We start from the raw sequence: 115,343 nt of genomic DNA, 5'->3' as shown, positions 1-115,343 counted from the left end.
CGCGGAGATGTTCCGTTTTCGTACGGCATCGACCATGCGCGACGGTTGACACTCTTCGGTGATGCTTGGCGCGGTTTTCCGGCACTTGTTCGAAACGACCGCCTCGCGAGGGAGGTCACCCGGCGGGCGGCGGTCCCTCGATCGGGCGGCCGAGGACGCCGGGGCGCTTCTGCCACGGCCGGGGGCCGGCGGGCGGCCGGTAGGCGACGCCGAGGGCGTCGAGCCGCGCGTAATGGGCCGTCATACGGCGCTCGAAGCCGGCGAAGTCCCGCTGCGCGGGCGCGGGCAGGCGACTCCAGGCCACCTCGGCGAAGGCGGCGAGCCGGGGGAAGGCCTGGTAGTCCACGCGCGCGGCGTCCTCCAGCACCTCGGTCCAGACGTTGGCCTGAGTCCCCAGCACATGCCGGGCCTCGGCCTCGGTGAGCCCGTCCGGCACCGGCTCGAACCGGTAGACGTCCTCCAGGGTGCGCACGTACCCGATCGGCACAGGTTCGTCCGCGCCCGGGGCCTGACGGTGGTCCAGGTACACGTACTGCTCCGGGCACATGACGACGTCGTGCCCGGCCCGCGCGGCCGCGATCCCGCCGCGGTAACCGCGCCAGGAGGACACCGCGGCCCCCTTCGCGAGCCCGCCCTGCAGGATCTCGTCCCAGCCGATGAGCCGGCGCCCGCGCGCGGCGAGCCAGGCGTCGAAGTGGCCGATGAACCACGCCTGCAGCTCGTCCTCGTCGGCCAGGCCGAGGCCGGCGATCCGGTTCCTGGCGGTCGCCGATGCGGCCCACTGGTCCTTGCGGCACTCGTCGCCGCCGACATGGACGAACCGTGACGGGAACAGCTCCAGAACCTCCTCGAACACCCCCTCGTAGAAGCGCAGGACGGTGTCGGTGGGGGCGAGCACGTTGGCCGAGATGCCCCAGTCGTCCCAGACGGTGAGCGCGGTGGTGTCGACGACGTCGGTGTTGCCGAGCTCCGGGTACGCGGCGATGGCGGCCTGCGAATGCCCGGGTACCTCGATCTCGGGGACGACGGTGATGTGCCGCTCCGCGGCGTAGGCGACGATCTCCCGGATGTCGTCCTGGGTGTAGTAACCCCCGTGCGGTTTCTCCTCCCACAGCGGGGAGGCCCGGTGACCGAATCTCGACCGCGGCCGCCAGGAGGCGGTTTCGGTCAGTTTCGGATACCGCTTGATCTCGAGCCGCCAGCCCTGGTCGTCGGTCAGATGGAAGTGGAAGACGTTCAGTTTGTGCGCGGCCATCAGGTCGAGATAGCGCAGCACGCCGTCCTTGGGCATGAAGTGCCGGGCCACGTCCAGGAGCAGACCCCGCCAGCGGAACCGGGGCGCGTCGCGCACGGTGACGGCCGGGACCTCCCACGCGGTGCGGCCGGTGACCGGAGCGCGCCGGAACGCCTCGGGACCGAGCAGCTGGCGGAAGGTCTGGGCGCCCCAGAACAGGCCGGCCTCGCTCGCGCCGTCGATGCCGACCAGACAGCCGTCGGCGGACAGCTGATAGGCCTCGGGGCTGCCGAACTCGTCCTCGAGCGAGGGATTGATCCGCAGCAGGATGCGGGAACCGCTGTCGCGGTGCGGGGCCAGCGGCAGCCCGGTCGCGGCCCCGACGGAGGTCCGCAGCCAGCGTGCGACCCGCTCGGTGCTCTCGGTGGCCTCGATCCCGGTGTCCCCGTCGACGACGAACCCGGTGCCGCCGCCGGGCAACGAGGCCGCCAGGCTGCTCGGCGCCGGGATCAACGCCACCTGAGGCTCCGGAAAGAGGCACCGGTCGGGCGCCGCACGGAACCGGTCGCTCGCCCCGCGGGGTGTGCCGCTCATGCCGCCGTCGTACCTCCGCCCCAGGCGTTGCACTGTGCGCAACGACCGTTTCGCTCTGTGCACAACCGCGACGAGGCTACCGGTCTGGACCACTGCCCGACCAGAGGACGGCGAAACCCCCGGCGCGCGCACCGGGGGCCTCACGGACTCGGACGGGCCCCTACTTGTCGCCGCCCTTGTCGTCGCCGCCGCTGCCCATGGATTCGTAGATCTCCTTGCACATGGGACACACGGGGTACTTCTTCGGGTCGCGGCCCGGCACCCAGACCTTGCCGCACAGCGCCACGACGGGGGTGCCGTCGAGGGCGCTCGCCATGATCTTGTCCTTCTGGACATAGTGGGCGAAGCGCTCGTGGTCGCCGTCGCCGTGGGACACCTGTGGCGTCGGCTCTACGAGGGTCCCCGTACCAGTCCCGCGCTCGGGCTCGAGAGTGCTCATAAGCCCAAGGGTACTGAAGCTCACAGCCTTCAGTTGAGCGACGGGTCGTCCGGATACGTGGCCACCATCGCCAGCTCGTTGCGCTGGCGGCGCAGCACTTCGCGCCAGAGTCTCTCCGGGGCCGGTGAGGAGACGTCCCCCGGCTCGGACTCGACCACGTACCAGGCGCCCTCGACCAGCTCGTCCTCCAGCTGGCCCGGCCCCCAGCCGGCGTATCCGGCGAAGATGCGCAGGGAGCCCAGGGCGGAGGCCAGCAGCTCCGGCGGCGCCTCCAGGTCGACCAGGCCGATCGCGCCGTGCACCCGGCGCCAGCCCAGCGGGGCGAGGTCGCCGTTCGCCCCGCCGGGGATCACCGCGACGCCGAGCGCCGAGTCCAGCGAGACGGGGCCGCCCTGGAAGACCACACCGGGCTCGCCGGTGAGGTCGGCCCAGCCCTCCAGGATGTCGCCCACGTCCACCGGGGTGGGGCGGTTGAGGACGACACCGAGGGAGCCCTCCTCGTCGTGGTCGAGAAGGAGCACCACCGCGCGGTCGAAGTTCGGGTCCGCCAGGGCGGGAGTGGCCACGAGCAGCCGCCCTGTGAGCGAGGACACCTCGGTCATGCCAGACATGATCCCGCATCTTCCCCTCCGGTGGGGAGCCAATCGGGGCCGGGGAGTGAACGCAGCTCAGAGAGCGCGGAAGCACTACCGGCGCACGCCGCGAGCGGTGACCCCATGTGTCCGAAAGCGCACGGTTCGTGTTGTGACACAGCTATGACGTGTCTGGGCGGTACTTGGACTTACGGACGGGGGGTAATCGGCGATTACGCTGTCTCCCCGGCCCCTGCGCGAGTGATCGGCCGCAGCCACCCCCTGCCCAACTCATCGGAACGCGAGATACATGACCGTCAACGACGATGTCCTGCTTGTCCACGGCGGAACCCCGCTGGAGGGCGAGATCCGTGTCCGAGGTGCGAAGAACCTCGTACCGAAGGCCATGGTCGCCGCCCTGCTGGGCAGCGCGCCGAGCCGACTGCGCAATGTTCCCGACATCCGTGACGTGCGGGTCGTGCGCGGCCTGCTCCAGCTGCACGGGGTGACGGTCCGTCCCGGCGAGGAGCCCGGCGAGCTGGTGCTCGACCCGACGTACGTCGAGAGCGCCAACGTCGCCGACATCGATGCCCACGCCGGCTCCAGCCGCATCCCGATCCTCTTCTGCGGCCCGCTGCTGCACCGTCTCGGCCACGCGTTCATCCCGGGTCTCGGCGGCTGCGACATCGGCGGCCGGCCCATCGACTTCCACTTCGACGTGCTGCGGCAGTTCGGCGCGGTCATCGAGAAGCGCGCGGACGGGCAGTACCTGGAGGCGCCGAAGGGACTGCGCGGCACGAAGATCCGGCTGCCGTACCCGTCCGTCGGCGCGACCGAGCAGGTGCTGCTGACGGCCGTACTCGCCGAGGGCGTCACGGAGTTGTCCAACGCGGCCGTCGAGCCGGAGATCGAGGACCTCATCTGCGTGCTGCAGAAGATGGGCGCGATCATCGCGATGGACACCGACCGCACGATCCGCATCACCGGTGTGGACAAGCTGTCCGGCTACACCCACCGCGCCCTGCCGGACCGCCTGGAGGCCGCGTCCTGGGCTTCCGCCGCGCTCGCGACCAACGGCAACATCTACGTCCGCGGCGCCCAGCAGCGGTCGATGATGACGTTCCTGAACACCTACCGGAAGGTGGGCGGCGCCTTCGAGATCGACGACGAGGGCATCCGTTTCTGGCATCCCGGCGGGCAGTTGAAGTCCATCGCGCTGGAGACGGACGTGCACCCCGGCTTCCAGACCGACTGGCAGCAGCCGCTGGTGGTGGCCCTGACCCAGGCCACGGGCCTGTCCATCATCCACGAGACGGTGTACGAGTCCCGGCTCGGCTTCACCTCCGCGCTGAACCAGATGGGCGCGCACATCCAGCTCTACCGCGAGTGCCTGGGCGGCTCCGACTGCCGCTTCGGACAGCGCAACTTCCTGCACTCCGCGGTCGTCTCCGGCCCCACGAAGCTCCAGGGCGCCGACCTGGTCATCCCCGACCTGCGCGGCGGCTTCTCGTACCTCATCGCGGCCCTGGCGGCCGAGGGCACGTCCCGTGTCCACGGCATCGACCTGATCAACCGCGGCTACGAGAACTTCATGGAGAAGCTCGTGGAGCTGGGCGCGAAGGTCGAGCTGCCGGGCAAGGCGCTCGGCTAGGCCTCACGAACGGGAAATGGGCGGTCCCCCTGGCGAAAGGGGGGCCGCCCATGTGGCGTCTTCAGCTGAAAGCGCCCCGAAAGGGGCGCGGGGCTCAGTCGGACCTGCGGCTCCGCCGCGCGGGCGCGGCCGGCGACAGCCCGGCCCGCAGCCAGCCACGGCGCTCCGGTCGAACGGCGCTCCAGTGGACCGGCGCTCAGAGCGGAGCGCTTCCGCTTACTTGCCCTTGGCGGCTTCCTTGAGCTTGCTGCCCGCGGTGACCTTCACGCTGTACCCGGCGGGGATGTTGATCGGCTCGCCGGTCTGCGGGTTGCGGGCGGTGCGAGCGGCACGGTGGGTGCGCTCGAAGGTCAGGAAACCGGGGATGGTGACCTTCTCGTCGCCCTTGGCGACGATCTCGCCGACGGTCTCGGCGAACGCGGCCAGCACGGCGTCGGCGTCCTTCCGGGTCACCTCGGCGCGGTCGGCCAGCGCGGCCACCAGCTCACTGCGGTTCATGTTGTTACTCCCGTGTATTTCTTGCCGTTGGGGTGTGCCACGCGGCGGATCCGCCCGAGGCACTGCGATGCCGATGCGCTCGCGCCCAGTGGGGGTACCCCCGGGGACGGAGTCCCTGGGGGAGCATCCTGCCCCTACCTGCGGCGGTAAAGCCAATCCGGCACCCGTAGGAGTCGTGAGAACACCCTGGGGAGTCGCACGAAGAGCGCCCGCTCGGCGTCACCCTAGAGGGCACACGGCATCGGCTGGTTCCACGACGCGCCGGTGCAGGGGCCGCCGTGGTGATCCTCACAGCCCCAGCACAGTACGGCACGCCGTCATCGGGACGTCACCCGGCCGCCGCCCCACCGTCATCCGGCGCGGCGGCGAGCGGCGCCGGGGGCGGCCGGGCGGCGAGCGGCGGCGAGGCCGGCTAGGCGGTCGCGCCCGCCGCCTTCGCGGCCTCGCGGACCGCCCCGGCGACCGCGCCCGCGACCTTGTCGTTGAAGACGCTGGGGATGATGTAGTTCGGGTTCAGCTCGTCCTGGCTGACCACGTCGGCGAGGGCCTGCGCGGCGGCGAGCATCATCTCGGTGTTGACGGTGCGGGACTGGGCGTCCAGCAGGCCGCGGAAGACGCCCGGGAAGACCAGCACGTTGTTGATCTGGTTCGGGAAGTCGGAGCGGCCGGTGGCCACAACGGCCGCCGTCTGACGGGCGATTGCCGGGTCGACCTCGGGGTCGGGGTTCGCGAGCGCGAACACGATGGCGCCGTCGGCCATGGCGGCCACGTCGTCGCCGTCGAGCACGTTCGGGGCGGAGACGCCGATGAAGACGTCCGCGCCGCGCACGGCCTCCCTGAGCGTGCCGGTGAGGCCCTCGGGGTTGGTGTTGTCCGCGATCCAGCGCAGCGGGGAGTCCGCGGGCGCGGCGACCAGGTCCTCGCGGCCGGAGTGGACGACGCCGTGGATGTCGGCGACGACGGCGTTCTTCACGCCTGCGGCGAGCAGCAGCTTGAGGATGGCCGTGCCGGCCGCGCCGGCGCCGGACATGACGACCCGGATGTTCTCGATGGCCTTGTCCGTGACGCGAAGTGCGTTGGTCAGGGCGGCGAGGACGACGATCGCGGTGCCGTGCTGGTCGTCGTGGAAGACGGGGATGTCGAGGGCCTCGCGGAGCCGGGCCTCGATCTCGAAGCAGCGGGGGGCGGAGATGTCCTCGAGGTTGATGCCGGCGAACCCGGGGGCGATGGCCTTGACGATCTCGACGATGGCGTCGGTGTCCTGGGTGTCGAGGCAGATCGGCCAGGCGTCGATGCCGGCGAAGCGCTTGAAGAGGGCCGCCTTGCCCTCCATGACCGGCAGCGCGGCCTTGGGGCCGATGTTGCCGAGGCCGAGCACGGCGGAGCCGTCCGTCACGACCGCAACGGAGTTGCGCTTGATGGTGAGGCGACGGGCGTCCTCGGGGTTCTCGGCGATGGCCATGCAGACGCGGGCCACGCCGGGCGTGTAGACCATGGACAGGTCGTCACGGTTGCGGATGGGGTGTTTCGACGCCATCTCGATCTTGCCGCCGAGGTGCATCAGGAACGTGCGGTCGGAGACCTTGCCGAGGGTGACGCCCTCGATCCCGCGCAGCTTCTCGACGATCTCCTCGGCGTGGGCCGTGGAGGTGGCCGCGATGGTGACGTCGATACGGAGCTTCTCGTGCCCGGACGCGGTGACGTCGAGGCCGGTCACCGAGCCTCCGGAGGACTCCACCGCGGTGGTGAGCTGCGAGACGGCGGTTCCGCTCGCGGGCACCTCCAGCCGGATGGTCATCGAGTAGGAGACGCTGGGCGCCGTTGCCATGGCCGACTTCCTCTGCTTTCACCGTGTCGCGAGTTGTAGCCGTCCGATCGTCGCACCTACCGCGGAGTACGTGGTAGTCGCCCTGGATTGCGGACGTTGTGTTCATGAGCGGTGTGCCAGTTTCGGAAAACCATTTCCACCATACGAGAAACGATCGGTCAAAAGAAAGAGGCCCACGTCACACGGACGTGGGCCTCTCTCACGCTGACGACACCGACCCGCCATGCTCGCCTCGCGGCAAGTGGTCCCTCGAAGGGACGAAGGTTGGGCCCGGGGGCTTGGATCGAGCCGGTGCCGCATCCAGGCTAACAAACGGATGCCGGTGACCATTCCTGTCCCGGGGATTCACCGGAGAGTTCAGTCCCGCAGCAGATCCGGCACCCCGGCCGCGTCCGGTTCGTCGCGGTCGCCCGAGACCACCGTGAGCTGCTGGGTCGCCCGGGTCAGCGCCACGTACAGCACGCGCAGGCCGGCCGGGGACTCGTCGGCGATCTCCGCGGGCGAGACGACCACCGTCGCGTCGTACTCCAGGCCCTTGGCCTCCAGGCTGCCGAGCGCCACCACCCGGTCGCCGAGACCGGCCAGCCAGCGCCGGGCCTCCTCGCGCCGGTTCATCGCGACGACCACGCCGACCGTGCCGTCCACCAGGTCCAGCAGCCGCTCGGCCTCGGCCCGCACCGTGGCCCCCAGGGACTCCCCCACCACCGAAAAACGCGGCTCGACGCCCGTGGAGCGGACCGCGCTCGGCGCCTCGGCGCCCGGCATGGCGAGCGCGAGCACCCTGGCGGCCAGTTCGGCGATCTCCGCCGGGTTGCGGTAGTTCACGGTGAGCTGGAAGCGGCGCCGGGGCCGGGTTCCCAGGGCCTCGTCGCGGGCCTCGGCCGCCTCGTCCGGGTCGGACCAGGAGGACTGGGCGGGGTCGCCGACGACCGTCCAGGTGGCGTGCCGGCCGCGGCGGCCGACCATGCGCCACTGCATCGGGGTGAGGTCCTGCGCCTCGTCCACGATGACGTGGGCGTACTCGGTGCGCTCCTGCGCGAGCCGCTCGGCCCGCTCCCGCTGCGACTCCTCGCGCACCGGCATCAGCTCCTCCAGGCCGGTGAGCTGGTCCAGCGGATCGATCTCGCGCTTCTTGCGCGGCCGGGCCGGGACGCCGAGGATCGCCTGCAGTTCGTCGAGCAGGGCGATGTCGTGGACCGAGTAGCCGTCCCGGGCCAGGGAGCGGGCGACCTTGCGGATCTCGCCGGGGTTGAGGATCCGGCGGGCCCAGCGGCCGAGCCGCTTCTCGTCGGCCATGGCGGCGAGCACGGCCTTCGGGGTCAGCTCGGGCCACCAGGCGTCGAGGAAGGCGGCGAAGGAGTCCTCGGAGCTGACGTCCTCGTCGAAGGAGGAGCGCAGTTCGGCGGCCAGCTCCGGGTCGGTGTGCCGGTCGGCCGCCCCCGACCTGGCCCACAGGGCGTCCAGCAGCAGCCTGCGGGCGCGCGGGCGGAGCAGGTTGACGGGCGCGGTGCCGCCGAGGGCGGTGCGGCGGATACGTTCCAGCTCCTCGGCCCCGAGCTCCAGACGGCGCCCGAAGGCGACGACGCGCAGGCGGGAGGGCGGCCCGGCGGGGGCCTGCGGCTCGGTGTCCGGCGCGTCGTCCACGGCGTCCAGGGCGAGCCGCCCCGCCCCGGCGGCGCCGCCCGGCCCCAGCTCCAGCGCGCCCCGGGCCGCCTTCCGCAGCACCTTCAGCATCCGGTACGAGCCCTTGGCGCGGGCCACGGCCGGGGAGTCGTACAGGGTCGCCTCCGCGCCGTCGACGAGCGAGCCTATGGCGCGGATCGCTACCTGGCCCTCCTCGCCGAGCGAGGGCAGCACGCCCTCGGTGTAGGCGACGAGCAGCGGGGTCGGGGAGACGATGAGGATGCCGCCCGCGTAGCGGCGTCTGTCCTGGTAGAGCAGGTAGGCGGCGCGGTGCAGGGCGACGGCGGTCTTGCCGGTGCCGGGCCCGCCCTCGACGTGGGTGACGGAGGCCGCGGGGGCGCGGATCACCAGGTCCTGCTCGGCCTGGATGGAGGAGACGATGTCCCGCATGGTGTGGGTGCGGGCCTGGCCGAGGGCCGCCATGAGGGCGCCGTCGCCGATGACGGGCAGCTCGCGGCCGTCCAGGTAGGCGGTCAGCTCGGGCCGCATCAGGTCGTCCTCGACGCCGAGCACGCGGCGCCCCTTGGACCGGATGACCCGGCGCCGTACGACCCGCCCGGGCTCCACCGGGGTGGCCCGGTAGAAGGGCGCGGCGGCGGGCGCCCGCCAGTCGATGACCAGCGGGGCGTAGTCCTCGTCGAGGACGCCGATGCGCCCGATGTGCAGGGTCTCGGCGATGTCGGCGGTGTGGTCGGGGCGTACGGCGCCCTCCGCGGGCTCCACCGCCGTATAGGCCCCGTCGGGCCCCTTCTTGCCGTCCTTGCCGGGGAGCAGGTCGATCCGGCCGAAGAGGAAGTCCTCGAACTCGTTGTTGAGCCGGTTCAGGTGGATGCCGGCGCGGAAGACCTGCGCGTCCCGTTCGGCCAGCGCGCCCGGGGTGCCCACCTGGCCGCGCTTGGCCGCGTCGTGCATCAGGAACTCGGCCTCGTGGATCTTCTCCTCCAGCCGCCGGTACACCCGGTCCAGGTGTTCCTGTTCGACGCCGATCTCCCGGTCACGGACGGAATCCTGTGCGCCGTGTACCGAGCCGACCGCGGACTGCTGAACCTGAGCGGCCACCTGGCCCCCTTCTGACGTGCTGGGCAGCCGTCAACCGTACGCGAAGGGGGCCGGTGGAAGCTACGCGTCGACTTGTACCAGCTTCTTCCCCTGGAAGGTCACGACCTCGAAGTGATCGATCTCGTTGGGCTTGAAGGCCGCCGCGCCACCGATGTAGAGCGGTTTCCTGGACTCGGGCGTCTTGCCGTCCGGGATGCCGTAGCCCCAGTTCGGCACGGACCAGGAGGACATCGTCACGCGCTGTCCGTTCTTCGCCACGAGCACCAGGGAGCACTTGATCGGCCCCTTGGCGTTCTTCAGCTCCAGGACCGCCTGGGTGCCCCAGTCCTTCTGCGCCATGGCGACGGTAGCGCTGATCTGGGACGACGGGTCCGTGGCGGACTTCTTGTCGGGCATCGAGGCGAACGCCGTCTGCGCCGAGGACGCGGTGACCTGGCCCCCGCTCCCGCCGGAGCCGCCGTTCACCGCCACCGCGGCCAGCGGGCCGGCGATGATCAGTGCGGCCGCCGCCGCGATCATGTAGAAGCTGCGCCGGCGCTTCTGGGCGCGCTTCTCCGCGACCTCGTCGACCAGCTTCTCCACCAGGCGGGGCGTGGGCTTGGCGGACAGCGACTCGCCGATCGCGGGCGTGCTGCCGGAACCGGGCAGGTCCGCGAGGGCGGCCAGCATCGGCTCCATCCCGGCCAGCTCGTCCAGCTGCTGGGCGCACCACTCGCAGCCGGCGAGGTGGGCCTCGAAAGCGGTTGCCTCGGCGTCGTCGAGGATGCCGAGGGCGTAGGCGCCCACGGTCTCGTGCTCGCTCGGCACCGGAGATCCCGGACTGGGGTTCATGGGGCCAGGCATACCCGGACCTTGCGCCCCGAATCCCTGCATTCCCCCGTAACCACTGCTCATCACGCCGTCACCCCCCGCTCCTCCAGTGCCAGCTTCATCGAACGCAGGGCGTAGAACACCCGAGACCGCACCGTGCCGCTGGGTATGCCCAGCGTCTCGGCCGCCTCATTGACCGTACGCCCCTTGAAGTACGTCTCGACGAGCACCTCTCGGTGGGCCGGGGTCAGGTCGTCGAGCGCGTCCGACAGCGTCATCAGCCACAGCGCCTTGTCGATCTCGTCCTCCGCGGGGATGACCTCCAGCGGCGACGGATCGACCTCCTGCGGCCGGGCCTGCCGGCTGCGGTGGCCGTCGATGACGATGCGGCGCGCGACCGTCACCAGCCAGGGGCGTACCGAACCGGTCGCCCGATTGAGCTGACCGGCGTTCTTCCAGGCACGGATGAGCGTTTCCTGTACGACGTCCTCGGCGCGCTGCCGATCTCCGGCGACCAGGCGCAGGACATACGCGAGCAGGGGTCCGGCGTGCTCTCGATACAGCGCACGCATCAGCTCCTCGTCAGGTTCCGAGGGCTGTGAGGACATGCGATGTCGGGCCCTCGTTCCACGTTCATTGGCCACGGCCGCATCCTTGCGCACGCCCACCTCCGGTGTCCGGGGGTTCCCCCAGTCGGTCGCTCGCCCACCCGTACGGAAGGAAGCGGCGCGGTGTTCAAACGGAGGTGACAGTTTTCTCTGAGCTGACGTGACGACAGGGACATGCGCGCACATTCCCACCCCGCGATCTTCACAATCCAGACACGGAAGGGGAGTTGGCCGCAGCTTCCCGTGTACGGCCCACTCAAACTCGGTGTTACGGAAATCACGCCCGCGCGAGCGCGGCCCGCCGCCGGTGCCGGGCCACCCGCTCCCGGTTGCCGCACACCTCGCTGGAGCACCACCGCCGGCGCCGCCCGCGTGACGTGTCGAGGTACACGAGCGGGCAGTTGTCCCCTTCGCACTCCCGTACGGCGGCCCGCGCGACGGGGTCGGTGAGCAGGTCGACGGCGTCCCGCGCGAGGAGCGCGAGCAGCCCGGCACAGGCCGGCGGCCCGGCCAGCTCCCTGCTGAGACCGCGGTCCGGATCGCGTACGGCGCGCGGGGCGGGGGTCTCGCCCCGCGCGACCTCGTTGACCCGCCGCAGCGCGCGCTCGTACGACGGCGTGTCCGGCGCGTGCGGGTTGCGGACCAACTGCCCGATGTGGGCGCGCAGTTCCCGGAACCCCACGAGCCAGGACGCATCGGCGTGCCCGAGCCCCGTACCCTCCGGCACGAGCCCCGCCCCGGCGATCCACGCGCGCAACGCCTCCACGCCGTCCAGCCGTTCGGCCGGATGCGCGGTCGCGAGGAGATCCAGACAGATCCGCCCGGCGTCGAACCGCGGCTCGTACGGGGGCGTGGCCGTACCCAGTGCCATGTGCCTGTCACCGCCTAGGCAGGGAGCGGGGGCTGTTCTCCGAGGGGTTCTTTCGGGGGCTCCGGCGTTCTTCGGGGCTCCGAGCCATTCATCGGGGCTCCACGGGGCCCTCCTCTTCACAGTGCCTGCCCGGAGCCCAGGCCGGAACCCTCGAGTACGTAATCACTCTCTTCCGCGTATCCGGGTTCCTCCTGAAACCACCGTCAGCGCGATTCGGTTGCGCCGCCCCCGACCTCGGTCGCGTGCGCCAGGAAGTCCGTCCAGGTGGAAGGAGCGAGGGTGAGATGAGGAGCGGTGGGGGTCTTGGAGTCGCGGATGTGGATGGCGGTGGGGGTGGTGGCTGTCTCGACGCAGTTCGAACTGTCGCCGCTGTAGCTGGATTTCTGCCAGTGGAGTGTCTGCACGGTCGCTCTCTCAGATGTCCCGGATGAGGTCCTGGATGAAGTCGCGCGACTCCGCGGGGCCGAGCGCGCAGGACTCCATGCGGTCCAGCACGGCACGGTACTTCTTCAACTGGGCCCCGGCATCCAGGAATCCGCACCCACCGTGGCGGGTGTCCAGCTGCACGGTGTCGAGCTGCGGAACCGGTCCCTCGACGTAGTCGAAGGACTGCCCCGTTGAGGTGGGCGGCGGCCGGTGACCCAACTCCGTGCGGGGGAGGTCGAGTTATCGTTGATCCGGTGACCGACACTCCTCGCGAAGTCTTCCTGAAACTGGTGCACGGCGTCTGCGAAGAACGCTGGGCGGACGTGGTGGACCTGTACGCCGAGCAGACCGATGTCTCGCACCCCTTCCACCCGCTGGGGGCGCCGCCCATGCGCTCCCGGGACGAGTTGCGGGCGCACTTCGGCGGCGGGTCGCAGCCGTACCAGGGCCCGACCCTGCGACGCCGGCCGACGCGGATCAACGTCCACGAGACCACCGATCCGGAGGTCGTCGTGGCCGAGTTCCAGTACGAGGGCGTGGTGGTGGAGACCGGCGAGCCCTTCACCATCCCGGGGATCTTCGTGCTCCGCGTCAGGGACGGGAAGATCGTCGAGTCCCGCGACTACCTGGACCACCTGCGCTCCGCCGCGGCCCGCGGCCACCTCCCCGAGGTCCTGGACGCCGTCCGCGACCACCACGCCAAGGCCCCCGTCACCGCCCCACCGGCTCACAGCGGCGCCGAGCCGGGCTGATGGCCGGGCCGCCGCCCCCTACGCGTCCGCGTACTTCGCGTCCGTCGCCGGGTCCAGGGCCAGGCGGTAGCCGCGTTTGACCACCGTCTGGATCAGTTTCGGGGCGCCCAGGGCCGTGCGGAGGCGGGCCATCGCCGTTTCCACGGCGTGTTCGTCGCGGCCGGCGCCGGGGAGGGCGCGCAGGAGGTCCGCGCGGGGGACCACCCAGCCGGGGCGGCGGGACAGGGCCCGGAGCAGCGACATGCCCGCCGGGGGGACCGGCTTGAGGGCGCCGTCGATCAGGACCGCGTGGCCCCGGATCTCCACCCGGTGGCCGGCGACGGGCAACGGGCGGGCGCGGGACGGGAGTTCCTGGCAGAGGAGCTGGACCAGGGGGCCCAGGCGGAAGCGTTCGGGCTGGACCGTGTCCACGCCGTGTGCCTGCAGCGGGACCGCCGTGACCGGGCCGACGCAGGCCGGGAGGACGTCGTGGGACAGGGCGGACAGGAGTTCCGGGAGCAGGCCCCTGGTCCCGGCCCGGGAGAGGAGGGATGCCGCGGCCGGGGCGCTGGTGAAGGTGAGGGCATCCAGGGAGCGGGAGACCGTCGCGTCCAGCAGGCGGTCCAGGGGGGTGATGTCCTCGGGGGGCATCCAGCGGTACACCGGGACGGGGACCACTTCCGCTCCCCCGGCCCGGAGCGATTCGACGAAGCCCGGCAGCGGCTCGCCGTGCAGCTGTACGGCGATACGGCGGCCGTCCACGCCCTGCGCCAGCAGGTGGTCCAGCACCTCCGCCAGGGACTCCGACGACGGCGACCACTCCTCCGTCAGGCCGGCCGCGCGGATCGCGCCCTTCACCTTCGGGCCCCGGGCCAGCAGCTCGACCCCGCGCAGCCGGCCGAGCAGCGGCTCGCCCAGGCCCCAGCCCTCGGCGGCCTCGACCCAGCCCCGGAAGCCGATCGCCGTGGTGGCCACCACCACGTCCGGCGCCTGGTCGATGATCTCCTTGGTGGCGGCGAGGAGTTCGCCGTCGTCGGCGAGCGGCACGATGCGCAGAGCGGGTGCGTGCAGGACGGCGGCACCGCGCCGCTGGAGCAGGGCGCCCAGCTCGTCGGCACGGCGGGCGGCGGTGACGCCCACCGTGAACCCCGCGAGCGGACCGTGCTCGGCTCCGGGTTGCTGCTCTTCGTCGTACATGGGATCTCCTAGCTGACCGGCACGCGAATCGAGCCTGTCAACGGCGCGTGACAGGCTCGGTTCGGCTTCATTGCACCGGTGTTACGTCACACTTCGGCGTAGCTGAGCTGCGACTTCGTCTCCGAAGCCGCCACGGGCTCCGCCTGGCCGACGGGCCGGCGAAGGTATACGGACCACGTCACCGTGAAGCAGAGGGCGTAGTAGGCGAGGAAGGCGACGAACGCGCCGGTGCCGGTGCCGTAGGACAGGAAGGACTGGCGGAAGGCGAGGTTGATGGCGACGCCGCCGAGCGCGCCGACCGCGCCGATCAGGCCCATCGAGGCGCCGGACAGCCGGCGGCCGTGGAGCACCGCGGCCTCCCCCCGCAGGCCCTTGGCCAGGGCCTTCGTGTGGAAGATGCCCGGGATCATCTTGAACGTGGAGCCGTTGCCGATGCCGGTGAGCGCGAACAGCACGACGAAGGCGACGACGAACAGCGGCAGCGACTTCTGCAGGCTGGCCGCGACCAGGACGGCGGTGGCGGCGCCCATCGCGACGTAGTTCCACAGGGTGATGCGGGCGCCGCCGAAGCGGTCCGCGAGCCGGCCGCCGATGGGCCGGACCAGCGAGCCGAGCAGCGGTCCCATGAAGGTGAGGTAGGTCGCCTGCAGCGGGGTCCGGCCGAACTGGTTCGTCAGCACCTGGCCGAAGGCGAAGCTGTAGCCGATGAAGGAGCCGAAGGTGCCGATGTACAGGAACGACATGATCCAGGTGTGGGCGTCCCTGGCGGCGTCCCTGGCCGCGCCGGTGTCGTTCTTCACCGTCGCCAGGTTGTCCATGAAGACGGCGGCGAGCAGGGCGGCCACGACGATCAGCGGGATGTAGATGCCCAGCAGGACCCGCGGTCCGGCGTTCGCGCCGATGACCGCGAGGGCCACCAGCTGGATGGCCGCCACGCCGATGTTGCCGCCGCCCGCGTTCAGGCCGAGCGCCCAGCCCTTCTTCCTCAGCGGGAAGAAGGCGTTGATGTTGGTCATGGAGGAGGCGAAGTTGCCGCCGCCGATGCCCGCCAGCAGGCCCACGAGGAGGAACGTGGTGAAGGACGTGCCGGGCTCCATGACCGCGAAGGCCGCGATCGTCGGGATCAGCAGCAGGCTCGCCGAGATGATCGTCCAGTTACGGCCGCCGAAGACGGCCACGGCGAAGGTGTACGGGACCCGTACGACCGCGCCGACGAGGGTGACCATCGAGGTCAGCAGGAACTTGTCGGCGGGGGTGAGGCCGTACTCCGGGCCCATGAACAGGACGAGGACCGACCACAGGGTCCACACCGAGAAGCCGATGTGCTCGGACAGGACGGAGAACCACAGGTTCCGGTTGGCGATCCGCTCCCCGGTCGCCTTCCAGAACCCCTCGTCCTCCGGGTCCCAGCGCTCGATCCAGCGGCCACTGCGACGGGTTGGGGCTGGGGCTGTCATCACGCCTCCACGGGGCTCCGGCTGCTCGGTCTGCCACACCAGTGACTGAGCCCGAAGGTAGGGAGGGCGCGTTTCCGGCCTGTGGCTGTGGGTGACCGGAAGGGAACGTTGCTCTCACCCCGTCCGCAGGGGGGATGAGAGGTTCCGCTCCGCCGGGGGCGCGGCCACGCCGCCCATGCGGCGCAGCTTCTGCCAGCGCAGCCGGCCGCCGGTGAGCGCGGTGATCCAGGACTGCAGCAGCACGACGTACATCAGCTGCCGGTACAGGATCTGCTGCAGGGGCAGCGACAGCAGCGGGGTGAGCCGCTCGCGGTCCAGGGCGAAGGCGTACGCCGCGCAAACCGCCTGCACCGCGAGGACGCCGCACCAGGCGCCGATCGTCTTCACGGTCGGCCCGAAGACCAGGCCGTAGACGAGGAAGAGGTCGATCAGCGGGGCCAGCAGCGGGGCCAGCACCATGAACAGCGACACCAGCGGCAGGCCCACGCGGCCGAAGCGGCCGGAGGGTCCCCGCTCGAACAGGGCACGGCGGTGCTTCCAGATCGCCTGCATGGTGCCGTACGACCAGCGGTAGCGCTGGGACCACAGCTGCTGGACCGACTCGGGCGCCTCGGTCCAGGCGCGGGCGCGCTCGGCGTAGACGACCCGCCAGCCGTCGCGGTGCAGCGCCATCGTGATGTCGGTGTCCTCGGCGAGCGTGTCGTCGCTCATCCCGCCGACGCGGTGCAGGGCCGCGCGGCGGAACGCGCCGACCGCGCCCGGGATCGTCGGCATGCAGCGCAGGATGTCGTACATCCGGCGGTCGAGGTTGAAGCCCATCACGTACTCGATGTGCTGCCAGGCGCCGATGAGCCGGTGCTTGTTGCCGACCTTGGCGTTGCCGGCGACCGCGCCGACGCGCGGGTCGGCGAAGGGCTGCACGAGTTCGCGGACGGTGGAGGGCTCGAAGACCGTGTCGCCGTCCATCATCACGATCAGGTCGTACCGGGCTTCGGCGACACCGCGGTTGAGAGCGGCCGGCTTGCCCGCGTTGGCCTGCCGGATCACCCGGACGTTCGGCAGGTCCAGGGCCGCCACGATGCCGGCGGTGCCGTCCGTGGAGCCGTCGTCGACGACGAGCACCTCGATCGGATGCTCGCTGCGCATCAGCGAACGGACCGTGTTCTCGATGCACTTGGCCTCGTTGTACGCCGGGACCAGCACGGACACCGGCTCGGTGACCGACTCCTCGCCCCAGCGGAAGTCCGGGCGCCGGGTGCGGCGCGCGTGGACGCCGGCCAGCAGCAGCATCAGGGCGAAGCGGGCGAGGACGAGGACGCCGGTGACCGCGAGACCGGCGACGAGGGCGCCGGTGACGTCGTCCGCCGCCCGCACCAGGAAGATCCAGACCTTGCCCTTCCACCGGTCGAGGCCGGAGACCGGGGTGTCGGCGCTCGGCGCCTTCAGGGCCTCGGTGACGGTCTGGAACGCGTACCCCTGCTGCTGGAGCCGGGACAGGTACCGGTCGAGCGCCTGGACCGTCTGGTGGCGGTCGCCGCCGGAGTCGTGCATGAGGACGACCGCGCCCTTGCCGCCGTGGGGCGTGGCGTTGCGGATGATCCGGGCCACGCCGGGCCTGCGCCAGTCCTCGCTGTCGATGTCGTCCACGACGGTGAGGTAGCCGCGGCTGCCGACGTACTCGGTCACCGGCCAGGACCGGTCGTCCATGGCGTCCGCGAAGGAGGAGTACGGCGGCCGGAACAGGGAGCTGCGGATGCCGGCGGCGCCGGCGAGCGCCAGCTGGCTCTGCGACAGCTCCCAGTCGATGCGCCGCGTGGAGTGGTACGACAGGTCGGGGTGGCCGAAGGTGTGCACGCCGACCTCGTGTCCCTCGGCCACCATGCGCCGGACCAGGTCCGGATGGCGCGAGGTCATGGTGCCGGTGACGAAGAAGACCGCGTGCGCGTGGTGCCTCTTCAGGACGTCGAGGACCTTCGGGGTCCAGGTGGGGTCGGGGCCGTCGTCGAAGGTGAGGACGATCCGGTGGTCCGGGATCCGCAGGCTGGTGACGGCGCCGCCCCGGGTGTCGATGACCGGGCCGCCGTCGAGGATCTTCGCCGGCACCTGGTCGTGCGCCGACTCCGGGCGGATGCGGTGGTCCGCGAGGATCTCGCTGTGCACGTAGCCGCGCAGCATGAGCATCGCCAGGGTCGCGCACAGCACCAGCACGGGGAGCAGATAGCGCAGGGGCAGCCGGGGGCGGCGTGCCGGTGACGGGGTACGGCGGCGGCCGCGGAGACGCGAAGCCATCAGAGGGTGTTTCCCTGGTCGGATTCAGAGCGGGGGATTCAGGAGCGGGAGATTCAGGAGCGGGAGGGGCGGAGGGGGAGGTTCAGAGCGGGAGCGGAACGTGCGAGTGCCTGGCCCGGCCGGGGGGTGTGCGCCTGGCGCGCGTCGGCGACGAGGCGGGGGCCGGGGAGGTGGCGCCGCCCGAGGCGGACGGGGCCGGGGACGCGCCCGGCGAAGGGGCCGTCGCGGACGGGGAGTCCCCGGGGCCGCCCGACGCGGGGGCGCTGGGGGCGCCGGCGGTGGACGCGGCGGCCTTGGAGCCACCGGGCGTCGGACTGGGCGAACCGGACCCCGGTACGCCGGTCCCACTCGCCGGCGCGGGCAGCCCCGTCCCGGTCACCGCACCGGGCCCCGACAGGCTCGGCGCGGAGGAGGCGCTGGGCCGCGGCGAGACGTGCACCTGCCCGGCCGGCTTGTCGTCCCCCTGCCCGGGCACCGGCAGCCATGGGGCGGTGGAGTTGCCGGACAGCAGGGTCGCGACGATGACGGCGGCGTACCCGGCACAGGCAACGGCGACAGCCATCCCGAGCCGCCGGAAACGCCGCCCACGGCGACCGGAGGCATCGACGAAGACGGGACCGTCGGCACCGGCGCCAGCGGAATCCGGGGCGTCCCCGGACCGCATCGCAGCCGCCTGTGCCGTCACGTCGGGGAGTTCGTGGGCGCTGGTGGTGACGGGGGCGGACGGGGCGTGGCCCGGTGCATCCGCGGGACCGGCGGATTGGGCGGCGGCACCGTGGGCCGGGGCGGCGGGGCGGTCGTCGGTCGGGGGCTGGGGCCGGGGCCGGGGTGCGGCGGTCTCCGCGGAGAGGGCCGGATTCTCCGCGTCTCCGGGCTCCGCAGCGACTTCGGCGACCTCGACGTCTCCGGACCCCGCGGCGACCTCGGAGGCCTCGACCTCTCCGGAACCCGCAGCGACCTCGGCGGGCTCGACGTCCCGGGACTCCGCAGCGATCTCGGGGCTCTCGCCGGCCACGGCGGCGTCGGCGATCTCAGCCTCGTTCACCGCGACCACGCCGGCATGCGCCGCGTCACCGCTGCCCGCGACCATGCCCGCGCCCGACGCGTCATCCCTGCCCGCGCCCTCGCCGGAGGCCGGCGCGCCCGTGGTGCCCTCGGACGGTGCGGCGGCGTGCGCGGCGTCGGCGGGCACAGTCTCTCCGGCACCGGGGACCGGCTCGGCGGCCGGAACGGGGCCGGCGCCCGGAACCAACTCGGCGGCCGGGACCGACGACTCGGCGTCCGGAACCGGCTCGGCGGCCAGGACCGACGGCTCGGCGTCCGGAACCGGCTCGGCGCCCGGGACCGACTCGGCGCCCGGAACCGGCTCCGCGGCCGGGATCGACTCGGCCCCCGGAACCGACGGCTCGGCGGCCGGGAGTGGCTCGGTGGCCGGAGTGGTCGCCTCGTGTTCGGCGGGGGCGGGCTCCGGCGCGGCTGGGGCCGGTGGCTGGGCGACCATCGCGTCCGTTGCCGGCTGGGCGGTTCTCGGACCGTCTGGTTGGGCGTCTTCTGGCCAGTTTTTCATGCGCGCGCTTCCCCCCACGGGACACTTTCCGGGTGCGCTGACGGCCCGAGCGCCGTCGACCGGAACACGCCCCCACCTGGTTCGAGCGCCCCCACCTACCAACTCTGCGCTCGCGGCATGAATGTAGCGCACGCCGTGCGCCCGTGATGTCCGGGCATCTCTTTCGGCCGCAGGTCACCCTCCCATCACGGTCTCGTCCATGGCCGGAATCCATCCTCCGGCGGGCCGCCGCAGCCACCCCTCCTCCGCCGCGAGCCCGGCCGCCGCCCGGCGCAGCGCGTCCAGCGCGGGATGGACCAGCCCCTTCCGCCACACCAGGGAGACCGGAGACAGCGGGACGGGATCGACGAGCGGGCGGCGGACCGTGCGGGGCAGGGCCGGGAAGTCGACCACGGCCAGCACCGGGTGCCGGGTCTTGGCCATGATCCGCTCGAACTCCTCGTCCCCGACGGCCAGCGGCAGCGGCGGGGCGAGCCGGACGCCGTACTCCTCGAAGAGCCGGCGCGCCAGGTCGGTCCACTCCAGCGTGCGCGGGTTCCCGGCGCCGGCGTACACCGTCTCGCCGGCCAGCGCGGCCAGCGGCACCTCGGCGAGGGCGGCCAGGGGGTGGTCGTCCGGGAGGACGACGGCCATCGGCTCGTAGCGCACCGGCTGCTGGGCGAGGCCGGACCGCAGCGCCGGGTCCAGGCCGGCGAAACGGCCGAAGGAGGCGTCCAGCCGGCCGGCCAGCAGCTCGGCGGCGGCTCCGGTCAGGCCGCTCTCGTAGCGGGCCATCAGCTCGCAGTCGGGGGCGAGTTCCCGGGCCCGGTGCAGCACGCGGCGGCCGGTGGCCAGGCCCGGCGAGTTGACGTCCACCAGCAGCGGGCGGGACTGGCCGGGGACGAAGGCGGCGAGCAGGTCGTCCTGGGCGGCCAGGACCCGGCGGGCCAGCGGGAGCAGCCGTACACCGTCGGGGGTCAGCGTCACCTGCCGGGTCGTTCGCACGAACAGCTCCGCCCCCAACTCCCGCTCCAGCCGCCGTACATCGCGGCTGAGCGCCTGCTGGGCGACGTACAGGCGGGCCGCGGCGCGGGTGAAGTGCAACTCCTCGGCGACGGCCACGAAGGCACGGAGCAGGCGGGGGTCCATGTCGGTGGGCGCGGGCATGCCCGTGAACTTACAACGAGAGTGCGTGAATCGGCGCCGGGAAGGTGTTGGACCGGGAGATCGACCGCGGGCGAGGGTGGGGCCATGTCCATGACCCCGGTCCTATCCACCACCAGCGGCTATCGCCGTCTCTTCGCTCTCCCCGGCGCCCGTGCCTTCACCGCCGGCAACCTCCTCGCCCGGCTGCCCATGGGCATGTTCAGTGTGAGCGCGGTGGTGATGATCGCCGGCTCGCGGGGCTCGTACGCCCTGGCCGGCGCGGTCACCGCGACCGGGCTCGCGGCGACCGCGCTGGCCGGGCCGTGGGTCGCGCGGCTCGTCGACCGGCACGGGCAGGCCCGGGTCGCGGTCCCGGCCACCCTCGCCTCGGTGCTCGGCAGCCTCGCGCTGCTGCTGTGCGTCCGCTACGGCGCCCCCGACTGGACCCTGTTCGCCGCCTACGCCGGCACCGCGGCGACCCCGAACATCGGCGGCCTGTCCCGGGCGCGCTGGGCCCATCTGCTGCACGACGACCCCGGCGCGCTGCACACCGCGAACTCCTTCGAACAGGCCGCCGACGAGCTGTGCTTCATGCTCGGGCCGGTGCTGGCCTCCTTCCTCACCGGCACGTTCTTCCCGGAGGCGGGCACCCTGACCGGGGCGGTCCTGCTGCTGACCGGCATGCTGCTGTTCACCGCCCAGCGGGCCACCGAGCCGCCGCCGCGGGGGCGTTCACAGGCGCGGCCGCCGCTGCGCACGCCGGGGATCCCGCCGCTGCTGGCGTGTTTCACCGCGACCGGTGCGGTGTTCGGCTCGATGGAGGTCGTCACGATCGCCTACGCCGATGCGCAGGGTCACCGTACGGCGGCAGGCGCGGTCCTCGCGTTGCAGGCGGCGGGGTCGTGCGCGGCGGGGCTGGTGTACGGGGCGCTGAAGCCGGCGGGGATACGGCTGGGGCACTGCCTGACGGGGATGGCGGCGCTGATGGCCCTGCCGTGGGCCGCCGCCGGCCTCGCCGGTTCGCTGTGGGCGCTGGCGGGGGCGCTGCTGGTGGCGGGGATGGCCACGGCGCCGACGATGGTGACCGCGATGACCCTGGTCCAGCGGCGCACCCCGGCCGACCGTCTGAACGAGGGCATGAGCCTGATGGTGACGGGACTGCTCACGGGGGTGGCGTGCGGCTCGGCGACGGGGGGCTGGGCGGCGGAGCACCTGTCCCCGACGGCCGCGTACGCGGTCCCGGCCGGCGCCGCCGCGCTGGCGCTGGGGGTGGCCGCGCTCACCCGTGTCGGCGGGGTGCCGCCGGACGTCGCGGCCGACGACGCTGCCGCATGACGAACGCCCCGCCGCTCGAAAGCGACGGGGCGTTGTGAACATGGGGCGAACCCCCGAAGGGGCTTGGTGGAGATGGCGGGAATCGAACCCGCGTCCAACGGTGCAGAACCAGGGCTTCTCCGTGTGCAGTCCGCTTCGCTTTTCTCGGCCCCGGAGATCACGCGGACAAGTCTCCGACGGGCTCAGTCACTGTTTGATTTCCCTTTTCACCCCGTGACCGGGATCAAGGTTTAGTTCCCTAGCTGATGCCAGGATCCGGGTCGGGAACAGCCCCGGGCTGACACTTCGCGAGTCGCTACTTAGGCAGCGAGGGCGAAGGAATCGCGCTTGGTGTTGGCGATTATTTTTTTCGGCCTGTGGTTTACGAGATCATGGCCGCTTCCTCGACACGCTTCCCCTGCTTCGACAGCCGCTGTCGAAACCGATCATCCCCATGTTGATTTTTCAAACCCTCCGACGAGGGTCGCATGCACCCGCTGTGGAGTGCGGTGCCATCGTAGAGCAACAACGCCCGCCGATGCCACCGTATTCCCGCCGGTCACCCGGCCGTCGTACGGCGTTCGGAGTGTGCAACGCGGCCCGGCTCCGGAACATTCCCGGGAGCGGGGCCGAACCGGCGCCGGCTCAGCCGCGCTGCCTGCGCCGGGCCGCCGCCATCGCCCGGTCCGCCTCGCGCCGGTCCTGCTTCTCCCGCAGGGTCTGCCGCTTGTCGTACTCCTTCTTGCCCTTCGCCAGCGCGATCTCGATCTTGGCCCGGCCGTCCTTGAAGTACAGGGCGAGCGGCACGATGGTGTGGCCCGTCTCCTGGGACTTGGACTCCAGCTTGTCGATCTCCGCGCGGTGCAGCAGCAGCTTGCGCTTGCGGCGGGCGCTGTGGTTGGTCCAGGTGCCCTGGCTGTACTCGGGGACGTGCACGTTGTGCAGCCACGCTTCGTGGTCGCTCAGCTGCACGAAGCCGTCGACCAGCGAGGCCCGCCCCTGGCGCAGTGACTTCACCTCGGTGCCCATGAGGACCAGACCGGCCTCGTAGGTGTCGAGGATGTGGTAGTCGTGCCGCGCCTTCTTGTTCTGCGCGATCAGCTTGCGCCCTTTTTCCTTAGCCATAGTGCCGCCCATTTTCGCACCACACCGGGGGTGTGCGTACAGCCGATTACGCGTGGCTAGGAGGGGTCGCCCAGGCCGGCGAGGACCGTCTCGGCCCGCCGCTCGGCCTCGTCCGGCGCCGCCTCGAGGTCGGGGGTGATGCCCCGGCCGTCGACCGCGTGCCCCAGCGGGGTGCGGTAGTGGCCCACGGTCAGCTCGGCCACCGAGCCGTCGGGCAGGCCGGTCGGCATCTGGATGGAGCCCTTGCCGAAGGTGCGGGAGCCGACGACCACCGCGCGGCCCCGGTCCTGCAGGGCCCCGGTGAGCATCTCGGCCGCGCTCATCGTGCCGCCGTCCACCAGGGTGACCAGGGGCCGGGTGGTGTCGCCGCCGGAGTCGGCGTGCAGGGCGCGCTGGACGCCGTCGACGTCGTAGGTGGCGACCAGGCCGCCGTCGAGGAACGCGGAGGCGGTCTTGACGGCCTCGGTGACCAGCCCGCCGGAGTTTCCGCGCAGGTCGAGCACGATCCCGGCGTCGGCCGGGGCCTGCCGTACGGCGCTGCGGACGGTGTCCCCCGAGCCCTTGGTGAACGCGGCGATCCTGATGATGGTGACCCCGTCCGGCAGCCGGCGCACGGTCACCGAGTCGGTGGACAGCCGGGCCCGGCGCAGCGTCTCGGTCCACGCGCGCGTGCCGCGCTCAAGGCCCAGGGTGACCGTCGTGCCGGCGGCCGCGTCGTCGGCGTCGCCGCGCAGCAGCGAGACCACCTCGGTGACGGGCCGGCCGTCGACCTTGCGGCCGTCGACGCTGCGCAGCCGGTCGCCGGCGCGGATCCCCGCCTCGGCGGCCGGCGAGCCGGGCTGCACCCGGGTCACCTCGATCCGGCCGTCCCGCTCGCGCCGCGCCCACAGGCCGACGCCGGTGTAGCGGCCGTCGAGCGCGTCCTGGAACTCCTGGTACTCGTCCTCCGAATAGACGGCGCCCCAGCGGTCCCCGCTGCGGCTGACGGCCCGCTCGGCCGCCTCCATCGGGGACGTGCCGTCGGCCATCGCCTGGGCGGCGGCCCGCTGCACGTCCTCGTGCCCGGTGGCCGCACCCTTCGGGGCGGGTGCGGCCCTGCGCGCGGACGCCGCCGGTGCGGCGGCGTCGGGTTCCGGGAAGGAGCCGGTGGCGGCGCCGGTGACCAGGACGCCGGCGAAGACCAATGTCAGGGCGGCCCCGCGGCGGAAGCGGCGGGGCGGGCAGAACAGGTCACGACCTGACATGGCGGTGAGTCTAGGACAACGCGAAGGGCCGTACGGCCGGTTGACCGCACGGCCCGTCTTGGCGTGCGTCACACCTTCAGGTACTTGCGCAGAGCGAAGAACGCCGCCAAGGACGGCATCACCACGCTCGTCGCGAGGATCAGCGGCAGCTTGGTCAACACCGCGTCCCACCCGACGAAGTTGATGAGCGTCAGCTTGTGGGACAGGTCCATGCCGTGGTCGATGGTGAAGTACCGGCCGACCACCAGCGCCACACAGGCGAGCCCGCCGCCGATGAGCCCGGCGACCGCGGCCTCGGCGATGAACGGCGCCTGGATGTAGAAGCCCGAGGCGCCGACCAGGCGCATGATCCCGGTCTCGCGCCGGCGGCTGAACGCCGAGACGCGCACGGTGTTGACGATCAGCAGCAGCGCGACGACCAGCATCATCGCCATCACGCCGAGCGCACCCCGGTTCATCAGGTTCAGCAGCTGGAAGAGGTTGTCCAGGATGCCCTTCTGGTCCTGCACGGACTGCACACCGGGCCGTCCGTTGAACGCGGACGCGATCACCTGGTACTTCTGCGGGTCCTTCAGCTTGATCCGGTACGACTCCTGCATCTGGTCCGGCGTGAGCGAGCCGGCCAGCGGGGAGTTGCCGAACTGCTCCTTGTAGTGCTTGTACGCCTGGTCCTGCGACTCGTAGATGACCTTCTCGACGATCTGCATCTTGTGCAGGTCCGAGAGGATCTGGTTCTTCTGGTCCTCGGTGACCGCGCCCTTGGCGCAGTTGACGTCCGAGTCGGCGTCGTGCTTGTTGCACAGGAAGATCGAGACGTTGACCTTGTCGTACCAGTAGCCCTTCATGGTGCTCACCTGGTCGCTCATCAGCAGCGAACCGCCGAACAGCGCCAGGGACAGGGCGACGGAGACGATGACGGCGAAGGTCATCGTCAGATTGCGGCGGAGACCGACACCGATCTCCGACAGGACGAACTGGGCGCGCATGGCGTCTGGTCGAGCCTTTCCGTCGTGAACTTGCTTAGTGCTGGTAGCCGTAGACGCCGCGGGCCTGGTCGCGGACGAGGCGGCCCTTCTCCAGCTCGATGACGCGCTTGCGCATCTGGTCCACGATGTTCTGATCGTGCGTCGCCATGATGACGGTGGTGCCCGTCCGGTTGATGCGGTCGAGCAGCTTCATGATGCCGACGGAGGTCTGCGGGTCGAGGTTGCCGGTGGGCTCGTCGGCGATCAGCAGCTTCGGCCGGTTGACGAACGCCCGCGCGATGGCGACGCGCTGCTGCTCACCACCGGACAGCTCGCCGGGCATGCGGTCCTCCTTGCCGCCGAGGCCGACGAGGTCGAGCACCTGCGGCACGGACTTGCGGATCTCGCCCTTGGACTTGCCGATCACCTCCTGCGCGAAGGCCACGTTCTCCGCGACCGTCTTGTTCGGCAGCAGGCGGAAGTCCTGGAAGACGGTCCCCAGCTGGCGGCGCATCTGCGGCACCTTCCAGTTGGAGAGGCGTGCGAGGTCCTTGCCGAGCACGTGCACCTGGCCGTGGCTGCAGCGCTCCTCGCGGAGGATGAGCCGCAGGAAGGTGGACTTTCCGGAGCCGGAGGACCCCACGAGGAACACGAACTCGCCCTTCTCCACTTCCAGGGAGACATCCCTGAGTGCGGGGCGGGTCTGCTTGGGGTAGACCTTGGAGACGTTGTCGAATCGGATCACGGATGCACCACGGGTCGCCGGGGGTAGATGAGCGTGACCATACGCGAACCGGGTGTGCAAGTGCAGTCGCAGGTCGAGGTTGGGTAAGGCTTGTACGTTTTTGTACCGGCTGCTGTTCTTCCTCGGCTCCCCGGGGGCCCGCGCACGCGCTCCGCGAACCTGGCACAGTGGAGGGGGAACGTTCTCGTTCCCATGAGCGTTGTACGTGTGATGGCCGGTGCAAGGAGGGCGAGCGCATGACGTACGACCGGTTGGTGTGCGCGAACTGCGCGGCGCCCGTGAGCGAGGGCCGGTGCCCGGTGTGCCGTGCCAACCGCGAGCGACTGCAGCAAGAGGGCTTCCTCGGCGGGGTGAACCCGATGGCGCTGATCGCGCTGCTGGCGGTGCTGATCGCCGCGGTGGCGCTGCTGGCGCACCAGACCGCGTAAGAGAAGTCACACAAACCCGTCAGGGCCCGGAGCGTCAGGCTCCGGGCCCTTGCGCGTGCACGTCGTGCGCGCTGCGTCAGCGTACGGCTACGCTCAGGCGGCCGCGCCGCCCCGGCCGCCCGCCAGTCGCGGCAGGACGCGGAAGCCGATGCCGCCGGCGATCATCGTCGCGGCGCCGATGACCAGGAACGCGGTCTGCCCGGCACCGGTCTCGGCGAGCTGCTTGTCCCCGCCCTGGGCCTTGCTGTCGGACCCGGTGTCGGTGAGGGCCGAGGAGCCCTCCTCCTGGGGCGCCGTGCCGCTGCCGCCCTGCGGGTTGTCGTGGTTGCCGCCGGTGCTGGAACCGCCGGTGCCGGAGCCGCCGTTGCCGTTGCCGTTGCCGTTGCCGCCGGTGTTGCCGCCGTTGCCGTTGCCACCGTTGCCGTTGCCGCCGGTGTGGCCGCCGTTGCCGCCGTCACCGGAACCGCCCTCGGTGCTGCCCTGGGTGGAACCCTGGGTCGAGCCCTCGGTGCTGCCCTGGGTCGAACCCTGGGTGCTGCCCTGGGTGGAACCCTCGGTCGAGCCCTGGGTCGAACCCTGGATCGCGCCCTCGGTGGAGCCCTGGATCGCGCCCTCGGTGGCCCCGAGGGACGTGCCCTGGGTCTCACCCTGGGTGTCGCCCTCGGTGGTGCCCTGGGTGTCACCCTGGGTCGAGCCCTGGGTGTCGCCTTCGGTCGACCCCTGGGTGGAGCCCTGGGTCGTCCCCTCGGTCACGCCCAGAGTGGCGCCCTGGATGTCACCCTCGGTCGTCCCCTGCGTCGTGCCGTCGGTGTCGTTGCCGTCCGTGGTGACACCGAGGCTGATCGGACCGGCCTTGACATCGAGGTCCAGGGCGGAGGCCGCGCCGGCTGCGGTCAGTGACGCACCGGCCGCGATCACGGCGCCGGCGGCTATCCGCGCGACCCGGATCCGCGTCTTCTTCGTCATATGGTTGCTACCCCCAGTAGCTGATCGTCCATGAGGCGGCGCATGGGGCGTGCCGTGATCGACGGGAGGCAGCCGGTGACGAAGCGCGTCAACTCATTCCCCCGGTTCACATGCGCCCCTGAAGTTACGCATGCCGCGCTTAACCCTTCCGATTTTTCAAAGCAACGTCAAGGCCGTTGCGGGCGCTATGTCCACTCGGGAGCCGTATGCGGCGAGTTGAAGCGTGTGAGTGTGATGTAAAACCCAGACATAAGACAACTGCCGCCTCTCGGGCGGCAGTTGTCATGTCGACAAAGTCACTTCTGCGGTTACTTCTCCTGCTGCTTGCGCCAGCGAATACCGGCCTCCAGGAACCCGTCGATCTCGCCGTTGAACACGGCCTCCGGGTTGCCCACTTCGTACTCGGTGCGCAGGTCCTTGACCATCTGGTACGGGTGCAGCACGTAGGAGCGCATCTGGTTGCCCCAGGAGTTGCCGCCGTCGCCCTTGAGGGCGTCCATCTTGGCCTGCTCCTCCTGCCGGCGGCGCTCCAGCAGCTTGGCCTGGAGGACGTTCATCGCGGTGGCCTTGTTCTGGATCTGCGACCGCTCGTTCTGGCAGGAGACCACGATGCCGGTGGGGATGTGGGTGATGCGCACCGCGGAGTCGGTGGTGTTCACGCCCTGGCCGCCGGGACCGGAGGAGCGGTAGACGTCGATGCGCAGGTCGGACTCGTCGATCTCGACGTGGTCGGACTGCTCGACGACGGGGAGCACCTCCACACCCGCGAAGGAGGTCTGGCGGCGGCCCTGGTTGTCGAAGGGCGAGATGCGCACGAGGCGGTGCGTGCCCTGCTCGACGGAGAGGGTGCCGTAGGCGTACGGCGCCTGGACGGCGAAGGTGGTCGACTTGATGCCGGCCTCTTCGGCGTACGACGTCTCGATCAGCTCCGTCTTGTAGCCGCGCTGCTCGGCCCAGCGCAGGTACATGCGCTGGAGCTTCTCGGCGAAGTCGGCGGCGTCGACGCCGCCGGCCTCGGCGCGGATGTTGACGAGCGCCTCACGCGAGTCGTACTCACCGCTGAGGAGCGTGCGGACCTCCATCTCGTCCAGCGCCTTCTTCACCGCGGCCAGCTCGGACTCGGCCTCGGCACGGGTGTCCGGGTCGTTCTCCTCCTCGGCCATCTCGAAGAGGACCGCGAGATCGTCGATCCGGCCGCGCAGCGCCTCCGCCTTCCTGACCTCGGCCTGGAGGTGGGAGAGCTTGCTGGTGATCTTCTGCGCCTCGTCCGGGTTGTCCCACAGGGACGGCGCGGCCGCCTGCTCCTCGAGCACGGCGATGTCTGCCCTCATCTTGTCGAGGTCCAGGACGGCCTCGATCGACTCCATGGTCGAGGAGAGGGACTTCAGCTCTTCGGATACATCGACGACTGCCACGCCTCCCAGCGTAACGGCTGTGGCAACCGACCTCGGCCGAGCGTCCCCGCCGCCTCGCCCGCCCCGGGCGGGTCAGGGGGTCGACGTGCTGTGGGTGCCGGACGGCGTCCCGGAGTCGTCGTCCGCCGACACCCACCACGCCCCGACGCCCACGACGGCCGCCACGACCAGTCCGGCCGCGCCCAGGGTCAGCCTGCGCCGCCGCAGCGCCGCCCGGTGCCTCGCCGAGCCCGGCCGGGGCGCACCGGCGGCCCGGGGGGCGCGAGCCGTCCCGTGGGCGCCGCCCGCCAGCTCGTCCGGTCCCGGTACGCGCATCGACGTGTGCGTGTCGCGGTTGGAGTCCGGCTTGGCGCCGGGGACGAGCGGGACCGCGCCCCGCCGCCGCAGCGGCTCGCCGCCCGGGGCGGGGGGCGCCGGCTCCTGTGCCGCCTCCTCGGACGGCTCCGGCTCGTCGACGTCCAGCGGCGGCATCCCGGCCAGCGTCGGCAGCTGCTCGCGCAGCCGCGCCGCCAGCTCCGAGGCGCGCAGCCGGGACGCGGGCGCCTTGGCCAGGCACTGCACGATCAGCTGCCACAGCTCCTCGGGGATGCCGGGCAGGGGTACGACGGTCTCGGTGACGTGGCGGCGCAGCACCGCGCCGGGGTGACCCCCGCCGAACGGGGTGAAGCCGGCCAGCAGCTCGTACAGGACCGTCGCCAGGGCGTAGATGTCCACGGCCGCGCGGGGCGGCAGGCCCTCGACGATCTCCGGGGCCAGGTAGTCCGGCGTGCCGATGATCTTCGTGGCGCGCGTCCGCTTCGGCGAGTCGATGAGCTTGGCCACGCCGAAGTCGGTGAGCAGGGCGGGGTGCGAGCCGCCGGGGCCGAGCGGGCCCTGCATGTCCAGGAGGACGTTCTCGGGCTTGACGTCCCGGTGGACGACCCCGGCCGCGTGGGCCGCCGCCAGCGCGTCGGCGATGTCCGCGACGATCGCGACGGCCGCCTCGGGGGCGAGCCGCCGCTCGCGCTCCAGCCGGGTGCGCAGGTCGGTGCCGCGCACCAGGTCCATGACGAGGGCGAGGTCGTTGCCGTCGACCACCAGGTCGCGCACGGTGACGATGTGCGGGTGCTCCAGGCCGAGCAGCGCGGTGCGCTCCTGCACGAAGCGTCCGACGAGCTCCTGGTCGGAGGCGAGGTCCTCGCGCAGCATCTTGATGGCGACGGGCCCGTCCGGCCCCTCGCCCAGCCACACCGTGCCGGCGCTGCCCCGACCCAGGATCTGGTTCGCGGTGTACCGGCTGCCGATCTTCCGTGCCAAGACTGCTCCTACAGACGCGCGTTGTCGCGTGGTGCCGCCAAAACTACGCGTCCGACGAGCCAACCTTCACCGCGGAGACGGAAATCACCCGCCGGATGTCGACAAATCCGCAAACTCGCGGTCAGTTCCCGCCGCCGGAGGAGCCGCCGAGATCCTTGATCCACTTGCTGGCCCGGCCGACCCAGTGGCTCACCTCGTGCCAGTAGCCGCGGCCCTGGCCGATCCAGGTGTGCACCGGTGTCAGCTCGTAGATCAGCCAGCTCGCCACGACCAGGATGACGATCGTGAACAGGCAGCCCTTCAGGCAGCCGAGACCCGGGATCTTCATCGGGTTGGCGCTGCGCTGCCGCGGCTCTCGCGCGGGCCGCTGCGGCTCCGGCGCGGGCGGCGCGTACCGCTGCGGACGCCGCGGGGGCGCGTACTGCTGGGGCTCGGGCGCATAGCCGTACCCCTGCTGGTAGCCCTGCTGACGGCCGCGCGGCTGCGGCTGCTGCGGGCGGGACTGCGGGGCCTGCCGCGGCTGCTGCTGCGGCCGGGCCACCTGCCGCTGGGGCCGGTGGCGCAGCGGGTCGTCCTCCGGCGAGAGGTACTGGATCTGCGTCTGCTCGTTGCGGTCGCGGGCCGCGCGCAGCTGGGTCTGCCAGGGGTGCGGCTGTTCGGGCTGCTGCCCCTGCGGGCCGGTGTTCGGCAGCACCGCGGTCGGGTCCGCCGCGCCCGTGTTCGGCAGGACGGCGGTGGGGTCGGCGGCACCCGCGGGGCCGCCGGTGTGCGGCAGCACGCTGGTCGCGGCGTTCGGGTCGTACGCCCCCGCGGAGCCCTGCGGCAGCACCTGGGTGGGGTCGGCGGCGCCGGGCACGCCCGGTACGGCGGTCGGGGCCGGGTCCGGGGCCAGCAGCGCTCCCACGCCCTCGGCGGCGGCGATCTGCGCGGCGTTCGCGTGCACGCCGACGCCCTCGGCGACGACCCTCAGGGCGCGCGCGAGGTTCTCGGCGCTCGGCCGTTCGTCGGGGTTCTTGCGCAGGCAGCGCTCTATGACCGTCCACAGCGGGTCCGGGACGGTGGAGGGGCGGCGCGGCTCGGCGCTCAGGTGCTGGTGCAGGACCTCGAGGGCCGAGCCGCCCGAGAACGGCGGGTGGCCGGTGACCAGCTCGTACAGCAGGATGCCGGCGCCGTAGATGTCCACGGCGGAGGTCTGCGGGCGGCCCTCGGCGGACTCCGGCGCCACGTACGCGGGCGTGCCGACGAACTCCTGGGTGCGGGTCAGGCCCGGGGAGTCGGCGAGCCGGGCGATGCCGAAGTCGGTCAGCATCGGGTGCATCTGGCCGTCGTGCTGCATGAGCAGCACGTTCGCGGGCTTCAGGTCCCGGTGGACCACCCCGTCGGCGTGGCTCGCGGCGAGCGCGTCGGCGATCTGCGCGGTCATCAGCGCGGCGGCGACCGGCGACAGCGGGCCGTTCTCGCGCAGGTAGCGGTGCAGGTCGGGGCCGTCGACGAGGTCCATGACCAGCGCCAGCAGATCGCCCTCGACGACCAGGTCGCGCACCCGGACGATGTTGGGGTGGGTGAGGCGGAGCAGGACCGAGCGCTCGCGCAGGAAGCGCATCACGATGTCCGGGTCGCTCGCCAGCTCCTCCTTGAGGACCTTGATCGCGACCGTCTCGCCGGGCTGTCCGGGCACGGCCGCCTCGGCGCCCGCGGTCTCGCGCTGGCGGGCACGCCAGACGGTGCCTGTGGCGCCGCGTCCCAGCGGCTCCTCAAGCAGGTACTTGCTGCCGACTGGCCGCACGTCACGCGCTCCCTGCTGCTTGCTGATGCTTGCTTGCCTGCATTCCGGTTGTCGTTCCGGTTCCGGTCCACTGTAGTGCCGCCCTCCAGGGCACTACGCAAACGTTCCCGACCCTGTTCGACGTGTTCGACGGAAAGACGCGCGGGCCGGTCCGCCGGTTGCCGGGGAGCGGACGTGACCGATCTCAACTGATCGTTCGTACGGCACTGGTCAGGCACTTTTGCGGGCAGAGCCGACCAATCAAGATCACTTGACGCCGGGTGGCGGGCGTGTTGTCAGTGGCAGGTGCGAGGATGCCTTGCAGTACTGACCGACGTGCTCGTGTTGGGGTGGGGATGCAGATCCGGCTGACCGTCGTAGACCCGCTGGGCCCGGCTCCGCAGCGGGGCCGCGCCGCGAGCCGCGACGTGCTGGTCACGGCGCCCGCGGGCACGGACCTGGCCGCGGTCGCGTCGGCGCTGGCCGGGGCGGTCGCCGGGGAGGGCCGCGACTCCGGATCCCCCGTGCTGTACGCCGGCGCCGAGCGGCTGGACCCGCGCCGCTGCACCCTCGGCGAGCCCCCGCTGATCGACGGCGCCGTGCTGTCTTTGGGCACCCCGGCGGCTCCCGAGCCGCACCCCGAGCTGGACGAGGCGCCGACCCAGCTGCATGTCGTCGCGGGCCCGGACGCGGGCGGGGTCCATCTGCTGCACGGCGGCCGGATCACCGTGGGCCGCTCGGCCGACGCGGACGTGCCGCTGGACGACCCCGACGTGTCCCGGCTGCACTGCGCGGTCACCGTCGACGCGGACGGCCGCGTCTCGGTCGCCGACCTCGGCTCCACGAACGGTACGGCGCTGGACGGGACGCGGGTCGGCGAGCGTCCGGTGCGGGTCCCTGCCGGGGGGCTGCTGCGGATCGGCGAGTCGGCGCTGCGGGTTACTCCGTCCGGGGGACCGGGGGCGCGAGTGCGGACCGTCGCCGACGGGGAGGGCTGCGTTCGGGTTGTCGCCGGGGGGCGTTCGGAGGCGGAGGCGGTCGCGGCTGCCGGTGCCGGGGCGTCTTCTGGTGCGGGGGCGTTCGCGGACGCGGGTGCCGGGACGTCCTCGGGTGCGGGTGCGTTGGGGGGCGTCCGGCCTTCGGCCGGGGCCGGGTTCCCACCCGCACAGCACGGTTACGGGGCCGGTGGGTGGGGGACCTCCGGCAGCGGGGGGCAGGAGCATCGGCGGCAGGACGCGGCCGTGGTGCCGGAACAGGCCGGGGCGCCGCGGATCGAGAGCGCGCCCGGCCCCTCCGGCGGAGACACGCACGCGGGGCGGCTCGGTGTCGGCGGGACCGGCGGACAGCCGCTGGGCACCGGCCGTAAGGGCACTCCCGTCCGAGGCGTCGACACCCCCCAGGGAACCCGGCGGCGGGGCCTCGGCGCGTGGGCGCGCCGGCTGACCGGCGGACGCGGGGAGCAGCCCGCCGCACCCGAGACGTACGGCGGCCCCGCGGCCCCCACAGGCGTCGCCCCGGCCGCCCGCACCGTGCCGCAGCAGCCCGAGACCTGGCCGGATCCCGCCTCTCTGCTGCTGACGGCGCTCGGCCCCGGCCCCCGGCTGTGGGAGCGCGGGCCCGGTCACCCGGAGGCGCTGACCGTGCGGCTCGGCACGGCCGACCGCAGCGCCCCGGACGGCTCCGGCCTGCTGCCCGCGGTGCCCGTGACGACCGCGCTACGCGAGGCGGGCGCGCTGGGCCTGGCCGGTCCGCGCCCCCGGCTGTCCGGACTGGCCCGCGCGGTGCTGGCCCAGCTGGCCGCGCTGCACTCCCCCGACCTGCTGGAGATCGTGCTGATCAGCGCCGACCGCTCCCGTCCCGTGGAGGAGCGCACGGCCGAGTGGGCCTGGCTGGGCTGGCTCCCGCACGTCCGGCCGGGGCACGGCCAGGACTGCAGGCTGCTGCTGGCCTACGACCGCGAGCAGGCGGCGGCCCGTACGGAGGAGCTGCTGCGCCGGGTCGACGACCACGCGACGACCGGTGCAAGCACGGCCCGCCCCGCCTCAGCCCCCCTCCCGGCCGCCAACCCCAGGAACGGCACCGCCACGCCCGGCACCGCCACGGGCACGCCCCGCCAGGACGCCGGTCCGGAGGGCACGGCCTCCGGCCACCACCTCGGCGCCCCTTCACCTGCGCCCGCGGCCCTGACCCAGGCGACCGCCGAGTGGGACTCCCCCACCCAGGCGACCCGTTCCGGCCATCCCGGCACCGGGACCCATGGATCGACCGGGACCAATGGATCGGTCCCGGGCCACCCCACCCCCCCCGGCGCCTCCGCGCACGGCCAAGCAACCGGCCACCCCGCCCCCGGAACCTCCGGCGCCCACACCCCGAGCGGCACCCGCCCAACGGCCTCCCACCCCGCCCCCGCTCGTCGCCCCTCCTGGGCCAGGGAAGACGCCGGAATCGGCGAGGCCGGCGGGTTCCCGGGGCCGTACACCGTCGTCGTCGTGGACGGTGATCCCGGGGGCGCCGCGCTGCGGGACGCGGTGGCGCGGCTGGCCGTGGCCGGGCCGCGGGCCGGGATCCATGTGGTGTGTCTCGCCGAGACCGAGCCCGCCTCCCCCGCCTCCCCGGTGTCGCTGACGTACGAGGCCGCGTGCGCGGTGACGCCGACGTTCCGGCACTGCGGTGCCGTCGCGCTGCTCAGCGGCGACGTGGCGACGGCGCTGCGGCTGATGCGGGTGGCGCCGGGCGGCCCCGTCGGCCCGGGGACGCTCGCCGCCGTGGACGCCGTGTCCGGCGCCTGGGCGGAGCGGTTCGCGCGGGCGCTGGCGCCACTGCGCCCGGATGCTCCGGCCGGTGTGCGGGAGCCCCGTCTGGCGGCGCCGCTGCCGCAGTCGGCGCGGCTGCTGGACGAGCTGGGGCTGGCCCGGGCCACCCCGGCGTCGCTGATGGCGCGCTGGGCCGACGCGGCCGACGACACCCGGTCCCTGGGCGGGCGGGCGCGCGCCGTGCTCGGCGCCGGGCCGCGCGGGCCGGTCACCGTCGACCTCGTCGCCGACGGTCCGCATCTGCTGATAGAGGGGCCGGCCGGCAGCGGTCGTACGGAGTTGCTGCGGGCCGTGGTGGCCTCGCTGGCCGCCGCCGAGCGGCCGGACCGGCTGGGCATGGTGCTGATCGACGGCCGGGACGGCGTCGGCGTGGGCGCCGGGCGCACCGAGGGCCTGCACGTGTGCACGGACATACCGCACGTCACCACGCACCTGATCGCCAACGACCCCGTGCGGATGCGGGAGTTCGCCCAGTCGCTGACCGCCGAGCTGAAGCGGCGGGCGGAGCTGCTGGGCCGGACGGACTTCGCACAGTGGCACGCGGGGCGTGCGGTGGCGGGGCGGATCGTGGCGCAGCGCACGCCCGCGAACGGCGACCTGGAGGCGCCGCCCAGCTCCACCCTGCGGCTGCGGCCGGGCGCGGCCGCGCGGCAGCAGGCCGAGGCGGCGCCGCCGTTGCCGCGGCTCGTGGTCGTCGTCGACGACCTGGACGCGCTGGTCTCGCCCCCGCTGGGCTCGCCGGGCCGGCCCGCCGCCGGTTCGGTGATGCGCGCGCTGGAGGCGGTGGCCCGGGAGGGCGAGGGGCTCGGGGTGCATGTGGTGGCGGCTGCCGGGACCGGGGGCCGTACGGCGGAGACGGAGCCGGCACGGCGGGCGGCCCTGCGCATCGCGCTGGACGCTCCCCGGCAGGGGCCGGACGAACCGGCGGCGGGGCGTGGCCGGCTGGTGTACGCGGACGGCCGGGCCGTCGGTTTCCAGGGCGGCCGGGTCACGGGCCGCATCCCGCGGACCGCGACCCAGCGGCCCACGGTGGTCCCGCTGGACTGGCAGCGCATGGGCGATCCGCCGGCCCGCCGGCCCGTGCGGGAGCTGGGCAACGGACCCACGGACCTGGCCCTGCTGGCGAGCGCGCTGGAGCGGGCGGCGCGCGAGGTGTCCGCGGCCCGGCTTCCGTCCCTTCTCTAGCCGGGTCTCCCGTCGGGGACCAGCCGCATGCCTTCCCGGTCACGAGCGGGTCACGATGCGCCGCTGGACAGCGCAGGCGCTCTTGCCCACCATGAACGGCCCGGCGTAGACCGGAGCGCACGGGACAGAGTTCTGACGTTCAACGAAGAACGAAGAACGGGGAAGTGATGCACGGAAAGAGCAGCACCATCCGGACGAGCAGGGCCGTCACGACACTCGCCGCACTGCTCGCGGGAGCCCTGGCGCTCACCGCGTGCTCCAGCGGGGACAACGGCAAGAAGAGCAACGGGGACAAAAGCGAGCCGTCCCAGACGGGTTCGACCGTCAGCCTGCCGAAGCTGAACGGCGCCAGCCTGGAGATCGCCGCCGTCTGGACCGGTCAGGAGCAGAAGAACTTCAAGCAGGTCCTGGCCGAGTTCACCCGGCGCACCGGCGCGAAGGTCACCTTCGTGCCCGCCCAGGACCCGATCATCAACTTCCTCGGTTCGAAGATCGCGGGCGGCCAGCCGCCGGACGTGGCCATGCTGCCGCAGCCCGGCGCCATCAAGCAGGCCGTGCAGCGCAAGTGGGCCAAGCCGCTCGGCCCGGAGGCCGTGAAGGAGTTGCAGAAGAACTACTCGCAGGGCTGGCAGGACATCGGCAAGGTCGACGGCAAGCAGTACGGCGTCTACTACAAGGCCGCCAACAAGTCGCTGATCTGGTACAACGCCAAGGTGTTCGCGAACGCGGGCGCCAAGGAGCCGAAGACCTGGAAGGACCTGCTGACCACGTCGCAGGCGGTGTACGACTCGGGTGTCACACCGTTCTCGGTGGCCGGCGCGGACGGCTGGCCGCTGACGGACTGGTTCGAGAACGTCTACCTGTCCCAGGCGGGGCCGCAGAAGTACGACGAGCTGGCCCAGCACAAGATCAAGTGGACGGATCCGTCGGTCAAGCAGGCGCTGACGACCCTCGCGCAGATCTGGGGCAAGAAGGACTATCTCGCGGGCGGCCAGAACGGCGCGCTGCAGACGGAGTTCCCGGCCTCGGTCACCCAGACCTTCAACGGCGGCGACCAGCCGAAGTCCGCAATGGTCTACGAGGGCGACTTCGCCCAGGTCAACATCGGTGAGACCAAGGCGAAGATCGGCACGGACGCGAAGGTGTTCCCGTTCCCGGCGGTCGGCGCCACCGCGCCCGTGGTCTCCGGCGGTGACGCGGCGGTGATCCTGAAGGACTCCAAGGCGGCCCAGGCCCTGGTCACCTTCCTCGCCTCCCCGGACGCGGCGACGATCCAGGCGAAGCTCGGCGGCTATCTGTCGCCGAACAAGAACGTGCCGGTCTCGGCGTATCCGAACGCGGTGCAGCAGAAGATCGCCAAGGCGCTGATCGCGTCCGGCGACGACTTCCGCTTCGACATGTCCGACCAGGCGCCGCAGGCCTTCGGCGGCACCCCGGGCAAGGGCGAGTGGAAGGACCTGCAGGACTTCCTGAAGAACCCCACGGACGTCGCGGGCACCCAGGCGAAGCTGGAGAAGGACGCGGCGGCCGCGTACGGAAGCGGGAGCTGAGCCGGCGATGGCGTCGGCGGCAACGGCGGCCGGGGCCCCACCGGGCCCCGCCGCGCCCCGCAGTCGCAAGAGCGTGACCGGCACCCGCAAGGCGGTGGCAGCGCTGTTCCTGCTGCCCGCCCTGGTGCTGCTCGGCGCGCTCGTGGTCTACCCGATCGGGTACTCGGTCGTCCGCAGCTTCTACGACGCGAACGGCGACGGTTTCTCCGGAGTCGACAACTACAAGACGCTCTTCACGGACGACGGCATCCGCACCGCCCTGAAGAACAACGTCATCTGGGTGGTGTTCGCGCCCACGGTCTCCACCGCGCTCGGTCTGATCTTCGCGGTGCTGACCGAACGGGTGCGCTGGGGGACGGCGTTCAAGCTGGTCGTCTTCATGCCGATGGCGATCTCGATGCTGGCGGCCGGGATCATCTTCCGGCTGGTGTACGACCAGGACCCGAACAAGGGCGTGGCGAACGCGGTGTGGGTGGGCGTGCACGACACCTTCGCGCAGTCGTCGGCGTTCCCGAAGGCCCACCCGGGCCGCGAGTCGCCGCTCGTCCCGCAGGCCGGCGGCTTCATCACGAAGGCCCCGGTGCACGCGGGGCAGCCGGTCACGCTGCCCCTCGTCGGCGTCGCCCCGGACCAGATGCCGGACGGCGCGAAGAAGGCCGCGGCGGCCAAGCCGGAGCCGGGGAGGATCACCGGCACCACCTGGCAGGACTTCACGCGCGGCAAGGGCGTGGGCCGGCTCGGCGCGCCCGACCCGTCCGAGCTGGGGTACGCCGGGATGCGGATCGAGGCCGTGAAGGACGGCAAGGTGGTCGCCTCGGCCAAGGCGTCCGGGGACGGCACGTTCACGCTGCCCGCCTCGGCCGACGGGGCCCGGCTGCGGCTTCCGGCGAGCAACTTCCGGGAGCCGTACAACGGGGTCGAGTGGCTCGGCCCGTCGCTGGTCACCCCGGCGGTCATCGGGGCGTACGTGTGGATGTGGGCGGGCTTCGCGATGGTGCTGATCGCGGCCGGGCTCGCGGGCGTGCCCCGGGAGCTGCTGGAGGCGGCGCGGGTGGACGGCGCCAACGAGTGGCAGGTGTTCCGCAAGGTCACCGTGCCGCTGCTGGCCCCGGTCCTCGCGGTCGTCACCGTCACGCTGATGATCAACGTGCTGAAGGTGTTCGACCTCGTCTACATCATCGCCCCGGGCTCCTCCCAGGACGACGCGAACGTGCTGGCGCTGGAGCTGTACCGCAAGGGCTTCGCCGAGAACCAGCCGGGCGTCGCCAGCGCCATCGCCGTCCTGCTGCTGGTCCTGGTGATCCCGGTGATGCTGTTCAACATCCGTCGGCTGAGGCGGGAGGTCAGGCGATGACGGTGGCCGCCGGGAGTGTCACGAAGGCCGGGCCGGTGCGGACGGTGAAGGCGCGGCAGTCGGTCGGGGCGAAGATCGCCGAGAAGCTGAGCGGCGGGCTGGTCCGCGTCTTCCTGATCGTGGTCGGCCTGTTCTGGCTGGTGCCGACGATCGGTCTGCTCGTCTCCTCGCTGCGGGCGCCCGAGGACATGAGCGCGAGCGGCTGGTGGAAGGTGTTCTCCAGGCCGTCCCAGCTGACGTTCGAGAGCTATCGCAAGCTGCTGGAGAACGGCGACATCACCCATTCCCTGTGGAACACCGTGCTGATCACGGTCCCGGCGACGGTCCTGGTCGTCGTGGTCGGCTCCCTCGCGGGCTACGCGTTCGCGTGGATGGAGTTCCCGGGCCGGGACTGGTGGTTCCTGGGCGTGGTGAGCCTGCTGGTGGTGCCGGTGCAGGTGGCACTGATCCCGATCGCCGAACTGTTCGGCAAGATCGGCCTGTTCGGGACGATCCTCGGGGTGATCCTGTTCCACACGGGTTTCGGTCTGCCGTTCGCGGTGTTCCTGCTGCGGAACTTCTTCGCGGAGATCCCGCGCGAGCTGCTGGAGGCGGCCCGGCTGGACGGCGCCGGTGAACTGCGGCTGTTCGCGCGGGTGGTGATGCCGCTCGGCGGCCCGGCGATCGCGAGCCTCGGCATCTTCCAGTTCCTGTGGGTGTGGAACGACATGCTGGTCGCGCTGGTGTTCACCAAGTCGGGCACCCAGCCGATCACGGTCGCGCTGCAGACGCAGGTCCGGCAGTTCGGCAACAACATCGACGTGCTGGCGCCCGGCGCGTTCATCTCCATGGTGATCCCGCTGGCCGTGTTCTTCGCGTTCCAGCGGCAGTTCGTGTCCGGAGTGATGGCGGGCGCGGTCAAGTAGCCGCTCTCCACAGGGGGCGGGCCCGCGGGCGGGTCCGCCCCTCGCCGTTCACCGGCCGTCGTCCTGGCGTCCCCCACATGCCGTACGAACCGTAACCAATTCACTCCATCGGCCGTTTCCGGTCAGAACCCCCGCGCCTACCGACGACCCATGGATGCCCGCCTTGCCCAGGTTCAGTGTCATTGTCCCCGCGTACAAGGTCCAGGCGTATCTCTCCGAGTGCCTGGACTCGGTGCTGACGCAGTCGTACCCCGATCTGGAACTGATCGCCGTGGACGACTGCTCGCCGGACGCCTGCGGGGAGATCATCGAGGAGTACGCGGCCCGCGACGCGCGCGTGCGGCCCGTGCACCTGGCCGAGAACCAGGGGCTCGGCCGGGCCAGGAACGCGGGCATCGCCCAGGCGACCGGTGACTATCTGCTCTTCCTGGACAGCGACGACACGCTCGCCCCGGGCGCGCTGCGCGCGATCGCCGACCGGATCAAGGAGTCCGGCGAGCCGGACGTGCTGGTGTACGACTACGCGCGCACGTACTGGGACGGCCGGTCGGTGCGCAACCAGCTCACCGGCCCGCTGACCGAGCAGGGCCCGGCGCCCTTCCGCCTGCGGGACCGGCCGGAACTGCTGCGGCTGCTGATGGTGGCCTGGAACAAGGCCTGCCGGCGGGAGTTCGTCGAACGCCACGGCTTCGCCTTCCCGCCGGGCTACTACGAGGACACCCCGTGGACGTTCCCGGTGCTGATGGCGGCGGAGTCGATCGCCACCCTGGACCGGGTGTGCGTGCACTACCGGCAGCGCCGGCAGGGCAACATCCTCGGCACCACCAGCCGCAGGCACTTCGACCTCTTCGAGCAGTACGACCGGGTGTTCGCCTACGTCGACGCGCGTCCGGAACTGTCCTGCTGGCGCCCGGAGTTGTTCCGCCGCATGATCGACCACTACGCGACGGTGTTCACCAGGAGGGGCCGGCTGCCGCGCGGCAGCCACGGCGAGTTCCTGCGCCGGGCCCGCGCCCACTACCGCCGCCATCATGCCCCCGGCGCCCGGATGCGGCGCCGGAACATCCTGGTCCGCTTCGGTCTGCACCGCACGTTCCGCGCCCTCCGGCTGGCCTCGGCCGTGCGCCGGCGCACGCTGAAGGCGGCGGTGCGGCTGGCCCGCGCCCTGCGCACCGGTGTGCTGCGGCTGCACTACCGGATCCAGCTGCGGCTGCCCGTCCGCGCCGACCGGGCGGTGTTCGCCTCGGGCGCGGGCCGGGGCCACGGCGGCGACCCGGGCGCCCTGGAGGAGGCGTTCCGCACCCACGCCCCGCACATCCGCACCGCCTGGATCGCCCGCCCCGAGCACGAGCACACGGTGCCGCCCGGCCCGCGCCGGCTGCGCCCCGGCACTGCCGCCTGCTGGACGGCGCTGGCCCGCGCCAAGTACCTGGTCACCGACGACGTCCTGGAGACGGGGCTGCGCAAGCGGCGCGGGCAGATCCTGGTCCGGGCCCAGCAGGGCACGCCGCTGGGGCACACGGGCCTGGACCTGCAGGAGCGCCCGGCGGCGGCCCGCGGCACCGACTTCGCCGGGCTGCTGCGCGGCGTGGACCAGTGGGACGTCGTACTGTCCGGCAACCGGCACGCGACGCTCGTCTGGGAGCGGGTCTTCCCGGGCCGGTACCGCACGCTGGAGTACGGCTCGCCGCGCAACGACGTGTTCCAGCGGGCCACGTCGGCGGACGTGACCCGGCTGCGCGAGTCGCTCGGTGTCCCGCCGGGCGCGGTCGCGGTCCTGTACGCGCCGGCCCGCCGGGACCATGTGCGCACCCAGCGCCCGCCGCTGGACCTGGAGCGGATCGCGCGCCGGCTCGGCCCCCGCTTCGTGATCCTGGCCCGCACCCACGGCGAGCGGTGCCCCGAGGGCCCCCGGATCATCGACGTCCGCGACCACCCGAGCGTGCAGGCCCTGTGCCTGGCCTCGGACGCCCTGCTCACCGACTACCACCCGATCATGTTCGACTACGCGGGTCTGGACCGGCCGATCGTGGTGCACACCGGCGACTGGGAGGTGTACCGGGCGGCCAGCGGCGCCTACGTCGACCTGCCCGCCTTCCCGCCGGGCGCGGTCGGGCACAGCGAGGACGAGCTGATCGACATCTTCGCGACCGGCCAATGGCGCGGCTCGCGCTCGGCCCAGCTGCGGGCGGTGTTCCGGGAGCGGTTCTGCCCCCACGACGACGGACGCGCCGCCGAGCGGGTCGTACGGCATGTGGTGCTGGGCGAGACGGAGCCGCTGCCGGTGATCCCGCTCGCCGAGCGCAAGCCGGTGCCGTCGGCCTGCGCCGGGTCACCGCCGGCCACCGTGCCGCAACCTTCCGGTGCCCTGACCGTCACCGAGGGGTGCTGAACGGCGTTGGCCCTTCCGGGAGTTCGCGCGCTCCTCGGCTCGACCCGGCCCGTCCCGAGCCGGCCGCCCGTCCGCCGCCCGGCGGGGCGGCCCGGACGGGCGACAGGTCCCGTCCGCAGGATGCGCGTCCGCAAGACGACAGAAAGGACAGCATGCCCCGCTTCAGCATCATCGTCCCGTCCCACGGGGTCGCCGGCCGGCTGTCCCAGGCGCTGGACTCGGTTCTCGGCCAGTCCTTCGGCGATCTGCAGCTGATCCCGGTCTGCGACGGCCCCGACGCCCCGGCCGCCGAGGTGGCCGCCGGCTTCGCGGCGCGGGACTCCCGGGTGACCGCGGTCCACTCGCCGCCGTCCGCCGGTCTGGGCGGGGCGCGCAACGCGGGGATCCGGGCGGCGACCGGCGTGTATGTGCTGTTCCTCGACGGCGACGACCTGCTGCTGCCGGGCGCGCTCGCGGCGCTGGACGCCCGGCTGGCCGAGACCGCCGACGTGGACGTGCTCTACGTCGAGCACGAGCGCGCCCCCTGGTGGGAGGGCGAGCCGACGAACCCGGCGGCACCGCTGTTCGCCCGCGCCCCCGAGGGCGCCTTCGCCCCGGCCGACCTGCCGGAGCTGACCGGCGTGCAGCTCCCGGCGTGGAGCGCGGTGTACCGCCGTGCCTTTCTCACCGAGCGGGAACTCGCCTTTCCCGACAGTCACTTCACCGACCTGGGCTGGGGCGGGCTGACGACGCTCGCGGCCGGGCGGATCGCGGTGCTGCGCCGGGTCGTCGTACGGCACCGGCTGCGCCGGCAGGGCAGCCGGCTCAATCTGCCGGGGCCGCACCAGCACGAACTGCTCGACCAGGTGGACCTGGTGCTGACGCGGGCCGCCGAGCGGAAACTGCCCGCCGAGCGGACGCGCGCACTCTTCGAGCAGCTGTTCGGCCAGGTGCTGAAGACGGCGTCCCGGCCGGAGCGGCTGCCGTCCGGGCACCGGGCGTTCTTCCGCCGGGCCGCCCGTCTCTACCGGCGTCACCGGCCGGCCGGTTACCGGGCGCCGGGCGGCAGCCTGGGCGTGCAGCACCGGCTGCTGGCGGCCGGCGCCTACAGCGCGTTCCGGGCGCTGCGCGGTGCCAACCGGGTGGCAGTGCACGCTTCCGAGGGCCTGCCCCGCCCGCGCGCGGTGCGCACCCGGCTGCGCTACGCCCGCGACCTGCGCCGCCCCCTCGACGAGAACCTGGCCGTGTACTGCGCCTACTGGGGCCGCGGCTACACCTGCAACCCGGCCGCGATCCACGCCAAGGCCCGGGAACTCGCCCCGCACATCCGCTCGGTGTTCCTGGTGGAGCCCGGCCAGGAGCACGCGATGCCGAAGGACGTGGAGTACGCGGTGATCGGCTCGCGCCGCTACTGGGAGGTGCTGGCCCGCGCCAAGTACCTGGTCAACAATGCCAACTTCGCCGAGGGGATCGTCAAGCGCCCCGGCAGCGTGCATCTGCAGACCCAGCACGGCACCCCGCTGAAGACGATGGGCGTGGACCAGTCGCCGTATCCGGTGGTGGCGGCGCAGTCGGGCAGCTACACCCGGCTGCTCGGCCGCGTCGACCGCTGGGACTTCAACCTCTCCGCCAACCGGCACTCCACGCAGATGTGGGAGCGCGCCTTCCCCGGCTCCTGGGAGGCGCTGGAGTACGGCTATCCGCGCAACGACGTCTACTACACGGCGAGCGCCGAGGACGTGGCCCGCATCCGGCGGGAGCTGGGGGTGCCCGAGGGCGCGACGGCCGTCCTGTACGCGCCCACCCACCGCGACCACCACACCGGCTTCGAGCCCGGCCTCGACCTGGAGGCCTTCTGCGCGGCGGCCGGCGAGGACGTCGTCGTGCTGCTGCGCGCCCACTACTTCTACGACCGGGGGTCCGCGGCGAGTTCCGGCCGGGTCATCGACGTCACCGCGCACCGCTCCTCGGAGGACGTGTGCCTGGCGGCGGACGCGCTGGTCACCGACTACTCCTCGATCATGTTCGACTACGCCAACCTGGACCGGCCGATCGTCGTGTACGCCGACGACTGGGACGTCTACCGGGAGACCCGGGGCGTCTACTTCGATCTGACGGCCGAGCCGCCCGGGCCGGTCGCGCGCACCCCCGAGGAGCTGGCCGCCGTCTTCCGCGACGGCTCGTACGCGGGCGCGGACGCCGCGGCGCTGCGGGCCGCGTTCCGGGAGCGGTTCTGCGAGTTCGACGACGGCCTGGCCGCCGAGCGGGTGGTACGGCGGGTGCTGCTCGGGGAGCCGCCCGAGGCCATCGCACCGGTGGTGCCGCTCGCGCAGCGCGTCCCCGCCCCCGCCGCCGCGACCCTCGTGAGGAGCTGACCCGCCGTGCCCCGCTTCAGTCTGATCGTGCCCTGTTTCAAGGTGCAGGGCTTTCTGCGCGAGTGCCTGGACTCGGTGCTGCTGCAGTCCTTCAACGACTTCGAGCTGATCGCCGTGGACGACCGCTCCCCGGACGGCTGCGGCGCCATCCTCGACGAGTACGCCGGGCGCGACCCCCGGGTGAAGGTGCTGCACCTGCCGGAGAACGTGGGCCTCGGCCGCGCCCGCAACGCCGGGATGCCGCACGCCACCGGCGACTACCTGTTCTTCCTGGACAGCGACGACACCCTCACCCCGGGCGCGCTGCAGGCGATGGCCGACCGTCTCGAGGAGGCCGGGGACCCGGACGTGCTGGTCTTCGACTACGCCCGCACCTACTGGTGGGGCGGCACCCGGCGCAACGCCCTGGCCGAGGTGCTCGCCGAGGCCGGCCCGGGCACCTTCACCGCGGACGAGTTCCCGCGGATCCTGGACCTGCTGATGGTGGTGTGGAACAAGGTCTACCGGCGCGAGTTCGTCGAGGCGGAGGGCTTCGCGTTCCCGCCGGGCTACTACGAGGACACCCCGTGGACCTTCCCGGTCATGCTCAGCGCCGGCCGGATCGCCACGCTGGACCGGATCTGCGTGAACTACCGGCAGCGCCGGCAGGGCAACATCCTGTCCACCACCAGCCGCAAGCACTTCGACATCCACGACCAGTACGACCGGGTTTTCGCGTTCCTTCAGCGGCACCCCGAGCTGGCGCACTGGCGGCCGTACCTGCACCGCAAGATGGGCGAGCACTGCCTGGACATCCTGGCCAAGCCGGACCGGCTGCCGCCCGCCGACAAGGCCGAGTTCTTCCGGCGTACGGCGGAGAAGTTCCGCGCGTACCGGCCCGAGGGCGCCCTGGCCGACGGCGAGGTGGGCCTGCTGGAGGGCTCCTGGACGGGATACCGGATCAGGCGGCGGGCGGCGCGGGCCGGCGCGGAGGCGGCCCGGCTGGCCGGGCTGGCCCGGGGCGCGGCGGCCGCGCGGGCCCGCTCCGGCTGGGCCGGCCTGCACGCGCGCCGCCCGCTCGATCCGGACCTGGTCGTCTACTCGGCGTCCTCGCACCGGGGCATGCTCGGCGACCCGGCCGCCGTGTACGCCAAGGCCCGCCGGATCGCCCCGCAGCTGCGCGGGGTGTGGGTGGTGCGGGACGAGGAGACCGCCGCGCTGCTGCCGTCCGGTGTGGAGCACGTGATCGTGGGCTCCCGGCGCTATCTGGAGGTCACCTCACGGGCGGCGTTCTTCGTCAACGACGTCAACTGGCCGGGCACGCTGGTCAAGCGGCCCGGCAGCGTGCACATCCAGACCCACCAGGGCACCCCGCTGAAGTACATGGGCGCCGATCTGCTGGACAAGCCGGGGGCCCGGCTCGGCTTCGACGTGCCGCAGATGCTGCGCCGGGCCGACCGGTGGGACTACAGCCTGGTCGCCAACCGCCACTCCGAGCTGGTCTGGGAGCGGGCCTACCCCTGCCACTTCACCTCGGTGCGCACGGGCAGCCCGCGCAACGACGTGCTGGTGAACGGCGGCGACAGCGACTTCCGGCGACGGTACGGCATCCCGGAGACGGACACGGTGGTGCTGTACGCGCCGACCCGGCGGGACTACCGCCGTCTCGGGCATGTCGACCGGATCGACCTGGCCCGGTTCGCGGCCGATCTGGGCGAGGGGCACACGCTGGTGGTGCGGCTGCATCCGTCGCTGGCGGCGGGCCCCGCGCGCGGGATGGGACTGGCGGAGCTGTCCCGGCGCGGGATCGTCGTCGACGCGACCGACGAGCCGCGCGCGGAGGAGGTCATGCTCGCGGCGGACGTGCTGGTCACCGACTACTCGGCCGTGATGTTCGACTACGCCAACCTGGACCGGCCGATCGTGGTGCACGCCGACGACTGGCCCGCGTACGCGGCGAGCCGGGGTGCCTACTTCGACATCACGGCCGAGCCGCCGGGCCACGTCTCGCGCTCCTACCGGGAGCTGGTCCGGCTGTTCGCCTCGGGGGCCTGGCGGGACGAGGAGTCGGCGCGGCTGCGGGCGGTGTTCCGGTCCCGGTTCTGCGAGTTCGACGACGGCCGGGCCGCCGAGCGGGTCGTACGGACGCTGCTGCTGGGTGAGCCGCTGACCGGACCGGGCGCGGTACGGATTCCGGGGCAGCAGGCCGGCCGGGACACGCTGGCCTCGGCATAGGGCCACGCGCGCGAGGGTGCCGGCCGGGGCCGGCACCCTCGGAAGGCTTCCCGCGGGCCTACTCGATGACGAGGTCGACGTCGATGTTGCCGCGGGTGGCGTTGGAGTAGGGGCAGACCTGGTGGGCGGTCTCGACCAGCTTGCGGCCGGTCTCCTGGTCCACGGTGTCGGGCAGCTCGATGCGCAGCGTCACCTTCAGCCCGAAGCCCTCGCCCTGCTTGCCGATGCCGACCTCGGCGGTCACGGCCGCGTCGCTGACGTCGACCTTGGCCTGCCGGCCGACCAGGCCCAGGGCGCTGCCGAAGCAGGCGGCGTACCCGGCGGCGAAGAGCTGCTCGGGATTGGTGCCCTCGCCGTTGCCGCCCAGCTCCACCGGCGGGGCCAGCTTGAGGTCGATCCTGCCGTCGGAGGAGACGGCACGACCGTCCCGGCCGTGGGTGGCGGTGGCGACTGCGGTGTAGAGCGCGTCCATGGTGACCCGTCCTTCTCGTTGCGGTGTGCGGTGCGGGCTTGCGAGCACAAGTAGAGCACACAATTAAGTTGTGCACAACTAAATGGCTCGCCAGCGCTACCCTGGACGCATGACCGCCTCGCCCCCTTCCTCCGCCGACGCCGACTGGCTCCGCCTGGACCGCCAGATCTGCTTCTCCCTGCACGCCGCGTCGCGCGCCTTCAACGGCGTCTACCGCGTGATCCTCAAGGACCTCGGGCTCACCTATCCGCAGTACCTGGTGATGCTGGTCCTCTGGGAACAGGGCGACCTGCCCGTCAAGAAGCTCGGCGAGCAGCTGCGGCTCGACTCCGGCACGCTGTCCCCGCTGGTCAAGCGGCTGGAGGCGGCCGGTCTGGTGCACCGGGAGCGCAGCGCGCGGGACGAGCGCTCGGTCCAGGTGCGGCTCACCGAGGAGGGCGCCGCGCTGCGCGAGCGGGCCCTTCAGGTGCCGCGCCGCATCATGGGGGCGACCGGCTTCGACCTGGCGGAGATCGCCGACCTGCGCGAACGCCTCGACCGCCTCACGACCGCCCTGGACGCGGCGGCCCTGACAGCGGAGAGCGAGGCCGGCTGACCGGCCCGGACAGGGGGTCGCGCACATACAGCCGTACGACCAGGCCGCCCCGCCGGACCTCCTTCCGCCCGGTGAAGTCCCGCCGCAGCACGGCGAGTTTGGCCTGCTCGACGGGGTTCGACGGGCGTCGGCGTCCGGCGAGCAGGCCCGGGTCCGCCACGACCCACACCCGGTCAAGCCGCGCCACCCTCCGCCGCACCTCGCCCGGCCCGGCCTCGCGCCCGTACAGGGTCCCCGACCCGGCGGCCCCCTCCACCAGCGCGACGTCCCGCACCCCGCGGAACGCCCCCGGGTAGGCCAGCGCCGCGTTCCGCGCAGGCGCCGGCAGGAACAGCACCGCGTCCCCTTCCGCGGCCTCCCGTGCCACCACCCGGGACACGGCTCCGAGGTCGTCGGGCCGGGTGCCGGGATCCCGATCGGCCCGCAGCACCGGAAGCTGGTGCAGGAATCCGGCGCCGACCGCGAGAACCCCGGCGAGCACGACGAGCCGCGGTCGCACACGACGGCCGCCGAGCGGCAGCCGCCCCGCCATCCCGGCCACGCGCTCCGCCCCCGCCACCACCAGCAACGGCGCCCCGCTCAACGCGTACAGCACATACCGGTTGACGAACAGCGGCGACACCTGCGAGGCCAGCATGAGCACCACCGGCGGCACCACCGTCAACGGCAGGGCCACCCCCACGAGAGTGACATTCCCCCGCCGCCCCACAAGCCCCGGCAGCCCTGCGAACACCAGGCACAGGCACACCGCGTACACCGCCCCGGACGGCCCGAAGAACGCCCGCGCCAACTCCTCCGCGCTGACGGCCGTAGGCCTCCGCAGCCACGCCACCTGCGCCGCCTGCCCCCGGGACACCAGCACCATCGGCACCAGCGAGACCGCGACCCCGCCCGCCGCGCACCCCCAGCCACGCCACGCCCTCGCCCCGGCCCGGGTCAGCGCCAGCGACGCCGCGTGGGCGCACAGCAGCAGCACCGCGAACTCGTGCAGCCAGCAGGTGAGCGCGAGGACGGCGCCGTACGCCGCCCAGGCCCGCGCGCGCGAACCCTCCTCGACGGCCCGGACGAACAGCAGCGTCGCCCCGGTCGCCCCGGCGGCCACCAGGGCGTACGAGCGGCCTTCCTGCGCGTAGTGCCCGGCCATCGGCGTGAGCGCGTACAGCAGCCCGGCCCACAGCCCCGCACGCGGCCGCAGAAGCCGCGTGCCGAGCGCCGCCACCAGCGCGGCCGTCACCGCCGCCGCGCACACCGACGGCAGCCGCAGCGCCACCTCGCCGGGGTGCACGGTCAGGACGGCGTGCACGAGGAGGTAGTACAGGCCGTGCACGGCGTCCACGTCGTGCAGCAGCCGCCAGATCTGCGGCACCGTGCGCCGCCCGACCTGGAAGCTGACGGCCTCGTCGCGCCACATTCCGTTGCGGTCCAGCCCCCGGAGCCCGACCGCGAGCATCACCAGCGCGGGCACGCCCACGGCGACCCGGCGGCGGGCCCGGTCGCCCTCGCCGCGCGCCACGCGCGCCGTGGCGCCGGGCGGCGCGCCGGCCGCCGTCGCGGCCTCCCCACGGGACCTCGGTTTCACAGGTAGCCCGACGTTCACCACAGCGCCCGCCCGATCTCTTGCGATTAGCCAATGTTTTACGCTTCTGACGGCGTATCAGCGGGGATATGCGATCCGTGCCGCTTAGGCTCCCGTGCGATGAACCGTCTCCGTGTCAACTCCGGTCGGGTCCTCTGCGTCACTCTCGCCTGGCTGGGCACCCGCGCCCTGATGCTGTGGCTGCTCACCCACGACACCGCTCGGCTGCTCGGCGGCGGCACGGTGTCCGGTGAGGTGCGGCAGCTGTACTTCGACTGGTCCGGCGTGCTCGCGCGCGGTTCGTTCCCGGTGCACGACACGCTGTGGCAGTACCCGCCGGGCGCCGGCGCGGTGCTGCTGGCGCCCCGCCTGCTGCCGTGGCCTGCGTACTTCCCGGCGTTCGTGGTGCTCACCCTGGCCGCGGACGCGCTGGTCACGGCCGCGCTGACCCGCACGGGGCGGCGGGCCGGGCGCAGCCTGCGCGGCGCGGCCCTGTGGACGGGCGGCCTGCCGCTGCTGCTGCAGCTCCCGCTCGCCCGGTACGACGTCCAGGCCACTGCCTTCGCGGTGCTCTCCCTGCTGGTGCTCGGGCGCTCCACGCGCGCGTGCGGTGTGCTCGGGGCGCTGGGCGCGCTGGTGAAGGTGTGGCCGGCGCTGGTGCTGCTCGGCACGCCCCGGGGGGCCGCGACGCGCCGGGCGTGGGGCTGGGCGACGGCGGCCTCGGTCACCGCGTTCGGCGTGCTCGCCGTGCGCTTCGACCACCCCCTGTCCTTCCTGCGCGGGCAGGGCGGGCGGGGCGTGCAGATCGAGTCGCTGGCCGGCACGGCGCTGAACCTGGCGCGGCACGCCGGCTGGCCGGGCCGGGCGCGCTACCGGTACGGCGCCACCGAGCTGGTCGGCCCGCATGTGGCGGCCGTCGCCGCCGCCTGTCTGGCGCTGACCGTGGTCGCCTTCGGGCTGCTGGTGCTGTGGCGGGTGCGGGCGCGGCGCTGGACCGAGGCGACGCCGTTCGACGCGGCGCTGAGCGCAGTGCTGCTGTTCACGGTCACCAGCCGGGTGATCAGCCCGCAGTACATGGTCTGGCTGCTCGGTCTCGCCGCGGTGTGCCTGACCTCGCGGCACACCAGCCAGCGGCCGGCCGCGGCGCTGGTCCTGGCGGCGACGGCGCTGAGCACCCTGGTGTTCCCGATGAACTACGGCGAGGTGACGGCGGGCACCTGGACCGGCTGTCTGCTGATGCTGGCCCGCAACGGGATCCTGGCCGTCGCGGCCGTGCTGTCGCTGGTCCGGTTGTGGCGCTCGACTGAACCGAGGCAAAAGACCGTGCGGACGACGGAACCCCGGCCCGGTTCCGACCGTCTTCCGGAACGAGCGCTAAGCCTCTCTTAACGGGGTATTACCGAACATTTCTACGCTCCCGGCCCGTGGACCCGATGCGATCAGACGCGAACGACACACCCGATACGGCAGGTACCGCCGAGGCGGCGCGCACGGCGCAGGTCGCCGTGGTCGTCATCGGCTACAACGACCGTACCCATGTCGGCGACGCCGTGCGTTCGGCGCTGGCGCAGGGGCCGGCGGTCGCGGAGGTCGTCGCCGTGGACGACTGCTCCACGGACGGCAGCGCCGAGCTGCTCGGCCGGCTGGCCGCCGAGGAGCCCCGGCTGCGGGTGGTGCGCCTGGACGTGAACAGCGGCGGCTGCGGCAGCCCGCGCAACGCCGGGATCGCCGCGGTGACCGCGCCGTACGTGATGTTCCTGGACAGCGACGACGTGCTGCCGCCCGGTGCGGTGGACGCGCTGCTGGCGGCGGCCACCGGGGCGCACGCCGAGGTCGCGAGCGGGCTGTGCGTGCGCCGGGAGCTGCCCTCGGGGCGTGAACAACCCTGGCAGGCGCCCCTCTACACGGCGCGCACCGTGCTCGCCCGCCCCGCCCAGCGCCCGAGCCTGGTCCACGACACGCTGTGCGTCAACAAGCTGTACCGGACCGGCTTCCTGCGCGAGCACGGCATCCGCTTCCCCGAGGGCCGCTTCCTCTACGAGGACATCGTCTTCACCGCGCGCGTGCTGGCCGCCGGCCCGCGCATCGCGCTCGTACCGGACCGTGTGTACGTGTGGCACGTGCGCCGCTCCGCCGAGCAGCTGTCGCTCTCGCTGAACCGGGAGCACATAGACAACTGGAAGGCGCGCGTGGAGGCGTGCGCGCTGGCATACGACATCCTGCTGGGCGCCGGTCAGAAGGAGCTGGCCAGGGCGGCGCGGGCCAAGTTCCTCGATCACGAGGTGCGCATGTACGCGCGCGAGCTGGGATTGCGCGACGCGGACTACCGGCGCGCGTGGTGGACGCACACCCGCGAGTACCTCGCGCGCTACGACGCCACCGACTGGGAGCTGAACCCGAGCGCTCCGGGCCGGGTGCTGGCGCGGGTCGTCATGGAGTCGCCGGAGCCGCGCGACCTGCCCCGGCTGCGCGAGCTGGCCGCCCGCCCGGCGCGGCTGCTGCCGCCCTACGCCCGCACTCCCGACGGCGTCCCCGTCTGGTCCGCCGATCTTCCCCAGGTCACCCTCGCGCCGTTCCTGACCCGCCCCATCGGTGTCCTCCCGCTCGCAGTCGACGCGGAACTGCGGCCACGCGCGCGTGCCTCGCTGCTGCGCCTGCGGCTGCACGAGCTGTACGGCAGGGTCGCCGAGGCCGGCCCGCGCGAGGTGGACGTGGCGTGGCAGTCCCGGGACGACGAGCGGACGCGGGGGCGTACGACGGTCCCGCTCACGCCCTCCGGCACCCGCGGCGACACGCCCAGCAGTTCGGAATCCGGTGTGAAAGGCGCCGCGGACAGCTGGACGGCCGAGCTGCCCGTCGACCTGGCCGCGCTCGGCGCCGGCACCTGGGACCTGCGGCTGACCCTGCGCTTCGCGGACGGCGCGCAGCGGGACGTCACGGCGCACGCGCTGACGGGCGCCGGCCGGCTGGCCCGGCGCGCCGTCCCGAGCGCCCGGCACGGCGTGCTCCTGGTGCAGCCGTACGCCACGCACTCCGGCGCGCTGGCGATTCGCGTGGCGACCGGCGTGCGCGGGGTACTGCGGGTGGTGCGCGGCCGGCTGCGCCGCCTGCTTCACTGAGACGGCCCCGGGCTCACCGGGACGCCCGCCGCTTCACCAGGGACACCGAGTGCGCCGGCGGGACGCCACTGCTTGACCGAGAGATGCCCGCGTCCGCTCCGCCGAGCGGTCGCACGGGCCGACTGACGAGGAGACGGCCGCAATGACCTGGCTGATCACCGGCGGTGCCGGATACATCGGGGCACACGTCGTACGGGCGATGACCGAGGCGGGCGAGCGCGCGGTCGTCTACGACGACCTGTCCACGGGCGACGCCAGGCGCGTGCCGGCGGAGGTCCCGCTGGTGCGGGGCTCCGTGCTGGACGCGGACCGGGTGGCCCGCACACTCGCGGAGCACGAGATCAGCGGGGTCGTGCACCTGGCGGCGAAGAAGCAGGTCGGGGAGTCGGTGGAGCGCCCGCTGGAGTACTACCGGGAGAACGTCGAGGGTCTGCGCACCCTCCTGGAGGAGGTGACGCGGGCGGAGGTCCCCTCCTTCGTCTTCTCGTCGTCGGCCGCCGTGTACGGCATGCCGGACGTCGACCTGGTGACGGAGGAGACCCCCTGCCGGCCCCTGTCCCCCTACGGCGAGACCAAGCTGGCCGGCGAGTGGCTGGTGCGCGCGACGGGCCGGGCCACCGGCCTGTCCACGGCGTCCCTGCGCTACTTCAACGTGGCGGGCGCGGCCGCCCCCGAACTCGCCGACACCGGCGTGTTCAACCTCGTCCCGATGGTCTTCGAGAAGCTCACCGAGGGCGCGTCACCGCGGATCTTCGGCGACGACTACCCGACGCCGGACGGCACCTGTGTGCGCGACTACATCCACGTGGTCGACCTGGCCGAGGCCCATGTCACCGTCGCCCGCGCCCTGGCTTCCTCCCCCGGCGCCGACCTGACCCTCAACATCGGCCGCGGCGAGGGCGTGTCGGTCCGCGAGATGATCGACCGCATCAACGCGCTCACCGGCTACGCCCGCCCGCCGGCCGTCGCCCCGCGCCGCCCCGGCGACCCGGCGCGCGTGGTCGCCTCGGCGGCCCGCATCGCCACGGAACTGGGCTGGCAGGCCAAGTACGACGTCGAGGACATGATCACTTCGGCCTGGGCCGGCTGGGTACACCACCACCCGGAGGCAGCACGGGCCTAGCCAGGCCCTGTCGTCGGACTCGCGCCGTCCGCCCCGGGAGGTCACGCCGCGCCCGTTGCGCAGCGGCCCGGGCGCGGCGCCCGTCCGTCACAGCGCCTTGAGCGCCCCCGCCGTCGCGCGGGCCAGGTCGGCCAGGTAGCCCTTCGGGAGTTTCGGGGTGCGGATCACCACCGCGCGCCAGTACAGGGGTCCGGAGATCAGGTCGAGGGCGAGGTCGGGGTCGACGCCCGCGCGGAGCTCGCCCCTCTCCTCCGCCGCCGCCACGATCTTGCTGGCCACACCCTCCTGGCCGTCCCGCAGGGCCTTCTGGAAGGCGTCGGCGATGTCGGGGTTGCGGGCCGCCTCCGCCTGGAGGTCGGGGATGATCTGCGAGGCGACCGGATGGCGCAGGGCGCGCGAGGTGACCTCGTACAGCAGGCGCAGATCGCCCTCGAGGGAGCCCGTCTCGGGCACCGGCAGGCCCAGCACCGCCATGGCCGAGACGACGTCCAGCACCAGGTGCAGCTTGGAACGCCAGCGCCGGTACACCGCGGTCTTGCCGACGCCGGCCCGCCGCGCGATGCCCTCGATGGACATGCGGGCGTAGCCCACGGCCGCGAGCTCTTCGAAGACCGCCGCCCGGATGGCCTCGGTCACGTCCTCCCGGAGTACGGCGGCCCCGGCGGGCGTCCGGCGGCGCGGACGCGTCGAGGGCTCGTCGGCGTTCGTCGTCATGACCCCAGCATAGGGCGTTACGACGAAACGGTTGCGTTCCGACGTCGATTGGTTCTACGCTCGCGTTGCGACGATACGGTCCCGTCCCGACGTAAGAGAACGTGAAGAGAAGCGCAAGGAAACGCCGGACCACGTGACCGAGCGCCCCGGCTGCCGGCCGGGCCGCGGCATCCCCTCCCCCCGAGCGAAAGCAGCGGATGTGAGCCAGGTCCTCGACACACCGCCCCCCACCCGGGCCCCGGCCGACGACGATCTCGCGGCGCTCGCCGCCCGGCACGGCCTGTCGGTCAGCGGCGCCCGCCCGACCCTGCCGGAGTACGTCCGCCAGCTGTGGGCCCGGCGGCACTTCATCACCGCCTTCGCCACCGCCAAGCTCACCGCGCAGTACAGCCAGGCGAAGCTCGGCCAGATCTGGCAGGTCATGACCCCGCTGCTGAACGCGGCGGTCTACTACTTCATCTTCGGCGTGCTGCTCGGCACCAAGAAGGGCGTCCCGGACTACATCCCCTTCCTGGTCACCGGCGTGTTCGTGTGGACGTTCACGCAGAGCTCGATCCAGGTGGGCACCCGGGCGATCTCCGGCAACCTCGGTCTGGTGCGTGCCCTGCACTTCCCGCGCGCCGCCCTGCCGATCTCCTTCTGCATCCAGCAGCTCCAGCAACTGCTGTTCTCGATGGCCGCGCTGGTCGTCATCCTGCTGGGCTTCGGCCTGCCGGTCACCCCCGGCTGGCTGCTGGTGATCCCCGTGCTGGTCCTGCAGTTCCTGTTCAACGCGGGCATGGCGATGATCATGGCGCGGATGGGCGCCAAGACCCCGGACATCGCCCAGCTGATGCCGTTCGTGCTGCGCACCTGGATGTACGTGTCCGGCGTGATGTGGAGCATCAGCAAGCTCACCAAGAAGGACCACCTGCCGCACATCGTCACGATCCTGCTGGAGAACAACCCGGCCGCGGTCTACATCGACCTCATGCGCTACGCGCTGATCAAGAGCTTCCACGCCAGGCAGCTCCCCCCGCACGTGTGGGCCACGGCCACCGGCTGGGCCCTGCTCGCCGGCGTCGGAGGCTTCATCTACTTCTGGAAGGCTGAGGAGAAGTACGGCCGTGGCTGAGCAGACCCCCACCGAGAAGATCCCCACCGTCATCTGCGACGGCGTCGACATCGTCTACCGCGTCAACGGCACCGGCGCGGGCCGCGGCTCCGCCACCGCCGCCCTCAACCGCATCCTGCGCCGCAAGCAGACCGAGAAGGCGGCCGGCGTGCGCAGGGTGCACGCGGTGAAGAACGTGTCCTTCATTGCCTACAAGGGCGAGGCGATCGGCCTCATCGGCACCAACGGCTCCGGCAAGTCGACGCTGCTGAAGGCCGTCGCCGGACTGCTCCCCGTGGAGAACGGCCACATCTACACCAATGGCCAGCCCTCGCTGCTCGGCGTCAACGCCGCCCTGATGAACGACCTCACGGGTGAACGGAACGTCTACCTCGGCGGCCTCGCCATGGGCATGTCCCGGGAGCAGGTCAAGGAGCGCTACCAGGACATCGTCGACTTCTCCGGGATCAACGAGAAGGGCGACTTCATCACCCTGCCGATGCGCACGTACTCCTCCGGCATGGCCGCCCGGCTGCGGTTCTCCATCGCCGCCGCCAAGGACCACGACGTCCTGCTCATCGACGAGGCCCTGGCCACCGGTGACCGCCGGTTCCAGATGCGCTCCGAGGAACGGATCCGCGAACTGCGCGAGCGCGCGGGCACGGTCTTCCTGGTCAGCCACAACAACAAGTCGATCCGCGACACCTGCGAGCGGGTCCTGTGGCTGGAGCGCGGCGAGCTGCGCATGGACGGGCCGACCGAGGAGGTCATGAAGGAGTACGAGGCCTTCACCGGCGACAAGAGCGACAAGAAGCCCGGCGGCAAGGGTAAGAAGGCGGCGTAAAGGCGGCCGGAGAGGAAACCCCGGGCTACGGAACCGCCTCTTCCTTCCGGGGCGTCTCTTACTCCGCGTACGGTTATCCCTTTCATCCGCTTAGTGACAGTATGTTATGAAGGGTGTTCACGCCGACGAGCCGAAGGAGTCCACTGCGATGCCCCAACTCAGCGTCATCGTCTACGGACCGAACGCACAGGGGCATCTGACCGAGTTGCTGGACTCGCTGGAGTCCCGGCCGCTGCCCGACGCCGAGGTCATCGTCGCCGCGGTCGGCGACTGGGCGCGGGAGACGGCCGAGGCCCACGCCCCGGAGACCGTGGTCGTCCCGCTGCCGGAGGGCACCTCGGACGCGGCGGCCCGGGCCGCCGGCGCCGCCCGCGCCACCGGCCGCTGGCTGCACTTCGTGCACGCCAAGGACGGCCTGCCGGCCGGCGCCACCCGGCAGATCGCCGAGCGCACCGCCGAACTGGACGCCGCCGGCGCCGAGGACGCCGACGTCCTCCTCTTCGACCACGTCACCACCACCTGGCAGACCGCCGGCACCCCCTCCCGCGACGGCCGCCTCCTCGCCGCCGTCGGCCGCGAGAGCCGCCCCCTGGACGAGGCCGCCGACCTGCTGCGCCTCAGGCCGATCCTCGGCAACCGCGCCCTGCGCGCCGCGTTCTGGCGGGCCCACGAACAGCAGCTCACCACCGACGACGAAGCACAGGCCGCCCACGCCGCCCTGCTGCACGCCGGCCGCGTCGCCTGCCTCAACCAGATGGCGTACGACAGCCGTGAACTGCGCCCCGAGAGCCTGCCGCCGCTCGCCCCCGAGGACCGCTTCGCGCTGATCGAGCGCTACGAGTCGCTGCTCGCGCTCGCCAAGGACCGCCGCGCCGCCCGCACGGTGCTCTACGACCTGATGATGCGCGACCTCGTACGCACCTTCGCCGGCGAGAACCTGCCCGACGCGGTGGCCCGCGAGTTCTTCCGCCGCGCCTCCCTCGCCGCGGTCCGCTGGCGCCCCGAGAACCACGAGCGCCCGGCCGGTGTGGAGGGCGTACGGCACGCCCTGCTGGAGGAGGGCGCGTACACCAAGTACCGCGCGTTCCAGGCCGCCAACCGCACCCGCCGCGCCGCCAAGAAGGCCGTACGGACCCGCAAGAAGCAGGTCGGCGCCAAGCTCCGCGACCAGCAGTACCGGCGCGCCCTGAGCCGCCCGGTCGACGAGAACCTGGCCGTGTTCGCCGCCTACTGGGACCGCGGGGTGGCCTGCAACCCGGCCGCGATCGCCGCCAAGCTCGCCGAACTCGCCCCGCACATCCACCAGGTGTGGACGGTGTCGAAGGAGAACACGGCCCTGCTGCCGCCCGGCACCGACTTCGTGGTCCCCGGCACCCGCCGCTACTGGGAGACCCTGGCCACCGCCAAGTACCTGACGAACAACGTCAACTTCCCCAACGCGGTGGTCAAACGCCCCGGGGCGGTCCACCTCCAGACCCACCACGGCACCCCGCTCAAGCGCATGGGCCTGGACCAGATGGAACACCCGGCCGCCGCCAAGGGCCTGGACTTCGCCGCCCTGCTGGCCCGCATCGACAAGTGGGACTACAGCATCAGCGCCAACAGCCACACCACCCGCATGTGGGAGCGCGCCTACCCGGCCCGCTACACCTCCCTCGACTACGGCTATCCGCGCAACGACGTCTTCTACACGAGCGGCGCCGAGGAGGTCCGCGCCGCGCGCCGGCGCCTCGGCATCGCGCCGGGCAGGACGGCCGTCCTGTACGCCCCGACCCACCGCGACTACGAGGCCGGCTTCACCCCGCGCCTGGACCTCGCGGCCCTCGCCGACCGGCTCGGCGAGGACACCGTGCTGCTGGTGCGCGCCCACTACTTCTACGGCGGCGCCGCCTCCCCGCTGACCGGCCTGCGCCGCTCCGGCCGGATCATCGACGTCTCCTCCTACGACCCCGTCGAGGAGCTGTGCCTGGCCGCCGACGCGCTGGTCACGGACTACTCCTCGATCATGTTCGACTACGCCAACCTCGACCGCCCGATCGTGATCTACGCCGACGACTGGGAGACCTACCGCACCACCCGCGGCGTCTACTTCGACCTCATGACCGACCACCCCGGCCAGGTCGCCCGCACCCAGGAGGAGCTGACGGAGATCTTCGCCTCCGGCGCCTGGCGCGACGAGACCGCGGCCAAGGCGCGGGCCGCCTTCCGGCGCCGGTTCTGCGAGTACGACGACGGCCGCGCCGCCGAACGGGTCGTACGACGGGTGTTCCTGGGCGAACCGGAGGAGTCGCTGCCACCGGTGGTCCCGCTCGAGGAACGCGTCCCCGCCCCGACCCCCGAGGAGGCCTCGGCATGACGACCCCCGACGTGACGGTGACGGTCATCGTCTACAACGACGCCGCCCGCCTGCCCCGGGCGGTCGCCTCGCTGCGCGCGCAGACGCACGCGAACATCGAGATCATCATCAGCGACGACCACTCCACGGACGACACGCCCGCGGTGGCACGCCGGCTGGAGTCGGAGGACCCCCGCATCCGCTACCTCCGCCTGCCGGAGAACAGCGGCGGCTGCAGCGCCCCGCGCAACCGGGCCATCGACATCGCCCGCGCCCCGTATCTGATGTTCCTCGACAGCGACGACGAACTCCCGCCCCGCGCGGTCGAGTTGCTGCTCGCCGCGCACCGCGAGCGCAAGGTCGACTTCACCATGGGCGCGGTACGCCGCGTCCGCGTGGACAACGGCCGCCGTACGACGTGGATGCCGCACCTGGTCGCCGAGCGCCGCACCGTGGAGGGCATCGAGGCGGACCCCCGCCTGCTCTTCGAGCACCTCTCCACCAGCAAGATGTACGCCCGCTCCTTCCTGGACCGCCACCAGCTGCGTTTCCCGGAGGGCATCCACTACGAGGACCAGCTGTTCTCGGCGCAGGCCTACTGCCTGGCGGAGGCGTTCACGATCATCCCGGACCCGGTGTACGTCTGGTACATCGACCCGTTCGCGGCGGCCGCCTCGGCGTCCATCTCCAACCAGCGGCACAAGGTCACCAACGTCCGCGACCGCGTCCACGTCCAGCGCCTGATCGACGACTTCCTGGTCGAGAGCGGGCACGCGGGGCTGCGGGAGGACAAGGACTACAAGTTCCTCAAGCACGACTTCCGGATGTACGCGGGTGACCTGCCCTACCGGGACGAGGAGTGGCTCCAGGCCTTCGCGGACATCATGAACCCGTACCTGGAGACGCTGTCCGACGGCGCGTACACCCGTCTGCCCCGCCAGGAGCGGATCGTCCTGGAACTGCTGCGGCAGGGCCGGCTGGCGGAGACCAGGCTCGCGGCCCGCGGACTCGGCCACGAGGTCGCTCCGCGCCAGGTCACCTCCGACGCGTCCGGCGTCCCGTACTGGGGCGACAGTGTGCCCTCGACCGACCGCGCCCGGCGTGAACTGGCCGTGTCCGACCTCGAGCTGGACACGCGCCCGTTCCCGAGCGCGCTGTTCCGGCACGAGATCACGGAGCTGACGCCGGGGCCGGGGGCGTCCCTCACCCTCGCCGTCCGCACCTACGACCCCGGCCTGCGCCTCCCGGTCGGCCCGCAGCGCGCCGGCCTGGTCCTCTCCCCCGGCAACCGCCGGATGACGGTCCCCTTCCGGCTGGACCCGGTCAGCCCCGGCGTCTTCGAGGGCACGGTCCGCCTGGACCTCGCCGAGGCCCCGCTGCCCCTCCAGGGCTTCGCGGGCGTACGGCATCCCCTCGTCCGGCTCCAGCAGCAGGGCCTGTCCAACTCCGGTCTGCTGCTGGCCCCGCTGGCCTTCCCGGTCCTCACGGCCCGCATCGAGTACCGCTCCGGCGCGGCCCCGCACGAGCTGACCATCGAACCCGAGGGCCGCAACCCCGGCCGCCTGCAGCTCCGCTGGCGCCCGGTGGGAGTCACCGCCCACGTGGTCCGCCCGGTCGTCCAGAAGATCGCCCGCCCCCGCGTCCGCAAGGCAGCGAAGCTGCTGTCGAGCGTGCTGAGGTAAAGGGGCCGGTTTCGAAGCGCCGCTGGGCCTGAGGAGGCGCGGGACTGCGGGTCCGTCGTGGCTGACCGCGCCCACGCGACGGAGCCGCATACCGACACAGCCCCGCGCCCCTTCGGGGCGCCAAGCCCAGCGGCAGCTCAGCGCACCACGCGGTACAGGACCTGGGCGGCCGGGCCGGCCTTCACCTCGCGAAGTCCCGGCCCCGCCAGGCTCTTCGGTCCCACGACCCACTTCACGTCGTACTTCCGCAGGATCCCGGCCCGGTCGGCCGAAGAAGTCCCCGCGGCGAAGTAGCGGGCAACCGCGTCCTCCCGCCGCGCAGCATCCTTCAGGAACACATCCGGATACCCCGGTGCCACGGTGTACGGCCCGTACGCCGGAATCTGCCGCGCCGGGAACTCCTTGGCCATCACCACGTCCCCGTACTTCACCCACGGCGTGATCCAGTGGTAGCCCACCCACGGCGTCCGGTACTTCGCGGCGACCGCGGACGGCAGCGCGTCCCGCCCCGTCACATACCCGAGCGTGCCGGCCTGCGTCCACGCCCCGACGAGCAGTCCGGCGCCCAGCAGACACGCCCAGCCCGTCTTCACCCACGCTCGGCTTCGCTCGCGCGGGGGGTCCCCCATCGCACGCCGCCCCGCCGGCACGGCCTCCAGCGCGGCGGCGAGCTGCGCCGGGATGAGCGCGGCGGGCAGGGCCCGCCCCCAGGAGTAGTGGCCGCTCAGCCCGCCCGCGGCGAACACCAGCACACCCAGCACGAAGAACAGCGCCAGCGGGTCCCAGCGGTCGCGGCGCAGCCGCAGCGCCAGCGCCGCCACCCCGAGCAGCACCAGGCCGAAGCGCGCGGCCAGATGCTCGTACAGCGGCTTGTGGATGGCCTCCAGGTCCGCACCGGCGGAGAAGAGGGAGAAGAAGTCGTAGTACGGCCACAGCCACAGCAGGAGCAGGCCCAGGGCGAGCGCGGCGGCCGGCCGCAGCAGCACCGGGCGGGGCGGGCGCGCCGCGATCACCATCGCCAGCGCACCGAGCGAGGCCACGACTCCGGTGAACTGGTGGCACAGCAGGATCAGCGCCCACAGCACGCCGAGCCACAGCCACCGCCCCCACGGCGCCTCCTCGCGTGCCGCGCGCGTGAGCCAGGCCCAGAAGTGGAAGGTGAGGCCGAGCGCGAACACGCTGGGGTACGACACCGTCAGCGCGAGGGAGTTCAGGCCCAGGAAGCCGGACCAGTTGAACAGCAGCGGGCCCCACAGGAAGACCAGGCCGAGCAGGGCCAGCGCGGGGGCCGCGCGGTGCGCGGAGAGGGTGCGGACGTACCGCCACACGCCGGTGACCAGCAGGCTCAGGCCGGCCAGCGCGGCCAGCCGCAGCACCACGAACACCGACAGGCCGGTCAGCTTGGCGACCACGCCGAGGACCAGCATCCACGGCGAGTAATAGGGGCTCGGCGTGTCGGCGTCGACCAGCGGGTTGCCGGGGTGGGCCAGGTGGTGGCTCAGGCGCTGGACGGTGGCCGCGTGCATGCCGAGGTCGCCCGCCCAGGGCAGGCGCACGATCACCAGAAGCAGAAGGACCACGACGAGCGCGGCGGCCGCCTGCGGCAGCGCCCGGGCGGCCCGCGCCACGGCCGTCGGCGGTTCGGTGCGGCTCACCGGTTCGGTCTCAGACGGTGCGGTGTGCATCCTGCCGGAACACCCAGGTGCGGTAGACGAGAAAACGGAACGCGGAGGCGAGCACGATCGACAGTGCCTTCGCCGCATTGGATTCGAGCATGCTGTGCAGGCCGAGACCGTGGTAACCGACCCAGAACAGACCGATTTCCATCACGACACCGAGGCCGCTGAAGACGAAGAACAGGATGATCTGGCCGCGGGTGCGCGACGCCCGGTCGCGATAGGCGAAATAGCGGAAGCCGAGGTAATTGGTCGCCATCGCGATACAGCTGGCCAGGACGGTGGCGGTCATCGCCTGCCAACCAAGGCCGTGCAGCAGCAGGTTGAAGATCAGGAAATTGACGAGGACACCGCTGCCGCCGACGATCCCGAATTTCACGACCTCGAGCACGACCCGTGTGGCGGGCCGCCGGGCCGGAGCCGGTGCGGGAGGCGGTGCCGGACGCGTCTCGGTGAGTTGAACAGTCACAGCGCAGACCCTATCCGAAACCGGTCGATGAGCAGGAAACGGTAAATTCACCGGTCTTTTTTGGCTAATCCTCGGCAAGAAAGGGAACGCCCCGGGCCGATGCGACGTCGGCCCGGGGCGCTCTGGCTGCCGTACGGCTACGAATGCGTGCGCAGAAGCGTCCGCATCGTCCGCATCGCCACCGAGAGGTTGGCGAGGTCGAAGGTCTCCGAACCGCGGATCTCCTCCAGGGTGGTGCGCGCCCGGCTCAGGATGGGCGCGTTCTTCTGCTCCCAGGCCTTGAAGCGCTGCTCCGGCGTGGAGGTGCCGTTGCCGACCGCGAGGACGTCCGCGGTGAGCGCCGCGTGCGCCGCGTACAGGTCCTCGCGGATGGAGGCGCGGGCCATGGACTGCCAGCGGTCGGTGCGGGGCAGCTCGATGATGCGGTCCATGAGCTGGGTGATGCTGAGCCGGTCGGCGAGGTCGTAGTACACCTCGGCGACGTCCAGCGGCTCCTTGCCCATGCGGTCGGCCACCGACACGATGTCGAGCGCCGGGAAGGCGGAGGAGAACCCGGCCACGCGCGTGGCCAGTTCGTCCGGGACGCCGGCCGCGGACAGCTCGTCGTACACCTGCTGGTACCACTCCAGGTCGGCGCCCCTGAGCAGCTTGGGCAGCTCCTGCCAGACCCGCTCGACCCGCTCGGCGAAGAACTCGACCGTCTCGGCGAGCTGCAGCGGCTGCGGCCGGTTGTTGAGCAGCCAGCGCGTGCCGCGCTCCACGAGCCGGCGCGAGTGCAGCCGGATCCGGGTCTGCACGGCCGCCTCGACCTTGTTGTCCAGCTCCTCCACCGCGTCCCACACCGGCGCCGAGCGGAAGATCGCGCGGGCCGCGGTCTGCGCCCGGACGATCTCCTCCAGGGAGGCGCCGGTCTCCTCGCGCAGGCGGTGCAGATAGGTCGTACCGCCCGTGTTGACCGTGTCGTTGACCAGCACGGTCGTGGTGATCTCACGGCGCAGCGGGTGCTTGTCGATGGCCTCGGCGAACTTCTCGCGCAGGGCCGTCGGGAAGTAGGCGTGCAGCAGGCCGCGCAGGTACGGGTCGTCGGGGAGCGTGGTGTGCAGCAGCTCCTCGGCGACCGTGATCTTCGTGTACGCCAGGACGACGGCGGTCTCCGGGCCGGTCAGCCCCTGCCCCTGGGCGAGGCGCTCGCGGATCTGGCGGTCGGTCGGCAGGAACTCCAGCGCCCGGTCCAGGTGGCCCTCGCGCACCAGATGGCGGATGAACCGCTGCTGGGCGTGGAGCATGTCCTTGGCCTGGGACAGGGCGTTGGCGATCGCGGTGTTCTGCGCGTAGTTGTTGCGCAGGACCAGCGCGCCGACCTCGTCGGTCATCTCGGCGAGCAGCTTGTTGCGCTGCTTGACGGTCATGTCGCCGTCCGCGACCAGGCCGTTGAGCAGGATCTTGATGTTCACCTCGTGGTCGGAGGTGTCCACGCCGGCGCTGTTGTCGATCGCGTCGGTGTTGATCTTGCCGCCGTGCATGGCGAACTCGATCCGGCCGAGCTGGGTCAGGCCCAGGTTGCCGCCCTCGCCGACGACCTTGACCCGCAGGTCGCTGCCGTCGACGCGGATGGCGTCGTTCGCCTTGTCGCCGACGTCCGCGTGCGACTCGGCCGACGACTTCACGTACGTGCCGATGCCGCCGTTCCACAGCAGGTCCACCGGCGCCTTGAGGATGGCCTTCATCAGGTCGGCCGGGGTCATCTTGGTGACCTTGTCCTCGATGCCGAGGGCCTCGCGGATGTGGGCGTTGACCGGGATCGACTTGGCGCTGCGCGGGAAGATCCCGCCGCCCGCCGACAGCAGCTCGGTGTTGTAGTCGGCCCAGCTGGAGCGGGGCAGCTCGAACAGCCGGCGGCGCTCGGCGTAGGAGGTCGCCGCGTCCGGGTTCGGGTCGATGAAGATGTGCCGGTGGTCGAAGGCGGCGACCAGGCGGATGTGCTCGGACAGCAGCATGCCGTTGCCGAACACGTCACCGGACATGTCACCGATGCCGACGACCGTGAAGTCCTCGGTCTGCGTGTCCACGCCCAGCTCGCGGAAGTGCCGCTTCACGGACTCCCACGCGCCGCGCGCGGTGATGCCCATGCCCTTGTGGTCGTAGCCGGCCGAGCCGCCGGAGGCGAAGGCGTCGCCGAGCCAGAAGTTGTACTTCTCGGCGACTCCGTTGGCGATGTCGGAGAAGGTGGCGGTGCCCTTGTCGGCGGCGACGACCAGGTAGGTGTCGTCGCCGTCGTGCCGGACGACGTCCTGCGGGGGCACGACCTCGCCGGCGACCATGTTGTCGGTGATGTCGAGCAGGCCCGAGATGAACATCTTGTAGCTGGCGATGCCCTCGGCCATCCAGGCGTCGCGGTCCACGCTCGGGTCCGGCAGCTGCTTGGCGACGAAGCCGCCCTTGGCGCCGACCGGCACGATGACGGTGTTCTTCACCATCTGCGCCTTGACCAGGCCGAGGATCTCGGTGCGGAAGTCCTCGCGCCGGTCGGACCAGCGCAGGCCGCCGCGCGCGACCTTGCCGAAGCGCAGGTGCACGCCCTCGACACGCGGCGAGTACACCCAGATCTCGTACGCCGGGCGGGGCGCCGGCAGGTCCGGGATGGCCTGCGGGTCGAACTTCATGGAGACGTAGTCGTGCGGCCTGCCGCCCTCCGCCTCCTGGAAGAAGTTCGTGCGCAGGGTCGCCTTGATGACGGTGAGGAAGGAGCGCAGGATCCTGTCCTCGTCCAGGCTCGCCACCTGGTCCAGGGCCGCGTCGACCTCCTCGAGGAGGGCGTCGATCAGCTCCAGGCCGGCCTTCTGCCGGTCCGGGGACATCCGGGCCTCGAACAGGGAGACGAGGAGCCGGGTGGTGTGGACGTTGTTGCGGAGGGTGTCCTCCATGTAGTCCTGCGAGAAGGTCGAGCCGGCCTGCCGCAGGTACTTGGCGTAGGCGCGCAGCACCATGGCCTGCCGCCAGGTCAGCCCGGCGCTCAGCACGAGCGCGTTGAAGCCGTCGTTCTCCGCCTTGCCGGTCCAGGTGGCGGCGAAGGCCTCCTGGAAGCGCTCGCGGGCGTCGTCACCGAGATCCCCGCCCGCGCTCGTCGTCTTGGGCATGCGCAGGCCGAAGTCGTAGATCCAGGCCGTGGTGCGGTCCGCGCAGCGCAGTTCGTACGGCCGCTCGTCGGTGACCTCGACGCCGAGGCGGCTGAGCACCGGCAGCACCTTGGACAGGGAGACGGTGCCGCCCTTCTGGTAGATCTTGAACCGGCGCTCCTCCGGTCCGGCGCCCACCGGCTCGTACAGGCTCAGGCTGAAGGTCTTGTCCTCGCTGAGCTGCTCCAGGTGGACGAGGTCGGCGACCGCCGCACGCGGGGTGTGGTCGGCCTTGTAGCCCTCGGGGAAGGCGTTGTTGTAGCGGCGCAGCACCTCGGCCGCGCGCTCCTCGCCGCACTCGGCGGTCAGCGCCTCGGCGAACGCGTCGGCCCAGGACCGGGCGGCCTCGACCAGGCGGGCCTCGATGCGCTCCTTGTCGGCGTCCGACAGCTGGGGCAGTTCGGTGCCCGGCGGGACGCGGACGACGAAGTGCAGCCGGGAGAGGATCGACTCGGTGTTCCAGGCGGTGAAGTCGACGCTGACGCCGCCCAGCTCCTCCTTGAGGATGTCGATGATCCGCAGCCGGACGCCGGTGGTGTAGCGGTCGCGCGGCAGGTAGACGAGGGCCGAGTAGTAGCGGCCGTACTCGTCCTGGCGCAGGTAGAGCCTGAGCCTGCGCCGCTCCTGCAGGTACAGAACGCTCGTGACGATGGACTGCAGTTCGGCGACGGGCGTCTGGAACAGTTCGTCGCGCGGGTAGGTCTCCAGGATCTGCAGCAGGTCGCGGCCGTCGTGGCTGTGGGGCGAGAACCCGGCGCGCTCCAGCACCTCGTCGACCTTGCGGCGGATCACCGGGACGCGGCGCACGGACTCGGTGTAGGCGGCGGAGGAGAACAGGCCCAGGAAGCGGCGCTCACCGACGACGTTGCCGTCCGCGTCGAACTTCTTGACGCCGATGTAGTCCAGGTACGACGGCCGGTGCACGGTGGCGCGGCTGTTGGCCTTGGTCAGCACGAGCAGCCTGTGCTCGCGGGCCTTGGCGCGGGCGTCGGCCGGCAGCCGCTCGAAGGAGGGGCTGACGGGGTGCTTCTCGTCCTCGGCGTGGCGCGGGTCCGAGCGCAGTATGCCCAGGCCGGTGCCGGGGACGGCGGCGAGCGTGTCGTCCTCGCGCAGCTGGTACTCGCGGTAGCCGAGGAAGGTGAAGTGGTCGTCGGCCAGCCAGCGCAGCAGTTCGCGGGCCTCCTCGGCCTCGGCCGCGGGCAGGTCGCCGGGAAGGGTCTCGCTCTGCAGGCCGTCGGCGATCCGGGTCGCCGCGTCCCGCATCTTCTCCCAGTCCTCGACGGCCTCGCGGACGTCGTTCAGCACGCGCAGCAGGTCGGCGGTGATCTGCTTCAGGTCGGCGCGGTCGGTCTCCCGGTCGATCTCGACGTGGATCCAGGACTCGACGTGCGCGTCGTGCGGCAGGTCGCCGCTCGGCGGGGTGGTCAGGACCTCGATCAGCTTGCCGGTCAGGTCACGCCGGACGACGAACTGGGGGTGGATGACGACGTGGATGCCGCGCCCGCGCCGGGTCAGCTCGTTGGTGACCGAGTCGACGAGGAAGGGCATGTCGTCGGTGACGACCTCCACGACCGAGTGGCTGCAGGTCCAGCCGTTCTCCTCCACGGTCGGGGTGTGGACCCGCACGTTCGCCGTGCCCTGGGGGCGGTTCTCGGCGAGACGGTAGTGCGAGACCGCGGCGCCGAAGACGTCGACCGGGTCGCGGTCGGTGAGGTCTTCCGGGGCGGTGTGCAGGTAGTAGCGCTGGAGGAACGCGAGCACGGACTCGCTGTCCGGGGTGCCCGGGGAGCCCTCGCCCGCGGTCCCGGTCGGTAGGTGCCCCCCGACCGGGCTGTTCTCAGCTACCCGGGCAGCCCTCTCGAGCAGCTCGGCCTTGGCTTCGTCCAGCTTGGTCTGCATTGTCCTCTGACTCCTGTCGCGCGCCGTTGCGTGACGTAGAAGGAAGTACGGTCTCTTTCCCTCCGGCTCGACGCCACGGCCCGGGGTCTCCGGTCCGCATCGACGCTATGCCGCGAGGTGAGATGAGCGGGGGGATTTCAGCCATTCTCGGCACGCCCGTCGGGTGTGACGCTGCTCTCGGCGCCGCCGTCTCCAGGGGTGTCCTCGGCGTCCCGGGGGCTGCCACGGCCCCGTCCCGCCCGCGAAGACCAGCGACCGCCACCCGGTCACGGAGGTGCTCCGTGCAACCCGGGCGCAGGGCAGGGGCAGCGTCGCCCCCGCGAGATATCGCGCTGATCACGCCACAAGGCTATCGCTCCTTACCCGGGGCCCGTCATGAGCCGTATGTGTACAAAACCGAGGGGTCAAGTTTGACGTTCTGCACAGGGGTGGGGTGGGCCGTGGTGACGTATCCGGAGGGTGGTGACGCGTGCGTGTGTCCCGGTCGCGCCGCACGGACCCCGACTGCACCCTGAGAGCAGGACATGGGCCAGAACGGCGACCGCCCCCCCTTGGCAAGCATGCCCGGTGTTGGCACGTTGCCAGTGACAGCGAGTCCCGCACAGGAGCACACGGAGCGCACGGGGCACACAGAGCGTGCGGAGAGCGCGCGGGCCGTGCACACCGGCAGTACTGGAGCACCGGAGCACCCGGAGGAGCCGACATGCCCACGAAGATCCTGATCGTCACCGGCGACGCGGCGGAGTCCCTGGAAGTCCTCTACCCGTACCAGCGCCTTCGCGAGGAGGGCTACGAGGTCCACATCGCGGCCCCGTCCCGCAAGACCCTGCGCTTCGTCGTCCACGACTTCGAACCCGGCTACGACACCTACACCGAGAAGCCCGGCTACACCTGGCCCGCCGATCTCGCCTTCGCCGACGTGGACCCCGGCGAGTACGCGGCCCTCGTCATCCCCGGCGGCCGGGCCCCGGAGTACCTGCGCAACGACCCCGAACTGCGCAAGATCCTCAAGGCGTTCTTCGACTCCGACCGGCCGGTCGCCCAGATCTGCCACGGCCCCCTGCTCACCGCGGCGATCGACAGCCTGCGCGGCCGCCGGGTCACGGCGTACCCCGCGCTGGAGCCCGACATGCAGGCGGCCGGAGCGAGCTTCCAGGACACCGAAGCGGTGGTCGACGGCACCCTCGTCTCCTCCCGGGCCTGGCCCGACCACCCGGCCTGGATGCGCGAGTTCCTGAAGGTTCTGCGCTCCAAGGCGCCGGCGAGCTGACCAGGGCGCCGGTGGGGGGCGAGTGGTTCGGCCAAGGTGCGGTGGGCCGTGACCGGGCGGCGGGGGCGGAATCGGCTACGCCGCTATTCGCTGGGCTTCCTCCACCGCCTCCGCCAGCGTGTCCACCACCGGAACCCCCACCTGCTCGAGGCTGGCCCGGCTGTGCGACCCCCCGGTGTACAGCACGGCCCGGGCCCCCACCTCCCGCGCCGCGACGGCGTCGTCCGCCGCGTCCCCGATCACCACGGTCCGCGCAGGCTCCACGACCCCGCTCAGCGCCCCCAGATGCCGGACCATGTGTGCGGCCTTGCTGCCCCCGGACGGCCCCGTGCGCCCCTCGACCCGCAGGAAGTGCGCCTCGATCCCGAACCCCCGCACGAGCGGCACCAGCTCCTCGTGCACGTACATGCTCAGCAGCGACTGGCTTCCCCCCGCCGACCGCCACCCCGAGAGCAGCTCCTCCGCGCCCTCGGTCAGGCCGCACCGCGCCCGGTGCTCGGCGTAGTACCGGTGGAAGACCTCGTCCATCAGCTCCCACTCGGCATCGGTCGGCAGCCGCCCGAGCAGCCGCTCGTAGAACTTCGGCACCGGCACGCAGTACAGCGCCCGGTACTGCTCCAGCGTGATCGGCGCGAGCCCCAGCTCGGCGAAGGCCGCGTTCGTCGCCCCGATGATCGCGTCATTGTCGTGGAACAGCGTGCCGTTCCAGTCCCAGACGATGTGCGCGTTTGCCTGCATCCCCATGCCAAAGACCGTACCCGCCGCCGCTGACAACGACATCGTCCGATGCCTGCGCGCAGCCCCCACGGGGTCGTGGGGCGGGATCAGGCCAGTCCGACCAGGTTGGGGATCTCCTGCGTGGCGTACCACAGCAGCTCGTGATCGTCCGCGCCGTCCACGACGAACTGCGCGTCGTCGTCCCCGCCGTCGGCCGCCTGAAGCGCCTCGGCCGCCGCGGCCACGTCCTGCTCCGCGTCCTCGGCGTCGACGTGCACCGCGGCCGCCTTGGCGAGCGGCACGGTCGCCGTCACGGTCACCTCGCCGAGCGCGGCCGGGTCGAGCGCGCGGTCCGGGTCCACGCGCACGGCGCCGTCGGCCACGTCCACGGCGACCACCACCCGGCGCCGTACCGCGTCCGGGTCCGCCGCCAGCAGGCGCAGGGAGGCCAGCGCGGCGCGGCTGAGCGCCGCGTACTCCAGTTCCTCGATGTCCTCGGAGAGGTACCACTCGCGCAGCCCGGGGGTGACGGCATACGCGGCGAACGGTCCGGTCCCCAGCTCGCCCGTCTTGTGCGCCTCGGCGAGACCGGGGAGGGTCAGGGGGACGTAGACGCGCATGCTGGCCGCTCTTTCCTGCTCAAAAGGCTCCGCTGTGGCCCCGGGAAGGCCGGCTGCCGCGTCTCCCGGAGGGCCTTCAGGATACGTGTGCCCGTCCCCTTTCGGGTCTGTGCCCACACGCCGGGAGCCGTCCACCCCGTGCCCGGCGTTCACCCGGCGCGCCCGCAGCGTCCCGGGGGCCGGCGGCCTCCGGGTCCCTCTGATAGGTGAACCGCTCCGGCGGGGCCGCCACGTCCTCGCGGTCCTTGCCACCCCGTTCCGGGCCCCGTACAAGATCCCCACCAGCGAGTTACCGCCCGGTACGTCCGGGCCCGCCGAACGGGGACCCCAATGAACAAGGTCATGAGCCGCACCATGCCCAGGGCGGCGAGCCGCACCCCCCAGCCGCGCCACCGCCCGCCGACCCGCCACGACACCCGCCGCCCGGGCGGCACCCCGCCCCGCAAGCCACCGGTCAGGAACAAGCAGGAGACGCCACCGCCCGCGCCCGCGGACGTGAGCGCGGTCCGCACGGCCCCGCGGGCCGTCCTGCCGCCGCCGCGCCCCACCGACCTCTTCGCCGACCGCCTGCTGGCCGTCCTGAGCGGTCAGCGGCCCGTCCACTGGATGCTCCGGCACACCGCAGGCCGCGCCTACGACGACCTGGCCCGCCTCGCCGAGCGCAGCCCCCTGCGCACCCGCGGGGCCCTCCCGGTCGTCCGCGACATCGGCTACTACGTCGCCGGCGAGGGCACTCTCGAGGTCTTCGCCCGCGTCGCCGCCGGCGACCGGCTCCGTGCCCTGGCCTTCCGTCTGGAACGCGGCCGGGACCTCCGCTGGCGCTGCACGGCCGTGGAGACCGGATCGCGTCCGTAGGCCGCCGGGCGGCGCCCGAGCCCGCGGCAGGGCGCAGCGACCGCAGAAGGGCCGGGTCCCGAAAGGAACCCGGCCCTTGTCAACGGCCCGTGGCCATGGGCGTGTCTCCACGGCCCATGCCCATGACCGTGTTGCTTCTCCGGCCAGTGGGCGGCGGCGTGTTACTTCTTGCGGCGCCGGCCGCCCTTCGCCTGCCGCCGCCGCTCGGCCCGCGTCAGACCGTCCGCCTCGGAACGCACCGGCTCCTCGTCCTGGAGGTCGCGCTCGACGATGCCGCCCTCACCGTCCACGGTCGGCGCGGAGAAGTGCAGGTCCCGCCGCTGCGGAACGTCCAGCCCCTTCGCCCGGATCTCCGGCCGCGCCCCGGCCTGCGCCGGAACCGTCTCCTGCACGCCCTCGCCGACCGCCTCCGCGGCCTCGACCGGGACCTCCTCGACCTGCTGCTCGACCTGGACCTCCAGGTTGAACAGATAGCCGACGGACTCCTCCTTGATGCCCTCCATCATCGCGGTGAACATGTCGAAGCCCTCGCGCTGGTACTCGACCAGCGGGTCCTTCTGCGCCATCGCGCGCAGGCCGATGCCCTCCTGGAGGTAGTCCATCTCGTAGAGGTGCTCGCGCCACTTGCGGTCGAGGACCGACAGCACGACCCGGCGCTCCAGCTCACGCATGATCTCGGAGCCGAGCTGCGCCTCGCGGGCCTCGTACTGCTCGTGGATGTCCTCCTTGATGGACTCGGAGATGAACTCGGCGGTCAGACCGGCCCGGTCGCCGGCCGCCTCCTCCAGCTCCTCGATGGTGACCTTCACCGGGTACAGCTGCCGGAAGGCGCCCCACAGCCGGTCCAGGTCCCAGTCCTCCGGGAAGCCCTCGGAGGTCTCCGCGTGGACGTACGCGTCGATGGTGTCGTCCATGAAGTGCTGGATCTGCTCGTGCAGGTCCTCGCCCTCCAGCACGCGGCGCCGCTCGCCGTAGATGACCTCGCGCTGCCGGTTGAGGACCTCGTCGTACTTCAGAACGTTCTTACGGGTCTCGAAGTTCTGCTGCTCGACCTGCGACTGCGCGGACGCGATCGCGCGCGTGACCATCTTGTTCTCGATCGGCACGTCGTCCGGCACGTTGGCCATGGACATCACGCGCTCGACCATCTGCGCCTTGAACAGACGCATCAGGTCGTCGCCGAGGGAGAGGTAGAAGCGGGACTCGCCGGGGTCGCCCTGACGGCCGGAACGACCGCGCAGCTGGTTGTCGATACGACGCGACTCGTGCCGCTCGGTGCCGAGGACGTACAGACCGCCGAGCGCCTCGACCTCCTCCTTCTCGGCCTTGACCGCGGCCTCGGCGCGCTCCAGCGCCGCCGGCAGGGCCGCGGCCCACTCCTCGATGTGCTCCTCGGGGTCGAGGCCGCGCTGGCGCAGCTCCGCCTCCGCGAGGTCCTCGGGGTTGCCGCCGAGCTTGATGTCCGTACCACGGCCGGCCATGTTGGTGGCCACGGTCACCGCGCCCTTGCGGCCGGCCTGCGCGACGATCTGCGCCTCGCGCTCGTGGTGCTTGGCGTTCAGCACCTCGTGCTGGATGCCGCGCTTGCTGAGCTGCTGCGAGAGGTACTCCGACTTCTCGACGGAGGTCGTGCCGACGAGGATCGGCTGGCCCTTCTCGTGCTTCTCGGCGATGTCGTCGACGACCGCCTCGAACTTGGCGACCTCGGTGCGGTAGATCAGGTCCGACTGGTCCTTGCGGATCATCGGCTTGTTGGTCGGGATCGGGACCACGCCGAGCTTGTAGATCTGGTGGAACTCGGCGGCCTCGGTCATCGCCGTACCGGTCATGCCGGAGAGCTTCTTGTAGAGGCGGAAGAAGTTCTGCAGGGTGATCGTCGCGAGCGTCTGGTTCTCGTCCTTGATCTCCACCCCTTCCTTCGCCTCGATCGCCTGGTGCATGCCCTCGTTGTAGCGGCGGCCGGCGAGGATACGGCCGGTGTGCTCGTCGACGATCATGACCTCGCCGTCGATGACGACGTAGTCCTTGTCGCGCTTGAAGAGCTCCTTGGCCTTGATGGCGTTGTTCAGGTAGCCCACGAGCGGGGTGTTCACCGACTCGTAGAGGTTGTCGATGCCCAGCCAGTCCTCGACCTTGGTGACACCGGACTCGTGGATGGCGACCGTGCGCTTCTTCTCGTCGACGTCGTAGTCGCCGGTCTCCTCGATGCCCTTGAGCGGGTTGCCGGCCTCGCCGCGCTTGAGGCGGGTGACCAGCTTGGCGAAGTCGCCGTACCACTTCGTGGCCTGGTCGGCCGGGCCGGAGATGATCAGCGGCGTACGGGCCTCGTCGATGAGGATGGAGTCGACCTCGTCGACGATCGCGAAGTTGTGGCCGCGCTGCACCAGCTCGTCCTTCGACCACGCCATGTTGTCGCGCAGGTAGTCGAAGCCGAACTCGTTGTTCGTGCCGTAGGTGATGTCGCAGTTGTACTGCTCGCGGCGCTGCGCCGGGTTCATGCTGGCGAGGATGACGCCCACGTTCAGGCCCAGGAACTTGTGGACGCGGCCCATCATCTCGGAGTCGCGCTCGGCCAGGTAGTCGTTGACCGTGACGATGTGGACGCCGTCGCCGGACAGGGCGTTCAGATACGCGGGCAGGGTGCCGACGAGGGTCTTGCCCTCACCGGTCTTCATCTCGGCCACGTAGCCGAGGTGGAGGGCGGCGCCGCCCATCAGCTGCACGTCGTAGTGCCGCTGGCCGAGCACGCGCTTGGCGGCCTCCCGGACGGTGGCGAACGCCTCGGGGAGCAGGTCGTCCAGGCTCTCACCATCGGCGTACCGCTGCTTGTACTCGTCGGTGAGGGCCCGCAGCTCGGCGTCGGAGAGGTTCACGAAGTCCTCTTCGATGGAGTTGACCTGGTCCGCGATGCGGTGCAGCTTGCGCAGGATCTTGCCTTCGCCTGCACGCATGATCTTCGAGAGGACGGACACGGGGGTTTGTCTCCTTGCCGGTCGGGCCTGGGACGGTCGGTTTCCATTTGACGTACTGAGCAACGGCCATCGTATGCGAGGACCCGGCTGGGCCGGGAGGCCCGGCGGGCCGACGGCTGTCTCATCCGGGACAACGCACGGGCCGCGCGGATAGTGCCGCGTCCCGGCGAGGTCTTGCGCGAATCGTGATCGCGCGATCACGTACAGCGAAAATCGATGGCCCGACCGGGGGAACTCCAGCACAATCGGCCGATGGAACCCGTCACACTGACCACGGACCGACTGCTCCTGCGCGCGGTCGGCCCGCGCGACACCCAGGCGGTGTACGACGCCGTGCAGGACCCCGACATCCAGCGCTGGACCACCGTGCCGTCGCCGTATCTGCCCGAGCACGCGAGCGGCTTCACCGAGCAGATGGTCCCCGACGGCTGGGCGCAGGGCTCGATGTTCACCTTCGGCGTGTTCCTCCGCCCGCCGGACGGCGCCCACGGGGGCAGCGGCGAAGGCGGCGGGGAACTGTCCGGCATGCTCGGTCTCACCATGCGTTCGCTCGGCGTGGCGGAGATCGGCTTCTGGGCGGCCAAGGAGCACCGCGGCCACGGCTACGTCACCGAGGCCACGCTCGCCGCCTGCCGGTGGATCTTCACCGAGGTCGGCGTCGACCGCGTCGAATGGCGCGCCGAGGTCGGCAACCACGCCTCCCGCGCGGTGGCCGAACGCGCCGGGTTCACCATGGAGGGCACGCTGCGCGCAGCGATCAACAACAAGGGGGTGCGCCGGGACTGCTGGGTCGGCTCCCTGCTCCCCTCGGACCTGGGTCTGCCCTCCACGGCGCCGTACCTGCCCGCCCGCGCCCGGTGAAACCGCAGGTCACGCCGGACTGTCAGTGGCGCCCTCTATCGTCCGGGGCATGACGACCCTTCCGCGCCCGACCACCACGCTCACCGCGGACGACGCCCGCCGCATCGCCCTGCGGGCCCAGGGACTTCTCGGCGCGCCCGACCGGCGGGCCGGCGTCCGCGGGGTCCTGCGCCATCTCGGCGCGGTCCAGCTCGACACCATCTCGGTCCTCGCCCGCTCCCATGAGCTCGTGCCGTACGCCCGGCTCGGCGCGGTCGGCCGCAAGGCGGTCGAGGCGGCCTACTGGAAGGACACCCACGCCTTCGAGTACTGGTCGCACGCCGCGTGCGTGCTGCCCATCGAGGAGTGGCCGTACTTCGCCTTCCGCCGCCGCGCCTACCGCCACCGCCCGCACTGGAACCACGAGCTGCCCGAGGGGGTCTACGACCAGGTCATCAAGCAGCTGCGCGCGGAAGGCCCGCTGACGTCCACGGAGCTGGGCGGCGCGAAGAAGACGAGCGACTGGTGGGACTGGTCCGGCACCAAGGTCGCGGTGGAGCGCGCGCTGATGTACGGCGAGGTCGTGTGCGTCGAGCGGCGCGGCTGGAAGCGGGTGTACGACCTCGCCGAGCGCGCCGTCCCGGACGCGCTGCTGCACGACGAGCTGGACGACGCCGAGTGCCTGCGCCGCCTGGTCCGGCTGGCCGGCGAGTCCCTGGGGGTGGGCACGCGCGCGGACATCGCCGACTACCACCGCCTCAAGGCCGAGCAGGTCGACGCGGTGATCGCCGACTCGGGTCTGGTGCCGGTGGAGGTCGAGGGCTGGGGACGGCCGGCCTGGGCCGACCCGGCGGCGCTGGCGGCACCGCCGCGCGGCCGGCACCGGACCACGCTGCTGTCGCCGTTCGACTCCCTGATCTGGGAGCGGGCGCGCACGGAGCGGATCTTCGGCTTCACCCACCGGCTGGAGGCGTATGTGCCCCGGCAGAAGCGGGTGTACGGCTACTTCGCGATGCCGGTGCTCGCGGGCGGCCGGCTGGTCGGGCGGGTCGACCCGGCGCGTGAGGGGCGCACGCTGGTGGCCCGGCAGGTCACCGTGGACGACGCGACGGCGGTCCCGGCGGTCGCCCAGGCCCTGATCGAGGCGGCGACCTGGGTGAACTGCACGGACGTCCGGGTGGAGCGGGTGGACGCCCCGGCCCTGCGCGAGCCTCTCACGCGGGAGCTGGCCCGCGCCCTCGCCTAGGCGGGGCGGCGGCTAGCGGATCTCGAGGATCTTCTCCCGCATCGCGTAGACCACCGCTTCCATCCTGGAGTGCAGCTGGAGCTTCTCCAGGATGTTGCGGACGTGGTTCTTCACGGTGTTCTCGGAGATGAACAGCTCCTTGGCGATGTCCCGGTTGTTCATCCCGGTGGCGACGAGCTTGAGCACCTCCAGCTCCCGGTCGGTCAGCCGCGGCGCGGGCACCAGGCGGCGCTCGTCGGTCCGCTGGATCATCGACTTGAACTCGGTGAGCAGCTTGGACGCCATGGACGGGCTGATCTGCGACTGCCCGTCGGCCACGGCCCGGATGGCGGTCGCCACCTCGTCCGTGGAGATCTCCTTGAGCAGGTATCCGGTCGCGCCCGCCTTGATCGCGTCGTAGAGGTCGGCCTCCTCGTCGCTGATCGTCAGCATGATGATCTTGGCGCTGGGGGCGACCTCCTTGATGGAGGTGCAGGCCTCGATGCCGCCGCGCTTGGGCATGCGGACGTCCATCAGCACGATGTCGGGCAGCAGATCGGCGGCCTTGTCCACGGCCTCGGCGCCGTCGCCGGCCTCGCCGACGACCTGGATGTCCTCCTCGGCCGCGAGCACGATCTCCAGGCCGCGCCGGAAGAGGGCGTGGTCGTCCACGACCAGGACTCTGATCGGCTCCGCGCGTACGGAGCCCGCGTCAGGGCCCGTGCCGATGACACCGTCGTCGTCATCCTCGTCCCGCATCGGTCCGAAGGTGTCCGCCATCGTTCCTCCCCCTGAGGCTGTGGCCTGTGGTCCTGTGCCATCGCCAACCCAAGGCAGCGGCCCACCGATTGGGCCGGTCCGGCCATGATTTCATGCCCGGGCGACACCGGGGTGACGGGCGAGGCGTGAACTGGTCGCACACAGGTGCCCCTGGGGGCGCACACGCGCTTCCAGGGGCACCGGCTCGCGTGGGACCGGGTCGGTCAGCCGCCCAGCGTGCCACCTGCGGCGGGGGGCTGCGCCTCAGCGACCATCGGGTCCGTGCTGAGGTGGATGACGCCGTAGTCGTAGGCGTGGCGGCGGTAGACGACGCTCGGTTCCTTCGTCTCCGCGTCGACGAACAAGTAGAAGTCGTGGCCGACCAGTTCCATCTCGTACAGCGCCTGGTCGAGGGTCATCGGGGCGGCGACATGCGTCTTCTCGCGGACGACGAGGGGACCTTCCCCCTTGACCTCCAGCGAACCGATCTTCTTCGTCGGCACGCCGTCCGTCTCCTCCTCCTCGACGGGGAGGCCGTTTCCGTTCAGCGTCGCCGCGCCCGGTACGTGGTCGGGGACCTCGGCCGCCGAGATCCGGCGGGCGCCTCGGCGGGAGAAACGCTTGTCGTGCTGCTTGCGCAGCCGGGCGTCCAGCTTCTCCGCCGCCAGGTCGAGTGCCGCGTACGGGTCGCTTGCCGCTGCCTCCGCCCGGATCACCGGACCGCGGGAGCGGAGCGTGATCTCCACTCGGTCACAGCGGTCGGCCTGTCGGGGGTTGGGCTCCTTGGACACCTCGACGTCGAGGCTGATCACCTTGGCATCGAGCCTCTGGATCTTCTCCAGCTTCAGCTTCTCGGCCACGTGCTTGCGGAACCGCTCGGGCACCTCGGTCTTGCGGCCCTTGACGACGATGTCCACGCAGAACTCCGTTCCCGGATCGCTCCGCTCGGTCGGCGGAGCATCTCCCTTTCGCACCAGGTCCGGTGAGCACCGGACCTCGGACTCGGTGACTTCCACCTCCTCCTCCCCCATGGGCGAGATCTCCACCCCACCGGCACGGGTGATTGCCCAAAACCCGTGGCACGGCATTCGTATATGAGAGGTGTGGCCTGCGCCTTTCCTCACAACCGAACATATCTCGCCCGGACGGATGTCGTCACCCTCTACTCCGGCGTACCCCCGTTCAGGTGAAATTCCCCTCTCGCTACCTGCAACGATGCAGGTCGACAGTCAGTTCCTGTTTATTTCGAAAGAATCCCGCGGAGCGGCGATCACAGCCGCACGGAGGGCATGCCGGACGGTGTTCCCGGCCGCCTTTTCCGATGCAGCATGCACCCAGTTCCGGCTCTCCTCTCGCGCTCCGGTCCGTCGTTCATCCCTTCCTTCCCGAGTTACGGCTCCGTACACGACTGTTCTCACTCCGGTTCGCTCCGCCGTCGCCTCCCGGACGGCCCGCGCCGCCTCCGCGAGGCTGGCGCCGGTCGTGATCAGGTCGTCCACGAGCACGACGTGTCCCGTGCCCAGCAGCCGGCCACCGCCCGCCGTCACCTGCAGCGCGCCCGCGAGGTTGGCGAGACGCCGCCGCGCGCCCAGCCCGGCCTGGTCCGCCACCGGCCGCCGCTGGCGCAGCACGGCCGCCACCCTGGCCGGCGTACCGGTGCGCCGCAGCTCACCGGCCGCCGCGAGCGCCATCCGCCGCACCGGATCGTGCCCACGCGCCCGCACCGCCCACCGGGCGGACGGCACGGGGACGAGCAGCACGGTCCCGACGCCCCCGGCTGCGGCACGGCCCGGGGCACCGGCGCCGCTCCCGGCGAGCCCCGCCCGCACGGCCCCCGCCAGTGCCGCGCCCAGCGCGCCCGCGAGGGCCAGCGCGCCCCGCTCCTTGTGCGCGAGAAGCAGTGCGCGCACCTCCTCCGCGTACGGCGCCGCCGCATGCACCACCGGCAGCCCGGCCGGCTCCGGCACCGGCCGCACCCGCCGCGGCGCGTGTCCGTACAGCGCGGCCCGGCAGCGAGGGCAGAGCGCCGTACGAGGTGCTCCGCAGCCCGCGCAGTCGGCCGGCAGCACCAGGTCGGTGAGGTCCTGCCACCACCCCCGCATGTGCACCACTGTGCCAACGCCGCAGCGCCCCGGCCACCCCTGTGGACAACGTCCTGTGGACAACTCCCGGAAACGCGTACCGCCCCTCACCCACACGGGGAAGGGGCGGTTCCGGCGGAGGACTCAGCCCGGATAGACCGGCGCAGTGCCGTCCTTGTCGATCTTCTGCCACTGCGACCCGGACGGCAGCCGTACGATCCCGTCCTCCGAGCAGGCCACCAGCGGCACCCGCTCGTCCTCGGACGCGGCGATCGACTTGACGCCGGTGAGGGCGCCCGGCGCCGGCCCGTCGAGCGCGGAGCCGTCGACCTGGACGTAGCGCATCTGCAGCACGCCGCCCTGCTCCCGGCCGACGACGAGCAGCCTGCTGTCGCCGGCCCACGACAGGGCGCTGACCTGCTCCAGGTCGGGTGCGGCGGACCTCAGTTCGACCACCGCCGTGCCCTGTCCGGAGCTGTCGTCGCGCTGGATCCGGCCGATGAGCAGAGACTGCTTGCCGCCCTTCTCCACCACCAGCGCGATCCGCGCCCCGTCGGCGGCGACCCGCACGTCCCTGATGCGCCCGGACAGGTCCGGGACGGCGACCTGAGCCGGTTTGTCGGCGCCCTGTTCGAGGACGTACAGCCGGGAACGTCGTGGGTCGCGGTCGGCCACCCACAGATCGCCGCGGGCGTCCCAGCTCGGCGTGGTCAGCCGGTCGTCCGGGCTCGGGCCCTCGCTGGTGACCAACGCGTCCCCGAGCGAACCGCCCGAGGCCAGCGAGGTCACGTACAGCGATTTGCCCTGGTCGCCGACGGCGGCCGCGCTGTGCTCGTCCCGCGACACCGCCACCGACTCCAGGGCCTTGCCGCCCTCGCCCAGCGGCCCCGGCACCGGTACCGCGCTGGTGGTCGTGGTCGGGGGTCCCGCCGGCAGGCGCACCAGCCGGTGCTTGCCGTCGAGGTAGTACAGGTTCTCCGGGCTCTTGGCCGACCCGTGCCAGGCGGTGGCCTCGGCGCGCTCCTCGCTCAGCTCGCACAGCCGGTGGCCGCCGACGCCCTGCAGTTCGACCGACTCCAGCGTCGGCGCCAGGTTCCGCAGGGTGAACAGCACCTGCGTCGCCATCTCCGTGCACTTGGTCGCCGCGGCCTGCGACACCTTCAGGTTCAGCGGCACGGTCAGCTTGTTCTGGTCGTCCGGAGCCAGCCCCGACACACCCTTCTGCAGAGCCGTACCCGTCGGGAAGCTGGACCTGACGACCGGTTCCAGCCAGCGGGTGGGGCCGCTCACCAGCGAGCGGACCATCTGCGTCATCGGGTCCACCTTGCTGCGCACGAACACCGGATCGGCGACGGCCACCGGTTCCTTCGTCGGCCCGACGGTCGTGTCGGAGGCGAAGTAGTACTTGTCCACCGACGTGTAGTTGCGCTGGAAGTCCGACTTGCCCATGACGACGCCGTCGGGCAGCTCGTCGATGCGCCACTGGCCGTTCTTGGGGTCCCGGCTGAGGTGCACCTTCTTGCGGTAGGAGCCGGCAGCGGGCTCGTACGCCTGCTGCGCGTCCACGGTCGCGACCCTGCTGCCCGCGAGGACGCAGGTGACGCTGCTGGTGTGCTCCGAGCCCGGGCCCGGCCTGCAGTCCGGCTCGATGCTCGGCCCGTTCGCGAGGACCGTGGTGGACTGCTCCGGCCGCCACGAGCGCGCCGCCGCCGTCGTCAGGTACTTGCGGGCCGTGTCGTACGCCGGATCGTCGCTAGTCAGCGCCTCCAGGAAGCCCTGCATGATCTCGGCGGGACCGGCGCCCTCGGCCGGCGGCATGGCGAACACCCGCACCCCGGTGTCCTGCCGCGGCGTGGACTCCACGTTCCGCAGATCCCCGCTGTCGGGCATCGAGGCGCACCCGGCCAGCAGCACGGTCCCCAAGGCGGCCCATGTCACCGCGCGTCCCGGACTGAGCCGGGCGCCCCCCTCGCGGTCAGCGCCCACGAAATGCCTCCCCTGGCTCGGTCGAGTCCTCCGCCTGGTCCGCCTCGGTCCGGGCCGGGCCCGGGTCGGCGGCCGGAGCCGTGGCGGGCCTGTCCTCGGTGCGCCGTGGGCCACCGGTGGGCCGGGGCACCACGCGCGCGCCGTTGCCGTTGCCGGGCAGCGCGGCCGGGTCGGCCGCCGGGGCCGGGCGCGGTGCGATCGGGTCCCGCGGCGGCAGCGCGGACGCCTGGGCGCCGCCCTTCTGCACCGGAACGGTCGCCCGCTTCTCCTCACCCCCGCCGGACAGCCCGGCCTGGTCCAGGCCGCGGTTACGGCGCGAGTCCTTGGGCTCCAGCGGTATGGGTGAGCCCCGCAGCGGCTCGTCCGCGGTCCTGGGCAGCGTCAGCCGGAACTGGGAACCGCCGCCCGGCTCGCCCCACGCCTGCAGCCAGCCGCCGTGCAGCCGCGCGTCCTCCAGGGCGATCGACAGCCCGAGGCCCGTACCGCCGGTGGTACGCGCGCGTGCCGGGTCCGCCCGCCAGAAGCGGCTGAAGACACGGGTCGCCTCGCCCGGCTTGAGCCCGACGCCGTAGTCGCGCACCGCGACCGCGACCGCGCCGCCGGCCGCGGCGAGCTTGACGACGACGTCCTTGCCCTCGCCGTGCTCGACGGCGTTGACCACGAGGTTGCGCAGCACGCGCTCCACACGCCGGGCGTCGGCCTCGGCGACGACGGGCTGCTGGTCGCCGACCACGCGTATGCGCGTGCCCTTGCGCTCGGCGAGCGGCTCGGCGCCGCTGACCACGCGCCGGACGACGTCCCTGAGGTCTATCGGCTCGGCCTCCAGCGCCGCCGCACCCGCGTCGAACCGGCTGATCTCCAGCAGGTCCGCGAGCAGCGACTCGAACCGGTCCAGCTGGTCGGCGAGCAGCTCGGCCGACCGCGCGGTCACCGGGTCGAAGTCCTCGCGCGCCTCATGGATGACGTCGGCGGCCATCCGGACGGTCGTCAGCGGAGTGCGCAGCTCGTGCGACACGTCCGACACGAACCGGCGCTGCATCCGCGACAGGTCCTCCAGCTGCTGGATCTTCACCTGGAGGTTCTGCGCCATCTTGTTGAAGGCCTCACCCAGCCGGGCGATGTCGTCCTCACCGGTGACCTTCATCCGCTCCTGCAGCCGCCCCGCGGACAGCCGCTCCGCGATCCCGGCCGCCATCCGCACCGGCGTGACGACCTGGCGCACCACCAGCCAGGCGATCGCGCCGAGCAGGACGACCACGAACAGGCCGGCCGTGGCGAGCGTGCCCTTGACCAGGCTGAGGGACTTCTCCTCCTGGGTGAGCGGGAAGAGGTAGTACAGCTCGTACGGTCGCCCGTTGGGGTCGCTGACCTGCTTGCCGATGACCAGCGCCGGCTGCGAGGCCTTGCCGTTGGAGTAGACGATCCTGGTGTAGCTCTGGGCGGCGGTCGTGCCGCTGTTGACCCGCTCGCGCAGGTCGTCGGGGATGCTGGAGGTCGGGTTGACGTTCCCGGAGCCGCGCGGGCTGCGGCCGCCGCCGCTGTCGTCGCCCACGGGCAGCGTGACGACGTCGAACGCGCCCGCGCCACCGCTGGACAGCGACTCCACCAGGTCGCTCATCCACTGGATGACGTTCTGCGACTGCCGGCCGTCCGCGGTCGCCGTGCCGTCGGCGGTGCCGCTTCCTGCGGCCGCCCCGGTCCCGGCCCCGCCGGCCGCCTCGTCGGCCTTCTGCTTGGCCACCGCGAAGCCGCCCGTGGCCTGGCTCTGCGAGGCCTTCACCTTCGCGTCCAGCAGGCCGTTGCGCACCTGCCCGATCACCACGAAGCCCAGCAGCAGCACGACGCCCAGGGACATCACCAGAGTGGTGGCGACCACCCGCAGCTGGATGTTGCGCCGCCACAGCCGCATCACGGGCAGCAGCGGACGGCGCACCCACCGCAGGAACAGCCTGATGACCGGGCTGCCCTGGACCCCGCCCTCGAGCAGCCCGCCGTCGAAGTAGGTCCTCAAACGCGTACCCGCCGCCCGGCCGACAGTCCGCCCCGGCCGAGTCCCGGACCGGCCGGGAGCCGAAGCGGCACTGTCCCGGGACATGTCAGCTCGGCCCTGCCTTGTAACCGACACCACGGACGGTCACCACGATCTCCGGCCGCTCCGGGTCCTTCTCGACCTTGGAGCGCAGCCGCTGGACGTGCACGTTGACGAGCCGCGTGTCCGCGGCGTGCCGGTAGCCCCACACCTGCTCGAGCAGCACCTCGCGGGTGAACACCTGCCACGGCTTGCGGGCGAGCGCGACCAGCAGGTCGAACTCCAGCGGGGTCAGCGCGATCGACTGCCCGTCCCGCTTCACCGAGTGCCCGGCCACGTCGATGACCAGGTCACCGATGGTCAGCTGTTCCGGCGCGGGCTCCTCGGACCTGCGCAGCCGCGCACGGATCCGGGCGACCAGCTCCTTGGGCTTGAACGGCTTGACGATGTAGTCGTCGGCGCCGGACTCCAGGCCCACGACCACGTCGACGGTGTCGCTCTTGGCCGTGAGCATCACGATCGGCACCCCGGACTCGGCCCGGATCAGCCGGCACACCTCGATGCCGTCCCGTCCGGGCAGCATCAGGTCCAGCAGCACCAGATCGGGCTTGGTCTCGCGGAACGCGGCCAGCGCCTTGTCGCCGTCGGCTACGAAAGACGGCTCAAAACCTTCACCACGCAGCACGATGCCGAGCATCTCGGCCAGTGCGGTGTCGTCGTCGACGACAAGGACTCGTCCCTTCATAAACGACATCATCCCATTCTCATAACAGTGACAGGTGCCCTGGTGAGGGAGGTCACTGGCCGGTGACCTTAGTCGTACCGGGCCGTCACTGTCTGCCCCCGTCCGCCGGCACCGATGCCGGTACCGGATGCCGGCGCCCCGCGGTCCGGGCGTGTCGGCGATCCCCTGCGGCCGGTCAGCCGGCCGCCACCTGCCGGGACCTCGCGCACAGCTCCGCCAATGCCTCGGCCGTCACCGGTGAGACCACTCCCTCCTCGGTGACGATGGCCGTCACCAGCTCGGGCGGCGTCACGTCGAACGCCGGGTTGTACGCCTGCGTCCCCAGGGGCGCCACCGGAATCCCGCCTCCCGCTCCCGCCGCCGCCACCTGCGGCGCCGTGATCTCCGTGACCTCGAAGCCGGGCCGCTGCTCGACCTCGATGGACGCCCCGTCCGGGGTGTCCGGATCGACCGTGGTCACCGGCGCCACCACGATGAAGGGCACATGGTGATACCGCGCCAGCACCGCGAGCGGATAACTCCCCACCTTGTTCGCCACCGAGCCGTCGGCCGCGATCCGGTCGGCCCCGATCAGCACCGCGTCCACCTCCCCCGCCGCGAGCAGCGAGCCCGCCGCGTTGTCGGTGAGCAGGGTGTACGCCATACCGCTGCGGGCCGCTTCGTACGCCGTCAGGCGCGCGCCCTGCAGCAACGGACGCGTCTCGTCCACCCACAGACGCCGCAGCTGCCCCTGACGGTGCGCCGCGAGGGCCACCGCGAAGGCCGTGCCCTCCCCGCCCGACACCAGCGAACCGCTGTTGCAGTGGGTGAGGATCCGGTGTCCGCCGCCCGGCAGCAACTCCTCCAGCAGCGCCAGCCCGTGCGCCGCCATCCGCCGGCTCGCCTCGGCGTCCTCCTGGTGCAGCGCCCGCGCCGCGGCCAGCGCCGCCGTCGCCGCCTCGGTCGGATCGCCGGTCCGCGCCAGCGCCGCCTCGTGCGCGGCCCGGGCCCGGCGCACGCCGACGGACAGGTTCACCGCCGTGGGCCGCGCCCCCTCGAGCAGGCGGGCCGCCTCGGCCACGTCGAAGCCGCGCGCGGCGGCGAGCGCGACGCCGTACGCACCCGCGATGCCCAGCAACGGCGCCCCGCGCACGGCCAGCGAACGGATCGCCTCCACCAGCGCGGACGCGTCCGTGCACACCAGCTCGACCTCCTCGGCCGGCAGCCGTGTCTGATCGAGAAGGACCAGCACGGGGCCTTCGGGCGGTTCCTCCCATCGGATCGCAGGTATCTCGGTCGGCCGTTTGTCACCGTCGGTTCGCGCCTGCTGATCAGCCATGCGGTCAGTCTGCCCCGGATCCGGCGAACAATTGAAGGCATCCAGCGCCCACCGCGGCCGGTCCGCCGATGACCACCCCATGGCACGATGGCTGCCAACCTGCCGCCGCGACCGCGGACGGGCACCGAGAAGGAGCTTCGATGACAGACACTCCGGGCTGGGCCTCGCCCGGAACCGCCCCGTCGAACGAGGGGCGGGAACCCGGCACGTCCGGTCCCGCCGAGCCTGCCGACCGCCCCGGCGACACCGCCCCCGCACCGCAGCAGGACCCGCACGCGCAGGGCCCGGGTGTGAAGTGGTCCAAGGAGCAGCCGCCGCCCGGCCAGTGGTCCGCGCCCACCGGTGCCCCCAGCCCTCAGCAGGCCCCGCCTCCTCCGCCGCCCGGCCCGGGCTGGACCGGACAGCCGCACGGCCAGGCAGGCCACGGCGGCTACGCGGGCCCGCAGGGCGGCTACGGCGGCCCGCCCCCCGGCTACGGTGCCCCCGGCGGCTACGGAGCCTGGGGCGGCGGCTGGGGCGGCCCCCCGCCCGCGGCCAAGCCCGGCGTCATCCCGCTGCGCCCGCTCGCCGTCGGTGAGATCCTCGACGGCGCCGTCTCCACCATGCGCACCCACTGGCGCACGGTGCTCGGCATCTCGCTGGCGGTCGCCCTCCTCCTCGACACCAGCACCGTCCTGCTGCAGGGCCTCGTCCTGAACGACACCGCCGTCCAGTCGACCCTCAAGGACCCCGGCGCCAGCCCGGACGAGGTATTCCGCGCCCTGCGCGAGATGATGATCGGCACCGGGATCGTCTCGGTGATCCGCGCGGTCGCCGTCATCATCGCCACCGCCCTGCTCACGACCATCACCAGCCGAGCCGTCCTCGGCAGAGCGGTCGGCGCCCGCGAGGCCTGGCGCGAGTCCCGGCCGCAGATTCCGAGACTCTTCGGCCTGCTCATCCTGCTGGCCCTGATCTTCACCGGCATCGCCGTCGGCGGCGCGCTGCCCGGCATCGTCCTGCTGGTCGCGGGCAGCACCGCCGGCGGAGCCGCCCTGCTCGTCCTGGGCCTCCTCGCGGCCGCCGTCGTCGTGGTCTGGCTGGGCATCCGCTTCTACCTGGCCGCGCCCGCCCTGATGCTGGAGCGGCAGGGCGTGGTGAAGTCCATGAGGCGGTCCGCGAAGCTCGTCCGCGGCTCCTGGTGGCGCACCTTCGGCATCGTGCTGCTCACCCTGCTCCTCACCGGCATGGTCTCGGCGGTCATCACCATCCCGTTCACCGCCTTCGGGGCCGCCGTCAGCGGCGACGGCATGAACAGCCTGCTCACCGCCGGTGGCGGCCACACCAGCTGGGCCACCCTGATCATCCAGGGCATCGGCGCCCTGATCGGCACCACGCTCACCCTCCCGATCAGCGCGGGCGTCACCGTGCTCCTCTACATCGACCAGCGCATCCGGCGCGAGGCCCTCGACCTCGAACTGGCCCGCGCCGCCGGCGTCCACGGCACCGCCGGACCCGGTGCCGTCCAGGGGAGCTGATGCGGTGAGTTCCACGGGGGGAGTGCTCACGGCGGCGGGCCCGGCCGGCGCCGACGGCGCGGCCGTACGCGGCCTGCTGCGCGCGGCGGACGCCATCCTGAGCGCGGCTGGCCCGTCTCCGGGGCCGCCGGTGACCCTCCCGCGCGATCCCGCGCGGGAGGCGGCACGCCGCGAGCTGTCCAAGCGGATGTACCACGAGAACGATCCGGGGCTGTTCCAGCGTGCGCTGGACGCTTTCTGGGACTGGCTCGACCGGCTGTTCGGATCGGCCGCCTCGGCGACTCCCGGCGGCACGGTCGGCCTGGTCGTCGTCATCCTGTTCGTCGTGGCCGTCCTGGCCGCCCTGTGGTGGCGCCTGGGCACTCCGCGCCGGCAGCCCTCCTCCACCGCCGCCACCCTGTTCGACGACCGTCCCCGCAGCGCCGCCGAACACCGCGCGACCGCCGAGGCACACGCGGCCCAGGGCCACTGGAACCAGGCCGTGCAGGAACGCATGCGCGCCATCGTCCGCTCTCTGGAGGAACGCACCCTGCTCGACGTCCGCCCGGGCCGCACCGCCGACGAAGCGGCCGCCGAAGCCGGCAGGAGCCTGCCCGCACACACCGACCGGCTGCGCGCCGCGGCCCGCGAGTTCGACGCCGTGACATACGGCGGACGCAGGGCCACCGAGGAGTCGTACCACCGCATCACCGAACTCGACCGCGACCTGGAACGCGCCAGGCCCGCCCACAGCACCGCCGGCACGGCCCACAGCACCCGCCAGGGGGCCGCCCAGTGACCGCAGAGGCCACGCTGCCGACGACGTCCACCGCACCCACCGTCCGCCAGGTGTGGACCCGCGAGCGAGGCATCGCGCTCGCCGCCGCGCTGATCCTGGCGGCGGCCGTCGTCATGGCGGTCGTCCGCTCCACCGACCGGCACGGCGAACTCGACCCGCGCTCCGCCGACCCCTACGGCAGCCGCGCCGTCGCCCAACTCCTCGCCGACCGGGGCATCTCCACACGCGTGGTCACCACCCTGGGCGCCGCACGCGCCGCCGCCGGACCGGACACCACTCTTCTCGTCGCCGTACCCGACCTGCTGACCGCCCGCCAACAGGACCGGCTGCGCCAGGCCACGGCCCACTCCGGCGGACGCACCGTGCTCGTCGCGCCCGGCAGCCCGTCCGTCGAGCGACTCGCCCCCGGAGTCACCGCGGACCCCGCCACCAGCACGAACACCACACTGGACCCCGGCTGCGCCCTGCCCGAGGCCCGGCGCGCGGGCAGCGCCGACACCGGCGGCACCCGCTACACCACCACCCACCTCGACGCCGACGCCTGCTACCCCAGCGCCCGCCTCGCCACCCTGCTGCGCATCCCCCAGACCTCCGGGGGCGGCGACACCGTCGTGCTCGGCGCGCCCGACATCCTCTTCAACGACCGCCTCGACAAGCAGGGCAACGCCTCGCTCGCCCTTCAACTCCTCGGCTCCCGCCCCCATCTGGTCTGGTACCTCCCCTCGCTCTCCGACACCTCGGCCACCGGCGACGGCGACCGCAAGACCTTCCTCGACCTCATCCCCTCGGGCTGGCTCTGGGGCGCCCTGCAGCTCTTCGTCGCAGCCGCCCTCGCCGCCTTCTGGCGGGCGCGCCGCTTCGGCCCCCTCGTCCCCGAGAAACTCCCCGTCGCGATCCGCGCCTCCGAGACCACCGAAGGCCGCGCCCGCCTCTACCGCCAGGCAGACGCCCGCGACCGCGCCGCCGCCGCTCTCCGCTCCACCACCCGCACTCGCCTCGCCCCCCTCGTCGGCGTCCCCGTCACCCAGGCGCATTCGCCCGAGACCCTGCTCCCCGCCCTGTCCGCCCACCTCACCGGCGGCCAACAGGCCCTGCACTCCCTCCTCTTCGGACCGCCGCCCGGCGACGACGCGGCCCTCATCGCACTCACCGACCAACTCGACGCCCTCGAAAGAGAGGTACGCCGTCCATGATGGACCCGACCACTGACAACGCCGGGAACACCGGGGACGCGGGCACCGCCCGGGCCTCCCTGGAAGCCCTGCGCGCCGAGATCGCCAAAGCCGTGGTCGGCCAGGACCCCGCCGTGACCGGCCTCGTCGTCGCCCTCCTGTGCCGCGGACACGTCCTCCTCGAAGGAGTCCCCGGCGTCGCCAAGACGCTGCTGGTCCGCGCCCTCGCATCCGCCCTCGAACTCGACACCAAACGCGTCCAGTTCACCCCCGACCTGATGCCGAGCGACGTCACCGGCTCACTCGTCTACGACACCCGCACCGCCGAGTTCTCCTTCCAGGAAGGCCCGGTCTTCACCAACCTCCTCCTCGCGGACGAAATCAACCGCACCCCGCCCAAGACACAGTCATCCCTGCTCGAAGCCATGGAGGAACGCCAGGTCACGGTCGACGGCACGCCACGCCCGCTCCCGGAACCGTTCCTGGTCGCGGCCACCCAGAACCCGGTCGAGTACGAGGGCACCTACCCCCTCCCCGAAGCCCAACTCGACCGGTTCCTGCTCAAACTGACGATCCCTCTGCCCTCGCGGCAGGACGAGATCGACGTCCTCACCCGCCACGCCTCGGGCTTCAACCCACGCGACCTGCGCGCCGCCGGCGTACGCCCCGTCGCGAACGCCGCCGATCTCGAGGCCGCCCGCGCCGCCGTCGCCAAGACGACCGTCTCCCCGGAGATCACCGCCTACGTCGTCGACATCTGCCGCGCCACCCGGGAGTCGCCCTCCCTCACCCTCGGCGTATCTCCCCGCGGCGCCACCGCCCTGCTGGCCACCTCGCGCGCCTGGGCCTGGCTCACGGGCCGCGACTACGTCATCCCCGACGACGTCAAGGCCCTCGCCCTGCCCACCCTGCGCCACCGGGTCCAGCTGCGCCCCGAGGCCGAGATGGAAGGCGTGACGGCGGACTCCGTCATCAACGCCGTCCTCTCCCACGTCCCGGTCCCCCGCTGATGGCACTCACCGGACGCGCCGCTCTCCTCGCGGCCCTCGGCTCCCTGCCCGTCGGCATCCTGGACCCCGGCTGGACGGGCCTCCTCGCGGTCAACGGCTCCCTGGCCCTCGCCTGCGCCTGCGACTACGCGCTCGCCGCCCCCGTACGCCGGCTCGTCCTGTCCCGGTCCGGCGACACATCCACCCGTCTCGGCGACACCGCCGACGTCACACTCACCATCACCAACCCCTCCCGTCGTCTTCTGCGGGCCCGGCTGAGGGACGCCTGGCCGCCCAGCAGCTGGCAGCCCGGCACCGAGATCGCGGCTTCCCGTCACCGGCTGACCGTCCCCCCGGGCGAACGCCGGCGTGTGACGACGAGGCTGCGGCCCACCCGCCGCGGCGACCGCCAGGCCGACCGGGTGACGATCCGCTCCTACGGTCCCCTCGGCCTGTTCTCCCGCCAGGGCTCCCACAGAGTGCCGTGGTCGGTACGGGTACTGCCCCCGTTCACCAGCCGAAAGCATCTACCGTCGAAACTCGCCCGACTGCGCGAACTCGACGGCCGCACCAGCGTGCTGACACGCGGGGAGGGGACGGAGTTCGACAGCCTCCGGGAGTACGTCCCCGGCGACGACACCCGCTCGATCGACTGGCGAGCCACGGCCCGTCACTCCAGCGTGGCCGTCCGCACGTGGCGCCCGGAACGGGACCGGCACATCCTGCTCGTCCTCGACACCGGCCGCACCTCGGCCGGCCGGGTGGGCGACGCCCCACGCCTGGACGCATCCATGGACGCGGCACTCCTCCTCGCGGCCCTGGCGTCCCGCGCCGGCGACCGCGTGGCGCTCCTGGCGTACGACCGCCGAGTCCGCGCCCTGGTGCAGGGCCGCTCCGCAGGAGACGTACTGCCGGGCCTGGTGAACGCGATGGCCACGCTGGAACCGGAACTCGTCGAGACGGACGCCCGCGGCCTCAGCGCGGCGGCTCTGCGTACGGCTCCTCGCCGCTCCCTGATCGTCCTGCTCACAACGCTCGACGCCGCGCCGGTGGAGCAGGGCCTGCTCCCGGTGCTGCCCCAGCTCACTCAGCGACACACCCTTCTGGTCGCCTCGGTGGCCGATCCGCACATCGCACGCATGGCTGAGGCGCGGGGCAACGCTGAGGCGGTGTACGAGGCCGCAGCGGCGGCTCAGGCGCAGGAGGAGCGCCGACACACCGCCGAGCAGCTACGACGGCATGGGGTGACGGTCGTGGACGCGACACCGGAGGATTTGGCGCCGGCACTGGCGGATGCGTATCTCGCACTGAAAGCGGCGGGCCGGCTCTGAGCGGCGCCGGCCCAGCCGCTCTTCGGGGAATGTGTGCCCTGGGATAACGAAGTGTCTTGAAACGCAGAAAGGCCCACGCCGTGCGGCGTGGGCCTTCCCCAAGAATTGTTCGGCGGCGTCCTACTCTCCCACAGGGTCCCCCCTGCAGTACCATCGGCGCTGTAAGGCTTAGCTTCCGGGTTCGGAATGTAACCGGGCGTTTCCCTCACGCTATGACCACCGAAACACTATGAAACTGACAACCGAACCATGCGTGGCACATGGGGCTGTTCGTGGTTTCAGAACCAACACAGTGGACGCGAGCAACTGAGGACAAGCCCTCGGCCTATTAGTACCGGTCACCTCCACACGTTACCGTGCTTCCAGATCCGGCCTATCAACCCAGTCGTCTACTGGGAGCCTTACCCCATCAAGTGGGTGGGAGTCCTGATCTCGAAGCAGGCTTCCCGCTTAGATGCTTTCAGCGGTTATCCCTCCCGAACGTAGCCAACCAGCCATGCCCTTGGCAGAACAACTGGCACACCAGAGGTTCGTCCGTCCCGGTCCTCTCGTACTAGGGACAGCCCTTCTCAAGACTCCTACGCGCACAGCGGATAGGGACCGAACTGTCTCACGACGTTCTAAACCCAGCTCGCGTACCGCTTTAATGGGCGAACAGCCCAACCCTTGGGACCGACTCCAGCCCCAGGATGCGACGAGCCGACATCGAGGTGCCAAACCATCCCGTCGATATGGACTCTTGGGGAAGATCAGCCTGTTATCCCCGGGGTACCTTTTATCCGTTGAGCGACGGCGCTTCCACAAGCCACCGCCGGATCACTAGTCCCGACTTTCGTCCCTGCTCGACCCGTCGGTCTCACAGTCAAGCTCCCTTGTGCACTTACACTCAACACCTGATTGCCAACCAGGCTGAGGGAACCTTTGGGCGCCTCCGTTACCCTTTAGGAGGCAACCGCCCCAGTTAAACTACCCATCAGACACTGTCCCTGATCCGGATCACGGACCCAGGTTAGACATCCAGCACGACCAGACTGGTATTTCAACGACGACTCCACACACACTGGCGTGCATGCTTCACAGTCTCCCAGCTATCCTACACAAGCCGAACCGAACACCAATATCAAACTGTAGTAAAGGTCCCGGGGTCTTTCCGTCCTGCTGCGCGAAACGAGCATCTTTACTCGTAGTGCAATTTCACCGGGCCTATGGTTGAGACAGTCGAGAAGTCGTTACGCCATTCGTGCAGGTCGGAACTTACCCGACAAGGAATTTCGCTACCTTAGGATGGTTATAGTTACCACCGCCGTTTACTGGCGCTTAAGTTCTCAGCTTCGCCCACCCGAAAGTGAGCTAACCGGTCCCCTTAACGTTCCAGCACCGGGCAGGCGTCAGTCCGTATACATCGCCTTACGGCTTCGCACGGACCTGTGTTTTTAGTAAACAGTCGCTTCTCGCTGGTCTCTGCGGCCACCCCCAGCTCACGGTGCAAGACCGATCACCAGGACTGGCCCCCCTTCTCCCGAAGTTACGGGGGCATTTTGCCGAGTTCCTTAACCATAGTTCACCCGAACGCCTCGGTATTCTCTACCTGACCACCTGAGTCGGTTTAGGGTACGGGCCGCCATGAAACTCGCTAGAGGCTTTTCTCGACAGCATAGGATCATCCACTTCACCACAATCGGCTCGGCATCAGGTCTCAGACACATGCAGGGCGGATTTGCCTACCCTGCGTCCTACACCCTTACCCCGGGACAACCACCGCCCGGGATGGACTACCTTCCTGCGTCACCCCATCACTCACCTACTACCAGCTCGGGTCACCGGCTCCACCACTCCGAGACACGTCAAAGACGCGCCCCGGCGGCTTCACGGGCTTAGCATCACTGGATTCGATGTTTGACGCTTCACAGCGGGTACCGGAATATCAACCGGTTATCCATCGACTACGCCTGTCGGCCTCGCCTTAGGTCCCGACTTACCCTGGGCAGATCAGCTTGACCCAGGAACCCTTAGTCAATCGGCGCAAACGTTTCTCACGTTTGTATCGCTACTCATGCCTGCATTCTCACTCGTCAACCGTCCACAACTACCTTCCGGTGCTGCTTCACCCGGCAGACGACGCTCCCCTACCCATCCGTGCACCCGTTAGGGCTATATGCACGAATGACACGACTTCGGCGGTACGCTTGAGCCCCGCTACATTGTCGGCGCGGAATCACTTGACCAGTGAGCTATTACGCACTCTTTCAAGGGTGGCTGCTTCTAAGCCAACCTCCTGGTTGTCTGTGCGACTCCACATCCTTTCCCACTTAGCGTACGCTTAGGGGCCTTAGTCGATGCTCTGGGCTGTTTCCCTCTCGACCATGGAGCTTATCCCCCACAGTCTCACTGCCGCGCTCTCACTTACCGGCATTCGGAGTTTGGCTAAGGTCAGTAACCCGGTAGGGCCCATCGCCTATCCAGTGCTCTACCTCCGGCAAGAAACACACGACGCTGCACCTAAATGCATTTCGGGGAGAACCAGCTATCACGGAGTTTGATTGGCCTTTCACCCCTAACCACAGGTCATCCCCCAGGTTTTCAACCCTGGTGGGTTCGGTCCTCCACGAAGTCTTACCTCCGCTTCAACCTGCCCATGGCTAGATCACTCCGCTTCGGGTCTTGAGCGTGCTACTACAGCGCCCTGTTCGGACTCGCTTTCGCTACGGCTTCCCCACCCGGGTTAACCTCGCAACACACCGCAAACTCGCAGGCTCATTCTTCAAAAGGCACGCAGTCACGAGATACAGCAAGCTGCATCCGACGCTCCCACGGCTTGTAGGCACACGGTTTCAGGTACTATTTCACTCCCCTCCCGGGGTACTTTTCACCATTCCCTCACGGTACTATCCGCTATCGGTCACCAGGGAATATTTAGGCTTAGCGGGTGGTCCCGCCAGATTCACACGGGATTTCTCGGGCCCCGTGCTACTTGGGTGTCTCTCAAACGAGCCGCTGACGTTTCGACTACGGGGGTCTTACCCTCTACGCCGGACCTTTCGCATGTCCTTCGCCTACATCAACGGTTTCTGACTCGTCCTGTCGCCGGCAGACGACAGAAGAGAGATCCCACAACCCCGCATACGCAACCCCTGCCGGGTCTCACACGCATACGGTTTGGCCTCATCCGGTTTCGCTCGCCACTACTCCCGGAATCACGGTTGTTTTCTCTTCCTGCGGGTACTGAGATGTTTCACTTCCCCGCGTTCCCTCCACATACCCTATGTGTTCAGGTATGGGTGACAGCCCATGACGACTGCCGGGTTTCCCCATTCGGAAACCCCCGGATCAAAGCCTGGTTGACGACTCCCCGGGGACTATCGCGGCCTCCCACGTCCTTCATCGGTTCCTGGTGCCAAGGCATCCACCGTGCGCCCTTAAAAACTTGGCCACAGATGCTCGCGTCCACTGTGCAGTTCTCAAACAACGACCAGCCACCCACCACCCCGAACCAACCGGTTCGAGTTCACTGGGGCCGGCGACTGAGGAGAAGTTCATTCCCTCAGACACCCAACAGCGTGCCCGACCAGCCCCCGTCCGAAGATCGTGCGTTCCACGCCCTTACGAGCAGTACTAGCAGCCTCCGACCCGAGACCCTGGCCGAATAGTCAACGTTCCACCCATGAGCAACCAGCATCAGACGTTCGCTGATGTACTGGCCTCTGACCGAGCGAACCCGGTAAGAAGTGCTCCTTAGAAAGGAGGTGATCCAGCCGCACCTTCCGGTACGGCTACCTTGTTACGACTTCGTCCCAATCGCCAGTCCCACCTTCGACAGCTCCCTCCCACAAGGGGTTGGGCCACCGGCTTCGGGTGTTACCGACTTTCGTGACGTGACGGGCGGTGTGTACAAGGCCCGGGAACGTATTCACCGCAGCAATGCTGATCTGCGATTACTAGCGACTCCGACTTCATGGGGTCGAGTTGCAGACCCCAATCCGAACTGAGACCGGCTTTTTGAGATTCGCTCCACCTCACGGTATCGCAGCTCTTTGTACCGGCCATTGTAGCACGTGTGCAGCCCAAGACATAAGGGGCATGATGACTTGACGTCGTCCCCACCTTCCTCCGAGTTGACCCCGGCGGTCTCCCGTGAGTCCCCAGCACCACAAGGGCCTGCTGGCAACACGGGACAAGGGTTGCGCTCGTTGCGGGACTTAACCCAACATCTCACGACACGAGCTGACGACAGCCATGCACCACCTGTACACCGACCACAAGGGGGACCCTGTCTCCAGGGTTTTCCGGTGTATGTCAAGCCTTGGTAAGGTTCTTCGCGTTGCGTCGAATTAAGCCACATGCTCCGCCGCTTGTGCGGGCCCCCGTCAATTCCTTTGAGTTTTAGCCTTGCGGCCGTACTCCCCAGGCGGGGCACTTAATGCGTTAGCTGCGGCACGGACAACGTGGAATGTTGCCCACACCTAGTGCCCACCGTTTACGGCGTGGACTACCAGGGTATCTAATCCTGTTCGCTCCCCACGCTTTCGCTCCTCAGCGTCAGTATCGGCCCAGAGATCCGCCTTCGCCACCGGTGTTCCTCCTGATATCTGCGCATTTCACCGCTACACCAGGAATTCCGATCTCCCCTACCGAACTCTAGCCTGCCCGTATCGACTGCAGACCCGGGGTTAAGCCCCGGGCTTTCACAACCGACGCGACAAGCCGCCTACGAGCTCTTTACGCCCAATAATTCCGGACAACGCTTGCGCCCTACGTATTACCGCGGCTGCTGGCACGTAGTTAGCCGGCGCTTCTTCTGCAGGTACCGTCACTTTCGCTTCTTCCCTGCTGAAAGAGGTTTACAACCCGAAGGCCGTCATCCCTCACGCGGCGTCGCTGCATCAGGCTTGCGCCCATTGTGCAATATTCCCCACTGCTGCCTCCCGTAGGAGTCTGGGCCGTGTCTCAGTCCCAGTGTGGCCGGTCGCCCTCTCAGGCCGGCTACCCGTCGTCGCCTTGGTGAGCCGTTACCTCACCAACAAGCTGATAGGCCGCGGGCTCATCCTGCACCGCCGGAGCTTTCCAGAATCACCGATGCCGGTGAAACTCGTATCCGGTATTAGACCCCGTTTCCAGGGCTTGTCCCAGAGTGCAGGGCAGATTGCCCACGTGTTACTCACCCGTTCGCCACTAATCCCCTCCCGAAGGAGGTTCATCGTTCGACTTGCATGTGTTAAGCACGCCGCCAGCGTTCGTCCTGAGCCAGGATCAAACTCTCCGTGAATGCTTCCCCGTGATCGGGGCGACACATCACGAGAGCGGAACAGTCAGGCGGAATAAGCCCGACCGTTCACAGCGTCCTCGCTGTGTTTTTTCAAAGGAACCTCGCCACCGGAACAATCCAGTAGACGGGGTATCAACATATCTGGCGTTGACTTTTGGCACGCTGTTGAGTTCTCAAGGAACGGTCGCTTCCTTCGTACTCACCCTCTCGGGCTTTCCTCCGGGCGCTTCCCTTCGGTGTTTCCGACTCTATCAGATCTTTCCGATCCGATTTCCTCGGCGCTTTCCAGGTTCCCGCGTTTGTTTCGCGGTTTCCTTTCCGGCGGATCCGACTTTATCAGAAGTTTTTGACCGGTCAGACCGGCCGCTCATTTCTGAGTAATCGGGAGGCGCTTCTCCGAGATGTCGCTCACGACACTCTCTGGAAGCTCGTAGAGTCTAGCTGCGACCTGTGAACCTGTCCAGTTCCAGGCAACTGTTTGAATCTACCTCCCCGCGCCACCCGTGTCAACGGGTCTTGCGGGGCGAAGAGGAGACTAGCAGCTCACAGGGCTGGAACGCACATCACGCGGCGGCGGGGACCGACGCGCTGCGGTCCGTCGCCTCGAGATCGCCGGTCTCACCTGCGCGGACCGCTCGGCCGCCGAGGACGTAGACGTACGCCAGGAAGAGCACCTCGGCCAGGGCGCCGATCCCGATGCGGGCCCACGTGGGCAGGCCCGACGGCGTGACGAAGCCTTCGATGGCGCCGGAGACGAGAAGGACCAGAGCGAGGCCGATCGCCATGCCGACCGCCGCGCGCCCCTCCTCCGCGAGCGCGGTGCGCCGGGTACGGGGGCCGGGGTCTATGACGGTCCAGCCCAGGCGCAGTCCCGTACCGGCGGCGACGAAGACGGCGGTCAGCTCCAGCAGGCCGTGCGGAAGGACCAGCCCCAGAAAGGTGTCGAGCCGGCCGGCGGAGGACATCAGGCCGATGCCGACGCCCAGATTCAGCATGTTCTCGAAAAGGATCCACAGGACGGGCAGGCCGAGAAAGACGCCCAGGACCAGGCACATCGCGGCGGCCTGGGCATTGTTCGTCCACACCTGGGCGGCGAAGGCCGCCGCGGGGTGGCTGGAGTAGTACGTCTCGTACTCGCCACCGGGCCGGGTCAGCTCACGCAGCTGGCTGGGCGCCGCGATCGACGCCTGTACGTCCGGGTGGGTGCCGATCCACCAGCCCAGGAGGATCGCGATGGCCGTGGAGACCAGTGCCGTGGGTACCCACCAGTGGCGGGCGCGGTAGACGGCGGCGGGGAAGCCCTGGCCCAGGAAGCGTGTGACGTCACGCCATGAGGCGCGGCGGGTGCCGGTGACGGCACTACGCGCGCGTGCCACGAGTTGGCTGAGCCGACCCGTCAGCTGAGGGTCCGGGGCGCTGGACTGGATGAGGGACAGATGAGTGGCGGTGCGCTGGTAGAGGGCGACGAGTTCGTCGGCTTCGGCCCCGTTGAGTCGGCGCCGGCGGCTGAGCAGGGCGTCGAGGCGGTCCCATTCGGCTCGGTGTACGGCGACGAAGACGTCCAGGTCCATCGGGTCTGCCTGCTCCTCGGCTGGTCGCCGACTGCTCGTGGCGGGTGGTCTCGATCGCGGTCAGCTTGTAGTACTGCGACGCGATGCGCTCACAGCTTGGCAGACTTGCCCTTCCGGGGGCAGATCAAGAGAGGACGGCGGGCGTGAGTGAGCTGGTGACCGGCGAGGCGGTGGCGCTCGAACTGCGGCCGGCGAAGCTGCCGAGCAGGGCCCTGGCTGTGCTGCTCGATCTGGCGGTGGCCGTGATCGCGTACGTCGTCGTCAGCATCGTTGTGGTGGTGTCGACCGCGTCGCTGGACGAGGCCGCGCAGACGGCGCTGTCGATCGCGACGTTTCTGTTGGTGCTGGTGGGCGGGCCGATCGCGGTGGAAACCCTCAGCCATGGGCGTTCGCTGGGGAAGCTGGCCCTCGGGCTGCGGGTGGTGCGCGACGACGGCGGCCCCATCCGGTTCCGGCACGCGCTGGTGCGGGGAGCGATCGGCGTGGTCGAGATCCTGCTGACGTTCGGCGTGATCGCCTGCATCGCCTCGCTGCTGTCGGCGAGAGGCCGGCGGCTCGGAGACGTGTTCGCGGGCACCCTGGTGGTGCGCGAGCGGATACCGGCCGGCCGGGCCGGCGTCGTCGCGCCCTCGCCCGCCTGGCTGGCGGGGCGGTTCGCGGAGCTGGACCTGTCGGCGGTGCCGGACGGGCTGTGGCTCGCGGTCCGGCAGTACCTGACCCGGATGGGGCAGCTCGACCCGCAGGTCTCCATGGCGATGGCGCAGCGGCTGGCGGCCGACCTGGCCGCGCGCACGGGCGCCCCGGTGCCGCCGGATCTGCCGGCGGCCGCCTTCCTGGCCGCGGTCGTGCACGAACGGCAGTCGCGTGAGGCACGGCAGGCGTACGGCACCGGTGGCTACGCCCCGCCGACGGCCGCGCCCGGCACACCGGCCGTGTATCAGCCTCCCGTCTCGGCGCATCCGCCCTCCGCTCACCAACCCCCTTCTTCTCAGCCACCGGCTCCCGCGGCGGGCGATCCGGCGCACTCCGCACAGCCGGGCCGGCCGCAGGACCGGGCCCGGCAGCCGCAGAACCCGCTGGCGCCGTCGCCGGTGCCTCCCCGGCCTGAGCAGGGCGGGCCGCCTGCCGACCGGCCGGCCACCGGTTTCGTACCACCGGCGTAGAGGCACGGAGCGGTTCCGCCAGGCCCTCGGCCGGCGGCCGGGCCGGCGCGGAGCCGGCCGGTCCGACCGGTCGCCGGTACTGATCCGGCGAACCCCGTCTTCTCTGCGTCCCCCGGCGATCAGTCGAACGTCGACGGTGGTGACTCCAGGTCCTCCAGCTCGATTCCGGGGGCGGCGAGGACGACGTCGCCGGCGATGTGGACGGCGTTCCGTTCGCCGGTGTCCAGGGCTGTGACCTGGTATTCGTCCACGATCAGGGGGCCGTTGTCAGTGGCGTGTGCTTCGCTGTTCACCAAGGCCCAGGACTGGTCCACGGTGCGGGGGGCGAGGACCGGGTCGGTGAAGGCGACCAGCCGTACGCGGGTCGCGTCGGACGAGGGGGTGAGGCGCAGGAGCCGGGCGGTGGCGACGAGGAACGCGGGGGACGTGCCGGTGAAGGCGTGGGCGCGCACATTGCCTTCGGTGGCATGGGTGCCGGTGGGGTCGGTACGGACCCAGGTGACGCCGTCGAGGGCGGCGCCGCGCACCTGCCACTCCCCCGCGTGGAGTTCGAGGCGGATGGGGCGGCCCAGGTCGTCCAGGGCGAGATCGACCGAGCCGCGCTGAGCGCCGGCGGGATCGGTCAGCCGGGAGACATAGCGCCAGCCGGACGGGCCGGGGGCGCACTGGAAGTGTTCTTCACCGAGGGGGGTGTGATCGTGCGGATCGTGGAGCGAATAGCGGCCGCGGGGCATGGGGGTCCTGGGGCTTGACGGGCTGAGGGTCCGGCCGGGCTTCCGGTGGTCCGTGCAGTTCGGGCTTCCGGTCGTCCGTGCGGGTCCGGACTTCCGGTGGTCCCGTGCGGTTCCGGCGGGACCCGTCAACGGGGCAGGCCCCCGGCACGGGGGTGCGGGGGCCTGCCTCGGGGGTCTGCTGCCGGGGAGCGCGGCGGTGCACCGGTGCGCTCCCCGGTGGGCGGGACCAGGGACTCGCCGGAGTCGCCGGCTCAGTAGCGGTAGTGGTCCGGCTTGTACGGGCCGTCGACGTCGACGCCGATGTACGCCGCCTGCTCCGGGCGCAGCCGGGTGAGCTTGACGCCCAGGGCGTCCAGGTGGAGGCGGGCGACCTTCTCGTCCAGGTGCTTGGGCAGCACATAGACACCGATCGGGTACGCGTCGGGCTTGGTGAACAGCTCGATCTGGGCCAGCGTCTGGTCCGCGAAGGAGTTGGACATCACGAACGACGGGTGACCGGTGGCGTTGCCCAGGTTCAGCAGGCGCCCCTCGGACAGCACGATGATCTTCTTGCCGTCCGGGAAGGTCCAGGTGTGCACCTGCGGCTTGACCTCGTCCTTGACGATGCCGGGGACCTTGGCCAGGCCCGCCATGTCGATCTCGTTGTCGAAGTGGCCGATGTTGCCGACGATCGCCTGGTGCTTCATCCTCGCCATGTCCGAGGCCAGGATGATGTCCTTGTTGCCGGTGGTGGTGATGAAGATGTCCGCGGTCTCCACGACCTCGTCCAGGGTGGTCACCTGGTAGCCGTCCATCGCCGCCTGCAGCGCGCAGATCGGGTCGATCTCGGTGATGATCACCCGCGCGCCCTGGCCGCGCAGCGACTCCGCGCAGCCCTTGCCCACATCGCCGTACCCGCACACGACGGCGGTCTTGCCGCCGATCAGCACGTCGGTGGCCCGGTTGATGCCGTCCACCAGGGAGTGCCGGCAGCCGTACTTGTTGTCGAACTTCGACTTCGTCACCGAGTCGTTGACGTTGATCGCCGGGAAGAGCAGGGTGCCCTCGCGCTGCATCTCGTACAGGCGGTGGACACCGGTCGTGGTCTCCTCCGTCACACCGCGGATCTCCGAGGCCAGCTGGGTCCACTTCTGGGGGTTCTCGCCCAGGGTGCGGTGCAGCAGCTGGAGGATGACGCGGTGCTCGTCGGACTCGGCGGTGTCCAGAGCGGGGACCTCACCGGCCTTCTCGTACTCGACGCCCTTGTGGACGAGGAGGGTGGCGTCGCCGCCGTCGTCCAGGATCATGTTCGGGCCGCCGGTGGGGCTGTCCGGCCAGGTCAGCGCCTGCTCGGTGCACCACCAGTACTCCTCCAGGGTCTCGCCCTTCCAGGCGAAGACCGGGACGCCCTGCGGGTTGTCGGGCGTGCCGTCCGGGCCGACGGCGATGGCGGCGGCCGCGTGGTCCTGGGTGGAGAAGATGTTGCAGGAGGCCCAGCGGACCCGGGCGCCGAGGGCGACCAGGGTTTCGATGAGGACGGCGGTCTGCACGGTCATGTGCAGGGAGCCGGTGATGCGGGCGCCGGCGAGGGGCTGGGCCTCGGCGTACTCCTTGCGGATCGCCATCAGGCCGGGCATCTCGTGCTCGGCGAGGCTGATCTCCTTGCGGCCGAACTCGGCCAGCGAGAGGTCGGCGACCTTGAAGTCCTGTCGGTTGTCGACAGTCGTCATTGCGAGCTGCTCCTCGGTATTCGGGTCGAGGTGGGTACGGCTGGTCTGCGCGGCGGCGGACACACGAGTGCCCGAGAAGAGGACACTGGCATGCCCACGTACGCGCAGCGCAGTCCGTCGGAGGCCCTCTCTCCCTCGGTCGGTCCGTACGGGACCGCCCGACCGCCATCAGCAGCGACGTCTGGCTCCGTCCCAAGCTACACCGGACGGCCCGGTCGGCCCCAGTCCGCCTCCGGCCGGTTCCGGCCGCCCGGGAGACGGTTTCGGGGTGCGGTGCGGGGGCGGGAGCCGCGCGGACAAGGGTGCGGACGGCACCGCACGGCGGCTCGCGGACCAGGGTGAGCGGCGGCTTTGGCGGCTTTGCGCGGGGGGCGGGTGTGCCTGGCCGGGAGGCTCGCGTGCGGTGGGTGGGCGGCCGGGGGCTATTCTTCGCGCCCTTGGCGGAAAGCATGGGGAGGGCGCGGTATGGCGGGCAGAGGGCGGGGACGGGGGCTGGGGATCTCGGCGCTCGTGGTGGGGCTGCTGGGGCTGGTGCTGGGGATCGGCGCCTTCGCCTACGGGCGGGCTGCGTACGGGGCCTCGAGCGTGGGCGGCGACAGCATGCGCCCGTCGTACGGGCGGGGTGACCGGGTCGTCTGGGAGCGCGTCGACGGGAGCGAGGTCCGGCGCGGTGACGTCGTGGTGTTCACACCGCCGGAGTCCTACGGGGTGGGCGCACCTCTCATGAAGCGGGTCGTCGGCGTGGGCGGGGACCGGGTGAGGTGCTGCACGCTCGTGGGCGGGCGGGAGCGGGTGACCGTGAACGGCAAGCCGGTCGAGGAGCCGTACGTATACGGCGGTGACGCCGACGGCACGCACACGCCGTACGACGTGAAGGTGCCGCAGGGGCGGCTGTTCCTCCTCGGCGACTACCGCGCGAACTCCCAGGACTCGCGTTTCCACCTCGACGAGCAGGGCGGGACGGTGTCCGCGGACGCGGTGCGCGGCCGGGTGACGGACGACCGCACGGGTCCGGCGCTGCTGGGGACGGCCCTGCTCCTCGGTGGCGTGCTGGTCCTCGTCGGCCTCGGCTTGGGGATCGGCTTTCTCGCCGTACGGCGGCGGAAGGCGCCGCCGGTGCAGCCGGTGCCCTGGCCGGCGCCGCCGATGGGGAGCTGAGGGAGCCGAAAGGCCCTCAGTGTCCGGCCGCGTGGGGGTTCGGGCCGCCCGGGGTGGCCTCCGGGTCCGGGCCCTTGGCGGCCTCGGCCTCGCTGTAGATGTCGGGTTCCAGGTAGATGACCCGGGCTATGGGCACGGCGGCGCGGATGCGGGCCTCGGCGGCGTCGATGGCGCTCGCGACCTCGGCGGCCGTGTCGTCGTGCCGGACGGCGATCTTGGCGGCGATCAGCAGCTCCTCGGGGCCGAGGTGCAGCGTGCGCATGTGGATGACGCGGGTGACGGTGTCGCCGTCGATCATCGCCGTCTCGATCTGCTTGACCACGTCGGCGCCGGCGGCCTCGCCGAGCAGCAGGGACTTGGTCTCCGCGGCCAGCACCAGGGCGATGCCGACGAGCAGGACGCCGATGCAGACCGTGCCGATGCCGTCCCAGACGCCGTCTCCGGTGAGCACGGCGAGACCGACGCCGAACAGGGCCAGGACGAGGCCGATCAGCGCGCCGAAGTCCTCCAGCAGGACGACGGGCAGCTCGGGTGCCTTGGCGCGGCGGATGAACTGCGCCCAGGACAGGCTGCCGCGCAGCTCGCTCGACTCCTTGATGGCCGTGCGGAAGGAGAAGCCCTCGGCGATGACCGCGAAGACCAGCACGCCGACCGGCCAGTACCAGTGCTCCAGTTCGTGCGGGTGGCTGATCTTCTCGTAGCCCTCGTAGACGGCGAACATGCCGCCGATGGAGAACAGGACGATGGACACCAGGAAGGCGTAGATGAAGCGCTCGCGGCCGTAGCCGAAGGGGTGCTGCGGGGTGGCTTCGCGCTCGGCGCGCTTGCCGCCGACGAGCAGCAGGAACTGGTTGCCGGAGTCGGCGAGCGAGTGGACGCCCTCGGCGAGCATCGAGGAGGAGCCGCTGAACGCGAACGCCACGAACTTCGACGCCGCGATCGCGAGGTTGGCCCCCAGTGCCGCCACGATCGCCCTGGTACCGCCTGACGCGCTCATGTGTTCGCGTTGTCCCTTCGCCTCTCAAGCCTTCGGGGCTTTGCCCGGCCTTTGCCGGTGGGCCATTCTTGCAGCCCGGCCGGGCATCGCCGCGTCAGGTATCCACAACCCCGGTCATACGATCACACCGCCTGATATCCACAGCCGGATGTCCACAGCCGGACACCACGAGCGGTCACACGATCACCGTGGCGCGGAACAGCGTGCCCGCGCCCGAGACCTGCGCCGTCTCGCCGGCCGGGACGAAGACCGACTGGCCGGGGCCGAGCTCGTGCTCGCCGGCCCGGACCGCGCCGGCGGTGCAGAGCAGGATCTGGGGGGTGCCGAGGGTGAGGTCGCGGGTGGCGCCGCCCTCGGGCAGGACGTACCGGGAGAGGCGGAACTCGTCGATCGGCGTGTCGTAGACCTCCTCGCCGGCCGGGGAGGCCTCCGGGCGCAGCACCCCAGGGTCGTTCGCCTGGAAGCGGACGATGCGCAGGAGTTCGGGGACGTCGACGTGCTTGGGCGTCAGCCCGCAGCGCAGGACGTTGTCGGAGTTGGCCATGATCTCGACGCCGAGGCCGCTCAGGTAGGCGTGCGGGACGCCGGCGCCGAGGAACAGGGCCTCGCCGGGCTGCAGCCGGACGTGGTTCAGCAGCATGGCCGCGATGACGCCGGGGTCGCCCGGGTAGTGCTGGGCGATGGCGGCGTAGGGGGCGTGGTCGCCGCCGAGGCGGGCGCAGGCCGCGCCGGTCTCGACGACCGTCTGCGACATCGCCTCCGGGTCGGCGGTGAGGATCGCGGTGAGGACCTCGCGCAGGGCCGCGTCCTCCGGCTGGGCGCGCAGCAGATCGACGTAGGGCTTGAGGGAGGCGACGTCGAGCGCTTCGAGCAGGTCGGCGGCCCGGGCCGGGTCGCGGAAGCCGCACAGGCCGTCGAACTCGGTGAGCGCGCAGATCAGTTCGGGCTTGTGGTTGGCGTCCTTGTAGTTGCGGTGCGGGGCGTCGACCGGGATGCCGCGGCGCTCCTCGTCGGCGTACCCCTCCTTCGCCTGCTCCAGGTCGGGGTGCACCTGGAGGGAGAGGGGCGCGCCCGCGGCGAGGATCTTGAGCAGGAAGGGCAGCCGCGGGCCGAACTTCGCCACGGCCTCCTTGCCCAGCTCCGCCTCCGGGTTCGCGTCGATGACCTCGACGAGGCTTCCGCGCGCGGTCCGCGAGGGTGCGCCCGGGTGTGCGCCCATCCACATCTCGGCCTGCGGCTCACCGTTCGGCTCGACGCCGAGCAGCTGCGGGATGGCGGTGGGTGAACCCCAGGCGTAGGGGCGGATGGTGTTGTCGAGGCGGTCCATGTGTCTTCTCTGTCTCGGTGACGACGGCTGCCCAGCCCGCGCGCGGTCCGCGGGCGGTGCTGGGTGGGCGCGGGTGGTGCGGCCCGTAGCCAGATCAGGCCCTCGAAGCGAGCGCCAGGTAAACGGCGGCGAAATCGGTGACGGCGATCAGTTCCGCGAGGGTCTCCAGTTCGCCGCCCTCCTCCGGTTCGAGTTCGCTGATCGGCGTGTCGTGGCTGAGGGCCAGGTCGCGGGCGGCGGGGGCGGCGGTGAGGCCGCTGATCGGGCGGTCCCGCAGGAGCACTACGCGCGCGTGCAGCGCGGGCGGCTCCTCGACGCGGTCCCGGAAGAAGTCGTCGGGGTCGGCGCTTGCGGCCAGCGGGCCGGCCAGCAGGGCGCTGTGCGCGGAGAGCGCCTCGGGGAGTTCGGCGACGAGCGCGGGGCGGCCGGAGAGTTCGGCGAGGGCGGCGGCGAAACGGCGTCCGGCGGGGCCCGCCGAGGTCCCTTCCGTCCACACCACGGGCAGCGCGTCGGCGAGTTCGGCGGCGAGGGTCTTCGCCGGGTTGCTGTAGGTGGCGATGGCGGGGCCGCAGCGCTCCGCGACGTGGTCCAGGCGGTCGGCGACCTTCTGCAGGGCGTCCGGCGGAGCGCTGATCAGCCCGATCCGGTCGAGCAGCGCCAGCAGCGGGGTGAGCAGCGCCCAGAACACGCCCGGGGAGGACGCGGCGAGCGGTTCCTCCTGGTCGTACGGCGCCGTCGCCATCGGTACGAACATGCCGTGGGCGCCGGCGACCGCCTCCGCGAGGGGGGTGCCGGCCGGGGCGACGGCGACGACCGAACAGCCGCGGCGGTAGGCCTGTTCGGTGAGGAGGGTGAGGCTGGGCTCGGTGCCGTCCGGAGTGGCGATCAGGAGCAGGTCGACGGAACCGGCCCAGCCCGGCAGTTCCCAGCGCAGGGCGCCCGCGGCCGGGGCGACGCCGGAGGGGGCGAGGCGGACCACGGGGCTGCCGGCGCCCGCCAGGGTGCCGAGGAGGTCGGCGGTGTGGGTGGCGGCGGCGCCGGGGCCGGCGATGAGGACGGCGCGGGGGCGGCCGTCGGGCTTGAGGTCGCCGACGCCGGCCTCCGCGGCGTGCCGGACGGCGGTGCGGACGCGGGCGCCGGCCTCGGCGGCACCGCGCAGCAGGCCTCGGCGGTCGGCCTCGGCGAGGCCCTCCGGGGTGTCGAGCAGCGATTCGTCCAGCATGGGGGCTCCGATCGCCGGGATCCTGTGCGGGTTTCTACGACGTTCGTCTACGGCGCGAAGGGCGTCGTCACGCGGGGCGGCGGGCCTCGTCCACGAGGAGGACCGGGATGCCGTCGCGGACGGGGTAGGCGAGGCCGCAGTCCTGGCCGGTGCAGATCAGCTCGCTGTCCTGCTCCTTGAGGGAGGCGTGGCAGGCCGGGCAGGCGAGGATCTCCAGGAGGCCGGCTTCAAGCGGCATGGGGGTTCCCTTCGGGGGTCGTTTCTCTGGCCGGTGGTCAGCGTACCGCTGGCGGGTGGGGTGGGCCGGGTGGCGATCCGAGACTGCGTTTTCTGGGCGGACAGGGGGTGCGTCCCTGCGGCCAGGGGGTGCGCGTCCCTTAGGAACCCAGGGGGTGCGGACCCCGGGCGGCCGGGGGTGCGGGCCTTGGGGGCCAAGGGGTGCGGGCCCCGGGCTGCCCGGGGTGCGAACCCCTGGGCAGCCAAGGGGACGGCGTCCCTAGGAGCCCAGGGACAGCCATCCCGGGCGGTCGTGGGGTGCCGTACCTCGGGCGAAGCGGGCGGCGTCGGCCTGGGCCGGCCGGAAGTGCCGGTCCCGCCCGTCGTGCCCTGCGCTCGCTCACGCCCTGATGATCGCCAGCGCCTCGTCGCGGATCTTGGCCATCGTCGCCTCGTCCTTCGCCTCGGCGTTCAGGCGCAGGAGCGGCTCGGTGTTGGAGGGGCGGACGTTGAACCACCAGTCGGCGGCGGCGACCGTGAGACCGTCGAGGTCGTCGAGGGTGACGCCGGCGCGGCCCTCGTACGCGGAGCGGATCGCGGCGAGGCGGTCGGCCTGGTCGGCGACGGTGGAGTTGATCTCACCGGAGCCGGCGTAGCGGTCGTACTGGGCGACGAGGGAGGACAGGGGGCCGTCCTGGCCGCCGAGGGCCGCGAGGACGTGCAGGGCGGCCAGCATGCCCGTGTCGGCGTTCCAGAAGTCCTTGAAGTAGTAGTGCGCGGAGTGCTCGCCGCCGAAGATCGCGCCGGTGCGGGCCATCTCGGCCTTGATGAAGGAGTGGCCGACGCGGGTGCGGACCGGGGTGCCGCCGTTCTCCTTCACGACCTCCGGGACCGTACGGGACGTGATCAGGTTGTGGATGATCGTGCCCTTGCCGCCGTGGCGCGCGAGTTCGCGGGCGGCGACCAGCGCGGTGATCGCGGAGGGGGAGACCGGGTCGCCGTTCTCGTCCACGACGAAGCAGCGGTCGGCGTCGCCGTCGAAGGCGATACCGAGGTCGGCGCCCTCCGCCGGGACCCGCTTCTGCAGGTCGACGAGGTTGGCCGGGTCGAGCGGGTTGGCCTCGTGGTTGGGGAAGGTGCCGTCCAGTTCGAAGTACATCGGCACGAGGGTCAGGGGCAGGCCGGCGAAGACCGAGGGGACCGTGTGGCCGCCCATGCCGTTGCCGGCGTCGACCACGACCTTCAGCGGGCGGATGGAGGTCAGGTCGACGAGGGAGCGGAGGTGCGCCGCGTAGTCCTCCAACGTCTCGCGGGAGGACAGGGTTCCCGGCCGGTCGACCGGCTCGGGGGCGCCGGACTCCAGCCAGCGCTCGACCAGTTCGCGGATCTGGGCCAGGCCGGTGTCCTGGCCGACCGGGGCCGCGCCCGCGCGGCACAGCTTGATGCCGTTGTACTGGGCCGGGTTGTGCGAGGCGGTGAACATGGCGCCGGGCAGGTCCAGCGCGCCCGAGGCGTAGTACAGCTGGTCGGTGGAGCACAGGCCGATCTCGGTGACGTCGGCGCCGCGGTCGGCGGCGCCGCGCGCGAAGGCGCGGGACAGGCCGGGGGACGAGGGCCGCATGTCGTGGCCGACGACGATGGCCGCCGCGCCCGTCACCTCCGCGAAGGCGGCGCCGAAGAGCCCGGCCAGTGACTCGTCCCACTGGTCCGGAACCACTCCGCGTACGTCGTACGCCTTCACGATCTGCGACAGATCAGCAACCACGGCCAACCCTCCTGAAAGTCCTATGGGTGCCCACAAACTACCCGCCCGGGGTAAGGGCGTGTTGTGCGGACACCTGGTGGACGTCCGGTGGACACCTGGTCGTGACAGCCGGCCGTTTCGCCGGCCGTCCCGTCCGGGTACGGGCCGGCTCTGAACGGCTTCTTGCCCAGGCTCAGTTGTCCGGGGAGCGCAGGACGCGCAGATGGCCGCGGCGGGCGACTTCCATGGGGTCCGCCGTACGCGAACCGCCGCCGGCACCGGCCGCGCGCTCCTGGGGGCGGGCCGCCTCGCGCACGGCGTTGGCGAGCGCCTCCAGGTCGTCGCCGCTGGGCCGGGCGGGCGCGGAGCCGTCGAGGAGGCGGACGACCTCCCAGCCGCGGGGGGCGGTGAGGCGTTCGGAGTGCTCGGCGCACAGGTCGTAGCAGTGCGGCTCGGCGTAGGTGGCGAGCGGGCCGAGGACCGCGGTCGAGTCGGCGTAGACGTACGTCAGCGTCGCGACGGCGGGTCGGCCGCAGGCGGTGCGCGAACAGCGACGTACAGGGCTCACGACGTTGGACGGTACCGCACTCTTGAGCGGGCCGCGACGACTCGGCACCAGGTCACTCCACCGTGTCGTGCTGTGAAACGCCCCACACACCCCTTCGAGGAGCCCCTGCTGACCTGCATGGACGGGGTCTCGGCGGGTTTCGGGCGGGACTCGATACGGTCATGAGTCGGCACAAACACCGCCAATTGCCTTGAGTTCGGCGGTCTTGGAGGGTTACGGAAACGAGCCAGACGTTGGCTGGAATGGTCATCCTGCGACACGATCCGGAGAGGGGCGGTCGAAACAAGGTGCGGCCGATCGGTGGTGGGCTGATCGGCGGGGATCTTGGTCGGCTGGGGGCGGGCGGGGTGCGGGACGGGCGGTGGCCCGTGGGTGGGTCAGGGCCGCTCGCCGGGTGGGGGGTGGTGGCCGTGTGAGGGCGGGCGGCGGGCGCGAGCGGGGATTACGCTTCCCCAGTGATGGACAACCGTGTACCGCCCCGTGCCGCCGGCCCCGGGCCCCGTCGCCGTGATCGTCACGGGCGGGGCATGCGGGGGCCGATCGCGCCGCCGCAGGTGCCGCTGGCGGCCAGCCGTGCCGATGTGTTCGCGGACCTGGTGCAGGACTCCGTGGACCGTCTCGAGCGGCGCTGGCCGCAGCTGGCCGACATCGATTTCCTCGTGCTGGAGGTGCCCCGGCTGGACGGGCGGGGCGAGCAGGCGTGGAATGACGAGGCCGTGCCGTTGGGCGGGGTCGTTCCGGCGCGGGACGGGCGGCGGGCGCGGGTGGTCGTGTACCGGCGGCCGGTGGAGATCCGGACCAAGGGGCGGGACGAGCGGGCCGCGCTGGTGCACGAGGTGGTCGTGGAGCAGGTGGCGGAGCTGCTGGGGCTGACTCCGGAGACTGTGGATCCTCGGTACGGGGAGGACTAGGGGCTCCGGCGGGTGCGGTGGCGCGTGGGTGCGCTGTGCTGCCGCCGGCCGGTGGGCGTTTCGGTTGCCCGGCGCCTGCCGAGTGCGCGGCGCCGACGGCCAACGCGTGTTTCGCCCGCCCGTGCTTGCGGGGGCCCTCCCCCACCGCACGCCCGTGCCGCCCCCGGCTGCGCGACTGCCCGCAGCCATGCGGGTACGACGGCCGCTGCCCTCGGCGGCCACGCGCGTACGACCGCTTCCCCTACCGCGCCGGCCTTACTTCTGCAGCACCGACAGGTCCTCCGACGTCTTCGGCACCGCCACCAGGCCCCGGTCGTTCGGGAGGGGCTGGATCGTGAAGCCGGGGACTCCGGATTCGGTGGCGGAGAGGGTGCGGGAGGCGTAGACCGGGCCGCCGGAGACGGTTTCGACGGTGAGGGCGTAGGTGCCCTTCAGGCCGGAGGGCACGGGGGCGGGCACGTCCTGGGTGGTGCCGGACTTGATGGTGTACGTCTTCGTCGTCGCCGTACCGCCGTCGCTGCCCGCCGACGCCGTGACCCTGACCGTGGCGGTGGCGGTGGACGCGGTCAGGGAGAGGGTCGTGCCCTTGGCGCTGTTGTCGGCCGAGGTCGCGCGCGTGCCGACGGGCGCGGTGGCCGGGATGAACGCCGTCTCCTGCTTGTCGCCCTTGCCCCGGACCACCCGCAGCGCCGCGACGACCGGCACCGACTGGTCGGTGGGGGTCAGGACGAGGGAGCCCGCCTCGCCTCTGGTCACGTCGCCGAGGTCGGCCGCGGTCGTCATGCCGGACTTCACGTGCAGGGTGTCGTGGCCCGCCGGGGCGATGAGGCCGTCCGGTGAGGCCAGGCGGACCTTCAGGTCGGCGTCGTCGCCGCCGGGGGTGAAGGCGATCAGGCGCACGTCGGTGGCGTCCTTGGGGATGCCGGGCAGGACCAGGCTGCCGGCCGGGTCGGCGGACGCGGCGAGCCAGTCGCCGCCCGCCTTGTCGTCCAGGGCCTGCACCGACGCGCCGACCCGGCCGCTGCGCACGCTGACGTGCACGGTCAGGTCGGCCTGGCGTTCGTCGGTGAGCGTGGAGAGCAGGATCGGCTTGCTCGCGTGCGGCGGGATGGTCTGGTTCTCCCCCAGCGGGGACTTGATCGCGCCGTCCTTGCCGTACAGCTCGATGTCGACGACCGCGGCGGAGTCGTCGGGGTTGGTCAGGTGGAGGTAGTCGGTGCGGTCGGCGGCCGTGCCGGCGCCGGGGAACCAGAAGTCGGTGTCCGCGGTGGTGCAGGTGACGCCCTGGAGGCCGCGGCCGGTGCCGGCGGCGACCTCGGTGGTCTCCTGGACGGTCCAGCCGGGCGCGAACTTCCCGTCGGCGGTGCCGATGAGCGCGGGCGCGTCGGCGCCGGAGGTGTCGCCGGTGACCGGGGTGCCGGGCGCCTTGGGGGTCAGCACCGGCTGGTCCGCCGTCTTCTTGCCGCCCTTGGAGCTCTTGGAGCCCTTGGCGCCCTTGCCGGTCCCGGAGTTGTCCGTGCCGTCCGCCAACTGGCCGTCGGCCGCCTGGAGTCGGGCCGTGCCGGTGCTCGCCGTGCCCTGGGTGACGGGCGTGAACGACGTGTACGACGTGTCGGCTATGTCCGAGATGCTCGGCGCCGGGCACAGCAGGCTCGTGCGTTCCACCGGGAGTTCGGCGGCCGCCTTGGGGGCGGAGGCGCCGGACGCCGTGGGGCCGGCGAACGCGGCGAACGCGGTGACGGCGGCCAGTGCGCCGGAGGCGGCGATCAGGGACAGGGTGGTGCGGTTCACTGCTGGCTCCCGTCGGGACGCTCGCTGCCGGTGCCGTGGGGGTGCTGGGCCGGGTCGTATCCCTGCTGGGCGTCGTAACCCTGCTGGGCGTCGTACGCCGGGTGGTAGCCCTGCTGGTAGGCCGTCGGGTCGTACGGCAGCGGGCCGCCAGTGCCGTCGTAGGCGTACGGGTCGTACTGGCCGGGCTGCTGATAGGGGTCGGCCGGGTACGTGTGCTGGTCGTGGCCGGAGGGCTGGTAGGGGGCGCCGTCCTGGTACTGGCCGGTTCCGTAGTCCGCGTATCCGGCGTTCGCGTAGGAGTCCTGCTCCCACTCGCCGTACCCCTGCTGGTGCGGTACGGCGGCCGGTGCCTCCTCCGGGAGGGGCGGCGCCGTGGGCTGCTCGCCGGCGGTCTGCTCACCGGCGGCCTGCTCCTCGGCCTGGGCGCGCAGGCGGCGGGCGCGGCGGCCCTCCCCGGCGGTGGCCTGCGCCGGCAGCGGCTCCTCCTCGGGGAGATCGTCGTCGACGTCGCGGCGGCGGCCGGGCAGGGCGAGGACCACCAGGACGACGGCGAGCGCGCCCTGGGCCCACAGCCAGGCGGTGTGGGTGATCGGGTCGTCGTAGGTGACGTCCAGCCTTCCCTCGTCGGCGGGCAGCTGGAAGCCCTGGGCCCAGCCGTCGACCGTGGTGCGGGTGAGCGGCTTGCCGTTCAGGGTGGCCGTCCAGCCGTCGGAGGCGGTGTCGGCGAGGCGCAGGACGCGGCCCGCGGAGCCGGCCGGGACGGTGGTGTGGATCTCCACCGGTCCGGCGCTGACCGGCCGGCCGGCGTCCGAGCCGCCGGCGGGGACGATGGCCGCGCGGGAGACCTCCTGGTCGACGCGGTACAGGGCGCTGCCGTGCTGCTGGCTGAGCCGGGTCAGGCCGGGGGTGGTGTCGAGGACGCGGGTGATGTCGCGGGGCGCGCCCTGGCGGACGAGGACGTACCGCACGGCGAAGCCGCCGAGTTCGTCGGTCTGGTCGGCGCCCGAGCCGGCGACGAGGTTGGCGACGACCTTGTCCAGCCGGGCGTCCGCGCCGTCGGCGGCGCCGGCCTCGGCGTCGCCCATGCGGGCGCCGGAGCCGCGTACCAGGGTGTAGCGCACGCGCGCGGGGGAGTCGCTGTCCAGGATCAGGGTGCGGGCCCGGTCGCCGGTGGTGGAGTCCTCGGCGACGAACGCGGGCACCTGGGTCGGGTCGCGGCGCTCCAGGGGGCCGTCGGCGCCGCGGATCATCCAGCCGGCGGCGACGAGCAGCGGGCCCGCGGCCGAGGCGAAGGCGATCAGGGCGGCGACGGGCTGCCGCCAGCCGAAGCTCTGCTCGGCGACACGCGCGCGTGCGCCGTCGGCGCCGAGGGCGGCGGCGGCCAGCAGGGCGATGCCGTAGACGAGCGTGGCCGGTCCGGCCCAGGCGGACCTGTTGGACAGGACGGCGAAGACGAGGCCCAGCAGCGCGACGGCCCAGGCGGTGCGGACGGCCAGCTGGCGTTCGGAGCGCAGAAGCGCGGCCAGGGCAGCGAGGACGATGCCGATGAGCATCAGGCCGTGCACGGTGCCGGGGCCGCCGGGGCTGGCGCCGAGCAGGTCGGACGCGGAGGCGGCCGAGGGGCCGTAGGCCAGGCCCGCCTCCTTGAAGAAGCCGGCCGGGAACAGGGTCAGCGACCAGGGCGCGAGGACCAGCAGCGGGGTGCCGAGCTGGGCGAGGAGGCGCAGGGCGTGCGCGGTCAGGTCGCCGCGGCGCAGCACGAGCACGCCGATGCCGAGGAGCAGCGCGATGGGCCAGACGATCGGCGTGAAGGCGGTGGTGATGGTCAGCAGCAGCGCGTACGCCCAGGTGGCGCGCCAACTGCCGCGTGCGCCGGAGCGGTTCGCGAGGCCGCTCGCGGCGATGCCGGCGCGCGCGATGAGCGGCAGCAGCACGGCGAGGACGGAGGTGCCGATGCGGCCGCCGGCCAGGGCGCCGGTGGTGGCGGGCAGGAACGCGTAGGCCACGGCCGCCCAGGCGCGCAGCAGCCGGGAGGTGACCAGCGGCCGGGAGGCGAAGTAGGCGGTGAATCCGGCGAGCGGCACGGAAGCCACCAGCAGGACGGTGACGGCGAGTCCGGTGGAGCCGAACAGGATCGTGGCGAGGGTGGCGACGATCGCGAGGTAGGGCGGGGCGGAGGAGGTGCCGCCCGCGCCGACCGGGTGCCAGCTGTCGGCGAAGCGGGACCACAGGTCGCCGACGCCGGCCGGGGCGGGCAGCAGGGCGCCGCCGCCGAGGGCGCCGCCGCCGAGCAGGGCGCGGCAGGCGACCAGGGAGATCAGCAGCAGGGCGAGGAAGAGCACGGGGCCGGGCCTGCGGGCGATCCGCTTGAGCCGGGCGAACTGCTCGATCTCCAGGAACTCGGCGTCGTCGCCGCCGGGCCCGGACTCCACGGCGCCGCCGTGCCGGCCGGCCGCCGAGGTGTCGTCGGTGCCGCTGGTGAAGTTCGCGGCGAGCTGTTCGACGGTGGCCCGGATGGTGGCGCCGGGCGGCGGGAACAGCCGGCGCAGCTCGGTCTTGTCGATCTGCGGGCGGCCCCGGCGGCGCCGGGCGGCGATGATCCGCTCGGGGCGCAGCAGGGTGCCGAGCAGGCCGCGGATCTCGTCGACGGCCTGGCCGGGCACCTTGCCGACGAGGTAGGCGACGGTGCGCAGGAGCGTGCCGAGCACGAGCCGCAGGAACACCCAGGGCAGGGCGGCGCCACGGGTGTTGACGAGCAGGGTGTAGACGGCGCCGGCCTTGTCGACCTTGTGCGGGGAGGCGGCGGTGCGGCCGACGCAGTCGACGGCGCGGCGCTCGCGGGAGGCCGCCTCGGCGTGCCGGACGACGGCGTCGGGGGCGATCAGGACGCGGTGGCCGGCGGCATGGGCGCGCCAGCACAGGTCGACGTCGTCGCGCATCAGAGGGAGCCGGCGGTCGAAGCCGCCGAGCTGCTCGAAGACGTCGCGGCGGATGAGCATGCCGGCCGTGGAGACGGAGAGCACGGTGCGCACGTGGTCGTGCTGGCCCTGGTCCTGTTCGCGGCGGTCCAGGCCGGTCCAGCGGCGGCCGGAGTGGGCGATGGAGACGCCGACCTCCAGCAGCTGCCTGCGGTCGTACCAGCCGCGCAGCTTGGGGCCGACGACCGCCACGTCGTCGCGGCCCAGCTCCAGTTCGTTGTCGACGACCCGCAGCAGTTCGGCGAGGGCGTCGGGTTCGGGGGCGCAGTCGTCGTGCAGCAGCCAGAGCCACTGGATGGGCTCGCCGTACGGCAGTTCGGGCAGGTCGTACGCGTCGTCACGCCATGTGCGCGTGACGGGGTCCCAGCCGCTGGGGCGCTTGAGGTAGGGCAGCTCTTCGGGGGTGAGCAGCGGGGCGGTGCGGCTCGCCTCCTCGACGGCTTGGCCGAAGCCGGTGCGGCGGGCGAGGTGCAGGACGTTCGCGTCGCCGAGGGACTCGGTGAGCAGCCGGGCGGAGTCGTCCGCGCTCCCGGTGTCGGCGGCGACCGCGTACTGCACGGGGCGCTCCTGGCCGAGCAGCCCGGCGAGGGCGTCGGGCAGCCAGCGGGCGCCGTCGTGGGAGACGAGGACCGCGGTCACCACATGGCGCGGGAACTCAGGTGTGGCGGCGCCGGCTTGGGCTGCCGTTTGGCTGTGCACGGACATCGAGGTACGGGCCCCGGTTCGATGGACTGCGGTGGACGCCCGCGTCCTCTCGGGAGCCGAGGGGACAGCGGGGCGTCTCGGACGAGCGACCACACTATCGGCTGGCCATGACGACGGCCCGCCGCCTGTGGATAACCCACCGGCGACGGGCCGTTCGTGACGTTTTGGTGTGGATAAGTGCGTGGATGCGTGCTCAGACGGCGGCCTTCTTGAGCCGGCGGCGCTCCCGCTCGGACAGGCCGCCCCAGATGCCGAAGCGCTCGTCGTTGGCGAGGGCGTACTCGAGGCACTCGGAGCGGACCTCGCAGGCGAGGCAGACCTTCTTCGCCTCTCTGGTGGAGCCGCCCTTCTCGGGGAAGAAGGACTCGGGGTCGGTCTGGGCGCACAGCGCGCGCTCCTGCCAGCCGAGTTCCTCATCCGCGTCGTCGACCAGCAGTTGCTGCACCAGCTCGGTCATGTGCGCCCCTCGTCTGTCTTTCGCGTCCCCGTGTGTAGCCGTCGCTACCGATTTCGGCTGAACGACACGAGTGAAATTACAAGTGTGCTGCTCCGGGCGAGTCAAGCCGAGATCTGCTATTGGGCCCGTTATTCACTCTGCGGAACCAAGGCCGTGCGGTAAGTGTTCAAATCGCCATATACC

The 115,343-nt window shown here is 71.7% G+C and carries 82 protein-coding genes, 3 rRNA genes, 1 other RNA gene and 1 pseudogene; 31 read left to right on the top strand and 56 right to left on the bottom strand.

Annotation, left to right across the window (positions count from 1 at the left end; translation table 11 throughout):
* Nucleotides 1-115: 115 nt before the first annotated feature.
* From OG956_RS21855 to OG956_RS21845, 3 genes are all read right to left on the bottom strand, one after another.
* Entirely contained in the window at nucleotides 116-1,828 is a 1,713-nt protein-coding gene (locus OG956_RS21855) for a beta-N-acetylhexosaminidase (RefSeq protein WP_330339673.1), read from the bottom strand.
* A gap of 160 nt (nucleotides 1,829-1,988) precedes the next feature.
* Entirely contained in the window at nucleotides 1,989-2,267 is a 279-nt protein-coding gene (locus tag OG956_RS21850; protein WP_143638399.1) for a DUF3039 domain-containing protein, read from the bottom strand.
* 29 nt (nucleotides 2,268-2,296) lie between these two features.
* Nucleotides 2,297-2,869: a YqgE/AlgH family protein gene (locus tag OG956_RS21845; protein WP_055707730.1), complete on the bottom strand. Its 573-nt coding sequence runs from the start codon at nucleotides 2,867-2,869 to the stop codon at nucleotides 2,297-2,299.
* A 280-nt stretch (nucleotides 2,870-3,149) separates the two neighbouring features.
* Between OG956_RS21845 and murA the strand changes: the two genes are divergently transcribed.
* Nucleotides 3,150-4,490 carry a UDP-N-acetylglucosamine 1-carboxyvinyltransferase gene (murA, locus tag OG956_RS21840; RefSeq protein ID WP_330339672.1) on the top strand — a complete coding sequence of 447 codons (1,341 nt, stop codon included), beginning with the start codon at nucleotides 3,150-3,152 and terminating at the stop codon, nucleotides 4,488-4,490.
* Between the two features lie 216 nt (nucleotides 4,491-4,706).
* On the opposite strand, the gene OG956_RS21835 is transcribed toward murA, so the two are convergent.
* The 8 genes and pseudogenes from OG956_RS21835 to OG956_RS21800 all read right to left on the bottom strand — a co-directional run.
* Complete coding sequence (locus tag OG956_RS21835) at nucleotides 4,707-4,988, bottom strand: HU family DNA-binding protein (RefSeq protein WP_023550134.1); 282 nt, start codon at nucleotides 4,986-4,988, stop codon at nucleotides 4,707-4,709.
* 412 nt (nucleotides 4,989-5,400) lie between these two features.
* A complete protein-coding gene (locus OG956_RS21830; RefSeq protein ID WP_330339671.1) occupies nucleotides 5,401-6,816 on the bottom strand; it encodes an NAD-dependent malic enzyme in 1,416 nt (471 codons plus the stop codon).
* Between the two features lie 357 nt (nucleotides 6,817-7,173).
* Nucleotides 7,174-9,558 (bottom strand): HelD family protein, encoded by a 2,385-nt coding sequence (locus OG956_RS21825; RefSeq protein ID WP_330339670.1) that lies wholly within the window; start codon nucleotides 9,556-9,558, stop codon nucleotides 7,174-7,176.
* A 60-nt stretch (nucleotides 9,559-9,618) separates the two neighbouring features.
* Nucleotides 9,619-10,389 (bottom strand): anti-sigma factor family protein, encoded by a 771-nt coding sequence (locus tag OG956_RS21820; RefSeq protein WP_330339669.1) that lies wholly within the window; start codon nucleotides 10,387-10,389, stop codon nucleotides 9,619-9,621.
* 62 nt (nucleotides 10,390-10,451) lie between these two features.
* On the bottom strand, nucleotides 10,452-11,036 hold the full coding sequence (locus tag OG956_RS21815; RefSeq protein ID WP_079071569.1) for a sigma-70 family RNA polymerase sigma factor: 585 nt from the start codon (nucleotides 11,034-11,036) through the stop codon (nucleotides 10,452-10,454).
* Nucleotides 11,037-11,253: 217 nt separating this feature from the next.
* Nucleotides 11,254-11,847: a CGNR zinc finger domain-containing protein gene (locus OG956_RS21810; protein ID WP_330339668.1), complete on the bottom strand. Its 594-nt coding sequence runs from the start codon at nucleotides 11,845-11,847 to the stop codon at nucleotides 11,254-11,256.
* A 203-nt stretch (nucleotides 11,848-12,050) separates the two neighbouring features.
* Nucleotides 12,051-12,251 (bottom strand): DUF397 domain-containing protein, encoded by a 201-nt coding sequence (locus OG956_RS21805; RefSeq protein WP_330339667.1) that lies wholly within the window; start codon nucleotides 12,249-12,251, stop codon nucleotides 12,051-12,053.
* 10 nt (nucleotides 12,252-12,261) lie between these two features.
* Nucleotides 12,262-12,510, bottom strand: a pseudogene (locus OG956_RS21800) (Scr1 family TA system antitoxin-like transcriptional regulator); the annotation flags it as partial.
* Between the two features lie 17 nt (nucleotides 12,511-12,527).
* Here OG956_RS21800 and OG956_RS21795 point away from each other — a divergent pair.
* Nucleotides 12,528-13,025, top strand: coding sequence for a nuclear transport factor 2 family protein (locus tag OG956_RS21795; RefSeq protein ID WP_330339666.1), 498 nt, complete (start codon nucleotides 12,528-12,530; stop codon nucleotides 13,023-13,025).
* Nucleotides 13,026-13,043: 18 nt separating this feature from the next.
* On the opposite strand, the gene OG956_RS21790 is transcribed toward OG956_RS21795, so the two are convergent.
* From OG956_RS21790 to OG956_RS21770, 5 genes are all read right to left on the bottom strand, one after another.
* Nucleotides 13,044-14,201 (bottom strand): uroporphyrinogen-III synthase, encoded by a 1,158-nt coding sequence (locus OG956_RS21790; RefSeq protein WP_330339665.1) that lies wholly within the window; start codon nucleotides 14,199-14,201, stop codon nucleotides 13,044-13,046.
* Nucleotides 14,202-14,287: 86 nt separating this feature from the next.
* Entirely contained in the window at nucleotides 14,288-15,658 is a 1,371-nt protein-coding gene (locus OG956_RS21785) for a nitrate/nitrite transporter (protein WP_330339664.1), read from the bottom strand.
* Nucleotides 15,659-15,772: 114 nt separating this feature from the next.
* Nucleotides 15,773-17,947 (bottom strand): bifunctional polysaccharide deacetylase/glycosyltransferase family 2 protein, encoded by a 2,175-nt coding sequence (locus tag OG956_RS21780; RefSeq protein WP_330339663.1) that lies wholly within the window; start codon nucleotides 17,945-17,947, stop codon nucleotides 15,773-15,775.
* Between the two features lie 82 nt (nucleotides 17,948-18,029).
* The gene (locus OG956_RS21775; protein ID WP_330339662.1) at nucleotides 18,030-19,448 is read right to left on the bottom strand and encodes a hypothetical protein; all 1,419 of its coding nucleotides are present in this window, start codon (nucleotides 19,446-19,448) and stop codon (nucleotides 18,030-18,032) included.
* A gap of 240 nt (nucleotides 19,449-19,688) precedes the next feature.
* The gene (locus tag OG956_RS21770; RefSeq protein WP_330339661.1) at nucleotides 19,689-20,660 is read right to left on the bottom strand and encodes a LysR family transcriptional regulator; all 972 of its coding nucleotides are present in this window, start codon (nucleotides 20,658-20,660) and stop codon (nucleotides 19,689-19,691) included.
* 90 nt (nucleotides 20,661-20,750) lie between these two features.
* On the opposite strand from OG956_RS21770, the gene OG956_RS21765 reads away from it, so the two are divergent.
* Nucleotides 20,751-21,974, top strand: a complete 1,224-nt coding sequence (locus OG956_RS21765) for an MFS transporter (protein WP_443065687.1) — start codon at nucleotides 20,751-20,753, stop codon at nucleotides 21,972-21,974.
* 64 nt (nucleotides 21,975-22,038) lie between these two features.
* On the opposite strand, the gene ssrA is transcribed toward OG956_RS21765, so the two are convergent.
* The 5 genes from ssrA to ftsE all read right to left on the bottom strand — a co-directional run bounded on the left by ssrA (nucleotide 22,039) and on the right by ftsE (nucleotide 26,032).
* Nucleotides 22,039-22,407, bottom strand: a transfer-messenger RNA (tmRNA) gene (gene ssrA, locus OG956_RS21760).
* A gap of 191 nt (nucleotides 22,408-22,598) precedes the next feature.
* Nucleotides 22,599-23,078: an SsrA-binding protein SmpB gene (gene smpB / locus OG956_RS21755; RefSeq protein WP_330339659.1), complete on the bottom strand. Its 480-nt coding sequence runs from the start codon at nucleotides 23,076-23,078 to the stop codon at nucleotides 22,599-22,601.
* A 56-nt stretch (nucleotides 23,079-23,134) separates the two neighbouring features.
* A complete protein-coding gene (locus OG956_RS21750; RefSeq protein WP_330339658.1) occupies nucleotides 23,135-24,322 on the bottom strand; it encodes a S41 family peptidase in 1,188 nt (395 codons plus the stop codon).
* 68 nt (nucleotides 24,323-24,390) lie between these two features.
* Complete coding sequence (gene ftsX / locus OG956_RS21745) at nucleotides 24,391-25,308, bottom strand: permease-like cell division protein FtsX (RefSeq protein ID WP_330339657.1); 918 nt, start codon at nucleotides 25,306-25,308, stop codon at nucleotides 24,391-24,393.
* A 34-nt stretch (nucleotides 25,309-25,342) separates the two neighbouring features.
* Complete coding sequence (gene ftsE / locus OG956_RS21740; RefSeq protein WP_330339656.1) at nucleotides 25,343-26,032, bottom strand: cell division ATP-binding protein FtsE; 690 nt, start codon at nucleotides 26,030-26,032, stop codon at nucleotides 25,343-25,345.
* Between the two features lie 236 nt (nucleotides 26,033-26,268).
* Here ftsE and OG956_RS21735 point away from each other — a divergent pair, with 236 nt between their 5' ends.
* Entirely contained in the window at nucleotides 26,269-26,460 is a 192-nt protein-coding gene (locus OG956_RS21735) for a hypothetical protein (RefSeq protein WP_023550109.1), read from the top strand.
* 93 nt (nucleotides 26,461-26,553) lie between these two features.
* Here OG956_RS21735 and OG956_RS21730 read toward each other — a convergent pair whose 3' ends face one another.
* The 4 genes from OG956_RS21730 to OG956_RS21715 all read right to left on the bottom strand — a co-directional run bounded on the left by OG956_RS21730 (nucleotide 26,554) and on the right by OG956_RS21715 (nucleotide 31,923).
* A complete protein-coding gene (locus OG956_RS21730; RefSeq protein WP_330339655.1) occupies nucleotides 26,554-27,426 on the bottom strand; it encodes a hypothetical protein in 873 nt (290 codons plus the stop codon).
* Between the two features lie 308 nt (nucleotides 27,427-27,734).
* Nucleotides 27,735-28,841, bottom strand: coding sequence for a peptide chain release factor 2 (prfB, locus tag OG956_RS21725; RefSeq protein ID WP_330339654.1), 1,107 nt, complete (start codon nucleotides 28,839-28,841; stop codon nucleotides 27,735-27,737).
* Nucleotides 28,842-28,913: 72 nt separating this feature from the next.
* Nucleotides 28,914-30,137: a serine/threonine-protein kinase gene (locus tag OG956_RS21720; RefSeq protein WP_330339653.1), complete on the bottom strand. Its 1,224-nt coding sequence runs from the start codon at nucleotides 30,135-30,137 to the stop codon at nucleotides 28,914-28,916.
* 121 nt (nucleotides 30,138-30,258) lie between these two features.
* Nucleotides 30,259-31,923, bottom strand: a complete 1,665-nt coding sequence (locus OG956_RS21715) for a serine/threonine-protein kinase (protein WP_330339652.1) — start codon at nucleotides 31,921-31,923, stop codon at nucleotides 30,259-30,261.
* Nucleotides 31,924-32,258: 335 nt separating this feature from the next.
* On the opposite strand from OG956_RS21715, the gene OG956_RS21710 reads away from it, so the two are divergent.
* The 7 genes from OG956_RS21710 (at nucleotide 32,259) to OG956_RS21680 (ending at nucleotide 46,669) form a co-directional block, all read left to right on the top strand.
* Nucleotides 32,259-35,900 carry an FHA domain-containing protein gene (locus tag OG956_RS21710; protein WP_330342909.1) on the top strand — a complete coding sequence of 1,214 codons (3,642 nt, stop codon included), beginning with the start codon at nucleotides 32,259-32,261 and terminating at the stop codon, nucleotides 35,898-35,900.
* A gap of 167 nt (nucleotides 35,901-36,067) precedes the next feature.
* Nucleotides 36,068-37,450, top strand: coding sequence for an ABC transporter substrate-binding protein (locus tag OG956_RS21705; RefSeq protein ID WP_330339651.1), 1,383 nt, complete (start codon nucleotides 36,068-36,070; stop codon nucleotides 37,448-37,450).
* Nucleotides 37,451-37,523: 73 nt separating this feature from the next.
* Nucleotides 37,524-38,804 carry a carbohydrate ABC transporter permease gene (locus tag OG956_RS21700; RefSeq protein WP_330339650.1) on the top strand — a complete coding sequence of 427 codons (1,281 nt, stop codon included), beginning with the start codon at nucleotides 37,524-37,526 and terminating at the stop codon, nucleotides 38,802-38,804.
* Nucleotides 38,801-39,709: a carbohydrate ABC transporter permease gene (locus tag OG956_RS21695; RefSeq protein WP_330339649.1), complete on the top strand. Its 909-nt coding sequence runs from the start codon at nucleotides 38,801-38,803 to the stop codon at nucleotides 39,707-39,709. The genes OG956_RS21700 and OG956_RS21695 overlap by 4 nt, the downstream gene beginning before the upstream one ends.
* Before the next feature lie 163 nt (nucleotides 39,710-39,872).
* Nucleotides 39,873-42,101 (top strand): bifunctional glycosyltransferase/CDP-glycerol:glycerophosphate glycerophosphotransferase, encoded by a 2,229-nt coding sequence (locus OG956_RS21690; protein WP_330339648.1) that lies wholly within the window; start codon nucleotides 39,873-39,875, stop codon nucleotides 42,099-42,101.
* A gap of 152 nt (nucleotides 42,102-42,253) precedes the next feature.
* Nucleotides 42,254-44,455: a bifunctional glycosyltransferase/CDP-glycerol:glycerophosphate glycerophosphotransferase gene (locus OG956_RS21685; RefSeq protein ID WP_330339647.1), complete on the top strand. Its 2,202-nt coding sequence runs from the start codon at nucleotides 42,254-42,256 to the stop codon at nucleotides 44,453-44,455.
* A 6-nt stretch (nucleotides 44,456-44,461) separates the two neighbouring features.
* Nucleotides 44,462-46,669, top strand: coding sequence for a bifunctional glycosyltransferase/CDP-glycerol:glycerophosphate glycerophosphotransferase (locus tag OG956_RS21680; protein ID WP_330339646.1), 2,208 nt, complete (start codon nucleotides 44,462-44,464; stop codon nucleotides 46,667-46,669).
* A 58-nt stretch (nucleotides 46,670-46,727) separates the two neighbouring features.
* On the opposite strand, the gene OG956_RS21675 is transcribed toward OG956_RS21680, so the two are convergent.
* On the bottom strand, nucleotides 46,728-47,141 hold the full coding sequence (locus OG956_RS21675) for an organic hydroperoxide resistance protein (RefSeq protein WP_330339645.1): 414 nt from the start codon (nucleotides 47,139-47,141) through the stop codon (nucleotides 46,728-46,730).
* An 82-nt stretch (nucleotides 47,142-47,223) separates the two neighbouring features.
* On the opposite strand from OG956_RS21675, the gene OG956_RS21670 reads away from it, so the two are divergent.
* A complete protein-coding gene (locus OG956_RS21670; protein WP_443065588.1) occupies nucleotides 47,224-47,736 on the top strand; it encodes a MarR family winged helix-turn-helix transcriptional regulator in 513 nt (170 codons plus the stop codon).
* On the opposite strand, the gene OG956_RS21665 is transcribed toward OG956_RS21670, so the two are convergent.
* The gene (locus tag OG956_RS21665; protein ID WP_330339643.1) at nucleotides 47,684-49,315 is read right to left on the bottom strand and encodes a glycosyltransferase family 39 protein; all 1,632 of its coding nucleotides are present in this window, start codon (nucleotides 49,313-49,315) and stop codon (nucleotides 47,684-47,686) included. The genes OG956_RS21670 and OG956_RS21665 overlap by 53 nt on opposite strands.
* A 117-nt stretch (nucleotides 49,316-49,432) precedes the next feature.
* On the opposite strand from OG956_RS21665, the gene OG956_RS21660 reads away from it, so the two are divergent.
* The 3 genes from OG956_RS21660 (at nucleotide 49,433) to galE (ending at nucleotide 53,554) form a co-directional block, all read left to right on the top strand.
* Complete coding sequence (locus OG956_RS21660) at nucleotides 49,433-50,701, top strand: glycosyltransferase family 87 protein (RefSeq protein WP_330339642.1); 1,269 nt, start codon at nucleotides 49,433-49,435, stop codon at nucleotides 50,699-50,701.
* Nucleotides 50,702-50,745: 44 nt separating this feature from the next.
* On the top strand, nucleotides 50,746-52,431 hold the full coding sequence (locus OG956_RS21655; RefSeq protein WP_330339641.1) for a glycosyltransferase family 2 protein: 1,686 nt from the start codon (nucleotides 50,746-50,748) through the stop codon (nucleotides 52,429-52,431).
* A 142-nt stretch (nucleotides 52,432-52,573) separates the two neighbouring features.
* Nucleotides 52,574-53,554 carry a UDP-glucose 4-epimerase GalE gene (gene galE, locus OG956_RS21650; RefSeq protein WP_330339640.1) on the top strand — a complete coding sequence of 327 codons (981 nt, stop codon included), beginning with the start codon at nucleotides 52,574-52,576 and terminating at the stop codon, nucleotides 53,552-53,554.
* 87 nt (nucleotides 53,555-53,641) lie between these two features.
* On the opposite strand, the gene OG956_RS21645 is transcribed toward galE, so the two are convergent.
* Nucleotides 53,642-54,268, bottom strand: a complete 627-nt coding sequence (locus tag OG956_RS21645) for a TetR/AcrR family transcriptional regulator (protein WP_330339639.1) — start codon at nucleotides 54,266-54,268, stop codon at nucleotides 53,642-53,644.
* Nucleotides 54,269-54,467: 199 nt separating this feature from the next.
* On the opposite strand from OG956_RS21645, the gene OG956_RS21640 reads away from it, so the two are divergent.
* The 4 genes from OG956_RS21640 (at nucleotide 54,468) to OG956_RS21625 (ending at nucleotide 60,222) form a co-directional block, all read left to right on the top strand.
* Nucleotides 54,468-55,382: an ABC transporter permease gene (locus OG956_RS21640; protein WP_330339638.1), complete on the top strand. Its 915-nt coding sequence runs from the start codon at nucleotides 54,468-54,470 to the stop codon at nucleotides 55,380-55,382.
* A complete protein-coding gene (locus tag OG956_RS21635; RefSeq protein ID WP_330339637.1) occupies nucleotides 55,375-56,205 on the top strand; it encodes an ABC transporter ATP-binding protein in 831 nt (276 codons plus the stop codon). Before OG956_RS21640 ends, OG956_RS21635 begins: the two co-directional genes overlap by 8 nt.
* A gap of 148 nt (nucleotides 56,206-56,353) precedes the next feature.
* Nucleotides 56,354-58,561 carry a CDP-glycerol glycerophosphotransferase family protein gene (locus tag OG956_RS21630; RefSeq protein WP_330339636.1) on the top strand — a complete coding sequence of 736 codons (2,208 nt, stop codon included), beginning with the start codon at nucleotides 56,354-56,356 and terminating at the stop codon, nucleotides 58,559-58,561.
* Nucleotides 58,558-60,222, top strand: a complete 1,665-nt coding sequence (locus tag OG956_RS21625) for a glycosyltransferase (RefSeq protein ID WP_330339635.1) — start codon at nucleotides 58,558-58,560, stop codon at nucleotides 60,220-60,222. Before OG956_RS21630 ends, OG956_RS21625 begins: the two co-directional genes overlap by 4 nt.
* Nucleotides 60,223-60,359: 137 nt before the next feature.
* On the opposite strand, the gene OG956_RS21620 is transcribed toward OG956_RS21625, so the two are convergent.
* The 3 genes from OG956_RS21620 to OG956_RS21610 all read right to left on the bottom strand — a co-directional run bounded on the left by OG956_RS21620 (nucleotide 60,360) and on the right by OG956_RS21610 (nucleotide 67,442).
* Entirely contained in the window at nucleotides 60,360-61,907 is a 1,548-nt protein-coding gene (locus OG956_RS21620; protein ID WP_443065587.1) for a hypothetical protein, read from the bottom strand.
* On the bottom strand, nucleotides 61,888-62,367 hold the full coding sequence (locus OG956_RS21615) for a GtrA family protein (protein ID WP_330339633.1): 480 nt from the start codon (nucleotides 62,365-62,367) through the stop codon (nucleotides 61,888-61,890). The genes OG956_RS21620 and OG956_RS21615 overlap by 20 nt, the downstream gene beginning before the upstream one ends.
* A gap of 137 nt (nucleotides 62,368-62,504) precedes the next feature.
* The gene (locus tag OG956_RS21610) at nucleotides 62,505-67,442 is read right to left on the bottom strand and encodes an NAD-glutamate dehydrogenase (RefSeq protein WP_330339632.1); all 4,938 of its coding nucleotides are present in this window, start codon (nucleotides 67,440-67,442) and stop codon (nucleotides 62,505-62,507) included.
* 703 nt (nucleotides 67,443-68,145) lie between these two features.
* Between OG956_RS21610 and OG956_RS21605 the strand changes: the two genes are divergently transcribed.
* On the top strand, nucleotides 68,146-68,712 hold the full coding sequence (locus OG956_RS21605; protein WP_330339631.1) for a DJ-1/PfpI family protein: 567 nt from the start codon (nucleotides 68,146-68,148) through the stop codon (nucleotides 68,710-68,712).
* Between the two features lie 75 nt (nucleotides 68,713-68,787).
* Here the strand turns inward: OG956_RS21605 and OG956_RS21600 are convergent, their stop codons facing one another.
* Together OG956_RS21600 and OG956_RS21595 are read right to left on the bottom strand one after the other, a co-directional pair.
* A complete protein-coding gene (locus tag OG956_RS21600) occupies nucleotides 68,788-69,456 on the bottom strand; it encodes an HAD family hydrolase (RefSeq protein WP_330339630.1) in 669 nt (222 codons plus the stop codon).
* Nucleotides 69,457-69,536: 80 nt separating this feature from the next.
* Entirely contained in the window at nucleotides 69,537-70,049 is a 513-nt protein-coding gene (locus tag OG956_RS21595; RefSeq protein ID WP_330339629.1) for a DUF6912 family protein, read from the bottom strand.
* 330 nt (nucleotides 70,050-70,379) lie between these two features.
* On the opposite strand from OG956_RS21595, the gene OG956_RS21590 reads away from it, so the two are divergent.
* Complete coding sequence (locus tag OG956_RS21590; RefSeq protein WP_330339628.1) at nucleotides 70,380-70,904, top strand: Rv3235 family protein; 525 nt, start codon at nucleotides 70,380-70,382, stop codon at nucleotides 70,902-70,904.
* A 161-nt stretch (nucleotides 70,905-71,065) separates the two neighbouring features.
* Here OG956_RS21590 and secA read toward each other — a convergent pair whose 3' ends face one another.
* Nucleotides 71,066-73,876 (bottom strand): preprotein translocase subunit SecA, encoded by a 2,811-nt coding sequence (gene secA / locus OG956_RS21585; RefSeq protein ID WP_330339627.1) that lies wholly within the window; start codon nucleotides 73,874-73,876, stop codon nucleotides 71,066-71,068.
* Between the two features lie 252 nt (nucleotides 73,877-74,128).
* Here secA and OG956_RS21580 point away from each other — a divergent pair, with 252 nt between their 5' ends.
* Together OG956_RS21580 and OG956_RS21575 are read left to right on the top strand one after the other, a co-directional pair.
* Complete coding sequence (locus tag OG956_RS21580; RefSeq protein WP_330339626.1) at nucleotides 74,129-74,737, top strand: GNAT family N-acetyltransferase; 609 nt, start codon at nucleotides 74,129-74,131, stop codon at nucleotides 74,735-74,737.
* A gap of 49 nt (nucleotides 74,738-74,786) precedes the next feature.
* Complete coding sequence (locus OG956_RS21575; protein ID WP_330339625.1) at nucleotides 74,787-75,962, top strand: winged helix-turn-helix domain-containing protein; 1,176 nt, start codon at nucleotides 74,787-74,789, stop codon at nucleotides 75,960-75,962.
* A gap of 12 nt (nucleotides 75,963-75,974) precedes the next feature.
* Here the strand turns inward: OG956_RS21575 and OG956_RS21570 are convergent, their stop codons facing one another.
* The 7 genes from OG956_RS21570 to mtnA form a co-directional block, all read right to left on the bottom strand.
* Nucleotides 75,975-76,721: a response regulator transcription factor gene (locus OG956_RS21570; protein ID WP_330339624.1), complete on the bottom strand. Its 747-nt coding sequence runs from the start codon at nucleotides 76,719-76,721 to the stop codon at nucleotides 75,975-75,977.
* A gap of 203 nt (nucleotides 76,722-76,924) precedes the next feature.
* The gene (hpf, locus tag OG956_RS21565) at nucleotides 76,925-77,617 is read right to left on the bottom strand and encodes a ribosome hibernation-promoting factor, HPF/YfiA family (RefSeq protein WP_330342908.1); all 693 of its coding nucleotides are present in this window, start codon (nucleotides 77,615-77,617) and stop codon (nucleotides 76,925-76,927) included.
* 312 nt (nucleotides 77,618-77,929) lie between these two features.
* Nucleotides 77,930-78,802 (bottom strand): ComF family protein, encoded by an 873-nt coding sequence (locus OG956_RS21560; RefSeq protein ID WP_330339623.1) that lies wholly within the window; start codon nucleotides 78,800-78,802, stop codon nucleotides 77,930-77,932.
* Nucleotides 78,803-78,925: 123 nt separating this feature from the next.
* The gene (locus tag OG956_RS21555) at nucleotides 78,926-80,767 is read right to left on the bottom strand and encodes an LpqB family beta-propeller domain-containing protein (protein ID WP_330339622.1); all 1,842 of its coding nucleotides are present in this window, start codon (nucleotides 80,765-80,767) and stop codon (nucleotides 78,926-78,928) included.
* On the bottom strand, nucleotides 80,757-82,862 hold the full coding sequence (gene mtrB, locus OG956_RS21550; RefSeq protein ID WP_330339621.1) for an MtrAB system histidine kinase MtrB: 2,106 nt from the start codon (nucleotides 82,860-82,862) through the stop codon (nucleotides 80,757-80,759). The genes OG956_RS21555 and mtrB overlap by 11 nt, the downstream gene beginning before the upstream one ends.
* Before the next feature lies 1 nt (nucleotide 82,863).
* Nucleotides 82,864-83,553: a two-component system response regulator MtrA gene (mtrA, locus tag OG956_RS21545; protein WP_191870552.1), complete on the bottom strand. Its 690-nt coding sequence runs from the start codon at nucleotides 83,551-83,553 to the stop codon at nucleotides 82,864-82,866.
* A 163-nt stretch (nucleotides 83,554-83,716) separates the two neighbouring features.
* A complete protein-coding gene (gene mtnA / locus OG956_RS21540) occupies nucleotides 83,717-84,859 on the bottom strand; it encodes an S-methyl-5-thioribose-1-phosphate isomerase (RefSeq protein ID WP_330339620.1) in 1,143 nt (380 codons plus the stop codon).
* A 140-nt stretch (nucleotides 84,860-84,999) separates the two neighbouring features.
* Between mtnA and OG956_RS21535 the strand changes: the two genes are divergently transcribed.
* From OG956_RS21535 to OG956_RS21515, 5 genes are read left to right on the top strand one after another with little or no spacing between them, the layout of a single operon-like run.
* The gene (locus OG956_RS21535; RefSeq protein WP_330339619.1) at nucleotides 85,000-86,376 is read left to right on the top strand and encodes a glycerophosphoryl diester phosphodiesterase membrane domain-containing protein; all 1,377 of its coding nucleotides are present in this window, start codon (nucleotides 85,000-85,002) and stop codon (nucleotides 86,374-86,376) included.
* Between the two features lie 4 nt (nucleotides 86,377-86,380).
* Nucleotides 86,381-87,154, top strand: coding sequence for a DUF4129 domain-containing protein (locus tag OG956_RS21530; protein ID WP_330339618.1), 774 nt, complete (start codon nucleotides 86,381-86,383; stop codon nucleotides 87,152-87,154).
* Complete coding sequence (locus tag OG956_RS21525; RefSeq protein WP_330339617.1) at nucleotides 87,151-88,347, top strand: DUF4350 domain-containing protein; 1,197 nt, start codon at nucleotides 87,151-87,153, stop codon at nucleotides 88,345-88,347. The genes OG956_RS21530 and OG956_RS21525 overlap by 4 nt, the downstream gene beginning before the upstream one ends.
* Entirely contained in the window at nucleotides 88,347-89,336 is a 990-nt protein-coding gene (locus OG956_RS21520) for an AAA family ATPase (RefSeq protein WP_330342907.1), read from the top strand. Before OG956_RS21525 ends, OG956_RS21520 begins: the two co-directional genes overlap by 1 nt.
* Nucleotides 89,336-90,646 carry a DUF58 domain-containing protein gene (locus OG956_RS21515; protein WP_330339616.1) on the top strand — a complete coding sequence of 437 codons (1,311 nt, stop codon included), beginning with the start codon at nucleotides 89,336-89,338 and terminating at the stop codon, nucleotides 90,644-90,646. The genes OG956_RS21520 and OG956_RS21515 overlap by 1 nt, the downstream gene beginning before the upstream one ends.
* Before the next feature lie 107 nt (nucleotides 90,647-90,753).
* Here OG956_RS21515 and rrf read toward each other — a convergent pair.
* From rrf to OG956_RS21495, 4 genes are all read right to left on the bottom strand, one after another.
* Nucleotides 90,754-90,870 (bottom strand): 5S ribosomal RNA (gene rrf / locus OG956_RS21510).
* 84 nt (nucleotides 90,871-90,954) lie between these two features.
* A 23S ribosomal RNA gene (locus OG956_RS21505) occupies nucleotides 90,955-94,076 on the bottom strand.
* 306 nt (nucleotides 94,077-94,382) lie between these two features.
* A 16S ribosomal RNA gene (locus tag OG956_RS21500) occupies nucleotides 94,383-95,909 on the bottom strand.
* Together the 16S, 23S and 5S rRNA genes form the textbook arrangement of a ribosomal RNA operon.
* Nucleotides 95,910-96,472: 563 nt before the next feature.
* A complete protein-coding gene (locus OG956_RS21495; protein ID WP_330339615.1) occupies nucleotides 96,473-97,480 on the bottom strand; it encodes a stage II sporulation protein M in 1,008 nt (335 codons plus the stop codon).
* Between the two features lie 143 nt (nucleotides 97,481-97,623).
* On the opposite strand from OG956_RS21495, the gene OG956_RS21490 reads away from it, so the two are divergent.
* Complete coding sequence (locus OG956_RS21490; protein ID WP_330339614.1) at nucleotides 97,624-98,643, top strand: RDD family protein; 1,020 nt, start codon at nucleotides 97,624-97,626, stop codon at nucleotides 98,641-98,643.
* Nucleotides 98,644-98,762: 119 nt separating this feature from the next.
* Here the strand turns inward: OG956_RS21490 and OG956_RS21485 are convergent, their stop codons facing one another.
* Together OG956_RS21485 and ahcY are read right to left on the bottom strand one after the other, a co-directional pair.
* Nucleotides 98,763-99,377, bottom strand: a complete 615-nt coding sequence (locus OG956_RS21485; protein ID WP_330339613.1) for a hypothetical protein — start codon at nucleotides 99,375-99,377, stop codon at nucleotides 98,763-98,765.
* 251 nt (nucleotides 99,378-99,628) lie between these two features.
* The gene (ahcY, locus tag OG956_RS21480; protein ID WP_330339612.1) at nucleotides 99,629-101,086 is read right to left on the bottom strand and encodes an adenosylhomocysteinase; all 1,458 of its coding nucleotides are present in this window, start codon (nucleotides 101,084-101,086) and stop codon (nucleotides 99,629-99,631) included.
* A 465-nt stretch (nucleotides 101,087-101,551) separates the two neighbouring features.
* Between ahcY and lepB the strand changes: the two genes are divergently transcribed.
* Entirely contained in the window at nucleotides 101,552-102,244 is a 693-nt protein-coding gene (gene lepB / locus OG956_RS21475; RefSeq protein ID WP_330339611.1) for a signal peptidase I, read from the top strand.
* 16 nt (nucleotides 102,245-102,260) lie between these two features.
* Here the strand turns inward: lepB and OG956_RS21470 are convergent, their stop codons facing one another.
* From OG956_RS21470 to OG956_RS21445, 6 genes are all read right to left on the bottom strand, one after another.
* Complete coding sequence (locus tag OG956_RS21470; protein WP_330339610.1) at nucleotides 102,261-103,241, bottom strand: cation diffusion facilitator family transporter; 981 nt, start codon at nucleotides 103,239-103,241, stop codon at nucleotides 102,261-102,263.
* Nucleotides 103,242-103,416: 175 nt separating this feature from the next.
* Nucleotides 103,417-104,568 (bottom strand): mannose-6-phosphate isomerase, class I, encoded by a 1,152-nt coding sequence (gene manA / locus OG956_RS21465; protein WP_330339609.1) that lies wholly within the window; start codon nucleotides 104,566-104,568, stop codon nucleotides 103,417-103,419.
* Nucleotides 104,569-104,662: 94 nt separating this feature from the next.
* On the bottom strand, nucleotides 104,663-105,790 hold the full coding sequence (locus tag OG956_RS21460) for an SIS domain-containing protein (protein WP_330339608.1): 1,128 nt from the start codon (nucleotides 105,788-105,790) through the stop codon (nucleotides 104,663-104,665).
* A 67-nt stretch (nucleotides 105,791-105,857) separates the two neighbouring features.
* Nucleotides 105,858-106,028 (bottom strand): Trm112 family protein, encoded by a 171-nt coding sequence (locus tag OG956_RS21455; RefSeq protein WP_330339607.1) that lies wholly within the window; start codon nucleotides 106,026-106,028, stop codon nucleotides 105,858-105,860.
* A 378-nt stretch (nucleotides 106,029-106,406) separates the two neighbouring features.
* Nucleotides 106,407-107,771 (bottom strand): phosphomannomutase/phosphoglucomutase, encoded by a 1,365-nt coding sequence (locus OG956_RS21450; RefSeq protein WP_330339606.1) that lies wholly within the window; start codon nucleotides 107,769-107,771, stop codon nucleotides 106,407-106,409.
* Nucleotides 107,772-107,943: 172 nt separating this feature from the next.
* Nucleotides 107,944-108,366: a DUF3499 domain-containing protein gene (locus OG956_RS21445; RefSeq protein ID WP_330339605.1), complete on the bottom strand. Its 423-nt coding sequence runs from the start codon at nucleotides 108,364-108,366 to the stop codon at nucleotides 107,944-107,946.
* A 410-nt stretch (nucleotides 108,367-108,776) separates the two neighbouring features.
* Here OG956_RS21445 and OG956_RS21440 point away from each other — a divergent pair, with 410 nt between their 5' ends.
* Nucleotides 108,777-109,229 (top strand): metallopeptidase family protein, encoded by a 453-nt coding sequence (locus OG956_RS21440; RefSeq protein WP_330342906.1) that lies wholly within the window; start codon nucleotides 108,777-108,779, stop codon nucleotides 109,227-109,229.
* Nucleotides 109,230-109,484: 255 nt separating this feature from the next.
* Here the strand turns inward: OG956_RS21440 and OG956_RS21435 are convergent, their stop codons facing one another.
* From OG956_RS21435 to OG956_RS21425, 3 genes are all read right to left on the bottom strand, one after another.
* Complete coding sequence (locus OG956_RS21435; RefSeq protein ID WP_330339604.1) at nucleotides 109,485-111,020, bottom strand: DUF5719 family protein; 1,536 nt, start codon at nucleotides 111,018-111,020, stop codon at nucleotides 109,485-109,487.
* The gene (locus OG956_RS21430) at nucleotides 111,017-114,703 is read right to left on the bottom strand and encodes a glycosyltransferase (RefSeq protein WP_330339603.1); all 3,687 of its coding nucleotides are present in this window, start codon (nucleotides 114,701-114,703) and stop codon (nucleotides 111,017-111,019) included. The genes OG956_RS21435 and OG956_RS21430 overlap by 4 nt, the downstream gene beginning before the upstream one ends.
* Before the next feature lie 193 nt (nucleotides 114,704-114,896).
* Nucleotides 114,897-115,160, bottom strand: coding sequence for a WhiB family transcriptional regulator (locus tag OG956_RS21425; RefSeq protein ID WP_003975777.1), 264 nt, complete (start codon nucleotides 115,158-115,160; stop codon nucleotides 114,897-114,899).
* Between the last annotated feature and the right edge of the window lie 183 nt (nucleotides 115,161-115,343).

The organism is Streptomyces sp. NBC_00557 (assembly GCF_036345995.1).
GTDB lineage: Bacteria > Actinomycetota > Actinomycetes > Streptomycetales > Streptomycetaceae > Streptomyces.
This window is presented reverse-complemented; position numbering and strand designations above follow the sequence as displayed.

What these genes read in the sequence shown, in the direction of transcription:
- OG956_RS21790 (WP_330339665.1), bottom strand. Translation starts at nt 14,201, where the DNA reads ATGTACGACGAAGAGCAGCAACCCGGAGCCGAGCACGGTCCGCTCGCG.
- OG956_RS21575 (WP_330339625.1), top strand. Translation starts at nt 74,787, where the DNA reads ATGACGACCCTTCCGCGCCCGACCACCACGCTCACCGCGGACGACGCC.
- OG956_RS21535 (WP_330339619.1), top strand. Translation starts at nt 85,000, where the DNA reads ATGACAGACACTCCGGGCTGGGCCTCGCCCGGAACCGCCCCGTCGAAC.
- OG956_RS21425 (WP_003975777.1), bottom strand. Translation starts at nt 115,160, where the DNA reads ATGACCGAGCTGGTGCAGCAACTGCTGGTCGACGACGCGGATGAGGAA.
- ahcY (WP_330339612.1), bottom strand. Translation starts at nt 101,086, where the DNA reads ATGACGACTGTCGACAACCGACAGGACTTCAAGGTCGCCGACCTCTCG.
- OG956_RS21845 (WP_055707730.1), bottom strand. Translation starts at nt 2,869, where the DNA reads ATGACCGAGGTGTCCTCGCTCACAGGGCGGCTGCTCGTGGCCACTCCC.
- OG956_RS21570 (WP_330339624.1), bottom strand. Translation starts at nt 76,721, where the DNA reads ATGGCGGACACCTTCGGACCGATGCGGGACGAGGATGACGACGACGGT.
- OG956_RS21515 (WP_330339616.1), top strand. Translation starts at nt 89,336, where the DNA reads ATGGCACTCACCGGACGCGCCGCTCTCCTCGCGGCCCTCGGCTCCCTG.
- OG956_RS21705 (WP_330339651.1), top strand. Translation starts at nt 36,068, where the DNA reads ATGCACGGAAAGAGCAGCACCATCCGGACGAGCAGGGCCGTCACGACA.
- OG956_RS21495 (WP_330339615.1), bottom strand. Translation starts at nt 97,480, where the DNA reads ATGGACCTGGACGTCTTCGTCGCCGTACACCGAGCCGAATGGGACCGC.
- OG956_RS21625 (WP_330339635.1), top strand. Translation starts at nt 58,558, where the DNA reads ATGACGACCCCCGACGTGACGGTGACGGTCATCGTCTACAACGACGCC.
- OG956_RS21560 (WP_330339623.1), bottom strand. Translation starts at nt 78,802, where the DNA reads ATGCGGGGGTGGTGGCAGGACCTCACCGACCTGGTGCTGCCGGCCGAC.
- OG956_RS21750 (WP_330339658.1), bottom strand. Translation starts at nt 24,322, where the DNA reads ATGTCAGGTCGTGACCTGTTCTGCCCGCCCCGCCGCTTCCGCCGCGGG.
- OG956_RS21455 (WP_330339607.1), bottom strand. Translation starts at nt 106,028, where the DNA reads ATGCCGCTTGAAGCCGGCCTCCTGGAGATCCTCGCCTGCCCGGCCTGC.
- OG956_RS21785 (WP_330339664.1), bottom strand. Translation starts at nt 15,658, where the DNA reads ATGACAGCCCCAGCCCCAACCCGTCGCAGTGGCCGCTGGATCGAGCGC.
- galE (WP_330339640.1), top strand. Translation starts at nt 52,574, where the DNA reads ATGACCTGGCTGATCACCGGCGGTGCCGGATACATCGGGGCACACGTC.
- OG956_RS21855 (WP_330339673.1), bottom strand. Translation starts at nt 1,828, where the DNA reads ATGAGCGGCACACCCCGCGGGGCGAGCGACCGGTTCCGTGCGGCGCCC.
- mtrB (WP_330339621.1), bottom strand. Translation starts at nt 82,862, where the DNA reads ATGTCCCGGGACAGTGCCGCTTCGGCTCCCGGCCGGTCCGGGACTCGG.
- OG956_RS21850 (WP_143638399.1), bottom strand. Translation starts at nt 2,267, where the DNA reads ATGAGCACTCTCGAGCCCGAGCGCGGGACTGGTACGGGGACCCTCGTA.
- OG956_RS21685 (WP_330339647.1), top strand. Translation starts at nt 42,254, where the DNA reads ATGCCCCGCTTCAGCATCATCGTCCCGTCCCACGGGGTCGCCGGCCGG.
- OG956_RS21460 (WP_330339608.1), bottom strand. Translation starts at nt 105,790, where the DNA reads ATGCTGGACGAATCGCTGCTCGACACCCCGGAGGGCCTCGCCGAGGCC.
- OG956_RS21830 (WP_330339671.1), bottom strand. Translation starts at nt 6,816, where the DNA reads ATGGCAACGGCGCCCAGCGTCTCCTACTCGATGACCATCCGGCTGGAG.
- OG956_RS21620 (WP_443065587.1), bottom strand. Translation starts at nt 61,907, where the DNA reads ATGCACACCGCACCGTCTGAGACCGAACCGGTGAGCCGCACCGAACCG.
- OG956_RS21485 (WP_330339613.1), bottom strand. Translation starts at nt 99,377, where the DNA reads ATGCCCCGCGGCCGCTATTCGCTCCACGATCCGCACGATCACACCCCC.
- OG956_RS21780 (WP_330339663.1), bottom strand. Translation starts at nt 17,947, where the DNA reads ATGGCTTCGCGTCTCCGCGGCCGCCGCCGTACCCCGTCACCGGCACGC.
- manA (WP_330339609.1), bottom strand. Translation starts at nt 104,568, where the DNA reads ATGGACCGCCTCGACAACACCATCCGCCCCTACGCCTGGGGTTCACCC.
- mtrA (WP_191870552.1), bottom strand. Translation starts at nt 83,553, where the DNA reads ATGATGTCGTTTATGAAGGGACGAGTCCTTGTCGTCGACGACGACACC.
- OG956_RS21440 (WP_330342906.1), top strand. Translation starts at nt 108,777, where the DNA reads ATGGACAACCGTGTACCGCCCCGTGCCGCCGGCCCCGGGCCCCGTCGC.
- OG956_RS21775 (WP_330339662.1), bottom strand. Translation starts at nt 19,448, where the DNA reads ATGGTCGCCCAGCCACCGGCCCCAGCCGCGCCGGAGCCCGCCCCCGCC.
- OG956_RS21600 (WP_330339630.1), bottom strand. Translation starts at nt 69,456, where the DNA reads ATGGGGATGCAGGCAAACGCGCACATCGTCTGGGACTGGAACGGCACG.
- OG956_RS21595 (WP_330339629.1), bottom strand. Translation starts at nt 70,049, where the DNA reads ATGCGCGTCTACGTCCCCCTGACCCTCCCCGGTCTCGCCGAGGCGCAC.
- OG956_RS21470 (WP_330339610.1), bottom strand. Translation starts at nt 103,241, where the DNA reads ATGAGCGCGTCAGGCGGTACCAGGGCGATCGTGGCGGCACTGGGGGCC.
- OG956_RS21695 (WP_330339649.1), top strand. Translation starts at nt 38,801, where the DNA reads ATGACGGTGGCCGCCGGGAGTGTCACGAAGGCCGGGCCGGTGCGGACG.
- OG956_RS21835 (WP_023550134.1), bottom strand. Translation starts at nt 4,988, where the DNA reads ATGAACCGCAGTGAGCTGGTGGCCGCGCTGGCCGACCGCGCCGAGGTG.
- OG956_RS21580 (WP_330339626.1), top strand. Translation starts at nt 74,129, where the DNA reads ATGGAACCCGTCACACTGACCACGGACCGACTGCTCCTGCGCGCGGTC.
- murA (WP_330339672.1), top strand. Translation starts at nt 3,150, where the DNA reads ATGACCGTCAACGACGATGTCCTGCTTGTCCACGGCGGAACCCCGCTG.
- smpB (WP_330339659.1), bottom strand. Translation starts at nt 23,078, where the DNA reads ATGGCTAAGGAAAAAGGGCGCAAGCTGATCGCGCAGAACAAGAAGGCG.
- OG956_RS21675 (WP_330339645.1), bottom strand. Translation starts at nt 47,141, where the DNA reads ATGGACGCGCTCTACACCGCAGTCGCCACCGCCACCCACGGCCGGGAC.
- OG956_RS21710 (WP_330342909.1), top strand. Translation starts at nt 32,259, where the DNA reads ATGCAGATCCGGCTGACCGTCGTAGACCCGCTGGGCCCGGCTCCGCAG.
- ftsX (WP_330339657.1), bottom strand. Translation starts at nt 25,308, where the DNA reads ATGCGCGCCCAGTTCGTCCTGTCGGAGATCGGTGTCGGTCTCCGCCGC.
- OG956_RS21645 (WP_330339639.1), bottom strand. Translation starts at nt 54,268, where the DNA reads ATGACGACGAACGCCGACGAGCCCTCGACGCGTCCGCGCCGCCGGACG.
- OG956_RS21810 (WP_330339668.1), bottom strand. Translation starts at nt 11,847, where the DNA reads ATGGCACTGGGTACGGCCACGCCCCCGTACGAGCCGCGGTTCGACGCC.
- OG956_RS21770 (WP_330339661.1), bottom strand. Translation starts at nt 20,660, where the DNA reads ATGCCCGCGCCCACCGACATGGACCCCCGCCTGCTCCGTGCCTTCGTG.
- OG956_RS21610 (WP_330339632.1), bottom strand. Translation starts at nt 67,442, where the DNA reads ATGCAGACCAAGCTGGACGAAGCCAAGGCCGAGCTGCTCGAGAGGGCT.
- OG956_RS21670 (WP_443065588.1), top strand. Translation starts at nt 47,224, where the DNA reads ATGGCTCGCCAGCGCTACCCTGGACGCATGACCGCCTCGCCCCCTTCC.
- OG956_RS21655 (WP_330339641.1), top strand. Translation starts at nt 50,746, where the DNA reads ATGCGATCAGACGCGAACGACACACCCGATACGGCAGGTACCGCCGAG.
- OG956_RS21660 (WP_330339642.1), top strand. Translation starts at nt 49,433, where the DNA reads ATGAACCGTCTCCGTGTCAACTCCGGTCGGGTCCTCTGCGTCACTCTC.
- OG956_RS21630 (WP_330339636.1), top strand. Translation starts at nt 56,354, where the DNA reads ATGCCCCAACTCAGCGTCATCGTCTACGGACCGAACGCACAGGGGCAT.
- OG956_RS21765 (WP_443065687.1), top strand. Translation starts at nt 20,751, where the DNA reads ATGACCCCGGTCCTATCCACCACCAGCGGCTATCGCCGTCTCTTCGCT.
- OG956_RS21430 (WP_330339603.1), bottom strand. Translation starts at nt 114,703, where the DNA reads ATGTCCGTGCACAGCCAAACGGCAGCCCAAGCCGGCGCCGCCACACCT.
- lepB (WP_330339611.1), top strand. Translation starts at nt 101,552, where the DNA reads ATGGCGGGCAGAGGGCGGGGACGGGGGCTGGGGATCTCGGCGCTCGTG.
- mtnA (WP_330339620.1), bottom strand. Translation starts at nt 84,859, where the DNA reads ATGGCTGATCAGCAGGCGCGAACCGACGGTGACAAACGGCCGACCGAG.
- OG956_RS21520 (WP_330342907.1), top strand. Translation starts at nt 88,347, where the DNA reads ATGGACCCGACCACTGACAACGCCGGGAACACCGGGGACGCGGGCACC.
- OG956_RS21590 (WP_330339628.1), top strand. Translation starts at nt 70,380, where the DNA reads ATGAACAAGGTCATGAGCCGCACCATGCCCAGGGCGGCGAGCCGCACC.
- OG956_RS21730 (WP_330339655.1), bottom strand. Translation starts at nt 27,426, where the DNA reads ATGACGAAGAAGACGCGGATCCGGGTCGCGCGGATAGCCGCCGGCGCC.
- OG956_RS21605 (WP_330339631.1), top strand. Translation starts at nt 68,146, where the DNA reads ATGCCCACGAAGATCCTGATCGTCACCGGCGACGCGGCGGAGTCCCTG.
- OG956_RS21735 (WP_023550109.1), top strand. Translation starts at nt 26,269, where the DNA reads ATGACGTACGACCGGTTGGTGTGCGCGAACTGCGCGGCGCCCGTGAGC.
- OG956_RS21820 (WP_330339669.1), bottom strand. Translation starts at nt 10,389, where the DNA reads ATGAACCCCAGTCCGGGATCTCCGGTGCCGAGCGAGCACGAGACCGTG.